Raw genomic sequence first — 115,343 nt, 5'->3', positions numbered from 1 at the left:
AACCATCGCAAAAAATCTTTACCCCGCAGGTCATCCGTATAGTTGGGATCCGATTGGCTCAATGGCCGATTTAGAACGGGCAACTTTGGATGATGTACGTCAATTTTTTTCAAAATGGTACGCACCGAACAATGCAATTTTAACCATTGCTGGTGATTTTAACGAATCTCAAGTACTGAATTGGATCACTAAGTATTTTGGTTCAATCCCCAAAAATGGTGACTTTGAGCGTCAAGGTGTTCCACGAGCACAGCTCAAGGAATGGCGATATGTCACATTGGAAGACAAAATTCACTTACCCCTTATAAGCATTACCTGGCCAACAGTGCCGCCAAGAGGAGAGGATGAAGTTGCATTAGATATGCTTGCGAAAGTGCTTGGTGGTGGTAAATCATCGTTGTTATATAAAGCGTTGGTTAAAAGTGGAGATGTGCTGCAAGTATCTGCTTCTCACCCTTGTCGGGATCACGCTTGTGAATTTGAAATACAAGCCATCCTCAATCCATCGAGCGGACTTTCGCTTGCCCAGTTAAAGGACAAGATTTTCGAGGTCATGTCGCAAATTGAAGATAGAGGCATCAAAAAACAGGATGTAGAAAGGCTTCGGAATAACCTCAAAGCGGCCACGATTATGAGTATGGCGACGATTGCAGGTAAGGCTGCTGCTTTGAGTCACTATGAAACTTATTATGGAACACCTGGTGAAATAGAAGCCGATTTAGCTCGTTATGCTAATGTCACGGAAGCACATGTTGTTGCGATGTACCGCCAGTATATTCAAAATAGCCCAGCATTATTGTTGAGTGTGGTTCCAGAAGGACAAAAAGAAATTCAGGCAGCAGCACCCAATTATCAACCAGATTCTCCGAGAGTAACTCATGCATTGCCGATTCAACCATTACGCATAACGCCAGAAACATTTGATCGCAGCGCTATTCCTCAAAAAGGAAAACCTCAGCCTGTACCAGCACCTGAATATTGGGAGGCTGAGTTATCGAATGGACTTCGTGTTCTTGGCATGCAATCGGATGAAGTTCCAGTGACAGATATGCTGCTGACATTGGAAGGCGGGCGTTTGCTTGATCCAAAAGGAAAAGAGGGCTTGGCTAGTTTAACGGCTCGGCTGATGAATGAATCAACACGTCACTACTCGACAGAAGCGATATCTGATGCGATTGAACGGCATGGTGCATCCATTTCATTTCATGTTGCTGGGCGCACATTTGGTGCGGATTTAATGGTACTCAGCGAACGATTTGAACCCGCGCTTGTTTTATTTATGGAAAAGATGCGTAATCCAGCTTTTGAAGATGTAGAATTCCAAAAGGTGAAGTCTCAGTTTATTGAACAGCTTCAGGCAGCGAAGCTGGACCCGTCAGCTATCGCTTCTGATGCAATCAGAAAACTACTTTACAAAGGAACTCGTCACGCAATTCGTGATATTGGGACAACAGAATCGTTGAGCAAGATCCAGCTAAAAGATGTCAAACAATTTTATAAGCAATATGTGACGCCTGCGCATGCCCAACTCATCGTTGTATCTAATTTGGAAAAGGAAAAAGTTTTAAGGCAATTAAAACCGCTTGAAAAATGGCAGGGACCAAGTTATTCCGTGAAGGAAGAACCTCAGGAGCATCATAGTGATGGGAAAACAATTTATTTTATTCATAAAGAGAACGCATCCCAGTCTCTGATCCGCTTTGTTGCACCTGGACCAAATTTTGACTTTTTAGGTGACTATTTCAAATTAAGTGTTGTTAATTATCCTTTGGGCGGAGGTTTTTCATCGATTCTAAATAATCGATTGCGTAAGGATAAAGGGATCACGTATGGTGCAAACAGCTATTTTGTTGGCGGTAAAACACAAGGACAGTTTGTGGTTGCCACAGATGTTCAAGCAGATAAAACGAAAGAAGCGCTGGTCGACCTTATGGCGATATTAAATCAGTATGTTGAATCTGGGCCGACACCAGAACAAATAGAGATGTTAAAAAGCGCCTATTTAGAAAAAGATGCTTTACGTTTTGAAGCTCCGGGGCAAAAAGCAATGTTTTTACAAGATATTTTCGAATACCAACCCCCGAAAGACTTTGATGTTCAACAGCGTGATTGGATAGAGAGCTTGACTGTATCCCAGGCCGCCTCGATAGCAAATAAAATCCCACTGGAAAAAGCTTTTATCATTGTGGTGGGTGATAAGAATAAAGTTTTGGACGATTTAAAGAAAAGCTTTTTTGTACAAGTTATGTCTGAATAGACTGCAAATTAATGAAAAATTATTTTTCATTAAAATGGATTGTTTTTGGGCTTAATATGTCTGTGGGGATTGAAAATGGTATTAGTTCCCCACACATAACTTTGATATTTAAACCGCTTTAGTACGAGGATTGATTTTGAACCAGCAATTAAAAGAACGACTGGACTTTTTGAGTCAAAGTCAACATGTTCAAGCCATTACTGGCATTCGTCGTGGCATCGAACGTGAATCGCTGCGGATGGACCCAAATACAGGGAAGGTCTCCCAAAAAAAGCACCCTGAAAGCTTAGGTTCGGCGTTAACGCACGGACAAATTACAACGGACTTCTCTGAAGCGTTATTGGAATTTATTACTCCTGCTGGAGAGTCAATCGATGAAACGCTGGCGCAACTCCGAGATATTCACAAATATGTGAACCATCATATTCGTGATGAGTTTTTATGGCCAATCAGTATGCCGTGCTTCGTACAGCATGAAGATGAAATACCGCTGGCGTATTATGGTCATTCAAATATCGGCCAAATGAAACGTGTGTATCGTGAAGGGTTGAAAAACCGCTATGGCAGCATGATGCAGGCAATTTCTGGCGTTCACTTTAACTTATCCTTCTCTCAAAGTATGTGGCAAGCTTTGGCTGAGTTGGAAGGGAAATCAAATGCAGATCAAGATTACATTTCACAAAAGTATTTTGACTTGATCCGTAATTTTAAGCGACACGCATGGCTGATTGTTTATTTGTTTGGTGCTTCACCAGCGATTTGTAAATCATTCTTACAAGGGCAGGAAACAGCGCTGGATTTTCAGGCACGGGATGAAGGTTCTCTTTATTTAGAATACGGCACTTCAATTCGGATGGGAGATTTGGGCTATACCAACCATGCTCAGGGCGAACTGAATATCTGTTACAATAAGCTCGTTCAGTACACCAGTGGTTTGCGTGAAGCGATTAATACTCCTTCAGCGGACTATGCACAAATTGGGATTGCAGAAAATGGCGTATATCGCCAGTTAAATGATAACGTCTTACAAATCGAAAACGAATTTTACTCGCCTATTCGTCCTAAGCGAACCCCAAAAACCAATGAATCGCCGACGCAAGCCCTCGAAAGAAGAGGCGTGGAGTACATTGAAGTACGTGCACTGGATGTAAACCCATTTGAAGATATTGGGATCAGCAAGCAGCAAGTGTTGTTTTTAGATGTATTTCTTGCTTGGTGTTTATGGTGTGACTCACCAGAAATGTCTCGTGAGGAATATACGGAAGTGGATAAAAACTTAGCAGGTATTGTCTCTCATGGTCGTCACCCCGAATTGATATTGCAACGTCAAAATAAGGAAATTTTGGGCAAAGACTGGATGAATGAAATTGTATCCGAGATGGCTGCTATTGCTGAAGTTTTTGATATTGCCTATGATACAAAAGATTATGCGATGATGATCCATGAAGTTGCTCAGATGGTTGAACATCCAGAACAGACATTATCTGGACAATTGCTGACGCAAATGAACAGCCAAGATATCTCGAATGGTAATCTAGGTCTGGCCCTTGCGAAGCAATATCAGTCACAACTGGATCAATATGATTACCAAGTTTACTCTGAGGAATTTTTCATCCAAAGCGCTCAGGCGTCTAAGCAAGAACAACAAAACATGGAAGATAATGAACAACAAAGTTTCTCTGATTTCCTTGAAGATTACTTTGTGACCGTAAATACGCGCTAACAAGGCCATTAAAAAATATGAAGAAGAAGTGCCTTTTCGTTTTGATAGGCTCTCAACTGATATTGGGGTGCACGACACCCCCACCGGAAAACCCCGAAAACCTCTGTGATATCTTTTTTGAGCGTCGTGACTGGTATGATGCTGCATCTGATATGCGAGATAAATGGGGAGTCCCAATTCATGTGCCAATGAGTATGATGTATCAAGAGTCATCATTTCGAGCGGATGCACTTCCTCCTCGCGATTACTTACTTGGGTTTATCCCTTGGGGTCGTGTAAGTAGTGCATATGGCTATTCACAGGCTAAAACACCAACCTGGCAAGATTATATTCGGGAGACTGGTAACTCCGGTGCTGATCGCGATGAGTTTGATGATGCCATTGATTTTATGGGGTGGTTTATCAGCAAGACTTATAAGATCAATAAAGTCTCAAAATGGGATGCTTACCGCCAATATTTAAACTACCACGAAGGTTGGGGTGGTTATCGACGTAAGACATTTCGAAGCAAAGGCTTTTTATTGAAAGCTTCTTCAAAAGTCAAAAACAGAGCCGCAGTGTATAGCAAGCAGTTGAAAGGTTGTGAAGAAGATCTCAATCGCAGCTGGCTTTGGCGCCTCTTTTTTGGTTAGAAAAAAGACGGAAAATAAGGCACTTGGCGAAACCTCATCAAAAAATATGATTTTCCTCCGAAAAAGTGTTGATTTAAAGAGTGTTGTTTTAAATACTTCATATATCGCCAGCAAAAGTTAAGTGAATTTTTTCGAAATACAATAGTCTATTTCAATTCACTGAATAAGCATTGCTCGGATCTGAATATGCGACTTTTAAAAAGTTTGAACGTGAAAAGGTATGAACGTTATTTATGGAACGAGATCCACACGACTTTATGGTGATTTGCCCTCATTGTGATTTAGTCATGCAAATGCATGAGCACTGCTTTGCTGGGCAGAAAGCAAGCTGCCCACGTTGTCATTCGAAATTAGAAACGGGGTGGGTTCACAGTGAAACCATGCTCCTGCTCCTTACTCTCACCGGACTGTTTTTTTATATTCCTGCAAATTTCTATCCGATGATGGCTGTAGAAATGAAAGCTGGAATGATCACGAATGCTTCTGTGTTTGATGGTATTTTCCACTTATTTACTAAAGGGCAATGGTTTACGGCTCTTTTAGTCTTCTTTTGTAGCATGTTGACGCCAGCGCTTATCATTTTTGTTTTACTGTATTTATCGATCACTTTGAAATATATGCAGCCTCGACGTCATCATCAGGAACTATTCCGAGTCGTGTGTCATTTGGATTCTTGGGTGATGCTAGATGTCTATTTGATCAGCTTTTGCGTGGCAATGTTTAAGATGAAGGATCTCGGTGTTCTTCATCCAAACTGGGGACTACTCGCTTTGATATGTCTGGCCGTGACGATGATTTATCTCATGTGTCAGTTAGATAAACGTCAAATTTGGGAAAAGCTACGCCATTGAACTCTGCAAAAGATTTAGGGTATGTCCTTTGCAAGGACTGTAATCGAGTGAACCGTGTTGGCTCATTCCAGTGTTTATCTTGTAATGGAAAACTGCACTTGCGTACGCCAAATAGTTTGCAGGCTGCTTGGGCTTGGCTGGCGACTGCTGCAGTGCTTATTTTTCCTGCGAACTTATACCCGATCACCTTATTCACCGTTTTTGGTAATGAGAAGCCAGATACGATTTTATCTGGTACTTTAACATTAGTGAAAATGGGCATGTTTCCCATTGCTGTGATTGTGTTCACAGCATCAATCGCGGTGCCAATTATTAAAATTGTTGGCCTCACTTATATTTATTTTTCTGTGCAAAGACATGTCAAACTTTCCGATAAAGCAAGAACCCGTATGTTTCACTTCATTGAGTGGATAGGGCGTTGGTCTATGATGGATTTATTCGTGATTTCCATCATGTCAGTCTTAATGGATTTAGGCCATATCAGCAGCTTTGAAGCTGGGCCTGCAACCGCAGCCTTTGGATTAGTTGTTTTTTGCACCATGGTTTCTTCCAAAGTATTTGACACTCGATTGCTTTGGGATGCTGAGCAAGCATCAGAAGAACATTTATACCATTCCGGTCAACGTAATAAGAGCAAGCTATAGTTGTTATGGAACACCCAAAACCAGTGATACAAAAAGAATCGAAGTTATCTGGCGTCTGGTTATTACCTGTCATCGCCCTTGTATTGGCAACCTGGTTGCTTTACAAAGGATATCGGGACTCAGGTATTCCGATCAAAGTTTTCTTCCCTGATGCGCATGGCATCATCGCAAACAAAACAAAGGTGAAATTTCGTGGCATGGAAGTCGGTCGTGTGTCAAAACTCAGCTTGTTGAATGATGGCTCTGGCGTTTATGTTCATGTCGAAATGGCAAAAGAAACAGCGCCTTATTTAACGGATGCATTAAAGTTCTGGTTGGTAAAGCCTAGAGCTGGTGTTGGTGGTATTTCAGGTTTGGAGACTTTAGTTTCGGGCGCTTATATCCAAGTTGATGCGCCGTTTCAACCGACAGGAAAGGAAGCTCGCTTGTTTGACGGCCTGCTCTCACCGCCAGCAACAGAAATTCCTGAAGTTTTTGTGACGCACCGATTGGTTTCTGATGCTGCAAAGAGTATCAGTCCAGGCGTGGGTGTATATTATCGTAAACTATTAGTCGGTGAAGTGCATGATGTTCGCTTGGATGAGGACTTACAAGGTGTGGAGATCATCTTCGCGCTTGAACCACAGTATAAAGACCTGGTGAAGGAAGACTCTAGGTTTTGGAATGTGTCTGGTGTACGGGCGAATATGGGCATGGATGGGATCCTTGTTGAAACTGATAGTGTTACTTCGATGGTGCTTGGAGGAATAGCGTTTAACAGCCCAAAATCATCAGCAGTCGCGAACGAGAATTCTGTATTTCCTTTGTATGAAAGCCTTGAAATGGCAAGAACAGCCATTGAGGTGGATTTGACAATTCCTGCAACAGAGCAGGTCCGAGTTGGAACGAAAATCTTTTTCCACGAATATGAAGCCGGGAAGATCACTCAGCTAAATTGGTCAAAGAACTTTAAGACTCTAGTTGGTAAAGCGAGATTGAACCAACAAGTTGAACCCCTATTGCGTAAAGGAACAAAGTTTTGGATACAAAAAGCAGCCGTAGATTTATCTTCGATTGACCTTTCCAAGCTCATTCAGGGGACGACGATCCAGATAAAGCCGGGACAGGGAGAATATACCAATCGTTTTCAGGTTGCGACAATGCCTCCAGAAATTCAATTCGAAGGCCCAGATCTGGATTTATTCCTTATTACAAAAGAAAGGCAGGGACTGAATGTTGGTACACCAATTGTGTATAGAGGACAAACGATTGGTAAAGTTGAATCGATTCGATTTGAAACCAAAGCACGCCAATTTAAAATTCATGTTGTTGTCGAAGAGTCATACCAAGAACTCATCAGCGATGCGTCTATTTTCTACAACATGAGTTCAGTGAAGTTGAAAGTGGATTTTGACGGTATTGCTGCAAGCATTCCGCAACCAAAGCAAATTCTCACAGGTGCGATTGGCCTTTATTCAAATTCTAATGGCGAACAAAAAACAGGAAAACCAGTGAAAGATGGACACACCTATTCGTTATTTGAAGACTACGATGCTGCAACCAGTGTTTACCCGGAGACAAGTTTTCAGATCCATTTAAACTCAGCGTCTTTTGCATCTCCGACTGTGGGTGCGCCCCTGTTGTATCATCAATTCCAAGTGGGTAAAGTAAAAAAAGTTAGCTTGAAAAAAGATGCATCAGGTACCGAAATACAAGTGATTGTATTCCCAGAATATCAGCAGCTCCTGAAAACAAGCTCTACATTTTGGCTCGCAAGTGGTGTAGACGTAGAGGCAAGTTTGAAAGGTTTAAAGATCTCAACAGGCTCAATCAAATCAGTACTTGTCGGTGGGATTGCCTTCGAAACACCGAGCCATGGCAAGTTCCTGAAGAAGCCAAAAACTTCATTTACATTGTTTGAATCCAAAGATAAAGCAATGGCTAAAGTGCCACAATTTCAACTTACTTTGAAGCGGAATAGCTCTTTGTCTAATGGAGCATCTGTCCAATATCGAGGGCAAAAAATCGGTGAAGTTATTGATTCGACGTGGACACCTGATTTTCAGTCACGTATTTTAAGCGTTTGGGTGGAGCCTTCTTATTTGAAAAAAGTGGCGCGCTCTAACACTCAGTTTATTTTGATGCGACCAGAAATCAGCCTAAGAGGAGTCCAAAATCCAGGAGCGCTGATTACAGGAGACTTTTTATCTGTAGAAGTAGGAAAAGGGGCTGAAAAGTTCTTCTTTGATGTCATTGATGATCCCAGAGATATCCGTCCGGAAGCCAATGCATTTTGGATCACATTGGTTGCAGATGATCTCGGCTCTTTAAAGGTTGGCTCGCCATTGTTATATCGCAAGATAAGAATTGGAGAGGTAAAAAGTTACTATCTAGCTCCTACAGCGAACCATGTTGAAATCATCGTCAATGTTGAGCTCCGCTATCGTTCATTGGTAAAAGACACGAGTAAATTCTGGAATGCCAGTGGACTTCGTGTTGAAGCGAGTTTATTTAATGGCTTGAAAATCGATTCTGAGTCTGTGGAAACAATCGTTGGCGGAGGCATTGCGATTGCGACCCCAGAGGAAGGGAACGTTGTTCAGGCTGGCCATGAGTACTCACTGTACAAAATTAAAAGTGATAGCTGGGACAACTGGCGGCCACACTTAAAAGAAAAACATGCCTTATCAACAGAGTAAAGCCGCTAACGCGGCTTTACTCTTCAATTCATCACGTATGACTTTATTGTCAAACAGGGAATTAATTGACATAAACTCGGGTAACTTTGATTGGTGCTGTCACTTTATAATGTGGCAGCTCATCTTCACCGACTAATTGTCCCATATAAGTCATCCGAATTTCGTAAACACCAGTGTCCAACGCAATACCTTGATCATCTCTCACTGGGATAGTGAGTTGATAATCCATGGTATCCCCAGCGGGTAATGTTCTTGGAGGAAGTATTGTGAAAAAGCTTTTGCCATCACTCCAGCGATTGAGAACATTACCATTGATATCGAGAATTTCCATTTCAACAGGGTACCCTGTGCCATATTTAAACTGAACATCTCCAGATTGATGGTTCGTGACTGATAATGTTGCTGTGATTTCTCGAATATCAGGGTATTTGATATGCTGTGCAGGGAATTGAGCGTTGACATCAATATTGCCGTATTGTTGATGGGGATAATTTTTATTATCGATGTTTGCACGTACAAGTTGGTAATAGTCTGTTCTTAGCTGATAACGGCCAGCTGTGACTGTCCATTGGACCAGACCAATTTCTCTGTCAAACCAAGCACTGTTTAAGCCAGAGCCACGACACGCTTCTTGAAGGTTGAAGTAAACCCGAGTGAGGCCACCATAAGGTGCTTTACCAATCGTCAAATCTGCTTTTTTAGAAAGGATTTCCGTACTCGCAACACAAGGCAATATGTTTTGTTCAAACTTTTGGCCAACATCGGCATTAAAATCGACGAGTAAGTTCTCTTCTTTTGTTTCTGGGTTACGCAGATAAACGCGCCCTGTACCTTCTTCTGAATGAACCCATAGGTCTTGACCCAGGAAGTTCTTCATGAGTTGCCATTTATCGTCGATATCTGAGATATAGACTTGTGATTGGTGTTCTACAGGGCGACCATCAACAACGTTAAGTTTAAATATGGCTTTATCATCTTGTTGATAAGGAAAAAAATCTGCAGCATAGCTAGTAATTGATAGAGCAGAGAGTAGGGTGCTGAGTATCATAGTTTTCATTTTAATTTTCCTTATGTTTTTTCGGATGAATTTTACTCATCTTTTTTTGTTCATCCGACCGAATACTTGAGATCAGATTGGATACTGCTGCAAATCCATACTGCTTGATATTTGACAGGGGAATTATTTACCTGAAAGCGGTCCTTTGTCACGCAAATTTCGCGCAAAATATATTCATTCTATGGATAAAAAAAATTCACAGGAAAAACAATAAGAAAATTAATTTAGATCAATTTGACTTATCTGTTTTTGATCTTTGCCGATAAATAAATTGAAAGGAATGAATGTAAACATGCATGAAATTTGCATGTAAGTGTGCAGCTCATTGGGATCATATCAATTCGATATGAATGAGCGAGGAGGTTGTAATGACGAAAATGCAATATCGAAATTTAGAACAGCGGTACCATGAAACCAGACGCCAAGTTCGTCGCTTAAAAGGTAGTATTTTCTATTTGAGATTGATTATGGTTACTGGCTGGAGCCTTTTTGCAATCGCACAGGCGCAATACTTTCTGAATTAAGCTTGGATGACAGAAGAATATTATGGGCTGGTGATTATTTAAAGCAATACTTTGCTCACCAGCCCGGAAGTAAGAATTTTTTGATTTAAGTCTTTTCCGCAAAACATTCACAAAAAACAGGAACATGATAAACTTTAAAAACATATTTTTATAACAATGAATGTGAATCGTGAAATACCCAATAATTCTGCTTTTATTTGTGTTTAGTTTCTCAGCACATAGTGCGAGTTTTGACTGTCAAAGTCCCACATTGACTGCGACGGAAAAGCGCATTTGTTCAAATCCGACACTATCCCTTCTTGATCAGCGACTCGCTGCGGTTTATCGCTCAGCGAGAACTGTATCAAATGATTTAAAAACACTCAAACGAGGACATGTTTCTTGGATTAAACAAAGAAACCAATGTCAAAATAATGAATGCCTCAAACGAATTTATAAAAAAAGAATGGATTCACTCCGTTGGCAGCCGCATATTTGCCAAGGGTATTTTGATAGTTTTACGCAGTGGAACGGAATAAAAAAACATCCCATCGAACCAAAATACAAAGGTTCGATGAAAGAAATGCTCGCCATGCTCGGTGGTGAGTCACAGTTTTCCAAGGAGATCGTCGCACTTCAATCTTTACCGGGTGAAGCGATGATGTACTCAGGTCAGATCAACGATGACCCAATTGCGGACTATATCCTCATCCTCAATGACGAAAATCAGTGCAGAACCGTCTATACAATCACAAAACTCCCGACAGAAGAACACTATAAGTTGGTTGGTGGAATCGAAACGAATCCAGATGGCAAGATCGGAAAAGTTTGTCCGGGGTCAGACGAATTTGAGTTTCATATGTTGGAATACCAAATTGAAGCACAACCAAAGTTTGTCATGATGCTGCATATGAAGAACGAGGGGATGGGGAGCTATTCGTTATTTCCGATTAGCACCCGGGGTGTGACAGGAGAAATCTGTAAATTCGAGCTGTCATTCAAAAAAATTATGCAGTAACGCGGCCAGATCCCAAGTTGTAAGTTTAATCGGCTCAGCAAGCTTTGTTCAGATTTGATATAATCCGGCCAACTGTGGTTTGCTGAGCTGAATAAGAGATGATCCCGAAAATCTCGATAAAAGAAACCTTGGATAGCAAGGTAAGTGAATTTCTAGATGTTTTACGGCAAAAAGGATTTTGCGGCGAATTGGATGGACGTTATAGTAGTCGCCTGACGATGGCAACGGATAACAGTATTTATCAAAGCCTGCCCCAAGCTGTTATTTTTCCGAAGAGTCAATATGATATCGTTTTGTTGACTCAAATTGCCAACCTGCCTGAGTTCTCTTCAATAACGTTTAGTCCACGCGGTGGTGGTACAGGGACGAATGGCCAGTCATTAACACAAGGTGTTGTTGTCGACCTTTCCCGCCATATGAATCAAATTTTAGAAATCAATCCTGAAGAGGGGTGGGTCCGTGTTCAAACAGGTGTGGTGAAAGATCAACTCAACGAATATTTAAAGCAGTATGGCTTTTTCTTTGCGCCTGATTTATCGACAAGCAACCGAGCGACGATTGGCGGAATGGTCAATACAGATGCATCAGGTCAAGGCTCTTTAGTTTACGGCAAAACCAGTGATCATGTCCTTGAACTCGAAACAGTCCTGATTGATGGAACAGTACTCAAGACACATGATATCTCAGTTCAAGAAGCGGAGGCGCATGCTCACGAGGACTCGTTCATTGGTCAGATCTATACACAAGTCCTTCAAAGCTGCCGTGAGAATAGAGATAAAATTCTTCAAGTGTTTCCCCGTTTAAATCGTTTTCTGACGGGTTATGATTTAGAGCATGTATTTAATAGTGATCTTTCACGGGTGAATTTATCACGACTGATCACTGGATCCGAGGGAACTTTAGGCTTTGTGACAGAAGCCAAATTAAATATCACGCCAATACCAACCTTTAAAACGTTGGTCAATGTCAAATATAACAGCTTTGAATCAGCGCTTCGCAATGCGCCTCTTCTTGTTAAAGCAGAAGCAACTTCCGTTGAAACAGTGGATAGCCGTGTTTTAAATCTCGCCAAGGAAGATGTCATTTGGCATTCGGTGTCTGATCTGATCCAGGACGTTCCAAACCAAGAAATGGACGGTCTGAACATTGTTGAATATAACAGTGAGTCACAAGAGGAGATCGATTCGAAGCTGTCTCACCTTACTCAATGCCTTGATGATTTCATTCAAACGAATCAAGCTGGCGTCATTGGCTATCAGGTGACATCCGATCTGGCGAGTATCCAACGCATCTATGCAATGCGAAAAAAGGCAGTAGGTCTACTTGGTAATGCAAAGGGTACACAAAAGCCAATTGCTTTTGCTGAAGATACGGCGGTTCCGCCAGAGAATCTCGCTGATTTTATCATGGCGTTTCGCGATTTACTCGATGCAAAAAATCTCGACTACGGCATGTTTGGTCATGTCGATGCTGGCGTCCTGCATGTTCGTCCTGCGCTTGATATGTGTGATCCGCAACAAGAGGTGCTTTTAAGGGAGATTTCGGATGAGGTTGTCGCACTGACAGCCAAATACGGCGGTTTAATGTGGGGCGAGCATGGAAAAGGGTACCGTAGCGAATATGGCGAAGCATTTTTTGGTGAAGAATTATTTCTCGAACTCAGAAAAATCAAAGGCGTATTTGATCCAGATAACCGAGTCAATCCAGGGAAGATCTGCACGCCTTTTCACTCCGATGCTGCTTTAGTGAGTGTGGATGATAAGAAGCGTGGGTTTTATGATCGCCAAATTCCAGTTTCTGTTCGGGAAGACTTTCCTGGCAGCATGAATTGTAATGGCAATGGTTTATGTTTTAACTTTGATGTGAAGTCGCCTATGTGTCCTTCCAGTAAAGTGACTAGAGACCGTCGACATTCACCGAAAGGTAGAGCAGGTTTAATGCGCGAATGGCTCAGATTGTTAAGTGAAAAGGGAGAAAACCCAGAGACCATTTATCAACAAACACAGTATGAGCCGATTTGGAAGAACTTGATTACGCGTATCAAGAATGCGAAAAGTGAAGAAAATCAAGATGATTTTAGCCATGAAGTGTTTGAGGCAATGAATGGTTGTCTGGCATGTAAAGCTTGCTCAACTGCGTGTCCAATTAAGGTGGACGTTCCTGACTTTCGTGCTCGTTTCCTCAATCTATACCATACACGTTATGCACGCCCGTTAAAGGATTATCTAGTGGCTTCCATCGAGTCCTCAGCACCTTGGATGGCGAAAGCGGCAAACCTGGTCAACAAAGTGACAGAAGTGCCATTCGTTAAAAAAATCATTGAACAGAAGATTGGCTACATCGATGCGCCAAAATTGAGTGTACCGACGCTGCAAGCGCAACTGGAGCCAGCGCACCACTTTTCATTCGAAACCATTGCGAAACTGTCTCAAGAAGAACGATCAAAGGCAGTGTTGATCGTCCAAGATCCATTTACGTCTTTTTACGAAGCTGAGTTGGTGGTGAATACAGTTCGATTTCTTGAACATCAAGGATTTAAACCTTTTGTACTTCCCTTCAAACCCAATGGTAAAGCGCAGCACGTGAAGGGTTTTTTGAAAACTTTCTATCAAACGGCCAAGTCAGCCGCTGAGTTTTTGAATGATATTTCGAAGTTGGATATTCCAATGCTTGGTTTGGATGCTTCGCTGGTCCTTTGTTACCGGGATGAATATTTGAAAATATTAGGTCAGGAACGAGGTGATTTTCATGTCTTTTTATTGCATGAGTGGCTAGCGCAACAAACCTTAATGCCAATTCAGTCGGATCATCAGCAATATTACTTACTTGGCCATTGTACAGAGAAATCTGCGTTGCCACAGTCAGCTCACGCTTGGAAGAAAATCTACCAGACATTAGGTATAAGTTTAAATGAAGTTTCTGTCGGTTGTTGTGGGATGGCTGGGACGTATGGTCATGAGAAAGAGCAACAAGAAAACTCGAAGTCACTCTATGAGATGAGCTGGGCAGGACCTATTGAAAAACATGGGGTTGAGCATATCGTGGCAACAGGATTTTCCTGTCGATGTCAGGTGAAGCGTATGGAAGGAATGAAGCCGAAACATCCGATAGAGGTTGCTTTACAGCATATTCAAAATCAATAAATGATCACTTGATGTGACAGTAAAAAAGGGGAATATTTATTCCCCTTTTTTCAACGTGTGCATTAAACGTTAAGCTTAAAATTTAGCGTTTATCTACTTTAACGTAATCGCGTTCAGTCTTGCCAGTGTATAGCTGGCGTGGACGACCGATCTTGTGGCCTGGATCGCTGAGCATTTCATCCCAGTGAGAGATCCAACCAACCGTACGTGACATTGCAAAAATTACGGTGAACATACTCGTAGGAATGCCGATTGCTTTGAGAATGATGCCTGAGTAGAAGTCAACATTCGGATAAAGCTTTTTCTCTACGAAGTACGGGTCTTCAAGAGCAATTTTTTCTAGCTCCATTGCAACATCTAACAACGGATCTTGAATATTCAGCTCGTTCAATACTTCGTGGCATGTTTGACGCATGACCGTTGCACGTGGATCGAAATTCTTGTAAACACGGTGACCGAAGCCCATAAGACGGAACGGATCGTCTTTATCTTTCGCACGGCCGATAAACTCAGGAATTTTGTCAACGCTACCGATTTCTTCCAACATCTTCAAACATGCTTCATTGGCACCACCGTGTGCGGGACCCCATAGCGAAGCAATACCTGCTGCGATACACGCATATGGGTTTGCTCCGGATGAACCAGCTAGACGAACAGTCGATGTTGATGCATTTTGCTCATGGTCAGCATGAAGCATAAATATTCTGTCCATTGCTTTGGAAATTGTCGGGCTGACTTTATATTCCTCAGCTGGAACAGAAAACATCATATGCAGGAAGTTTTCAGAATAAGTAAGATCATTGCGCGGGTAAACAAATGGTTGACCAATCGTGTACTTGTATGCCATTGCTGAAAGTGTTGGTAGTTTTGCAATAAGGCGATATGCACTGCGCTTACGTTGTTCAGGGTCGTTAATATCTAGGTCATCGTGATAGAAAGATGACATTGCACCCACAACACCGCAAAGCATCGCCATTGGGTGTGCATCAACACGGAAACCTTGGAAGAAATGTGCAATTTTTTCATGCACCATGGTATGGCGAGTGATCGTGTCTTCAAATTCTTTGAGCTGCGCTTTGTTCGGTAATTCACCGTCTAAAAGCAAATAGCATAGCTCAAGATAGTTGGATTCGACAGCAAGCTGACCGATTGGGTAGCCACGATGCAAAAGCACACCTTTTCCACCATCAATGAATGTGATCTGAGACTCGCAGGATGCGGTTGCTAAAAATCCTGGATCAAAGGTGAAGTGACCTTGTTTGCCTAATGTGCGCACATCGATAACATCTTGGCCAGCTGACCCGGACATAATCGGCAACTCAAATGACTCTTGTCCATCGATCTGGACCGTCGCCTTTTTATCTGCCATTTTCTGTCTCCTTTATCTCTTTCGATTTATTGTAATCTAGTGATCGATTCTATGCTCTGTTCTGAGCAAATATTCTATTCTACTCCTAATTTATCAAGAAAAGTCAATTTTATTGCATAAATGCTCAGATAATAGACGTAATTTCACAAACTCACCGAAAGTTTGATTAAAAAGTAATCTCAAATTATTAATAAATAACAATAATTGTCATGACAACGTTGAGTAATATATACTGTGCGCGTTTTAAAATCCTATGTAAACTTTGCTGGTGCCATTCTTATGTCTGAATCTATTCAACCGAGAACTGGTATTTTCTGCAAGGTGACATCTATCCTATAGGTTGTGTAAGTATGAGCTCTTTGGGCTAAGATGGGCAATTACCGTGAAAAAACAAAGACCAGTTAACCTCGATTTAACTACCGTGAGTTTCCCTGCGTCGGCTGTGGTTTCGATCCTGCATCGTGTCACTGGCGTAGCACTCTTTGTCGCGTTGACTTTTGTATTTTGGGCTTGGGCAGAATCTCTCAGCTCCCCAGAAGGATTTGCAATGGTCAAGGATATCATGCAGTCATTCCTCGCAAAATTTATTGCTTGGGGAACACTTGTTGTTCTTGTTTATCACCTATTAGGTGGTATCCGCCACATGTTTATGGACATGGGGCATTTTGAAGAATTACATTCCGGCAATTCCAGTGCGTTATTCATCATGGCATTGACGGTTGTTCTCGCAATAGTGCTAGGGTGGTGGCTATGGTAGTCAATGACGCTTCTTTAAAACGCAATGGTGTGCAGGATTTCGTATCTTTGCGCGCAACTGCGATTATCCTTGCAAGCTACGCGATTTTTATCGTTGGCTTTTTAGTTTTAACTCCACAGGTGACGTTTGAGATTTGGAAAGGCCTTTTCTCAGGCATGGGCGTAAAAATATTTACGCTTCTCGCAATCCTCAGCATGATGATCCATGTTCGTATCGGCTTATGGCAAGTTTTAACAGACTACATCAAGTCTGCGATGCTTCGTGCTGTACTGCAATTTATCCTCAACGTCGTTGTTTTTGCTTATGTAGCGACAGGCTTATTTGTTCTGTGGGGTGTTTAAGTGAATATCCAAGTACATGAATTTGATGCGGTAGTCATCGGTGCAGGCGGCGCGGGAATGCGTGCGGCACTTCAAATATCAGAATCAGGGAAGTCATGCGCGCTATTATCCAAAGTTTTCCCAACTCGCTCACACACGGTATCAGCGCAGGGTGGGATCACTGTAGCTCTCGGTAATTCCCACGAAGATAATTGGGAATGGCATATGTTCGATACAGTCAAAGGCTCCGATTATATTGGTGACCAAGACGCGATTGAATACATGTGTAAAACAGGCCCTGAAACAATTATCGAACTCGAAAATATGGGCTTACCTTTTTCTCGTTTCGATAATGGTAAAGTCTATCAGCGTCCATTCGGTGGTCAGTCGAAGGCGTTTGGTGGCGAGCAGGCAGCTCGTACCGCAGCAGCAGCTGACCGTACAGGTCACGCATTACTTCATTGCTTATACCAACAAAATGTGAAAAACAAAACGAAGGTATTCAGTGAGTGGTATGCACTTGATTTAGTGAAGAACCAAGACGGTGCTGTTGTTGGTTGTACTGCGATTGATATTGAAACTGGGCAGGTTGTTTACTTCAAATCGAAAGCCGTTGTCCTTGCAACAGGTGGTGCTGGTCGTATTTATGCATCAACAACGAATGCCCATATCAACACAGGTGACGGTGTCGGTATGGCGCTGCGCGCTGGTATTCAATTGCAAGATATGGAAATGTGGCAGTTCCACCCAACGGGGATTGCAGGCGCTGGTGTTCTTGTCACCGAAGGCTGTCGTGGTGAAGGGGGTTACCTCTTGAACAAAGACGGTGAGCGCTTTATGGAACGCTATGCACCAAACGCGAAAGACCTTGCGGGTCGTGATGTTGTTGCTCGTTCAATGATGACAGAAATCCGTGAAGGCCGCGGCTGTGAAGGTCCATGGGGTCCTCATATCAAGTTGAAACTTGATCACCTTGGTGAAGAAACACTCAATGCGCGTCTTCCTGGTGTCTGTGAACTTTCTAAAACATTCGCACACGTGGACCCAGCAAAAGAGCCAATTCCTGTTATCCCAACGTGTCACTACATGATGGGTGGTATCCCGACGAATATTGACGGACAAGCGATTTCAATCGATGCACAAGGTAACGAGACGCTTGTTCCTGGTCTATTCGCTTGCGGTGAGATTGCTTGTGTATCTGTCCACGGTGCAAACCGTTTGGGTGGTAATTCACTTCTTGATTTGGTTGTATTCGGTCGTGCGACTGGTCTACACCTTGGTGAAGCGCTCAACAACACACCAATGCGTCAGGCTTCTGACTCTGATCTAGAAGCGGCAATGTCACGCTTCAATCGCTGGGAAAAATCTGAGCCAGGACAAGGTGAAGACCCATTCCAAATCAGAAAAGATCTTCAACAGTGTATGCAGCTCAACTTCTCGGTTTTCCGTGAAGGTGATGCAATGGCGACTGGTTTGAAAGAACTGAAAGAAATCCGTGAGCGTTTGAAGTATGCACGCCTTGATGACAAGAGCAGCGACTTCAATACACAACGTATCGAGTGTCTTGAGTTGGATAACTTGATGGAAACGGCATACTCAACCGCAGTTGCCGCAAACTTCCGTACGGAAAGCCGCGGTGCACATAGCCGCTTCGATTATCCAGATCGTGATGATGAAAACTGGTTATGCCACAGTCTATATACGCCAGAGACGGAAGCAATGACGAAGCGTGAGGTGAATATGTCGCCACATCATCGTGAAGCTTTCCCACCAAAAGTGCGTACCTACTAAGAGGTGTAAGATAATGATTTTGAATTTTTCAGTTTATCGCTACAACCCTGATGTAGATGATGCACCAAAGATGCAGGATTACGAGCTTGAGGTTCCTGAAGGTCGTGACATGATGCTTTTGGATGCATTGATTCTGTTGAAAGAACAGGACCCATCCATCGCATTTAGACGCTCATGCCGTGAAGGCGTTTGTGGCTCTGATGGGATGAATATGAACGGTAAAAATGGCCTTGCTTGCATCACGCCATTATCCGCACTTTCTGGTAAAGGCAAGGTAGTGGTCCGTCCTCTACCAGGATTGCCTGTTGTTCGTGATTTAATTGTCGACATGACGCAATTCTTCACGCAATATGAGAAGGTTAAACCGTTCTTAATCAATACTGACAGTCAACCTCCAGCGAGAGAGTATCTACAAAGCCCAGATGAGCGTGCCAAGCTTGATGGTCTTTATGAATGTATTCTCTGTGCTTGTTGTTCTACATCCTGTCCGTCTTTCTGGTGGAATCCGGATAAGTTTATTGGTCCAGCCGGGCTACTTCATGCTTACCGTTTCCTTGCAGATAGCCGTGATACAGCTACGGAAGAGCGATTAAGCGAACTTGACGATGCATTTAGCGTATTCCGTTGTCACGGGATCATGAACTGCGTCAATGTATGTCCAAAAGGTTTGAATCCAACCAAGGCAATTGGTCATATCAAGTCTATGCTATTAAAACGTGCGGTTTAATACCGCGCGTCATATAAGAATTTTATATCGCCACTTTTTCAAAGTGGCACTAACCTTTTGAAAGAAATCAAAAGAAGTTATTGGAAAATTAAGCGCGATAAAAGGGCAAGAGTAGAAATGCACGAAGGCATAATGAAGGCTTGGCTTGAGTCTTCGCAGTTGAGCGGAGGCAACATGGCCTACATCGAGGAAATGTATGAATCATTCCTTGATAACCCCGCCAATGTATCCGAAGAGTGGAGAGAGTTATTTGGCAGCCTGCCAAAAGTGAATGGATGTGAGGTTGAGTCTAAACATTCAGAAATTAGAGAAGAATTCGCCACCCTCGCAAAAAATAAACACCGAATGGTTTCTGTACCACCTGCAGCTTCTTCTGGTGATGCAAAACAAGTCAAGGTCCTTCAGCTCATTAATGCCTACCGCTTCCGCGGTCACCAGCATGCGAACATTGACCCGCTAGGGTTATGGGAGCAGGAGCGAGTCCGTGACTTAGAACTTCCTTTCCATGATCTTCAAGAAGTAGATAAAAACAAGTCATTTAATGTTGGTTCTTATGCAGTCGGCAAAGATGAAATGACGCTCGGCGAGCTGCATAAATCGCTTGAAAAAACCTACTGTGGATCGATTGGTGCAGAATATATGCATATCACTTCCACAGAGGAAAAACGCTGGCTTCAACAGCGTCTGGAGTCCATCCAGTCAACCCCAAATTTTGATAAAGAGCTCAAAACAAGAATTTTAAAAGAAGTCTCAGCCGCAGATGGAATGGAAAAGTACTTAGGTGCAAAATTCCCAGGTGCCAAGCGATTCTCTCTTGAAGGTGGTGATAGTCTTATCCCATTGGTTAAAGCGCTCATTCATCGTTCTGGCGAGCAAGGTGCAAAAGAAGTTGTCATTGGTATGGCTCACCGTGGCCGCTTAAATGTCTTGGTCAATGTCCTTGGTAAAAACCCATCGGAACTATTTGAAGAGTTTGAAGGTAAACACGACGAAGCGCTTGGTTCTGGTGATGTGAAATACCACATGGGCTTTTCTGGAGACTTTGCGACGAAAGGCGGTAATGTTCACTTAGCACTTGCATTTAACCCATCTCACCTCGAAATTGTTAACCCAGTTGTCATGGGTTCTATCCGTGCCCGTTTAGACCGTCGTGGTTGTACTACAGGCTCATTGGCGCTCCCAATTACCATTCATGGCGACTCTGCAATTGCAGGGCAGGGTGTTGTACAAGAAACATTTAATTTGTCACAAACCCGCGCGTACAAAGTTGGTGGAACCATCCGTATTGTTGTAAACAACCAGGTGGGTTTCACAACATCAAAGCAGGAAGATACCCGTTCAACACAATACTGTACTGATATTGCGAAGATGGTGCAGGCACCGATTTTCCACGTCAATGCCGATGACCCAGAGGCTGTAGTTCTTGCATCTCAAATTGCGTTAGATTTCAGAAATCAGTTTAAACGTGACGTTGTGATTGATTTGGTTTGTTACCGTCGTCATGGCCACAACGAATCTGATGAACCGAATGCAACGCAACCGCTAATGTATCAGATGATCAAGAAGCATCCAGTCCCAAGAAAGATCTATGGTGATAAGCTTGTTCAAGAAGGTACTTTTAGTGCTGAAGAAGTTCAAGCGATTGCTGATGATTACCGAAATCGTCTTGATAAAGGCGACTGTGTTGTTGACGAATGGCGTCCAATGCAAGAGCACTCCGTTGACTGGTCACCGTATATTGGCCATGACTGGGATACACCGTACGATGCGAGTTTGACTGTAGAACAGTTACAAAAGCTGGGTGAACAAATCACAGGCTACCCGGACTCATTTAAACTGCAATCACGCGTAAAGAAAATTTATGATGATCGTCGTAAGATGATTGCAGGCGAAAAACCCCTCGACTGGGGATTCGCTGAGACACTTGCTTATGCATCGATTGTGGATGACGGCAGTCCAATCCGTATTACCGGACAGGATAGTGGCCGTGGCACATTCTTCCATCGTCATGCGGTTCTTCATAACCAAGAGGATGCGTCAACTTTTGTCCCTCTTGAAAATGTCTCTGAATCTCAAGGTAAATTTGAGGTTTACGATTCCGTCCTTTCGGAAGAAGCTGTGCTTGCATTTGAATTTGGTTACGCGACAGCAGAACCTGGTGCACTAGTGATTTGGGAAGCACAGTTTGGTGACTTTGCGAATGGCGCACAGGTTGTCTTTGATCAGTTCATCAGTTCTGGTGAGCAGAAGTGGGGACGCCTATGTGGTTTGACCATGTTACTGCCACATGGATACGAAGGTCAGGGTCCTGAACACTCGTCTGCACGACTGGAACGTTTCTTACAACTTTGTGCTGATCATAATATTCAAGTTTGTATTCCAACAACGCCTGCACAGGTATACAATATGCTGCGTCGTCAAATGGTTCGCCCAATGCGACGTCCGCTTGTTGTGATGTCACCTAAGTCTTTATTGCGACATCCGTTGGCAACATCATCACTGGAAGAATTGAGTGAAGGTGTTTTCCATAACGTGATTGACGAAATTGATGACTTGAAGACGAAAGACGTTAAGCGTGTTGTCTTCTGTAGTGGTAAGGTGTATTTCGATCTACTCGCGAAGCGCCGCGAAGATAAGATTAAAGATGTTGCCATTGTCAGACTAGAGCAGCTTTATCCATTCCCACACGAGGAAATGGACGCGCTGATTGAAAAATACAGCCATGTAAAAGATTTTGTCTGGTGTCAGGAAGAGCCTCAAAACCAGGGCGCTTGGTACTGTAGCCAGCATCATTTCTGGAATTCAATTTCCAAAGGAGCAACATTAACGTATGCAGGTCGACCAGCGTCTGCAGCTCCGGCAGTTGGTTATAAGAAAATTCATGATATAGAACAAGAGGCGTTGGTCAAAGACGCTTTAACTCTCAAGTAATTAGGGTGAAAGGAAAGAATAAAAATGACTACCAATATTAAGGTACCAGTTCTTCCAGAATCCGTTGCTGATGCAACGGTTGCAACATGGCATGTGAAGGTTGGTGACACAGTTAGCCGTGATCAAAACTTGGTAGATATTGAAACTGACAAAGTTGTCCTAGAAGTTGTCGCACCAGAAGACGGTGTGATTGCTTCAATCAGCGAAGAAGAGGGTGCTACGGTACTTGGGGAGCAAGTGATTGCTGTCCTTTCTGCTTCTGCTGGGGACGCAGCACCTGCGCCAGCTGCACAAACAAACAGTGCACCAGCGGCTGCTGCTGATGCAAAAGTCATCGATATTAAGGTCCCAGTACTGCCAGAGTCTGTTGCAGATGCAACCGTTTCAACTTGGCATGTTCAACCAGGTCAATCGGTTTCTCGTGATGAGAATTTGGTTGATATCGAAACAGATAAAGTTGTCCTAGAAGTTGTCGCACCAGAGTCTGGCGTGATCACTGAAGTGGTTCACCCTGAGGGCGATACGGTTCTGGGAGAGCAGGTGATTGCAAAATTGAGCGTTGGTGGCGCAGCTCCTGCTGCAACCAATAGCGCATCTACTGAAGAGCCAGCACAATCAAATGATGCACTTAGCCCTTCTGTTCGTCGCATGATTGCAGAAAAAGGCTTGGATGCATCTCAAATTAAAGGCACAGGCAAAGGTGGCCGTGTCACAAAAGAAGACGTAGAAAACTTTATGAAGCAAGCGCCTGCTGCTAAGCCTGCGCCTACCGCGCAAAAAAGTGAACCCGTTGTGGCGTTGGCTGGTGACCGCACTGAAAAACGTGTTCCGATGACTCGCCTTCGTAAACGTGTTGCAGAGCGTCTACTTGAAGCGAAGCAATCTACAGCCATGTTGACGACCTTCAATGAAGTGAACATGAAGCCAATCATGGATTTACGTAAGCAATACAAAGACATCTTTGAAGAGCGTCACGGCACGCGTCTTGGCTTTATGTCTTTCTACGTCAAAGCGGTTGTTGAAGCGCTGAAGCGTTTCCCTGCTGTCAATGCATCGATTGATGGTGACGACATTGTTTATCACAATTACTTTGATGTGAGCATCGCGGTTTCTACACCGCGTGGTCTTGTTACACCAGTGCTACGTGACTGTGATAAGTTAAGCGTTGCTGAAATCGAAAATGGTATCAAGGCTCTTGCGATCAAAGGCCGTGACGGCAAACTGACCGTTGAAGAAATGACAGGCGGTAACTTCACCATCACCAACGGTGGTGTATTCGGCTCACTACTTTCTACGCCAATCATCAACCCACCGCAAACTGCAATCTTGGGGATGCACAAGATCCAAGATCGCCCAATGGCGGTCAATGGTAAGGTTGAAATCCTACCGATGATGTATTTGGCACTTTCTTACGACCATCGTCTTATCGATGGGAAAGAATCTGTTGGCTTCCTAGTAACGATTAAAGAATTACTAGAAGATCCAACAAGACTGCTGTTGGATGTATAATTTTTTTAGCGCGTCTTTAGGGGCGCGCTACCATTCAATACTATAATTACGTCGCAATTGAGTTATTTTTACTCAAACTTCTTAACTAATAGAACGGACAAGAACCATGAACTTGCATGAGTATCAGGCAAAACAGATTTTTGCCGAGTATGGTCTACCTGTATCAGAAGGGTACGCAGTAGATACACCTCAAGCCGCTGTTGAAGCAGCAGACCGAATTGGTGGAAACGAATGGGTTGTAAAATGCCAGGTGCACGCAGGCGGACGAGGCAAAGCCGGTGGTGTTAAAGTTGTAAAATCGAAAGATGAAATCAGAGATTTTGCACAAAACTGGCTTGGCAAGAACCTGATTACGTATCAAACAGACGAAAATGGTCAGCCTGTCAGCAAAATTCTTGTTGAATCATGTACTGATATCGCAAAAGAGCTTTATCTTGGCGCTGTTGTCGACCGTACAACACGTAAAATCGTTTTCATGGCTTCCACAGAAGGTGGTGTTGAAATCGAGAAAGTGGCAGAAGAAACACCTGAGTTGATCCACAAAATCGAAATTGATCCTTTGATGGGCCCTCAGCCTTCACAAGCAAAAAATGCAGCATTCAAGCTTGGTCTTGAAGGCCAGCAAATCAAGCAATTCACTCAGATCTTCATGGGCCTGGCGAAAATGTTCGAAGAGTGTGACCTTGCACTGATCGAAGTGAACCCGCTTGTCATCAAAGCAGACGGCAACCTACATTGTCTCGATGCAAAACTAAACATCGACAGCAATGCAATGTACCGTCAACCAAAGCTTCAAGAAATGCACGATCCTTCACAGGAAGATTCTCGTGAAGCTCACGCTGCACAGTGGGACCTTAACTATGTTGCGCTTGATGGTAACATCGGTTGTATGGTGAACGGTGCAGGTCTTGCAATGGGTACAATGGACATCGTGAAACTCCACGGTGGGGCACCTGCAAACTTCCTTGATGTTGGTGGTGGTGCAACAAAAGAGCGTGTGACAGAAGCGTTCAAAATTATCCTTTCTGACAGCAAAGTCAACGCAGTTCTAGTTAACATCTTCGGTGGAATCGTCCGTTGTGACATGATCGCAGAAGGTATCATCGGAGCAGTCGAAGAAATCGGTGTTGCGGTTCCTGTTGTTGTTCGCCTTGAAGGGAACAATGCTGAGCTTGGCGCTCAGAAACTAGAAGAAAGTGACTTTAACATTATTGCTGCCACATCATTGACAGATGCAGCGAAGAAAGTTGTTGCTGCAGCAGGAGGTCAGGCATGAGCGTTTTAATTAATAAAGATACAAAAGTGATCTGCCAAGGCTTCACGGGTAGCCAAGGTACTTTCCATTCTCAACAAGCGATTGAGTATGGCACACAAATGGTTGGTGGTGTTAGCCCAGGTAAAGGTGGTACTGAGCACCTTGGTCTTCCTGTTTTCAACACAGTTGAAGAAGCAGTGAAGGCAACCGGCGCAACAGCATCTGTGATCTACGTTCCTGCTCCTTTCTGTAAAGATGCGATTTTCGAAGCTGCCGACGCAGGTATCGAGTTGATCGTTTGTATCACAGAGGGCATCCCAACGATTGATATGCTTTACGTGAAAGAGTACATCGAGCAGAAAGGCGTTCGTATGATCGGCCCGAACTGCCCAGGAGTGATCACGCCAGGCGAATGTAAGATTGGTATCATGCCAGGTCACATCCATAAGCCAGGTAAAGTTGGTATCGTTTCTCGCTCTGGAACGTTGACTTACGAAGCTGTGAAGCAAACAACGGATGAAGGTTTTGGCCAATCAACTTGTGTTGGTATTGGTGGTGACCCAATCCCAGGTTCTAACTTCATCGATATCCTGAAGTTATTCCAAGAAGATCCAGCGACTGAAGCGATTGTGATGATCGGTGAAATCGGTGGTACAGCTGAGGAAGAAGCAGCAGAATTCATCAAAGACAATGTGACGAAACCAGTTGTTTCTTACATTGCAGGTGTGACTGCACCTCCAGGAAAGCGTATGGGCCATGCTGGTGCGATCATTTCTGGCGGTAAAGGAACTGCGGATGAGAAGTTTGCAGCACTTGAGTCAGCAGGTGTTAAAACGGTTCGCTCTCTAGCAGATATCGGTGCAGCACTTCGCGAAAAGACTGGCTGGTAAGCTGATTTTATTGGTCCGAAGCCTTTGTGTTTCGGGCCAATTCTTCTGATGAACCTTTCTTTGGTTTATTTCTTATCCAACCCTTTTCATTTCCTCCATAGTACGCAAGATTTTTAAGTGTTATTCCCATTGGATCACGCTATAATCGCTGAAATATGTCGATTGGATGTCCGACTTTATCTGGTCTGATATCCAGAAATTTTCATCGTTTGAAAGTAGGAAAAACACATGGCGGATGTTGAGGCTCGTCCTTCGAATTTTATACGTCAAATTATTGATAAAGATCTGGAAAACGGAAAACACACATCAGTTCATACACGATTTCCTCCCGAACCAAATGGCTTTCTGCACATTGGCCATGCAAAGTCGATTTGTTTAAACTTTGGTATTGCTGGTGATTACATGGGCACTTGTAATCTACGTTTCGATGATACAAATCCAGAAAAAGAAGACATCGATTACGTCCACTCTATCCAAGAAGATATCCAATGGCTGGGTTATGAGTGGGACGGAGAAGTTCGTTACTCCTCTTTATACTTCGACCAGCTTCATGGTTATGCCATTGAGCTGATTAAAGCGGGCAAAGCATACGTTTGTTTCTTAAACGCAGAAGAAATGCGTGAGTATCGCGGTACGCTCAAAGAGCCAGGTAAGAACAGCCCTTATCGTGATACGCCTGTCGAAGAAAACTTAGCGCTTTTCGAAAAAATGAAAAACGGTGAGTTTAAAGAAGGTGAATGTTCTCTGCGTGCGAAAGTTGATATGACTTCACCGTTTATGGTGATGCGTGATCCTGTGATTTACCGGATCAAGTTTGCCCATCATCATCAAACAGGTGAGCAATGGTGCATTTACCCAATGTACGACTTCACACACTGCATTTCGGATGCGATTGAAGACATCACGCATTCTCTTTGTACGTTGGAATTTCAAGACAACCGTCGTATCTATGATTGGGTTTTAGATAACATATCGATTCAAAGCAGACCGCATCAGTATGAGTTCTCAAGACTCAATCTTGAATACACTCTGATGTCCAAGCGTAAATTAAACGCTTTGGTTGAAGGGAATCATGTCGAAGGGTGGAATGACCCAAGAATGCCAACAATCGCAGGTCTTCGTCGTCGTGGCTATACGCCAGCTTCTGTGAAAGAATTTTGTAAGCGCATCGGTGTCACAAAGCAAGACAATATGGTTGAAATGGGCATGTTAGAAGCCTGTATTCGTGATGACTTAAACGAAAATGCACCGCGTGCGATGGCTGTCCTCGATCCGGTGAAGATCATCATTGAAAACTACGAAGAGGGCAAGGTCGAAACACTCACTGCGCCAAATCATCCTTCAAATGAATCTATGGGCACCCGTGAGGTACCATTTACGCGTGAGATCCTCATCGAGCGTGAAGACTTCAAAGAAGAAGCGAATAAGAAATTTAAGCGTCTTGTATTAGGCAAAGAGGTTCGCTTAAGGAATGCTTATGTGATCAAAGCTGAGCGTGTTGAGAAAGATGAAGCTGGTGAGATCACAACCATTTACTGTACATACGACGATGAGACACTTGGTAAGGACCCTGCGGATGGTCGCAAAGTCAAAGGTGTTATCCACTGGGTATCTGCATCCGAAGGCGTCAAAGCTGAAGTTCGTTTGTATGACCGCTTGTTTACTGTGCCAAATCCAGCAGCAGAAGAAGACTTTACTCAAGTGCTAAATCCAGAGTCATTAGTGATCATGAGCAATGCGGTGATTGAGCCAAGCCTTGCGAATGCTCAAGATCACGCGGCCTATCAGTTTGAACGCACAGGTTACTTCTGCCGTGATACGTCAGCACAAGGTGATCTTGTCTTTAACCGCACTGTAGGGTTAAGAGATACTTGGGCGAAAATCGAAGCGAAATAAGCAGATGTTTCACTGATGCAATGTTTATGAAAGAATTAGGGTCGGCATATCAGCCGGCCCTTTTTTAAATCTGGCTACCATGATGGATCATGTCCAACATGAGAGAAACGATTATTTTGTCTTGAAGGAATCAAGAGTAGGACAACGTTCTTTCTTAGAGGATATTCTACCTCGATTCATATCGATTAATGGATAAACAGCATCGTAAACACCTGATCCTTGGTACTCCTTAATTGCAGTTTCTCTATCTTCGGCATTAATTTGCCCAACAAGTTGACCATCTAAGAAAAACCCATAATTCATCGTTGTACCTCCTCTTTATTGTCTTCTCTTTTGAGGTTCTTATATTGTCTGCATCCCGTCAATCAACAAAAAAGCTGTATTTTTACACTATTCAAAACTAAATGATTATTTTGAGTTTGTCAGTATGATCCTGAACAAATTTTTGTAAATTTTTTATTCAGTCATCAGAGCGTATTTATCTATTAAAAAAAGTCAGCCACAAGAAAAAAGAAGGAACTATTCAAGAATCGATGAGTGTGGGATAGAGAGTGTCTTTGAAGAGGCACTCTCTCATTAAATATGAGGTCTTACTGCGATGACTCTAACGGAAAGCTTGCTATCACCTGTTCAAACGAAATGATTCGGTTTCTTACCAAAAATAATCGAATATCCGAACTACCTTTCTTTGCAAGAATTAAAGGTGCAGATGTATCACGATGCCCGGGTAAAAAAGTATTTGCTTGCAAATAGAGGTTATGGTTTTTAAGTTTTATGGTACCTTTGTCACCAACAGGTCTAATAAACCTTGTCGTGCATTCATCTGAGAGGTGCAGCTTAACTGCTCTTTTATTCGTGTCAGATTCATGTGTCATACATAAATTGGTTTTCACATGCTTGATAATAAAAGACCCGTCTATCGCCTGACCATAATCTCGAGTGAAATTTGACTCTTCAAAAGCTTTCTTATTCACTGGATTGCAAGCATCGTAATCAAAAACTAGTGTTGCATTGGTTTCTAACTTAGAAGGGATCACACAGGCACTAGAAAAATGATGCCTGATAACGTCAGAATAAGCTTGAGATGCAGTGAAAGCGAGACATAAGACTGATAAGAGTTTCTTTGTTGTTGTCATTGAGTTACTCATACTTGATTTTAATACTTAGGTTTTCTAGTTTGTATAAACTAAAACGTTAAAGTTATCATATTCAAGTACTAAAGTTAATCTATTGAAATTAAATAAGAATAAAGTACTGTTTTGTTTGCAATGTGAAATATGCTTAATTGAACGATACGTTTCTTATACTTTGACAGATTTCTGTACCGCTAAAACATCCTCATTTTTTTGGCTCGATGCAATTGAGTGAGCCCCATACCAATACTTTAAAGCCAGCATCAGTATGGTCGGTAGAAAAATCAGTGTGATTAATGCTGAAACTAATAAACCGCTCAATACAACGACACCTAACCCACGGTAAAGTTCGGTCCCTTCTCCCGGCATTACAACAAGCGGCAGTAAACCAAACAGTGTGGTTGCTGTAGACATAAGAATTGGCCGTAGTCTTGTGTTTACAGCATGGATGATGGCTTCTTTGAGCGGCTTGTTGTGAGTTTTAATATTCATCCGGGTTTGGTCCACGATCAGGATTGGATTATTGATGACTGTACCCAGCAAAATTAAAAAGCCGAGCATCGTGATCATATCAAAAGGTTGATGAAACCCAACGTGCCCGGTGAATTGAAGCCATTCACCGACTTGATTAAATCCAACAAGGCCAATTAAGCCACCAGCAATCCCGAGTGGGACGGTTGCCATGACAAACAGGGGATAACCCCAGTGATTAAATGTTGCGACCATCACTAAAAAGATAATGACCAAAGCAATCGTAAACTTACCTACCAGCTCTTGTTTTGTTGTACTCAGCTGATCTGCAGCGCCTGTGATATCAATTTTCAGAGATGCTGGGATCTTGACTTGTTTTTGTAAGGCAGGGATGAGCTCTGACTGTATTTTCGAAACAGCAGTCTCAAGAGCAACCTTAGGTGGGGGTATCACGCGAACAGAAACAGTTTTCCTTCCATCAACCCGAGTAAGTTGCCCACTGGCCATTGATTGTTGAATCGTGGCAATGGCTTTCAGTGGGACAACTTGATTCACATCATTGATGAAGGGTAAATCTTCAAGGGTATGAAATCGTCGCGCCAATTCTAAATCACCATGTAAGTAGATATCCATTTTTTTGTCGCCAAGAAAAAACTCATCAACGTATGCACCATCAGTTAGGGCGGATAGCGCATAGCCAAACTCATTGACTGGGATCTGTAATTCTGCCAACCGTTCCCACTTAGGATGAATGAGTAACATAGGCTGATCGAGACTAAGCGAGCTAGGAGTAGAGCTGATTTGTCCATCAGGGTACTTTTGTTCTGCGAGTTGGTAAGTTGATTCTGCGACTTCATACAGCTTTTCTAGATCTGGCCCGGAAAAATCAATATTGACGGCTCTGGCACCACCATCATTGCTCGTGATAATTGACCCACGAAAAGAGAAGGCTCGCATGCCAGGATAATGACGAAATAATTTTGTTAATCCGTTCATCATGGCGGTTAAATCCTGTGGTCGATAGGGCTCTGACAGAACCCAAAGGTAACCAGAAGAGATCCGCATGAGCACATATTTTAGCGGTGGAATATCGGTTTTCCCTTCATCAAAAGAAGTTGGGTCTGGATTGCGGTGCGACTCTAATATGGGGAGAATTTCGTCACCAATCGCTCTCATCTGGCTGAGGTTATACCCTGGCGGGGCAACCATGCGTGTAAAGGCCTTAGGTTCTTCGCCATCCGGCAAGTACTCTGCAGGTGGGGCAAGGATGAATGCAAGGCCTATCGTCATTATCAAGGAAAATAAAACACAGATGATCTGCCTTTTTGTTGATTGGAAAAGCCAACCAAGCGGCTTTGTGACCCATGGTGGTTTGGCGATTCGCTCTGGGCGGACGATATCAACTGATGCTGCTAATGTTGGTACAATAAACAGGGCGACAATCATCGAAGCAAAAATGGAAGCACAGATTGTAATGGCAATATCGGAGTAAAGCTGTCCAGCTTCCTGCTGTATAAAAATCACGGGTAAAAAAGCGAGGATTGTGGTTGTTGTGGAGGCAAAGACAGCCCGCCAAACATCTTGTACCCCTGTCACCGCAGCCGTCAGACGGTCTAATCCTTTCTTTCGCCATTGCTCAATACTTTCCAATACGACAATGCTGTTATCGACAGTCATTCCAATTGCAAAAGCAATCCCAGCGAGAGAGATAACATTAACGGTTCTATCAAATAGATAAAGCCCGATAAATGAAGCAATTGTACAAATTGGAATGCCGATAATACCGGTGAGAGTAGCGTTTTTTGATCGGATAAAGAAATACATGACGCCAATGGCTAACATCGCACCGAGCACCAAGTTAAACCAAACATTTTGAATACTGGTCTGGACATAGCGGACATCATCACCAACAAGCTGTATATTTAGCCCCCTTTCATTCAATAAATGTTGATTGAGGGACTGGGTTAAAGGGACGAGTGTATTTTTGATGTCAATGACATTTGAGCCTGCCTCTCGGTATATAGCCAAGGTGATATTTCTTTCTCCATTGAGATACGACAAGCCTTGCATTTCACTATGAGAGAGCTGGACAGTCGCGACATCTTTTAATGTAGTGATAATACCGTTGTCTTGTTTGATGATGAGGGATTCCAGCTCGGATATAGAGTTAAAACGTCCAACCATACGGATTAAGAAACGTTGTTTACCATTCTCGATATCTCCGATAGAAGAATCTCGATTTCTTTGCCGGATCACTCGACGAACATCAGAGACTTTGAGTCCGCGTTGAACCAATTGATGTGGGTCTATCAGAATTTTAATTTGTTTTTCTTCGCCACCGCTGATACGAATTCTTGAAATGCCTTTGACTCTTTCCATCTGTGGACGGACATAGTCATCCACGAAGTCACGCATCAAGTTCATATCCAGCGATAGAGGATTTCCGGGTAAAGGCACAACACTAAAATACATAAAGGCAACATTGGAAGATGCATGGCTTATCAGTTTTGGTTCATCGACATTCTCGGGGTAACTAGAAACCTGACTGAGCGCATTGCTGACCTGGATCAAAGCTTGAGTCATGTCAGTGCCAAATGGGAATTCCAGTTCAATTGAAGCGCTGCCTGTACTTGCCTCACTTACCATTCTTAAAAGGTTTGGGATAGTCTTTAAATATCGTTCTTGTTCTGCAAGAATATCTTTCTCAATATCTTGTGGCGTGGCGCCTGGCCAGCGCGTATCAACCCCAATGGTCTTTTCCTCAAGATCAGGCACCATTTGCACGGGAGTTTGAAACGCTGCTGTAACGCCAAGTACGATAAACATCAATGTGATCACGGCGAGTATGGTTCGGTGCTGGATCACCTTGCTGAAATAACCCATGGTTACATGATCCCTTTTAATGGCGTCAACTCAACTTTGTCTTGATCTTTCAGGCGCTCATTCCCACGGATAACAATGGGATCTTGAACCGACAAACCAGAGCGTACTTCAATGCCTTGCTCAGTTTGTTTACCAATTCTAATGACTCGGCGGCTTGCGATTTGGTTTACAGTTCCTATATTTTGAATGACAAAAACACTGTAGCCACCATCTGGATGAGACACTAATGCATCAGAGGGAATAAAGAGAGAAGGGGATTGCTGAGTTTGGAATCTAAAAAGTGCAGTGGCAGCAATCCCTGGAATCAATTGATTATCAACTTGCTCAATGGTTAGTCGTGTTAAAAAAGTCCGTGAACGTTCATTTGCATCTGGCACAATTGCTTGTATCGTTGCTGGGAATTCCTTTTCAGGGGCAAGGTCAGTTGTGACAACAATGGTTTTATCTTGATTTAAGTGTTTGTATTCTTGTTGTGGTAAGTAAACATCAAGACGAAGTTGATGCGACGAAACTAGTTCAAGCGTTGTTTCACCTGTGTCTATCCACTCTCCAACCTCAACATGTTTTTGAGTGATCACGCCATCAAATGGAGCGACAAGCGTATGTTTACTGACATTAAATTGTTGTTTATCAAAAGCGGCTTGCGCCGAAACCAAAATTTGTTCGGCACGTTTGACACGTAACCTTCGTAAATCTCTTTCTGTCCGGGGGAAGTGTTTTTTCTTCGCAAGCTCGTCGGCTTCTAGGCTTAAGCGCTTTGCTTCTTTGAGTTCAAACTCTGCCGCATTGACTAAAGCGGCTAAACGCTTTGCTTCGTGTTGTTCAAATAACATATCTAAAGTTAATAACTTATCACCTTGACGGACATGATCACCAGTGTCTACGAATAAATGGCTGATTAAACCATCGACGGATGTAGATAGCTTCGAGCGTTGGGATGCTTTTATGGTTCCAGTAACTGATATTTGGTGAATAGAAGGGGCTTCTTTGGGGTAAACGACGGAGACAGGCTGTAAGGTATCCGGGTTTGCCCAGCTGACTGGAGAAAGAACCAAGCCAGCCAGCAAGCTGGAGCAGATGCGCTGAATCATGGGTATTTTCTTGATACTATAGTCAAATACAATCCTATGGGAGTTCGATCGTTTCATCTTTGAGTTAACTCGATTGTTCTCTTTGTTTTTGGATCATGTTCAATCTCACCATCACCAGTAATAAACCGGATAGTGCAGCAAAGCTTAAAAAAACACTCAAAAAAAGCTGATTATTGATGTTTAAATACCCAACTATCATAGAGACAACACCAGCAGCAATAAATCGTATAAAAGTATTAAGTGCAGTGGTACTACCGGCCTTATTTGCAAAAGGCTCCAGCATTAAAGAGGTACAATTTGGGATGATAATGGCAATACCAAAAGTTGCTATCATCATAGGAATGAGCAGCCCCAATAGATTCAGTCCAATAAACTGCATTAATGCAAACATGATAATACCTCCTGTGAGCATCAAACATAGCCCAAGCAGGATGCATTGATCTGGAGTCGTTTTTTGATTGAGAAATGCAGAGTACTTTGCTCCAAGCAAGAAACTAAAGGCATTGAGAGCAAACATGACCCCAAAGAGCTTGGCTGAAAGCCCCAATTGATCTATCAATAAAATTGGAGATGTTGTGATAAAGCAAAACAAGCCAGCAAAAGCTAAGGTTGCAATCCCCGTGTAATAAGTAAATACAGGATGGATGGATATCATTTTATAACTTTGAAGCGCTTGGACCTGCGTATTCTGGTGTTCTTTACTTAGTGTTTCTTGAAGGAGTGTTACCGTGAGAATCAGTAAAAAAACAGAGAGTAAGCCAAGCAGCATAAAGATGGATCGCCAGCCAAAATAATCTTTTAAAATCCCTCCAATCACAGGAGCAATAATTGGTGCAATCCCAACATACATCGCAATTGTCGAAAGAACAATGGGTCGTTCTTCTGCCTCAAAGCAATCCCTTGCTATAGAAAATGCGCTTAAAACCCCAGCACAAGAACCAATACCTTGACAGGCTCGAGCAATTAAAAGTTGTGTGATATTACTTGAGAAAACGGCGATAAATGATCCCACTAAAAAGAAACTTAATCCGATGAGCAGGATATTTTTCCGCCCATATCTATCTGAGAGAGGACCAAAAATTAGCTGGATGAATGCAAATGTAACCACAAAAACAGTGAGTGTCATTTGTAGCATGCTTTCAGAGAGCAAAAGCTCATGTTGTATCTCAAGCATGGATGGCAGGTAAATATCGAGCGAAAAGGAAGGGATCGCCGCGATTAAAATTAAAAAGTACATTGGAACGGATTTGTTCATCTGTATGCTCCATGAGAATGCCGCCCTTATCGCTCAAATCATCGCGGCACAAATTACTTTAAATGGGAAAGTTGTTGGTTATGACACGTTATACAATGTCGGCTCAATTTCCCGAATATAGTTAAAATCTTTATCCATGTGGGCTTTGTTTTGGTGAACGAGGTATATCAAACCGGGCTGGCTAAATAAGTCGGTTGTTTTGGGAAAGTAGTCACCCGGTTTTACATGGAATGAGATCTGAATCACAGAATCCAGGCTTTCAACGCGCTCAACCTGATGAAAATCATTGAGAGTACCAGACTGAGTCGAAATTAAAGGGCAGATTGCTGCATGAGACCGTACCTGATATTGATACTCTAGTAATTCCCTTTGATGCGCGAGTTGTAAGATGATTTGTCGAAGGAGTGGTACCTGGCCTTTTCCGGTTGACTTTTCTGCGAGCTCTGAGATGCCTGCACCACAAATTCTCGGGTTTAATTCGACCAATTTTGGGCCTTGCTGCGTGAGCATAATTTCACAATGCGTAGCGCCAAACATAACCCCCAAACAATCCAGTACCTCATCTGTATAGTCAATGAGTTGGGAGAACTCAGTGGATTGTGGAGCAACAATTTCACATCGCTCATATACGATGCTGCCTTCCATTTCCAGCTTATTATATCGCCACACATCACTGACAATGTGACGTCCATTCATCGAAACTGTGTTAACAATATATTCGATGCCTTCCATGTACTCTTGGAGAAGTAAGCGATTGATCGTATGCCCAAGTTGATCTTCTCTCCCATTCAACTCATGAAAACAGCGACTGATTTCTTCTTGATTGTGGCAGATTCGGACGCCTTCACTGCCTAAGCTTTCCAGCGGTTTTATGACAACTTTGTCAAAAGGCTGTTTGCTGTACCAGTGAAGTAAATGCTCAAGGGTTTCTGATGCAATATATCGCGCATGTCCCAGCTCATTCTTTTCCAGAATTTCATTCATTAAATGCTTATTGAGCCGATGTTTAATTAGATGGCGTTTGTTATGCTGTAAGCCGAGCTCATCGGCGAGGTGGTCGGCGACTTCGACACCTGACTGTACCCCTGGTACCACAGCAATTGGGTGAAAATTGGCAAGCGTATCAACAAGTGCATCAAAATTCGGAAAATTTCGAATATCAAATTGTTGAATATAGTGCTCAGGTTGAAATTTAGAGCTTCCAATAACAAGCTCTTTACCGGTTGATACATGAATACAGCCGATACCGGACTGACAGAAGTCTTTGGCAAATGAAGCACCGCTTAAATACCCATCGACGATAACCACATGACATAAATGACGCATTGTTTATCCTTAACAGATTGATTATAAATGGAACTTCCCTTCCACTTTATTGTGAAAGTCCTTGGTTGAATGATAAAACGTGAGCTACGAACGAATTTGTAAAGGAACGACTCGGACATTCAAAGATTCACGAACTTGTTCAAGTGGTTCTTCCAATCTTTCTTCCCAACGTTGCCCTAAAAATACTTTGGCTTTTCGGCCTTCAAGATAACCGCCAACCAACGGATCTAAAAAGTCGTACATTTCCTGTGTAAACTCTAACGAACGGAGAAAAGCCATGCTGCATAGAAATTTTGAGACAGGTGTTGCAACTTGTGCGATTTGAAATCCTTGAATCGCAAGCTCGCCAGGCATCGTCGGTGGTACACCCAAAGCGACATGAAAAAAATCGTGAGTTGAACGCGCCCGATGCATAAAGTAGGTCTTATCATCCTTGATCTCTATTTCCGGAAGTCCAGTTAATGATAACCCATACTCTCGCATAAAATGCCCAAATGTATGACCTAGACTACCAGAACGCATTTGGCACATTTCATCAATACTTGGGGTTTCTGGAAGATATTTTTCATCGACCAGAGCTTTGACTTCCGGGTGTTGATATAAATCCTGAAAATACTGCTCTAAATACTTCGTTTTATTGACAATATTTGAAATTGCGATCGAACACTCGACGCCGGGATCTTCAATATATTGCTTGAGGTGAGGTGCTGCTTCAATTAGTGTTGCGTAAAGTTGGTGCATGATCTTAATTCCCTTTATCAATTCCACTTGGAAAATCTAAGACAGAGTTTCCATCAAGTCAAGAAATGTGTTCGTTTTTTATGCTCGAATTTGATTGAGTGTTCCTAAGAGAGAGCGGAGGCTGAAGATTTTTTTCGATCATATGAGCTGACTTAAAGCCAGCTCTAGGAACATGAAATCACTATAAAATAACCAAAGTTTTGCCATTCCAAAAGCCGCCCCACGGTTTGCTTTGTGGCTTTGTTGTATAATTGACGGTTCCATCCCAATCTTCACTAACTTCATTGAAATCGAGGACCCAAATCCCATTTTTTCGTTGATATAGCATGTATGACTCATTGGAATAAACAGGCATTCCATTGTAGCTATCGACGATATGATATTCACCGGAGGAGGCAAAAGGATAATTGGCACCAGAGACATAAACTGTACTTGGCAAGATGCTTGCTGTGCCACTCCAGGTGCCATCCCAGGGGAATGTTTGTGGAGCGGTCGTGTAATTCACCGTACCATCCCAGACTTCACTGATTTCATTAAAATCCAAGACCCAATGGCCATTCTCACGTTGATAAAGAGAATAAACGCCATTTGAATAAACGGGGCCATTACCATAGTTTTCCTTCAGGCTATATTCTCCAGAGGAGTCATTTGGGTAATTTGCTCCAGATACTTCAAGATGTTTTGGCCACATTGGCGAGGTTGTTTTTAATTCTTGAGAGTCATCCCCAAATGAAGTGACATCAGCAAATGCAACTTGAGAAGAAAGCAATAAAAAAAGCAGATTGAGTTGAGTCTTCATGAAATACCTTATTTCGTTGTAGTCATCACTAAAAATAATTAATTATTTGATATATCAGCAAAAATGCATGACGAAACAAGCCTAGAAGGCAGATCTTTATACTGTCAAGTTGGGAGCTAAACATCCATTCTTTGGAGTAATTTTTTATGGAGTTAATTCTTAAAGACCGTAAAAAAGAACGAGAAAAAATAACGCAAGAGAGTAACGTATTCAAAAGCCTTTCCATGACGAATTGCTTATGATCATTCAAAAATGATCAATGCATTTTTCATTCTGAAATCCTAATTTTTGAACTGTTAATGAAGCGTATGCTAACAATAGGCATGGTTTGGGAGGCGTTATTTGGAAAATAAGATGCTTTATAAGAAAAAAGGAGATTGATAGAGGTGTTCAAATGAACCGTGTTGCTCCGGCATCAAAAAAAGTGCCAGAAAAACAACTCTGGCACACCAAACGAAGTGAAGAAAGAACTTAGAATGTTCCTCGTACTCCTAATGAAATAGCACGGCCTGGAAGTGGAGCCTCATTCTTGATAAATGATGCATGTGAGCGAGCAAACTTATCCGTTAAGTTTGTGCCTTTCACATACAAGGTAAAGTCGGCATAATCTAAATTAACATAATAACGGTAGCTGATGTCATGCATCGTATATCCCGCTGTTCTTGTTTCATGGTCGGCAAGCTTATCCTGCTCTGAGTAATACGTTGTCTCAAAAGTAACATCCCAGTTATCCGCCAGATATCCAACTTCTCCGCCAATTCTCATGGGTGGAATTCTTGGTAAATTACCGCCATCAACAAGTTTCGCGCGGGTGTAATCGCTATTAAAGCCAAGCTCCCAGTTTTGAGTCAATGCATAATCGACCGATAATTCATAACCATAGAACTCAGCATCTGCTTGACGATAATGGAAGATCGGCATCCCGGCATGAAAGTGATCGCCATGCTCTTCACCAAGTGAACTCTTTCCTGTATTTTCTTGGTAAACAAAGTTATCGACTTGATTCATGAAAACATTGAATTCACCACTCCAGTTTTCCTGTTTGAGGCGGTAAATCAGATCAATATTTTTTGCTTTTTCTTTTTCGATACGATCGGGACTAAACTCGGCTTCTCCGCAATCAAAACCGTGTTTTTGCTCACATTCATGAATTGCATATAAGGCACCCACATCATAAGTCGATGTTGAAATATGGATCCCATTTGACAATAGTTCTGCTGCGGATGGTGAGCGTTCAGCATATGCAAATGATACTGCGATCGATTGCGCTTCAGTGAATTGATAGTTTAGGCCAGCAGATGCACTCGTATTCGTAAAGCTTTTAGAGTAGCTGTCTGCTGATGCCGAATCATGATCATCTTCATGGTCGTCATCATCGTCGTGGCCATGACCGTGTTGCATCTCTAATAACTCAGGCGCATCAACCTTATTTTTTTCGACACGAACACCGAGTTCGAGTGTTAGCTCATCCGTTAGTTTCTTTTCTTCTAAAGCAAAGACAGCCCATGATGTACTTTCACTTGCTGGGGTAAATGCTTCATCACCGACAGCAGAAAAGTCTGTTTTCTGGTAGTGCATTCCGAATATTCCATGCCAACCGTAGACTGTTTCATGCTCTGCAGTGAGTCGGAACTCATAGCTGTCATTTTCAAATCTTGTACCTGGTTGGCCATTTTCAAACTCAGTATGTTGGTAATCTGTATAGGAACCAAGGAAGTTGATGGATTCTAGTCCATTCACTGGATTATAAAGCTCAGCTGCGAGCTGATATCGGCGCTGACTCATATCTGCAAAAACACGTTCTGCTTCTTCATGATCATGTTCATCTTCGTGTCCATGGTCATCATGGCCATGACCTTCTTCTTCATGAACATGACCAGGGATCCCATAAACAGAAGAAAGATGACCAACACTAAAACCAATCAATCCAGATTCATTACTCCAAGATATCCCTGCATTAACGCCTTGTGTATCAATATCGGAGTTTGCGAGCTTATTATTTGCATGGGCTTCGTGATCACCTTCGTCTTCATCATGATGCGGCTCATCAGGGATTTCATAATCATTGGTGATCCGGTTAAAAGCATCGACATGGACTGAGAAGCCGTTGACGGTTTTCGTATCTAGGTTTACAGCTAGCATCGTTTCGTCAGAGACACTATTGTAACGGCTGTCGAACTTCACATCTGTTTCTTGTTTTTGCTCTCGTGGGATACGATTATCAATGACATTGACAACACCACCGATCGCGCCACTCCCATAAAGAAGGGTTGCTGGCCCCCGTAGGACTTCGATCTGTTCTGCACTGATTGATTCTGTTGTTGTTGCATGATCAGGTCCAACACGGGATGCATCTGATGTATCTAATCCATTCTGGGTAATTTTGACTCGAGGGCCATCCATACCTCGGATAACTGGACTCGAAGAAACAGGCCCAAAATAGCTGCTATGAATGCCCGGTTCAGATTTGAGTGTTTCACCAAGTGTTGGTTCTGCTTTTGTTTTGAGCGATTCACCGCTCAATACAGTGACAGGGGAGGTCATTTCCATGGATGACTTATGTAATCCGGAAGAATAAACAACAAGATGCTCGATATTTGATTGTGACAAGGTCACTTTGATTGGTGACTTCGCTTGGTCGGTTAATTGCAGTGTCTTATCTTCGAACTCACTGGCACTGATATGTAGTTCATCTAGCTTTTTGATGCCTTTAATCGAAAAGTAACCATCTTTATCTGTCGTTACAAAGTGGTTATGACCATGAAAGTGTACCTTGGCTTTATAAACAGGTTGTCCAGATTCATCGACGATTCTACCTTTTAGTATTTGTTGTTCTTCGGCTTGAATCGGCGTATTGAATAGTAACGCTGAGACAGCAGCAGCGATCACCTTCTTTTTCATTTTTTGAGACTCCCATAGCATAAGGCAAAAGTTTTTTAAATCAACCAGATAATCATTGTTCTGATTTAGTGTTTTTTCCAACCCAAATCATAAATTTGTGGCTTTTAGCCAATATTAGTATGAATATCTTTGCATTTGAATTGTTATAACATAACAGGTTGGGGAATTTATGTTATATCATCACAATAGTCAAGTGAAATGTTATAGTGTAACAAATGGTGGTATTCTTTCATTGAAAATATGCAATTCTTGAATTCATTCAATACGTTCAGACGCAGAAGAGCTTGCGTTATCTATCAGATTTGTTTTAATGCCTTATTGTTGTGAAAAGGGATGATATAGAATGAAAATCGTTGTGTTAACTGGTGCGGGGATCTCTGCTGAATCTGGTATTCAAACATTTCGGGCTTCTGATGGGCTTTGGGAAAATCATCGGATAGAAGATGTGGCCACGCCAGAAGGCTTTATGAAAAATCCTAACTTAGTTTATCAGTTTTATAATGAGCGACGTCGTCAATTATTATCACCGGGAATTTCACCAAACCCTGCTCATATCGCTTTAGCCGAGTTGGAGAAGCAGGGGAAACATGAAGTCCTTGTCGTCACACAAAATATTGATGACCTCCACGAAAGAGCTGGCACACAAAATATCATTCACATGCATGGCGAATTGCTTTTATCTCGGTGTGAAGTGAGTGGCATCACACATGAGGCACGCCAAGATGTAACAGAAGAGGATGAGTGTCCTTGCTGTACGCCTGGCGCAAGATTAAGACCACATGTGGTCTGGTTTGGTGAAATGCCCCTTGAGATGGAACGAATTTACGAAGCACTCTCAGATTGTGATCTCTTTTTATCCATTGGCACATCAGGGAATGTTTACCCAGCTGCAGGTTTTGTTGCGGAAGCAAAAGCATATGGTGCCCGTGCTGTGGAGATTAACCTTGAAGCTTCAATGACTGCAACACAATTTGATGAGCATATCTATGGACCCGCTGGAACCGTTTTATCAGAATTTTTGATGACTTTACCCTAAGGAGATTTTTGTTGACGTACCTCCCTGAGTTTTTCCTGATTGCTGCTGCACACTTTATTGCCGTTGCAGGACCTGGACCCGATTTTACAATTATCCTAAAAAATGCACTGAGTTATGGCAGAAAGGTTGCTGTAGCTACAAGTATTGGTATCGGTGTGGGTATTCTTATCCATATCATCTATAGCTTGACTGGCGTTGGCTTGTTATTGCAGTCATCACCGATTGTTTTTCGAATATTTTTATTTTTAGCTGCGAGCTACCTGATATATATTGGTATTCAAGGCTTACGCGCGAAACCTTCAAGTCAAACAGAATCAATACAAACTGATTCATCGAATACCATCAGTACGAAAAAAGCATTTACACAAGGTTTTTTAACCAACGCCCTTAACCCAAAAGCAACCCTGTTTTTCCTATCACTCTTTTCTGTTGCTGTCTCAGCAACAACACCATTTGCAATAAAGGCAGGGTATGGAATTTATATGGCTATTGCAACAGGATGTTGGTTTAGTTTCCTTTCTTATATGCTTACGATTGAAAAGTTCCGTAATAAACTCATGAAAAATGGTTATTGGATTGACCGTATTACGGGTGTTGTACTGATTTTACTAGCAGTAAGACTGCTTTGGTCTGAGATCGCCACTATGCTCACTTAAGCAGATTCCCCCTGTGGGGTTACGATTATGTCGCGACCCCATAGCATGTTCAGTACTTATTCATGTTTAGTACTTATCAACAGAGATAAAGTGCTTTTTCAGAATTTTCTGATAACTTCCGTCTGCTTTGATTTGCTTTAGGCCAGCATTAAACTCTTCTGTTAGCTTCTCAAAACCTGGCTTTTTCTTTGAGAATGCAACATACATATCAAAGACCTTGTAAGGTGGGGATAAGATTTTCACTTTCGAACGATCAAATCGTGGAGAAAGTCTTTCCAAGTGATAGAAAAACAGACTTCTAGGAGCCAAAATTAAATCAATTCTTTCTTTCAGGATCAGTAATATTCCTTGGTCTTGTTGGTTATATGGATAAGTTTTGAGTTGAGCCTGATCAAAATCATCATGTGCAGTGGAACCTCGAATCACGCCTATCACGGCACTTTTTAGATTACTTAAATCACCACCGTAATTGATATTGAGCGGTTTCACTGTGATCAACTCTTCCTTCACTTTCCAGACAACATCCGGGTAGGAAAGGAATTTGGTTCGCTCTTTGGTTTTATACACATCCATTACGCCATGCACTTCACCATCCTTTGCTTCTTTTAATGCTCTTGTCCAAGGACGATAATGATACGTGACTTGGTAACCCGCTTTTTGAAATGCTTGGGTAACGATATGGGTAAAAAAACCACCGTCGTTGAGCGTTTCACCTGTATAGGGTTCCCAATTAATCGTCGTTAGATCAACATGTTTCTTTTCTTCTGCACACAAAGATATACATGTAATGCCTAATAGAAAAGTAATCAGTCTCGAAGCTGTCATGATTTACTCATATCAACAAAATTTGAGTGTATGGGCTTAAGTATATATGAATCTGGGTGAGCAGGTGCTCACCCGTTCAAGTGTAGGGTCAGAATTTAATATTTATGACGCTTCAGGGATGTTTCTGCGAGAATTTTGGCAGAGATCTCTTCAACCGAGAGATGAGTACTGTTTAAAAATGGGATTTTTTCTTTTTTGAGCAGCATTTCAACTTCACGAACCTCAATACGACACTGTCTTAATGAAGAATATCGGCTGTTTGCGCGCCGATGATCACGAATTTGATGCAGTCGTTCTGGGGATATCGTCAGACCAAAAAGCTTTTTCTTATGGGGCTGAAGCGGTTTGGGTAACTTCGTATCAACGAGATCTTCTTCCGTGATAGGGTAATTCGCTGCTTTGATCCCATATTGTAACGCCAAGTATAAACTTGTCGGCGTTTTGCCAGATCGTGAGACACCGACCAAAATAATATCTGCTTCATCATAATCTTTGAGATTTGCCCCATCATCGTTTGCTAATGAATAATTGATGGCATCAATACGAAAGTCGTATGTTTTTTCATGAATTGAATGGGTGCGGTGTGTTTTTGGTTTCGCGGCAACGCCTAATTCATCGGATAAAGGGGCTGCATAATGGTTTAAGAAATCGAAACAAGCGCCATCGCACTGTTCAATAATATGTCGGATTTCATTATCCACGAATGTATGAAAGACTAAAGGTCGCTCACCTGTTGTTTTATAACGAGCATTTATCTGATTTTTGACGTTGTGTGCTTTTTCTGGATTCTCGATGAATGGGATAGTGATATGATCAAAATCCTGTTCAAACAAGGACAAAAGTGCATGTCCGAAGACTTCTGAGGTGATAGCTGTGCCATCTGATATATAAAAAGCAGTTCTCACTATTTTGCCTTAATAACGTAATAAAATTACATGAAAAATAAGATTTTCATTCGACTTAGCCAAGTGTAAAATGAGCCACGCCCGAAAGTAAAAATGTAAGCTTACACAGTTTATGACAAAATTTGGAGACCGAACCGTGCAAGAACACGTTCTCTGGTATCAAAACCTAAATATGAATGATGTGAACCGAGTGGGTGGTAAAAACGCATCACTGGGTGAAATGATTTCCAACCTGGCAAATGCTGGCGTCCAAGTGCCAGGCGGATTTGCAACCACTTCTTATGCTTTTAATGAGTTTCTTGAGCAAAGTGGGCTGAACGATAAAATTTACGAGGTTCTTGATCACCTGGATGTTGAGGATGTCAATGCGCTTGCAAAAGCAGGCAGCCAGATCCGCCAATGGATCATTGATACACCATTCCAATCGAATTTAGAAAATGCCATTCAAGACGCATTTGCTCAGATCGAAAAAGAATCTGGCGCACAAGCATCGTTTGCGGTTCGTTCTTCTGCAACAGCTGAAGATATGCCTGATGCATCATTTGCTGGTCAACAAGAGACATTCTTGAATGTAAAGGGCATTGATGCGGTGAAGGTCGCGATTAAGCACGTTTTTGCTTCTCTGTTTAATGATCGGGCGATTTCTTACCGCGTTCATCAGGGCTATGACCACCGTGGAGTCGCATTATCTGCGGGTATCCAGCGCATGGTTCGTAGTGATAAGTCTTCTTCTGGCGTGATGTTTACAATAGACACAGAATCTGGTTTTGAAGATGTCGTCTTTATTACGTCTTCCTATGGCTTAGGTGAAATGGTTGTCCAAGGTGCTGTTAACCCGGATGAGTTTTATGTCCATAAACCAACACTCGAAGCAGGCAATCCAGCTGTACTTCGTCGTAATATTGGTAGCAAAGCTGTTCAGATGGTGTATTCCGATGATTTATCACATGGGAAACAAGTTGAAGTCATCGATGTTGATGAAAAGCAAGCCATGCAGTTCTCCATTAACGATGAAGAAGTACAAGAGCTTGCAAAGCAGGCCATGATCATCGAGCGTCACTACAAGCGCCCAATGGATATCGAATGGGCAAAAGATGGCAACGATGGAAAACTCTACATTGTACAGGCTCGTCCAGAAACTGTTCGTAGCAACGAGGCTGCGAATATCATGGAACGTTTCCAGTTAAAAGAAACGTCAAATGTTTTATGTGATGGCCGGGCTATCGGTCATAAAATCGGTGCTGGTGTTGCAAAAGTGCTTAAGTCCATCGAAGAAATGGATAAGATCCGGCCAGGTGATGTACTGGTCACTGATATGACGGACCCTGATTGGGAGCCGATCATGAAGCGTGCGGCTGCAATTGTGACCAATCGGGGTGGTCGAACATGCCATGCTGCAATCATTGCCCGTGAATTAGGGATACCAGCGGTTGTCGGTTGTGCATCTGCAACTCAGGATATCCAAAATGGTGACACTGTTACAGTATCTTGTGCAGAAGGGGATACAGGTCGAATCTACGAAGGAAAGTTAAATTTTGAAGTCTTAACCTCCAAAGTTGATGAAATGCCGGACTTACCGATAAAAATCATGATGAATGTCGGTAATCCAGAGCGTGCTTTTGATTTTGCACGACTGCCTCATTCAGGAATTGGCCTTGCACGGGTTGAGTTTGTTATCAATCGTATGATCGGCGTTCACCCTAAAGCATTGTTGAATTACGATGCGCAACCAGATAACGTAAAACTGGAAATTCAAGAGCTGATGGCAGGTTACTCCGATCCAGTTGAGTTTTATATCGCGAAGCTAACAGAAGGGATTGCAACCTTAGGCGCTGCGTTCTCTCCTGAGCGTGTTATCGTCCGGATGTCTGATTTTAAATCGAATGAATACGCGAATCTCATCGGTGGCCAGGATTACGAGCCGGAAGAAGAAAACCCGATGATTGGTTTCCGTGGTGCATCACGTTACATCGCAGATTCTTTCAAAGAATGTTTTGCCCTGGAATGCGAAGCGATTAAACGTGTTCGGAATCAAATGGGGCTGACCAATGTTGACATCATGATCCCGTTCGTACGGACATTGGGAGAAGCTGAGCAAGTCATTGAACTGCTGGCTGAGCATGGTCTTAAGCGCGGTGAAAATGGCCTCAAAGTCATTATGATGTGTGAGCTTCCATCAAATGCTTTGCTTGCGGATGAGTTCCTTGAGTATTTTGATGGCTTCTCAATCGGTTCCAATGATTTAACTCAGTTAACTTTAGGGTTGGATCGAGATTCTGGTCTCATTGCACATTTATTTGATGAGCGCGACCCTGCTGTTAAAAAGCTGCTTTCTACGGCCATTCAAGCTGCAAAAGCAAAAGGAAAATACGTCGGGATTTGTGGACAAGGCCCGTCCGATCACGAAGACTTTGCTGCATGGTTGGTTGAACAAGGGATTGACAGTGTTTCACTCAACCCAGATACAGTGCTAGAAACTTGGCTGTATCTGGGTAAAAAATACCCACAGAAATAACACCTTCGATTCTTCATGATTGTCACCTTTGGTGGCAATCATTTTGATCTGTCCTTCAACAGATCTTCTTGCGACCAAGCGAGGGTGGGAGTATATCCCACTCTGGTTTGTATGTATTCCAGCTTTACTTTTTATGTTCGTCTCTGTAGTCTGTAAAGATGTGTCAATGTTGAGATTTCTATGCGAAGCACAATCTGCAAGTTCATCGTGATGACAACCATGCTTTTTGCTTTACTTGGGCAAACGCTTGTGTATGCATCAATGTCTTGTGAAATGAGCTTGCATCAGTCAATGTCACAACATAGATCAATTTCTCACACATCAGCGTCTCATGCATCAATGGTGATGCATAGCGAAATGGATTATTCACAGATACAGCACAACATGGATACGGTGCCATCTGACCATGAGGATTGCTGTGATACAGAATGTACCTGTCCAGCAAATGCTTGTATTTCATTCGTGTTTGTTTTATCAGACTTTGTAAGCACCCCTTACGCTATCTCAAACCACAAAATTTCTATTGCTCTGCTCTCACAACAACAGCAAGCAATACAATCACTCTATCGTCCCCCTATATTCGCTTAATACAATCTCAGTGCGTCTAAATTTTGTCGCAATTTAACTGATTGCTCGTTCGTTGTCAGAACGACAGTCGATTGTATTTAAGTTTTCCAGAGATTCTGGGGGAAAAATGGTTTATCTAATGATGGGATCGCTGTTGATTGCTGTGGCAGTGACTGCTTCATTCAATGTTCATACAGCAGAAAGACAAGCATATCCACTGTCTCTTAAACAAGCCGTGGCATTGGCGCAATCGAACGATCCATGGCTTTATGGAAGTCAACTCCAACAAAACGCAATTGAAGCAAAAAGTATTTCGTCTGGGACGTTGCCAGATCCAAAGCTCTCTATTGGGGTGATGAATCTTCCGACCAACTCCTTTTCATTCGATCAGGAAAATATGACCCAACTCAATGTTGGTGTCATTCAAATGTTGCCCCGTGGCGATTCTTTAGAAATCCAATCCGATCAATTGAAGTTGGAGGCATCAAAATATCCTTATCTTCGGGCTGACCGAAAAGCCAAGCTTGAGATGACAGTTGCTCAATTATGGCTGGATGTTTATCAGGCGCAGCAGACGATCCGATTCATAGAAAAAGATCAGGCGCTTTTTGAGCAAATGGTTGATGTTGCCAAAGCAAATTACAGCACAACGGTTGGGAAAACACGTCAACAGGATGTGATAAGAGCACAGTTGGAGCTTGTTCAGCTGGATGATCGTTTAGCTGCTCAACATCAAAAATTGGAAATTGCGATTGCAGGTCTAAATCAGTGGTTACATCCATTTCATGAGAACAATATTGAATCCATAGACTTTGATATGCAACCAGCAAAGTATGAAGTCAACGCGGAAGAACCGACATTAAAATTAGTACAACCTCTGATTACAAGCCAATCCTACTTATCGAGAAATCAAATCGCACGAACGATCGATCAACATCCTGCACTGCAAGTTGAAACGGTGGAGCAAGCGGTTGCAGAAAAAGATGTTCTCTTGGCAAAAGAAAAATACAAACCACAATGGGGTGTGAATGCCAGTTATGGCTATCGAGATGATTCACCAAATGGTATGTCACGCTCTGACTTTTTTTCAGTTGGTGTGACGGTCGATTTACCTTTATTTACTGACTCTCGTCAAGATCAAGATGTTGCGGCATCCATTGCTCGTTCAGAATCCCTCAAGACAGAGAAACTGTTGTTGATGAAACAAATGATCACGCAAATTGAGCTGGAAACCAGACAGCTACACAGGTTGCGGGAACGTCAGGTGATATATCAATCAAAGCTTCTCAATCAATCACACGATCAAGCGGAAGCATCATTGACAGCATACACCAATGATGATGGTGATTTCGCCGAGGTAGTCCGGGCAAGGATCGCTGAGTTAAACACCCGGATTGCTGCGTTAAATATTGATATTGATGTTTTAAAAACAATCGCCCGCTTGAATTACTTTTTTACTCACAAAGCAGAGGTTTCTCATGACAACAAATAAAAGCTGGATCATGAGCATGATTCTTGGGGGAGCAATTGGTGCAGGAGTGACCGTATTCCTTCAACCACCTTTACTTTTGAGTGAAAGTAGCAGTACTTCTGATGAAAAGAATCCCCTGTATTGGGTTGCGCCAATGGACTCAAATTATCGTCGTGATAAACCAGGTAAGTCACCCATGGGTATGGATTTGATCCCAGTCTATGAAGAGTCCAGTCCCTCGGAAGCACTTGGGCCGGGGGCTGTCTATATTAAGCCACATGTGGTCCATAATCTTGGGGTCCGGACAGCACTCGTCAAAATGCAACATGTTGAGACTGCAATTTCAACTGTGGGTTATGTTCAATATGATGAAGATAAATTGGTGCATATTCATCCCCGGGTTGAGGGCTGGATAGAAAAGCTATATGTTAAAGCTGCTGGCGATCCTGTGAATGAAGGTGCGCCTTTGTATACGTTGTATTCACCACAATTGGTCAATGCTCAGGAAGAATTTTTAATTGCACTCAGGCGTAGTAATCGAACATTGATCCAAGCGGCTAAAGAACGGCTCCAATCGCTTCAACTTACGCCAAAATTTATCAAGTCCCTTGAAAAAACAAGGAAAGTCCAACCGTTCATTACATTTTATGCGCCGCAGTCTGGTGTTTTGGATGGTTTAAAGATCCGAGAAGGGTTTTACGTGCAACCTGGAAATACACTGATGAGTATCGGCCAGCTGAGCCAAGTCTGGGTCCAGGCAGAAGTGTACGAGCGTGATGCCGCGCATGTACAAAAGGGACTCCCAGTCTCCATGACCCTGGATTACTTACCTGGAAAAATGTGGTTAGGCGTTGTCGATTATGTTTATCCGGTATTGGACGCAAAAACAAGAACACTGCGGGTTCGTTTACGATTTGATAATCAGGACCAACAACTTAAACCAAATATGTTTGCCCAAGTGGTGATCCACGCAAGTTCTGAGAATGAGACGCTGTTGGTCCCAAAAGAGTCAGTTATTCGAACAGGAAAACAAGATCGAGTTGTTTTAGCACTGGGTCATGGGCAATTTAAATCCATTGCAGTGAAGATTGGCCGTGTCAGTGAGCAGGATATTGAGATTTTGGAAGGCATTCGTGAAGGTGATGAAATTGTCACCTCAGCGCAGTTTTTAATTGATTCAGAATCAAGTAAAAGCTCTGATTTTAAGCGGATGTCTAAGGATGAAATACCACAAGCAGTTTCATCAGCAACTGTCGAAGGAACAATCAACAGTATCGACCTAGAAGCAGGGATTTTGAACATCAGCAGAGGCCCAATTGCAAAATGGAGCAGACCCGCAGCAACTATGGATTTTCATGCGGATCAATCAATTGATCTGAGTGCTCTAAAAGATGAAATGAAGGTGAAGTTCACGTTTGAGATCCGTGATGACTTTGTGATTGTTGATATTCAACCAATGGAAATGACACATGAAGGGCATGAGCATCAACAGGGAGCAGTATTATGATCAGCGCAGTGATCCATTGGTCAATTCACAATCGCTTCTTTGTGCTGCTGACGACGTTGATCTTGGTTGGCGCTGGGTTGTATTCCTTAAAACATACTCCTGTCGATGCCATTCCAGACTTGTCTGATGTCCAGGTGATCATCAAAACCAACTACCCAGGTCAAGCCCCACAAGTCGTACAGGATCAGGTCACGTATCCGCTGACGACAGCAATGTTATCTGTGCCGGGTGCAGTGACGGTTCGGGGTTTTTCATTCTTTGGTGACTCTTTTGTTTATGTCATTTTTGACGAAAAAACAGATCTCTATTGGGCGCGAAGTCGTGTGCTGGAATATCTGAGCCAAGTTGCACCATCGTTACCACCGAGAGCAAAACCACAACTTGGCCCAGATGCGACAGGCGTTGGCTGGATTTATATATATGCATTAGCTGATAAGACGGGTAAGGCAGATATGAGTCAGTTACGGAGTTTACAGGACTGGTTTTTAAAGTATGAATTACAAACGGTGCCGGGTGTGTCAGAAGTTGCAGCTGTCGGCGGGATGGTCAAGCAATATCAGGTACAAGTGGAGCCGGATAAACTTCGAGCTTATGGTATTCCACTGAGTTTGATCCAAACTGCACTCCAACGAGGCAACCAAGAAACCGGCGCATCTGTCATCGAAATGGCGGAAGCTGAGTATATGGTCACAGCCTCTGGTTATATCAAAGGGGTAAAGGATATCGAGGCAATTCCACTTGGTATGAATACACAAGGGACACCATTGACCATTGGTGATGTCGCAAAAGTGGGAGTTGGACCACAAATGCGCCGTGGTATTGCGGAACTTGATGGGGAAGGGGAAGTCGTAGGTGGAGTTGTTGTGATGCGCTTTGGAAAAAATGCGCAAAAGACGATAGAAGGGGTGAAAGCGAAACTCAAACAACTTGAAAAAAGCCTTCCGGATGGTGTTGAAATCATCACCGTATATGACCGTTCCGCCCTCATTGAAAATGCTGTGAATAATCTTTGGTCGAAACTTGGCGAAGAATTTTTGGTTGTTGCACTGGTGTGTATTGCGTTTTTATTCCATGTCCGTTCATCACTTGTGGCGATCGTGAGCTTACCTGTTGGGATCTTGGTTGCCTTTATTATCATGTATTTACAGGGGATTAATGCAAACATCATGTCACTTGGTGGGATTGCCATTGCTATTGGTGCCATGATTGATGGTGCGATTGTCATGATTGAAAATATGCACAAACATATGGAAAAAACACCGCTCACAAAGGAAAACCGTTGGCAAGTCGTAGCAGAGTCCGCCAGTGAGGTTGGGCCGGCACTTTTTTTCAGTTTGTTGATCATCACGGTTTCTTTTCTTCCTGTGTTCACATTAGAAGCACAAGAAGGTCGAATGTTTTCGCCGTTGGCATTTACAAAGACTTATGCGATGGCCGCTTCTGCGGCATTGGCCATTACTTTGGTTCCTGTTTTGATGGGCTATTTTATTCGTGGAAAAGTGGTTTCAGAACATAAAAATCCGATTAATCGAGTACTAATTGCTATTTATCTCCCTATCTTAAAAGGTGTTTTGAATTGGCCGAAAACAACAATTGTTGCTGCATTGATTGTGACTGTGATTGGCTTTTGGCCCGTTGACAAAATAGGAAGTGAGTTTATTCCACCCTTGGATGAAGGTGATTTAATGTATATGCCAACGACTTATCCTGGGATATCGATTGGGAAGGCGCGGGCGTTATTACAGCAAACGGATAAATTGATCAAAACTGTTCCAGAAGTTAAATCCGTATTCGGAAAAATAGGACGAGCAGAAACTGCAACAGACCCCGCACCATTAACAATGATAGAAACCTTTATTCAGCTTAAACCTCGTGAAGAATGGCGTGACGGTGTCACTATCGAGAATTTGAAGAAAGAGTTAGACAGTCTCGTTCAATTTCCAGGGCTGACAAATGCATGGGTCATGCCGATTAAAACTCGGATTGATATGTTGGCGACGGGGATCAAAACCCCAGTGGGTATTAAGATAGCAGGTCCTGATTTAGACGTGATCCAAAATTTGGGCCAGCAGCTGGAAACCATTATGATGGAAGTTCCGGGTACTGCTTCTGTGTATTCAGAACGTGTTGCCGGAGGCCGTTATTTAAAAGTAGATATTCAACGAGAGAAAGCAGCGCGATATGGATTGAATATTGCGGATGTGCAACAAGTCGTTGCATCGGCTATTGGGGGAATGAACGTCACTCAATCTGTCGAAGGGTTAGAACGATACCCTGTGAATGTGCGTTACCCAGAGGATTATCGAAACTCACCAGAAACTTTATCGCACTTACCGATTATCACCCCGACAGGGATGCGGATTGCGCTTGCAGATGTCGCATTTGTCAAGATAGAAGATGGTCCGCCGGGTATTAAAAGTGAGAACGCACGGATCAATGGCTGGGTTTTTGTAGATATCGAAGACGTGGATGTGGGGAGCTATGTTGAACAAGCACAACAGGTCGTCTCCAATAAACTCAACTTACCGCCGGGTTATTCAATCACTTGGTCAGGTCAGTATGAATATATGTTGCGAGCAAAAGAAAAGCTGTCGTATGTTGTTCCATTTACACTTGCGATTATTATTGTACTTCTATACCTCAACTTTAGAAATTTTGTCGAAGTTGCGGTGATCATGGGCACGCTCCCATTTGCCATGATCGGGAGTATTTGGCTTATGTATTTGCAAGGGTTTAACTTTTCGGTCGCTGTGGGGGTCGGCTTTATTGCGCTTGCTGGCGTTGCAGTTGAAATTGGCGTATTGATGTTGGTTTATTTGAATCAGTCATACCAGTCAATGATGTTGGAGCAGGGTAAAAGTGCAACAAGCGCTGACTTAAAACAAGCTGTCATCAATGGCGCTGGACTGCGTGTTCGGCCAATCATGATGACTGCGTCTGCCATTATTGTTGGTTTGTTACCTATTCTGTTTGGAACCGGAACTGGATCCGAAGTCATGAGCAGGATCGCAGCACCAATGGTTGGAGGAATGTTAAGCGCTGTTTTTTTAACACTAATTGTTTTGCCAGTCATTTATTATTTGATCAAAAGAGCGGATTAATCAGAAGTTTGGATGTAAATCAAACAGTGTGACGGTGGGTTCTCACCACTGTTATACTTGTTTTTTTACTTTGCAGAATATGTGACTGCGTCACGATTTAAGTGTGGTTTCCTGAGGCATACATCTTTACATCTCTTTTTCCCTTAGCCAACTTTTTGCATCGCTATTCTGGACCAAATCACATCTTTCTTATTTGGCATCTGACTTGGCTGATGTTCTACATGCAAAACGATATGAAAGTTATACTTTTCTGCATATTGGATGAGTTCTGAGCTGCTTGTTGGAAAAACATGTTTACCAGCGCCTGCCGGACCATTTCTTAACGAAATTGCGCAAATACCATTATTGGCAAGTAGGGAGGAGAACTTTTTAATACTGAGTTCTCGTTCTTCATGATCTAGGTGATGCCAAACGCCATCAAGCAAGACTTTCAATTGGTGCTTCCCCCTTCGTAACCATCTTTTGTGGTGAATGTTTTTCTGTTGTGATTAAGGCCTACAGCCTGTTTATCTACTATAAAATTCAATAGGTGATTAAGTGACATTGTCACATAAATTATGTTCATATTTTTATTTATTATATCAATTTCCCAGAATGAAACTTCTAGGAAATTGACTTTACAGAAGAGGAAGTCATAATAGGGGGCTTTAATCATTTGAAACAGTTCAATAATTTCTGAAAACAACCCAAGGTATGAGTGTTATCAGTCCAATGAGTTATTTTCTTCAAAAGCAAACATTTCGGCATATCACCAAAGAACAATTAGAAGAAATTCGACCAACAGATGTCTATCAAGCTTTTAAAAAAGCAAAACAAGCGGGAATGGACTTTGCCGAACATCCACAGTTTGGAGAGATCATTCATCATCTACTCGATGAGTTTGAGAAACGCAAAGAGGCTTATGAAAGAAGTACGATTGATCGCCTCAATAGTGCATGGCGAAATTTTGTCAGTTGGTGCATTCAAAACAACATACAATCTTTGCCAGCCAGTGCGAAAACTCTTGAGGATTTTTTGAAGGCGAGAGAAACACAGTTACATCGAGATACATTATCTGTTTATTTATGGGCCATATCCAAAATGCACCGGATCACCGGTTGCATTGATCCAACCAAGGATGAACTCGTGATGGGTACCTATAAAAGAATCCGTAAGACGAAGGTCAGACAAGGAGAAGAAATCAGACAAGCAACGCCATTTTTAGAGTCGAACTTAGATCACGCGATTGAGGTTTATCGTCAAGATGACTCGCTCAAGAGTAAACGTGACTTGGCGATGTTAGCAGTGTCTTATGAAGGAATCTTGCGTGCGGATGAGCTTGTTCGGATCAAACATAAACATATTGAATTTATGCCAGATGGTAGCGCTGTACTTCATATTTTATTTTCTAAACAGAACAAGTCAGGTAAACCGGATACAAACGCATTAAGCCCATGTGTCACTCAATTATTGAAGGAATACATCGAAGCTGGCGGTCTTGATGAGCGTGATGAGGAAGACTATTTATTCATTGGGATCTCTAAACATGATTCGCCATTTAAGCCGAAGCGATGCAGTTTGGGTGAACCGGTTTACAAACCAATGACGACAAGAACAACGCGGAATATCTTTAAAAAGGCATGGGAAAATTTAGGCTTAGCTGATTTTAGTCATGAGCGACCGTTTACAGGTCATTCGCCAAGAGTGGGTGCTGCTCAAGATTTGCTTCGACAAGGGTTTTCTACGGCACAGATCCAACAATCAGGACGCTGGAAAACGGCTAACATGGTCACGCAATACGGACGTGCAATTTTGGCAGAACAAGGTGCGATGGCACAAAGTCGCAAATATAAGAAATTGAATTGATTAGTTTTACGGTTAAAACCGCTCTATACAAAATGTCCAATATTAAACAATATTGGACATAACAAGGATTCTATTCCACTATCCATATCCATTCATGTCATTCAGGCAAAAATAAAGCCAAGGCTTTCGCTTGATTTTATTTTTCCGATAGATTAAGAATCACTCCCACTCATCCACAGTGATACAGGCTCCTTTAGCAATGAGTGAATGTGAAGGTATTCCTCGCAATGCACCGCCTGCAAGCTCCATGGTGAGATGCAAAGACTCTGAACTTTGAATGAGACGCCATTGTTTTTCCGATAAATGTCGTTTCTGTGATACTGGTGTCACTGGCACAATTCCTAAGCTTCTTGGCTGTTTGTCACTTTTAGAAATAGCCCATAATTCATAGGCATGGGATGGCGATAGCTCAGGTAAATTGATGACATCAAGAACAAGCTCTCGGTGTTTACCATAAGCAGAAGCCACTAAATTATGTGTATTTCCGTCTGATAGAACTGCAATGTAGCTCAGTTCACCGGTTCCCTTATCCGATTGTGACCCTGGATACAAAATAACAGCTAAAACCATAACGATCGCAATCGTTGCAAAGCGATGAAACGCAAGCTCAAGCCTTGGCCACTTCAACCATTGCTTACGCTTGGTTTTTGATTGTTCCTTGTTGACTTGATCAACAATATGCTGCCAGGTTTCTTGTTTTGGTGCGATCTCTTCCACATTCTCATCTAAGCTGGCCATTGTGCTCTCCCAGTACCTGACTCGTTGACTGAGTACTGAATCGGTTTCTAATTGAATTAATGTTTCCATCCGCGCACGAACTCTGGGGGGTAACGTGCCAATGACATAATTTGAAGCCAAGTGTTCAACGATGTTTGGTTGTGAATATCGATTTAATTGTCCAGGCATGTTTGAAGCCTCGTAATTGCGCGTCGGATAATGGACTTAATCGAATTAATCGGACAGTCAAAATACTCCGCCATTTCTGAACGTGAATGCCCATAATAATAAGCCATCAAGATGGCTTGGCGTTCGCGGCCATGCAATGCGCTAAAGCATGTATTGAGTTTGTCATCAATACGACAGATCAACGGGACGGATTCTTGCTCACTCGCAGGTTGAAAAACCGCACCTTCATCATCCTTTTCAGCTTCTGTCCATCGTCCTTCTAGACGACTGCTTTCGTATCTTTTTCTATCATAAGCACGATATCGAACAATCGCACTCATCCAAGTCATGGGTTGCGATGTCGCTGGGTTAAAGTCTGCGCTGTTTTTCCAAATCTGAATAAACGCTTCTTGTGTGATTTCATTGGCGATATCAAGATCTCTCACGACTCGATAAGCAATACCATTGAAACGACTTGCACAGGCGTCATATAACTCTTTAAAAGCTGCCTGATCACCGAGTGCGACTTTTGCGATCAACCATTCCAAATGTTCTGATGTAACTTTCAACCCTCACTCCATCTAATGAGGACTTCCTTGTCCAAGTGCCCAAGTATTAAGAAGGTAAAATATTAGTCATTTTTTATTATGATTCACTTGATTCATTCTCATCCAGAATGACATGCCATACACCACCTACACCATCACCATTGGTGTCTTTTGTATTTTCATCTTCGAAGTAAAAATACAAAGGCTGACCTTTCCAAGCCCATTGGAAATGACCATCAGCTCTTTGAATTTTAGTAAAAGGAGCAATGCGCACATCAGCTTCGTTTGCAATAAAAGGCGGCCATTTTTCTGCACAGATACCTTCGCACTTGGACTCATTCAGTGCATCATTGTCGAAGGTATACAATGTGAATTGATCCTTATCGACTGTTTGTACCGTAAAGTTACTACTGCCTTCTTTTTCAGGTAATAACGCCATGACTTCTCCGGTAGCAGAAAGAATGGGTCCTAAATTACTTTCACGAAAAATTGCAGGAGTGATATCCGCTAGATGCCAAACGCCCCCTACGCCATCACCATTTGCATCTCCAGCAGTATTATCATTAGCAAAGAAATACAAAGGCTTGGATTGATAAGCCCATTGCTTTTTCCCATTTGCTAAAGATAAGACAGAAAAAGGATATTTGGGCTTGCTGCCTGGGTCAGCCAGAAGTGGAGGCCAAATATTGATACAGTCATCATTGATGGTATAGCATGCAGCTTGACCAACCGGATCTTTGTCGAAGGTATACAGCGCAAACCCGTCTTTGTTCAGTCGTCCTTCTTGTAAAACTTGATCCGCTAATGTTGCAGAATGAATGATCCCCTGCCCCACAATTTTCCCATCATCGGTTACTTTGACAGGAGTCTTACGCGCTAAATGCCATACATCTTTTACACCATCACCGGAAATATCGCCCTGTTTCTTATCTTTGATAAAGGTGTAAAGTGGATAGCCTAAATAAGCCCACTGCTTCGTACCATCTTTTCTTTCGATCGTACTAAAAGGTGCTGTGACCTGTGCACTACTGTCGATAAGCAATGGCGGCCATATCCCAGCACATGATGCAGCATCAAGAGTAGAACCAGGCTCATCACCTTCAGCCCCATGACAATTTGATACATCTTGCATATCTTTATCAAACACATAAAGTGACCGTCCACTCTCAGTGGTCAGGACACTGCCTGCTTCATCGAGGTTAATCACACTCGGCGCATTCACCTGTACAGGAAATATGATACTTTCCGGCTTTTCTGGATTATTGTTATCATCAGAACCACACCCAAATAGTAATGTGGTCGCAAGGATGCTTGTCGCGAATTGTAAAAGTTGGCGTTTATACATGGCTTTCTCCGTTTATTTCTTGCCGACTAAAATGCTTATACGCGCCACTTCCGGTTTGGTTGCAAATAAAATAAAAAATTTTTCGTGCAACTTTTTTTGGGATCTACCGTACCTCTACACCATCAATGAAAAACACAATGGAAACTTACTATGAAATATGTTTTACCATTCGCCTTTGCTGTACTCTCATGTTCATCTATGGCAAAGGAAGCCAGCCCAATTGATGCTGTTGATACACTAGAAAAACGATTTGGTGTCTATAAGGGGAAGCGGAGAAATCATACCAAAGGCGTTTGTTTTGCTGGGACTTTCAAAGCGACCACCATTGCCAAACAATATACTCGCAGTCAGATTTTTAATACGGATACAGTAACGGTCATTGGTCGATTTTCTCACGCTGGCGGTCATTTATTTGCAGACGATAGAAAGTCAAAAACCTTTGGAATGGCGCTTCAATTGAAAAATGGCACTACAATTCACCAAATGGCGATGCTTAACCTGCCCTTTTTTGACGTGAGTACGCCACAAGCCTTTATTGATAAACATAAAGTTACGGCACCTGATAAAACGACTGGCAAAATTGACCAAGCGAAATTCACTGCATTTAAACAACAAAACCCTAGTTTTGCTCGACTAAAAAAGGCAATTAAAAATCAACGACTTCGAAGTGATTATAGTGAATACACCTTTAACAGTATTCATGCCTTTCATATGTTCAATGCAAAAGGGCAAGAACAGCCAGCACGTTGGACCTTTGTACCAAACCAAGTCAATCAAGCTATCACAGCACCAAACAGTCAAGATGCAATGGCCAAGCACTTTGCGGATAAGTTAAAAAAAGCCCCAATTCGTTATACGATGAAAGTCACATTTCCCGCACAAGATGATAGCCTCACAGATCCGAGCCAAACCTGGAAAACAACCGGAAAAAGCATCGATTTTGGCCACTTAACCATTACATCATTAAACAGCAAATGCGAACCGATTAACTTCGACCCACTGCTTGTTAGTGATGGCTTCCAAGTTTCTGACGACCCCGTACTAAAATTCCGCTCCCCTGCATACGCAATCTCTTTTGGTAAGCGAATTGTGGAAGCCAGTCGCACTGGTAAGTAAACATCAATAAAACCGCAATGGACAAGGAGGTTTTGCGGTTAATCACGACTTGCGATCAGTAATTCTTCAATACAAAAATCTTGAATCATGCCACTTAACTCGGTGCCTGAATAACCCGCAACGCTGCCTTCAGTGAAGAACATTGGTGAAGCATCATGAACTTCTTGGATCTCAAGTACTGTGTAAGGTCGTTGATAGAGCCATTCTCGATTATCAACTGCTGCCAAGTCATGACTTGGTGGTAAATCGTCAGTAAAAGCAAAGAAGTGCAATGTAAATCCATATTCATTCACTGGTTGAATCGATAAAGGGGTCATCCCCATGGTGATGCAGTATTTTCGAATAGGCTCAATCTGGTGTGTTCGTAGTGTAAGTAAGTTGAGACATGCTCCGCCGCCGAGTAATTTCCGGTCATGCTCAGTCTCCGGGCGATGACCTTTAAACCAATGTTCAATCAGCTCAATCGTATATCCTTCGGGGTCTCGAAAATGAGCGAGATAACCGATGTCTTGAAATTGTCGTGGACTGCCAACTTTTAAACCCATCTCTGAGAGCTGTTCATAAGCAAGTTCAATGTTGGGCACAGCAAGAGCGATTTTCCAATAAGTATCATTGATTGAGGGTTGATAAGGCAGATCTGCTTGCTCGAATTTTAATGTCGCTTGGTCATGATGATAACCAACTCTGCCATCAGCCAGTATTTTCATCCCCAGAACATTTGTATAAAACTGCTGCTGGGCCTGAGGTTTACAACAACGGAACCTGATTGTATCAATCTTTGGCATAGGAATAGAACAGTCATTGATATTCCGACTGATTATAACGAATGCATATTAAACTGGACAGCCATTCATTTTATCTCTTCCGGCTCTCCTTTTGTTTATCTGTCATATGGAAAATTGATATAATGATGGTTTTGGACCACTATTTCACCCATGATCCTTTTAATTACATATGTTCTCGTTGCTCTAGGGTTTTCATTTCTATGCTCAATTGCAGAAGCTGTTCTGCTGAGTATTACCAACGCACATGTTGCCCTGTTGGAGCGGGAGGAGAAGAAATCAGGTTTTTTACTGCGCCAGTTGAAAGATGAAGTAAATAAGCCATTGGCCGCAATTTTAACCTTGAATACGATTGCACATACGATGGGTGCAGCAGGCGCTGGCGCTCAAGCGGCTGTGGTGTTTGGTAGTGCATCGATCGGTATTTTTTCTGCAATTCTGACCTTTTTAATTTTGGTTTTTTCTGAAATCATTCCAAAAACAGTGGGCGCACATTACTGGCGTGAACTCGCACCTGCAACAGCTTATGGGCTTCATTATCTGATTTATCTTCTCTATCCATTTGTGAAGCTTTCCGAGTTTTTAACGCGTGGTTTAACCTCAGAGCCAACACTGAGCGGCTTTAGCCGAGAAGAATTTGCTGTAATGGCAGAGCTAAGTGCCCAAGAAGGACAACTTGGAAAGCACGAGTCTCAAATATTAAAAAACCTGATGTTATTTCGAGATACGCCGATTAAAAGTGCAATGACGCCAAGGACTGTCCTGTTCTCACTCTCCGAGACTCTCCGCGTTGAAGAGTTTTTTCATAAATATGATGACATGCGCTTTTCTCGCATTCCCATTTACGAAGATGACCCGGTCAACGTCACTGGCTTTGTTCTACGAAGTGATCTTTTACTCGCGCAAGCGCGTGGCAATACTGACAATATTTTAAAGAATTATGCTCGGTCTATTCCATCACTTTTGGCAACTATGAAGCTGTCCCAAGCTTTCAATGAATTTTTAAGAATGCGTGCCCATATCATTCTGGTGGTTAATGAACATGGCAGTGCACAAGGTGTATTAACCTTCGAAGATCTCATTGAAACGCTTCTTGGACTCGAGATTGTCGATGAAAGCGACAAAGATATCGATATGCAAAAACTGGCTCGACGTTTATGGAAAAAACGGGCTAAAGAAATGGGATTAGACTTATCACAGTATGAAAATTCCGAGTAGAGGGGGTAACCCCCTGCTCTTTTGTGTTCAATAATTCTTGTGTTGATTCCGCAATAAGCGTCTATATTTCCAATATATTTTAATATTAAATCGTGACAATGTCACATAACCATTTTGATTATTTGAATAGAGGGAAATATGACACAATCCACCCAAAAGTTTCTTGGCGGCTGGTCTCAATATTGGGATGTAGCACCTCCGGTAGCATTCACTTATGCAATTTATGGCATGATCACATCTTTAGAAACATTGACTAACCCAGGGAATAAAAGTCCTTCAACAAAACCTATCGATTCTTCCGCGCAAAAAATGTGGGCATACGGTGGCGGTGGTTGTACACCCCAAGGATACCCAACAGAGGAAGGGATCCAGTCGATTGTTGATGCAACGGTTAAAAATGGCTGGGTTGGTGTTGATTTCGATGACGAATGTGCAATGAATATTCCGAATATCATTCGGACCATGCAGGCATTAAAGCAGCAAGGGAAGCAATCCAGTTATACGTTTTTAGCAGGTGCTGATTATGTCAATCTTGGCACAGGAGAGCAAACCATTCGCGATATCACCACAGCAAATTGTTGCAGTCGGTTTTGTTTGATGTGTTACAGCAGCCATATGTGGTCTGAACAAGATATCAACGCTTATGTCGAAAAGGCTGTTGTGAAAACAATTGATCTTGTTGGGGATCGTAAAAAGGTAGTTCTTGCACTGACACCAGCTGGTTTAAATGATACGAATCTCCAGCAATTTTTAGATATTGTTATCAAACACGATATCGGTGGTCTATTTGTTTGGGAGTTTAAAGATCTGCCGAATCAATACCTGGATACAATTATCACAACACTTGGAATATAGGTGATAGCAATTTATAAATACCCCTTTTGGGGAATGTTCAACGTTCCCCAATTCTTTAATCATCACCTATTAACTCAATACGTCTAAAACGATTTGGCTCATTCCAGCCATGAACATGATCAGCTTATACAACCCAATCAATAACATCAAAAAGAGCGGGAAAGTATAGATAACCCATACAATATCTTTTAGCCGAACCCCAAATATCTTCTTGTCAGTCTTTGTTCCTGGAACATCTAAAAACAAGAGAATAACATAGAAAATAAGATATAGGATAAACCACGGATTGATCAGATATACCAAGTAAAGTCCGGCTGCGCCAGCAACCAAGTAGATCAGAAGCTGTTTTACGTTCTGATGGAGAGAATTCATCATAAAATACATCTGTCGTACATGTGAAAACATCCTTGTTTTCACATAATTTCATATCGTTAGATATGATTAATGCTTCCAATGATAACGGTGGGCTTTTTCTTCCATCATCTTTTGTGTTGCAGGATGCATTTGTGTTTGTTGGCCTGATTCGAAGAAGAACTCCTGACGCTCATTGTCGTAGTTACCCACTTCGTTCATCGAAGCTGCATCGTAAAGACGACCATTGATCATGGTATAAGCGACTTTTTCTGATTGGCGGATATCTTTTAGCGGATTGCCATCGACAATCATCAGATCCGCTAGTTTCCCTTTTTCAATCGAGCCAATGTCTTTATCCATTGCAAGGTAACGCGCACCGTCACTTGTTCCACTACGGAGTGCTTCCCAAGGTGTAAATCCACCTTGAACCATCATCCATAGCTCCCAGTGTGCAGCTAAACCTTCACGTTGACCGTGTGCACCGATTTGGACTGTGACGCCTTTATCACGGAGTTTTTTCGCACTTTTTGCGACCAAGATATGGTTATAGTGGTGCTCGGGCGCTTTTGCTGGGCGCATTGAGCGAGGCTCAACAATATACTTCGGTACATAACTCATCAAGCGTTTATTTTCCCAGACATTTGTATGGTGATACCAGTAATTCTCACCACCTAGGCCACCATAGGCAACAACGAATGTCGGTGTATAACCTGCATCTGTTTGTGACCAAAGCTGTTGAACATCTCCGTATAGGTTGGGAACTGGCAACGCATGCTCTACACCCGTGTGACCGTCTACAACCTGATTAATGTTATGCTGGAACTTCGCGCCACCTTCTGGAACAACCATGATCCCCAACTCACGACCCGCGGCAATCACCTGCTGACGTACCTTACGGCTTGTATGGTTATAACTTTTGACAGAAATTGCGCCTGCATCCTTCAAACGCTGCACATGGAATTTCGCATCATCGTAGCTATTGATACGCGACTTATATCCATTTGCATGACCCGCATACAAAATACGGCCTGTGGAGTAAATACGTGGACCTACTGTTTCACCTGCACGAACCATTTCAGACATTGAAAAGACTTCACTTGTGTCATTCGATGGATCATGAATGGTTGTCACACCAAATGACAGATTGGAATACTGGTTCCAGTTTTGTTGTGGTTGAATACCATAACTTGCGTAACTCCCGTGCGCGTGTGCATCAACGAGTCCAGGAAGAACCGTTTTACCAGATACGTCGACCTGTTTGGCTTTCGATGGGATCTTCACTTCCCCTTTTTTGCCAACTGCAATGATGCGATTGTTTTCAACGATAACTACACCGTCTTCAATCACTTCTTGCGTGTTGTCTGCATCGCGCATCGTGACAACGCGTCCACCGACTAATGCAACCATTCCCTCTGGTTTATCTGATTTTTGTTTAAACGTGATCTCAATTCCTTCCAGCTCAGGCTCAGGAAGCGCTTTAGCTTCGCCGTTTAAGAACTCAAACGTATCCTTTAGCGTTCGACGATAAAGTTTTGAACCGAAGCCCCACGTCAACTCTTGACTATCCCCTCTCCAGGCAAGGAAGTCACCTGAGCGGCCAGACACCTGCTTCGCTGGAAGGCCAAGGCTTTTACTGTCTTGATCCATTTTGATGACTTTACCACGGGTCACAAATGGCGTAAGGAATACTTTATGGTGTTGAACATAAGCAAGCCATTGATTATCTGGTGAAATATTGAATGCAGTTACATACTCACCTTCATAGTGATCACGCTCATCTTTTCCTGATAAGTTCACACTATGCAAAGACATTTTTGTTTCGTCGACTTCTTTTGCAAAGAATATGCGTTGACTATCTGAAGAAAATTGCGGGTTGATACCATCTTTTACGACTCGTTTCACATTGTCACCATCGATGTCAGCAACATAAATACCTGGCTGCATCGACCACTCAGGCGATAGTAGATATCCACCAGTGACTTTTTCATATACGACATACTTACCATCATTGGAAAAAGCTGGCGCAATATAATGACCGGGTTCTGATGTGATTGTCTTTGAGCGACGATTTTTGAGTGAAACGACCTTTACCGAGCCGAGCTTTTTATCACTCCATGACGTGTATACAACAGATTTGCCATCTTTAGACAAAGATGGGTAGTATTCAAATTCATCATCAGAACGAGTCAAGCGTTTGACTTTGCCAGAGTCTAAATCACGAATATATAAGCGCCCTAACGCTTGAAACACGACTGACTCTCCGTCTGGTGTCACCTGCATCCAACGCGCCATTTTTACTTTAAACGTATCCGGTGCAACGTCGACAGCAAATTTTAATGCTGGTGTGACTTGCTTAGTCGTTTTGACATGAACCGGAATTTCTTTAGCTTCTTTATCATCAATCTCAATGCGATGAATTTTACCTTTCGCCCAAAAAACTAATTCATCTGAATCTGGTGTCCAAGCGTAAGCCGGCGCATTCCCCTGGCTTCCGCCTGCTTCTTGCAAATCACGATCAATACCAAGATAAATTTGTGTTTCTTTTCCAGACTTTAAATCTTTGATAAATAATGCACTTTGCATTTCTACACGGCGGATATACGCGAGATACTTCCCATCTGGTGATTCGATTGGGCGGATTGCACCACCAGCACCAGAAACAACAATATCTTCTTCACCTGTTTCTAAGTTTTTAGTGCGTATTTCAAAAATGTTGCCAACAGAGTTTTTATCATATTGCCAACGCACACCTGGTGTGGCATCGACTGAATAATAAACTTTTTTACCATCTTTGGCGAAAGACGGCTCTGCAACGTTTTTCTGAGATTTCTCTCCGTGAAGGCGCTCGCGGATCTCAACACCGTCTCCACCTGAGCGATGGAACATCCAGATAGAACCCGCAGGGATGCTTCGGCTGGTGATTTGCCCTTTCTTCGCGACAATAAACTGGCCATCTGGACTCCAAGCTGGGTTATGTAGCAAGTTATTTTTTGCTTTGGAAACCTGATGAAGGTTTTGTCCATCCGAGTCCATGGTCCAAATATTATCTGCACCACCGCGGTCAGAAACAAATGCGATTGATTTTCCATCCGGGCTAAATTTAGGCTGGAAATTCCATGCAATATCAGATGTTAAAGCTTTTGCTTCACCACCATCGATATCAACGATATAGATGTCTCCAAGCATATCGAAAACAATTGTATCGCCATCTGGAGAGACATCCAGGTTTGTCCAGGTCAGTTCTTTGGTATCGATATTGACCGTTTTCTTCTCACCCGGTGGATTTAAGACATCCCACGCCTTTTCTTTTTCATTTTTTTCGGCTGTGACCTTGCTGTCTTTCACTTCCTCGGCAATAACTTCCGGAACCAACATGCCCGTGCTCAGCATCGCAGAAGCAAGTGTAATCGAGAGTTTGTTCTTCAAGAACATAGTATTATCCCCTCTATATTGTTTTGCAGGTGGGTTTGCCACCGCTAGTTTCAAAAATAATTGACTAGAAACCCTACAGGGGGTAAAGGCTGAATGCAATATCGTTCAACTCATAGAATACGGATTTCATAGCGAATGGATTATGTATACGTGTTCCTCGATGGGATCTAAATTAGCTATCCCTTCGCACATAGATCAAACAGGCTGATCGCAGTAATGAGGTAAAATTCTGTATCTCTCCATGGTAATTCATCGCTTCATCATAAAGCTGACTAATGAATTGATTCACACTCATACCTTCTTCCTGGGATATTTTTTCCAAAATATCCCAAAACTGGCGTTCCAAAGACAAGCTGGTGACCAGCCCTTGGATCCGTAAAGAGCGCTTGATAGGTTCATATGATTCAGGTGGTTGTTCGTAAAAAACTCGGCACATACGTTACTCAATCACATCTACAGTTCAAATAGCGAATTAGCATTATAACTGGATCAGCTCTATCGGGTAACCATCGGGATCGCGAATAAAAGCGATTAAAATTTTTCCACCAGCAACCGGGCCAGGAGCTCGGCTGATCTCAACAGCTTTTTGGGCAAGTGCTTCGCAAGATGCATAAATATCATCAACACCAATTGCAATATGTCCATATGCATTACCCATTTCGTAATTATCTTCATCCCAGTTCCAGGTCAGTTCTAATTCAGCTGCATGCTCATCATCGGAAAACTTCAGATAAGCCAACGTATATCGATATGCTACGTTATCTATTTTTCTATCCAATTTCATATTGAGCATGTTTGTGTAAAAGTGAATAGAGCGTTCCAAGTCTGTGACTCGAAGCATGGTGTGTAAAAGTTTCATAATTTTTTCACTCATTGCGTTCAACGAAATAACTTGGCTAAGCCTATCGAAAAAGAAAACATGATCGGTAGGTAATATTTACTACTTTTAAAAGCAACTAAATAAATTACTACTAGAATCACTCTTTTGTCTCATTTACATGTACCCATCCCGTCAACATACTACAAGCTCGTTGTCACAAAGATTATAAAAAAGAGGCTTTTTATGCTTTTGTACCCTTGTACTCTTCTTTTCCTTTTCATTACTTTTTTTCTGAGCTTCTCGACGAGTGCACAAATGAACATGGTGCACTTTGGAGATAGTATTTCTGACTCTGGTGTAAAACATGCGATGACAGGGATGCTGAACGAACAATCACAAGACCACATTGGTATCCGTGCACTAGAACCAAATTTTCAAGGACGCTTTAGTAATGGACTGACTTGGGTTGATTACTTGCAAGTTTCATTCAATCATCAACTGGGACAACCAGCGATGCTCTCTCGACAGTGGGAAGTCACCTTAAACATTGGCGATCAAAACCGAAAGTTTTCTACCCAACTTCAATCTCTTACAGGTCATAATTGGTCAATCGGTGGTGCAATGACAGGTGACGGTTATTTCCATGATTTTGATACACAAAATGGTGCTACCTATATTGAAGGAGGAGAACTGATGCCGAATCTAGGTCAGCAAATCGATGATTATTTGGCTCTTTATTCTAGTTTCCAAGGTGTTGATTGGATCACGATCCAAGGTGGCATCAATAATTTATGGTATTCCACCTATGGTTCGCTTTCACAAACGTCTCAAGAAGCGGCTGAACAATACCTGGAAAATATTCGTAAGATGTTAGCGCATGACGCAAAGCATATTCTTGTGATGAACTTACCTGATATTTCGATTAGCCCTGCATTTTCACCAGTAAAAGAAAAAGCTGGTGCGTATGTTGCGTCATTTAATCAAACGCTAAATATGGGGCTGATCCAGATCCAACTTGATTACCCAGATGCTCAGGTTGCCGTTTTGGATGCCTATCAAATCATTCAGGCGATTGATGAAGCGGTTCAAGTCAATGGTATTTATGAAAACCGAAGGCTTCGGTTACATATCATGGATTCCAGAAATGCGGCATGGAATAATAGAACAGGCGAAATTGCCCAGAGCCCAAATGATTACCTGTTCTGGGATAGTATCCATCCAACCACAGCAGTGCACCGTTTGCTGGCTGAACAGGCGCGAAAACAAATGACACCATGGCGACAAAAAGGAATGGATTAAGCCCTTCTTACATTCGACCAACATTTATCGCGGCTCTGTCCGCGATAAAACAAAGTTGAAGTCCACAAAAGCTCCATTTTTCAGGTAAGCTGGAACTCAGTCGCTTCGACATGACAAAGTGGCTAACCTCATCCTATTTTATGGATCAAAAACAAAAATTCAGCAATAAGATATAATGAATTGAGCTTGTTCCTCTGCCTCCTCGCTTTAGAATAGAAACCTGTTTTTTAATTAAGTGCAGAAGATATTCTATGTTAAAGCAATGGTTTACTGGCCCTTTTTGGCGCCGAGTGCTGGTTGCATTTGTGTTGGGGGCGGGTCTAGGACTGGCTTTAAACACCTATGGACAGCCAGAATCTCCCTCAATGTTGTACACTGCCCTGACAAATTTTGCCAAAGGTGCTGGTGATTTATTTATTCATGCCATCAAAATGTTGGTTGTCCCTTTAGTTTTGTTTTCAATTATCTCCAGCATCACTTCCGTCGGTCAGCAAGGGATTGGCCGAATGGGTGTGAAAACGATCTCGATGTTCCTGACAACAGCACTGATTGCTAGTGGCATTGGTCTTTTGATTGGCTCTTTAATGAACTTCGAAACGAATATTGCATTGGTGGCAGGTGAACAGAAGATCAAGCATATCCCCCCTGTTCATGAAGTGTTGACGAATATAATTCCGACCAACCCATTCCGTGCATTGATGGAAGGTAATATTCTACAGATTGTCTTTATGGCTGTGCTGATTGGCCTGAGTATTAATGCGCTCAAAGAAAAAGCTGCGCCAGCGAAGAGGTTTTTCGAAGTGGGTACTGAAATCATGTACCAAATTACCCGCTACGTTCTTCAATTAACACCGATTGGTGTCTTTGGTCTGATGGCTTGGATGCTGAGCCAGCTTGGTATTGAAGCGCTCTACCCGCTTGTGCAGTTTATCGTTGCGATTTATATTGCCTGCTTCATCCACATTTTCTTAATTTATGGTGGCTTCGTTAAAGTCTTTACGAATACAAAACTGATTGACTTCTACCGCCATATTTTCCCTGCGCAATTGGTCGCTTATACGACGGCGAGCAGCTATGGAACTTTACCTGCAACGACGAAAGCAGTCGAAAGCTTGGGGGTGAAGAAAAAATACAGTAGCTTTATCTTACCACTCGGTGCAACCATCAATATGGATGGCTGTGGTGGAATATACCCAGCAATTGCAGCTATTTTTATTGCGCATATTTTCCAAGTACCTCTTGAGTTCACTGACTATATTTTAATTGCTTTGACAGCGACCTTAGCGTCTGTTGGAACTGCGGGTGTCCCAGGTACTGCGATGGTCATGTTGACCGTGACCTTAAATGTTGTTGGATTACCACTTGAAGGGATTGCTTATATTGCAGCAATTGACCGGATCATAGATATGATGCGCACAGCAACCAATATTACAGGCGACGCGATGGTCTCATTAGTTATCCATGAAACAGAAGAAAGAGTTGCACTTCGAGAACCAAGCTCTGTATCGACAAAAGAAGGACAGCCTTCCTCGAACTAACCAGATTTACGAGGCTTCGTTTGAAGCCTCGCTTTCATCCAATTGATGGAGAGTCGTCATCGACAGCCTACAGGGCAACCATCGCCTTTCAAATCTCATTTGAACGTTATCAAGCAAGGAAGTGAAATAGGGAAAACTTAGAGATAAATCTATACTGTTTTGAAAGTTAATTTGAGTTTGGTAGTTAATTTGAGAGTGCAATCGATTCAATTCGTGAGGAAAGCTACCAATTGATTGGTAGCTTAATCAAGGAAGTTAGAAATCAATCAAAATACATTTTATGTTGGCCAATTTTAGCCTTGGTTTTGAGGTAATGCTCATTCCCATCTTTGATATGGACGCCTGTGGAGACGACCTTTTCGATTTTGATACCACAGTCTTGGAGGGCTTTTTGTTTTCGTGGGTTGTTTGTGATGAGGCGAATCGAAGCAATACCCAATGCGCGGAGCATTTCTGCGGCCTCATCAAATTCTCTTAAGTCATCACCAAAGCCTAAGTGATTATTTGCTTCGTAGGTATTCATGCCTTGAGACTGTAGGACATAAGCATCAAGTTTGTTATAGAGACCAATGCCCCGCCCTTCTTGTCGAAGATAAAGAAGGATACCACCTTGGTGGCGCATTCGCTCGATAGTTTCATCGAGTTGTTCTCCACAATCACAGCGGGACGAATGGAAAACATCGCCAGTTAAACATTCTGAATGGAGTCGAACTAATGGACTATTTGATTGCTGATCCGCCTTATTAAAAATGATTGCGACATGCTCACTCTCTGATCGCAAATCATGAAATGAAACAATATCGACTGGAATATCACTCTGTGGGCCGATTTTGATTGATGCTCTTGCTCTTACTGTTGCCATGGATAACCCAACTTTCACAACTTTCGTTTACTACGTCAACTGCTCGATGAACAGTGGATCCGGAACTGCTGTTCTTCTAAAGATTCTAACACTCAAACGTATGCATCTGAAATAATATTACGTTCGGTGATATTATTTTTGAGATATTATCACAAAAAGAATTCATTCAGAATTTAATCATTAAGTACCATGTTAATTTTTGTAAACAGTGATTTCAGTTGATATCAGAAGCGGGACAAATGCATTAATCTAACCATGCTTTATGACACTTTTGTTATATCCATCGCATTTAACTCTTCCTGAAGGATGTAAAACACATGAAACTAGAAGACTTTTTGATCACCGAGTTTGAATGCGCGCATTGTGGAAAACCTCACCGTCGGAGCATTTACTGGATACAACATCAGGAACTGTTCCTTTGCACATGTGGACACCAAACTTCATTAAATCAATTGAAAATGGAAGTTCAAAAGCTGACGGAAGCAATGGAAAGCTACACACCATAAAAACGATAAATAATAAAAAATGGGAAAAATGAGATCGCATCGCGGTCTCTTTTCTTTTTTCATTTTTCCTTAGCGCAACCCTTCACATCGTAAGGTAATTTTCAAACTTTTGTGTAAGAATGACTTGCTGTTCGTCAGGATATTCCAGGATCTCCATAATCACATTTTCCCGGCTGGTTTGTCCTTTTTTCACTTGGTGTGCCCAAAGTGCAGTCTGGTAATCCCATTGGCTTTCTTGGCGTTTTTCTGCTGGCCAGCTTGCGATATTATGCGACATATATCTCCTGTAGAATGAAACCGATTGAAGAGGAGCGCTATTCTATCGGAAGATTTACTCTGGGTCACTATCTGGTTGTAAGGCTTCACTGAGAAGGTGAACATCGTTAGATAAATCATGGATCGCACGTTCAAGGCTTGTTTTTTCCCTTGTCGTAAACTCACTCTCCTCCAATTGTTTCTCCAATCCATCCAGTTGATGCCGAAGCGCTTCGAGCGAAATTGATTTTTCTTCCATCATTTCTTCCTCTGACTGTATCAGTGATTTATTCCTGAACTAAAATATAGACCATCCATGATCATTTTTTGAATGGTTTTCATTCCCTAACCCATAATGCTTCCCATGGAAAAATTAACTTTAACACAATCAGATATACAGAATTCAGCCAACGGAGATGCGTCACATTTATCATTTAAGGATATTGAAGTCACTATTGTTGAGCTGCTTCTTAAGCTGAATGATCGGCTGGATAAAAAAGCGGAAGAAGAACAGTACTTTTCCGACCATAAGTGCTTTCAAACCGCCCTATATGAATATAAAACGTCTGAATTCATGAAGGCAGCGAAATGGTTCCGGCGTGCTGCGATGAAAGGGCATACAAAATCTCAATTTTATCTTGGGATCATGTTTACCCAAGGGAAAGGTGTGCCGAAAAGTCTATATCACGGTTATAGTTGGCTCTCTTTAGCTGCGAGTCAAAGCTGTCCAGAAGCAACAGCCGCAATGGAGCGTGTAGAGCGCTATATGACATCATCAGAAATTAGTCAGGCGAATAAACTCGCAGCGACCCGATATGAAGAAATCCATGACTTGAATTTTTGCTATCTGAAGAGCAAGTAAGAAGCATGATGCTTCTTACTTTAGTGTAGGCTTAATGTTTACCGACAAGCTTTACATCACTATATGTGCTATAGCCTCTGAGCATAATGTGATATTTCCCAGCTTTTACATTTGAGATTTGGCACGTTTCATTATTACCCCACTTATATGGGCGGCATTCGTAGTCGTTTCGTGTTGGCTTTTGACCAAATCGAACATAGAGGTCAACATCCCCTGAACCACCTGATGTTTCAACTGTGAGCTGACTCACGCCTGATGGCACTTCGATATAATAATAGGTTTCGCTCCCACGGTTCCCATCAACGATCACCGGTTCACCATTTTTTATCTTTCCATCTGGATCCGGATCCGGATCTGGGTCTGGATTATCTCCACCGTCAGCAAAGCCCAGCTCCACCAAATAGGCAGTTGCAAGTTTTGCAAAATTGAGTGCATGGGCGCCTGTTGTATCCGAATTCGACAAGGTATCGTTTGTGGTATGAATTCTTGGGTTTGAATTGCTCATTGAAGCTTCAAATGGCATAACTGCTGAATAACTTTTTCGGTTCCAAGATGCATGATCTGAGCAGCCATAACCACAACGGCTGGTGCCATGTTCAATATTTGGGAAATAATGATCCATAAGCGACTTCGAATAGTTAGTCAGATTGCTATCCGTATAATCTGTCATAAAATACATTGACTTACTGCTGCCCTTATAATTGGTCATATCCAATTGCATGACCGCTTTGACATCTTTTTCATTATTACGATAGTTGGATGCAATATCATTCGAACCACGAAGCCCGATTTCCTCAGCTGCATATCCCATAAATTTTAACGTGCGAAGCGGCTGCTCTTTCAGTGTTAGAAAAGCTCTCAGCGCTTCACGAATCGTTGCAATGCCTGATGCGTCATCATCTGCACCGGGTGCACGGCTATTTTCACTGGTACCACGATTTAATGTGGAATCAAGGTGCCCCCCAATCACAATAATTTCATCTGGATACTTGCTACCTGTGAGTGTTAAAACGACGGAGTCTTGTCGCCACGAGTGATCATACAATTCAGCATTTGCCCAAGATAAACCACTTGCAAGAGATGCCCAGTCATCTTTGATCCATTTCGCTGCTTTTTCACCATGGGATGTGGAATAGTAACGATTCGTGTAACTGGACAGGGTTTGAATGGTATCAACGATATTCTGCGCGGATAAAGTGGCAACTGCTTTATTCACGCGTTCATCTTGAGTAATAGGAGGCGGATCAAAGTTTGCCATTTGTTCAGGCATTGATGTTGCCTGCATTGCTGATGCCAGGGACGTGTGTACCATAAAACCACCACATCGATTCTTTTCAGTGTGCATTCGACGAGAAAGCGCGTTGAGCTGACTTTCATCAATTTCTGCAATATAAATTGGCTGATTAAATAATGAAGATGTGGGCAGGATTTTTCCTTGGAGCTCGGTAACGAGATGTTCAGCATCTCTGTCTGTTGTGATCCACAGCGGCTCGGCGTAAAGTTGTTTTGCCGAAAGACTTGCGCTCAAAACGATCGCGAGTTTGCTCAATTTCATTGTATCTTTCCTTTCAACTTGGTGTTTACATATTATTTATTTCTTATTACTTCATGTTTAATTTTTGTATAAATATTCGGTACGTCAAAGATACAATTTTGTCATGATAAATCGCCTCCTGCTCAAGTTGCGAGCAGGAGGCACCATTGACAATAGCCTTAGCTTTCCACAACACTAAACTGCCCCATCATCCCTAGGTCTTCATGTTCAAGAATATGACAGTGGTACATATATGGAGCGTGATGCTCTAAACTATACGCTCCGGCTTCTCCAGCTTCGATTGATTCCTGGTTTCGGTGTGTTGTTTTATCAAACTTCATCATAATTTTGGCTGAAACAACCTTATCGTGATCAACATGCTGAAGGGTTGGGTTCATGACATCCTTCCACCCTTTGAGTTCTTCGGTCGGCTCCTCACCATTCAAGGATAAAATGATGAATGAACATGCATGCACATGAAATGGATGCGCACCAAATGCAGAAGTGACCTGCCAAGTTTCCCACTCACCTTTCGGGATTGTTATGTTGATCACATTCATATCGAACATTTTCTTATTGATATAGTATTCAGTTTCCTCGTCATTTCTGTCCATATGCAGCGTTCGACTGACCGCTGGTGCACTTGCTGCATAAGCCTCCCAATCGATTTGCGGTACAGTAACACGCAGATTTTCGGGTAAAGCAGCAGGGACCGGAACCGATTGATTCACGGCAAAACGAAGAACAGGTTGAGTGGGATCCTGGCCAGGGACTGGTGGAATGGTCATCGCTTCCATATCGAAAATTCCCCCTTCGTAATTTTCAAAATTCAACATGACTTCAATCCGCTCGCCTGGGTATAAGAAGCTTCTTTTCATCAGCACAGGGCGATTCAAAAAACCGCCGTCAGAAGCAATTTGGTAGAACTCAAGGCCATCTTTAAAGGAAAGGTTATACACCCGGGTGTTGGAGGCGTTTAAAAGACGAAATCGGTTCCAACCTGGGGAGACAGAAATGAAAGGGTTTGTCATCCCGTTGACTGTAATGTATTCACCAACCATGACATTTGTCCCTCGGGTATCATAAATTTGCTGACCATTCTTGTCGAAGTTTTTATCCTGGATCATGATTGGAAAATCATTCACACCATAAATATCTGGTAAGCCCATAAAGCGAGAGAGATATTCACTATTGTGGTCTTCTACAATCAACATACCAAAGTGACCGTTATAGACTTGGACTGCCGTCTTTTTACAAGTATGTGCATGATACCAGTAAGTACTGGCCTCATTCTCGACATTCATTGAAAATTCCCAAGTCCCATGCGGGGAAATTTCCTGATGTGGTCCCCCATCAATTGGACCAGGAATATGCATACCATGCCAATGATTGGTCGTGGCTTCATTCATCATATTTTTAATTTCAAAATCCACCCTATCCCCGCGTTTTAATTTGATTGTTGGGGCCATATAGGTTGTTGGGTACAGCATGCTGGACATCGCAACAGCTGTGGAAGACTGTTCATCGAAGAACATATGCGTCGACTGATGCACATAAAAAGTCGGTAATCGATATGTCGTTGAATACGGGTATTCGATCAGTGGTGGGATCATAATATGTTGATAACCATCAAGAGATTTCGTTTGCTTTGAAGTCAGCATTTGTGAGGCACTTTTTGAATAAAAACCAGTTGCGCCAATTGCCGCACCAGATACACCAATTGTCCCGTATTTTAAAAATTTTCTGCGATCCATAAAACTTAAACCTTTCAGAGTAAAACGTTTTTACACCCTAATCGAAATAAGTGGGATGAAATATAAGACTTTATACTGAACTCCAATAGAAAAAATTTCTATTCTATTGATAATTAATAAGTTTATTTTAAATATAAAATCTGTAAGCTTTTGCAATGATTTGTCTCTAAAATACAAACATCGCTATACTCAAACAAAAGAAGTATCCATGGCGATTGCCATTTCAATCATGAGGCTGCTGCATTGGCACAAACAAAGCTTATTTTGACAGATAAAGATATGAACCAACTGGTTCTTGAATTTTTTAAGGACAATATTTGCCTTGTTCCAGATCGTCACTACCCAACAAATGAAATCGAGCGGCTTCATTCCATTGAGGAATTTCAAAGTGCGGAAAATGCAAAGCACTATTATTTACTTCATGAAAACTGGACTCATGAGCCGCTCGTGATTGATCAAGTTGATAGTCCAGAAGAAGGAACGTATTTTTATATATCACCAAAAAAAGGTGGGCCAACAGTCGATTTTTATTTTACAGGAGAACTGATGAAGGATGGACGTCGATATGCTGGACTTGGCTATATTAACTATGCTGCAAATTACTGGTCTACGACAAAACAATGTATGCAACCAGCGCCTGAGGCATCCAAGCAGTTCTACACCAATTTTGTGAACGATTTGAGAAAACGATCCCGTGTCAAACGGGATCATAAATCAACTTTCTGGATGAGCCTCAATGCGGAAAAGCTCATCCATCAAGGTGTACTGCATCTCCAGTTAGATTTTCTTGCTCAGCATCACTTATGAGTCAAGCTGCTTTACATCTTTTTCCAAAGCTTTTATCTGTTTGGAAACCTGCTTTAATGCAGATAGTTTTTCTTGTATCTCAACTGTACCGTATAGTACGAGCGTACAATATCGTTCGAGATGTTTTAATCGGTCTGAAAACTCCGGAAAAACATACTGTAACCTGTCGATATAAGCTGCCAGTGTTACTCCCTGCTCCCTTGGAGTATCGAGTAGCTTTTGCAAATGTATAATGTATCGAAGGATTTTTTCTTCCACAGATAAATGCTTATTTTTTTGAAACCTGCGATAGGCGTACCAAAGGACCCCAAAGATAATCAGCGGGCCAATGAAGTATTTAATGAACGATAACCAATTCTTTAGATCACTCAAAGCATCTAAAAAGCTATCTCTTTTCTTATCATCATAGGTAAGTACCCAGGCTGTCCAATAGAAATCAACCGATGACATCCAGTTACTGACAGTTGTAAAAAATTTATTTTGCGTAAATTTATATATTTCAGGTGAATAACCAAGGTATTCATTCAGCTCCCCTGAGGCTTCGAGCGCAGTTTCAAGACTACTCTCAACACGTGATGGGGCAATCGCGCCAGTTGGATCAATATGGAGCCAGCCATACTTCTCAGACCATATTTCGACCCAGGCATGGGCTTGTGTTTGGCTAACATCCAAGTATTTCCCGGTTGGATTCCACTTTCCTCCTTGATAGCCTGTCACAATACGGGCTGGGATCCCAATACTTCTCATCATTACGGCAATGGCAGAAGCATAGTGTGCACAAAACCCTTTTTTATAAGTAAATAAAACGCCACGCACACTATCCTGCATCAAAGGTGGCTGAATGGTATATACATACCCCTCTTTGGTAATATAACTGAGCACCTTATTGATAATTTCCTTTTCATCTTTTTCCTGACCAATAATATCCAGTGTAAATTGCTTCACATCAGAATAATCCTTAGGTAATTTTAGGTTCCGTTCATAGAATTCATCTTGAATGAATTTGTTACGAACATTCGGATCTTGATAGGATATGACTTCATAGGACTTTCTTTCAGCCAAGGTCTTTTTATACATTAACGTTCGATGACGGGTGACAAATAGCCCTTCTCCCTTTTGCAATAAAGGTGCGTCCAATGCATAAGCCCATGACTGTTGCGTTGGTTCTGCAATAACTCGATAGGATAATCCATCCTTTGGAGCTTCCGAAAAGTGCTCAACACCTTTTCCAACAGAACCACGTGGGATCATGGACCATCGACGGCCATCAAAATCTTCCAATATGAGCGTTCGCCAATAGAGTTGACTTTGATCAGGCACAGCGCCATTAAATTCGACTCTAAACACACGTTTATCATCTTTGACAATATTGGAAATATCGCCTGGGGACATATTATCGCTGACACCCACCTTTGCGACCCCTGGGTTAAACATGGACCATAGCGGGGGCAATCGAGGCATCATGACGAAAAGCAGCATGGTCGCGGGCATACTGTAAAAAATAACCCGAAAGGCTATTTTCATCCTTGGTTTCGCAGATGATTTGATTGTATAGAGGGAAAGGTGCAAATAAACCGTCAAGATAAAGGCTAACAAGATCAATAAAGCCATTCCGATAGACTGATGGAAAACATACCCTCCCGAGACCAAGAAAAGGTGAATGAGAAAGATAGATTTTAAGTCTGTTTCATCTAACGGTGTCAACAGTTTCAATACAGCGCCAATAATCAGTAGGTTGAAAAATGAATCAATGGGCTTTGAGATATTCGAAGCGATGACAATCAACGCACAAACAATTGTGAGCACAGTCAAAAAGTTTTTACCTGGCTTTGGACACTTATTCAATGTGGCAGCGACAGCCCAGCCCTGAAGTAGAATTGTAAGTCCGATCGTTGCATAGGAAACAGGCTCCATGTAAAAATAAATCACCATCCACTGGCAAATGATGAACCCCCACAATGTATGTGCGTTTTGGTGAATTTTAAGCATTTTGGTATGTCGCTAAAGCTCTCAAACAACGACGCGCTGTATCTGCGTCCCTGACATATCTCTCTTTCATTGTCCCAAGTACAAAATGAAAAGGGCGATTTTCCTTTTGAAGTGTATCCACCCAATAACTGAACTGGCTCAGCTTATGCTCTAAATCAATCGCAGGCATTCTATCAAGTGATAACACCTCTTCACTCAATTCATTTTCTGACTCAAGCTCTTTACTTAACAGCTGTCCATCGCGTTTTGCAACCTGTTTCCAGGCAACTCGGGACATCGGTTCTCCCTGTTTGTATTCTCTAAGTCCAGCTAACTCCTGTTCCTGAGTATCTGAACTAGATATACCATCATCCTCAAGTCCATACTTTTTTCCTGGGGCATGCACCAACCTGCATGGTTGTGGCGCGGGGTAAAAATAGGCATGAATATCCAGATCAATATAAGTCCATGTCCGTGTTAAACCTAATGGGAAAAAGGACTCGATCAATAAACGACCTGGTGAGTGATGGCCTCGCTCTTGTTTTTCAAAGCTGAGGCTAACCTGAGAAGGCGTTTCTAAACCTTCTAATTGGGCTTCTGTATCTTCTTCTTTTAAGAATGAACAACTGAGCGCATGCCTAGCACGCTGTGTGGATAATTCAACCTGAACCGCTGCACGCCCTCCAGCGTATGAATCCGCAACACTGACACGCCGAATTTTTAGTTGATACATGTTGTAAAATCCAAACCAGAAACAGGAAAGAAACAAGCTTCCCATTAAATAGGCAACCAATAAGATCAAATTATTTTGATAGTTGGTCCCAAGAATAAAAATAGCCAACGTTGCCAGTGCATAGATCCAGCCAAATCGACTTGGTAGGATAAATATTTCGCTTTGCTTTAATTGAATGTTTTCTCTGGGTGGCATCCGTTTATCAAGCCATTGATCCCGAAATTGCTCAAGCTTTTCAACCAGGCCAAACATTATGATGTTCCTAACACATCAATGGATTTCAAAATTTTTGTACTATGCGCACTCGACTTCACATCATAATGAATATCTCTGATCCTATGCTCCGCAACAGAGGTAAATATTTTTTGAACATCATCAGGGGTGACAAAGTCTCTCTCTGAGATCATCGCCCACGTCTTGGCAGCAGCAAGAATTGCCTTAGAAGCTCTTGGGGATAAGGGATTGAGATGTTGCTCTTGTGTTCTTGAGTGTTGGACAAGACGTAAAATATAGTCAAGTAGGGCATCTGAAACCGTAATATCGTGTACCTTTTGTTGCAAGTTCAGCATTTCTTGGACCGTCATTAAGTTTTCAATGCCATCATGTCTTGATGTTAAATGAGCACTATCTTTCAGCATTTCCTTTTCTGCATCCATAGAAGGAAAGCCCAGCGAAATCTGCATGAGAAAGCGGTCCATCTGAGACTCAGGCAGTGGGTTTGTGCCTGATTGGCTCAGTGGGTTTTGTGTCGCAATCACAAAAAATGGCTCGGGGAGTTGATGTGTGACACCATCAATGGTCACCTGTTTTTCTTCCATCGCTTCTAAAAGTGCAGATTGTGTCTTTGGACTAGCACGGTTAATTTCATCTGCTAGTAAAACATTCGTAAAAATTGGCCCTGGGTGAAATTCAAACTGCCTGGAATCTCTGTTGTAGATATTCGTTCCAAGTATGTCAGAAGGTAATAAGTCGTTTGTAAACTGAATACGCTTATAATTCAGCCCCAACGCATCTGCCAATGCATGTGATAGCGTTGTTTTACCCATTCCTGGGAGATCTTCAATGAGTAGGTGACCCTTTGCGAGAAGACATGTCAATGACAGCCTTACCTGATCCTCTTTTCCTAATACAACTTGGGAGACTTTTTGAATAACCTGTGAAATTAAAACATGTGACATGGTGCAAACTTCTTAATTTTCGTGAAAATGACGCCGAAACACTTATCTCTATCACCAACCACTTCAAGAGGGTTCGCTTAAAAGTCTAGAGGTTCTGTCGTGTTTAGGCATTGTCTTAATTCTAGTACTAATTAACCAGAGTCTGTTGATCTTTCATCAATGTTGCTGCTGGTGGCTGAAAAAACCTCACTCTTTGTTACTAGTTGTTCATTTGGAATGACCAAACTTCTCTCCTTGTGCCGTGATTGATGCGTTTTCTGCGGTAACAGCGTGGATTGCCGAAAGATAAACAGACCCTTTTAACTTGGGAAAAATTCGCTCTATATCCATAAATAAGAATTAGTCAGGCAAGATAATACGAACAGGCAGAACAATCAACGAATATCAAACTGAAATTGCACAGTTTTTTAACAAATAAGGGGTTGTGCTTATAAAAAACCCCAAACAAGAATTTGCTTGGGGTTTACATAGTCATCTTGAATCAATAAAAACGATTCAACCAGAATCTACACTCAGCACTATCTTGGTGGCAGCATACCCGGTGGCATCATTCCTTTCATACCGCGCATCATTTTTGCCATACCACCCTTGCCTGAGATTTTTTTCATCATCTTTTGCATCTGAGTAAATTGCTTTAAGAGTTTATTGACATCCTGAATCTGTGTTCCAGAACCAGCCGCGATACGTCGTTTTCGAGATCCTTTAATGATTTCAGGCCGTTCTCTTTCTATTGGCGTCATTGAATTGATAATCGCTTCCATTTGAACGAAAACTTTATCATCCACCTGATTCTTGACTTGATCTGACATCTGCCCCATACCCGGCAGTTTGTCCATCATAGACATCATCCCGCCCATATTTCTCATTTGGACGAGTTGCTCTCTAAAGTCATCCAAAGTAAACCCTTTTCCTTTCATCACTTTACGGGCGACTTTTTCGGCTTTATCACGATCAACTTTGCGTTCGACTTCTTCGATTAACGAGAGTACGTCGCCCATACCCAGAATACGGGATGCGATACGATCCGGGTGGAATGGCTCCAATGCATCCGTTTTTTCACCCACACCGATAAACTTGATTGGTTTGCCAGTAATATGACGAATCGACAAAGCAGCACCACCACGTGCATCCCCATCTGCCTTCGTCAAGATCACTCCGGTTAATGGCAGTGCTTCATTAAATGCTTTCGCGGTATTCGCTGCATCCTGACCTGTCATTGCGTCAACAACAAACAAGGTTTCAACAGGTTTGATACTTGCATGAAGCTCTTTGATTTCTGACATCATGTCTTCATCAACATGTAATCGACCGGCCGTATCGACAAGGATCACGTCATGGAACTGTGTTTTACCGTGTGCGATCGCATTATGCGCAATATCTAAGGGTTTTTCGCTTGGGTCGCTAGGGAAAAAGTCAACTTGAATATCTTCGGCAAGGGTTTCCAGCTGTTTGATTGCTGCTGGACGGTATACATCAGCACTGACAACAAGAACTTTTTTCTTATGACGCTCTTTTAAAAATTTCGCAAGTTTACCGACACTTGTTGTTTTACCAGCACCTTGCAAACCAGCCATTAATACAATGGCAGGAGGTTGCGTTGCGAGGTTTAACTCCTCGTTGGCATCCCCCATTGCAGCTTCAAGTTCTTCACGGACAATTTTGATAAAGACTTGTCCAGGGCTCAAACTTTTTGTGACCTCTGTACCGATAGCCCTTTCTTTTACTTTCGCTACAAAGTCTCGAACGACCGGTAAAGCAACGTCGGCTTCAAGGAATGCCATCCGTACTTCACGGAGCGTTTCTTTAATATTGTCTTCTGTCAGCCGTCCACGACCACTAATGTTTTTTAACGTTTTCGATAGACGATCAGTTAAATTCTCAAACATGGTTTGTCCCAAAACATCTAAATTCTGGTGTGATTATATCTCTAAAATGATTCACTCACTACAGTTTCGAGTGTTTATCTTCAGCAAATTCACCAGATTTTTCTGAAATATAAACAACAATCCAGTGCATATCGGACTAGGCAATACAGGATGTATCACGTAAAATGAGCTGGAACTTTCAATCAATTCGTACAGAAAGCGTACTATAAGAAGCAATAACGGAAGAAACATCATATGATGAATGAGCTTTTTGTCGGCTTATCTATTGTCGCATATGCGACCGCTGCCTATACGGCTTCAAGTCAATTACTTTCCAGCAATGGTCCGCCAATTCGTTCAATCCTGGGGTTTGCAGCACTCGCTCTATTTTGCCATGCTTTTGCATTAGTGCAATATACCTTTCCCCAAGGTGGTACAAACTTCAGTCTACTCAATGCCAGTGCTGTGATTTGCTTTATGATCACCTTATTCGTGTCTCTGGCTACATTGCGAATCAACACGATTATGTTACTACCCGCTGTCTATGGGTTTTCAGCGCTGTTGCAATCTGTGTATCTATTTTCACCAAAGCATAGCGTTTTATTGCAACTCTCAACACATCCAGGCGTGATCATGCATATTGTATTGTCTTTTGCCGCATATTGCGTGCTCGTGATCACAACGCTTTATGCGATTCAAGCGCAAATCATCAATAGAAGATTACGAAATAAAGATCTGACAATCGTCACCAGCCATTTACCGCCTCTGATGGTCGTAGAGAAACAGCAATTTACTTTACTCGTATGTGGTAACGTATTGCTCACTTTGTCATTTGTATCTGGTTTTTTATTCTTTGAAAATATTTTTAGTCGTGAAATGGCACATAAAACAGTTTTATCACTCATTGCATGGGCTGTTTTCATGACCATTGGCTGGGGCCATCGCTTCCGTGGCTGGCGTGGAGAAAAAACAGTTATTGCGACCATTATTGGCGCAATATTACTCACACTTGCCTACTTTGGTTCAAGATTTGTCCGAGAAGTTATTCTGGGTCGGTTTTAATTGACAATTTTCTTGACTCTATCCCAAAAACAGAATATCAAGTAATTTGGTTTAGTCATAAAGGATCACATCGTTGGACGACATATCAGCGCTGAGTAGTTATTCACCCGGCACACTTTTCATTGTACTCATCATTCTCTTATTTCTATCTGCCTTCTTCTCAGGGTCTGAGACAGGCATGATGGCAATCAATCGATACAAGCTTAAGCATTTGGCGAAAAGCGGCCATTCTGGCGCAAATCGCGTATATAAACTTCTAAAAAGACCGGATCGTCTCATCGGCGTGATCCTGATTGGAAATAACCTCGTCAATAATATCGCTGCGGTTGTCGCTGCCTCCATCGGGATGAAACTCTATGGTGAGCTAGGTTATGCCGCTGCACCAATTGTACTTACTTTCTTAGTCCTTATCTTCTCAGAAGTCACACCAAAATCGTTAGCTGCCATGCATCCAGAAAAAGTGAGCTTTCCAGCTTCAATAATTCTTTCTGGACTATTAAAATTATTCTATCCACTGGTGATTGCATTGAACTGGATCACAAATGGCATCTTGCAATTGTTTGGCTTTAGTCAAAAGCAACGCGAACAACATAGTCTGTCGAGCGAAGAATTAAGAACAGTCGTCCATGAGGCAGGCTCTCTCATTCCCGAGCGCCACCAAAGCATGCTTGTCAACCTTCTTGATTTAGAGAAAATGCAGGTTGAAGATATCATGATCCCAAGAAGTGAAATCATCGCCATTGATATCAATGATGATTGGAAAGTCATCGTTAAGCAATTGACTCATGCACAACACACCCGCTTATTACTTTATCGTGACAGCATTGATGACGCTGTTGGTTTTATTCATGCACGTGATGCACTTCGCTTGCTCTCCAAGGAACAATTTACAAAAGCAACGCTATTGAGAGCTGTACGTGAGATTTATTTTATCCCAGAGACAACTTCTCTCTATACACAATTGTTCAAGTTTCAGCAGTCGAAAGAACGTATTGGCTTGGTTGTTGATGAATATGGCGATATTCAAGGACTCGTTACGCTTGAAGATATTCTTGAAGAAATTGTGGGTGACTTTACAACCACAATGACACCAAATACCAGCGAAGAAGTCCATGCACAGCAAGATGGTTCGTATTTAGTTGATGGTAGCGCCAGTATACGTGATCTCAATAAAGAGATGGAATGGGAATTCCCAACCAATGGACCAAAAACACTGAATGGTCTCATTTTAGAGTACCTTGAAGAGATCCCTCAGGCGAACATCAGTCTTCGATTGGCCGGGTATCCAATTGAGATCATTGAAGTGAAAGACAATATGGTCAAAACAGCGCGAGTCATGCCAGAGCTTAAAAAAGAAGGCCTGTGATTTTTTTGAGCAATCTTTCATGCGTGGAGTAAATCATTGCTGCACGCATCATCTTTCCTATCCATCAATTCTTTCCAATCCGAAGTCCCTACTCTTTACACTTTAGTCATTTTGTTTGATTTTCATTTCTGTGATTCATTCCTATCCTGTACAGCATTTTTCTACTTTTCAATCTACGCTTTAGGGAATGTAATTCTCATAAAATTAAGGGGATAAAATGTCACGAGTTTCAATGTTATTGAGCATGGCTTGTCTCTGCTGCTTGATTTCCTGTAATGGTGGAAGCACATTCGACTCAAATTCAAACACATCTTCAAATAATAATACAAATACAGGCAACACAGGTGGTGATTCGGGTAATGGTTCTGGAAGCGGGTCAGGAAGTGGCTCAGGCGATGGATCGGGAGGTGGTTCAGTTGCAACACCCGATGACTCGGAAATCGTCGTTTTTCATACAGTTGAAGATGGTTCCAGCTTACAAATAACAGTCGCAACAGACGCTGGTGCAAATGAAGTCAAGAGAACGGTCAGTTATGGAAACAGTGTTCAGTTTTTACGAGCGGATTTTTCTCATCATGATATCACAGTTGAGCCAATGGTAGCAGGAGCTGTGGATCCGAGTGGTATACAGAAAAAAATTGTTCTCACCACAGAACAAGGAAAGCGCCACTTTGTCGTACTCCGAAATCGACTGAGCAATATTGAAGAAGTAAAAGCGAACGTCAATATTTCAGATACTAGAATTCAAATTATCCATGCTTCACGGGCTCAATCTAATTTGGATATCTACTTGACTGAGCCAGGCTCCAACTCATTAACTAGCCCAGTGAATTCAGGTGACTTCAGCTATGGTGACAATGATTTCTTTTCACGGAATAATAATAATTATCGACTTCAATTACTCCGTGAAAATGATACAGATCGAAACGACCGCCTTTTTGACTCAGGCTCAATTACAGCTGAAAAAAATACACTGGTGATCTTCGATCCTGCGGTTAATTCAGGACCAGCTTTAAGTGTTGCTTCAATCTCTGATAATGGTGCCGCAACAATACTAATCAGCCCGGATGGTGTCGCTAAATTGCGTTATGTAAGTGGTATTAAAACAAGTAATTTCGATAATTTCAGAACAACTCGATTTACTAGCAATAATACGCCATTGGGATCAACTGTCGCTTTCCAAAACAGTTCTTCAGGGTATACTGAAATAGGATCATTAAACGTCGACCCTATTCCTACAATAAATGTGACAAATAGTGGAAATACAGAGAAATGGGCATCAAATGATATCACTCCAACTATTTCACCTTATATATCTTTATTTTCATTCGGTTTTGAGTCAGGGCAGCCCAGAGCTTTGATAGCTGTTAATGATGATCAACAACCTGCTGGAAATGCTGCAAAAGTCCGATTTTTCCAGTTGCTTGCAAATAAGAGTGGTACAAATCAGGACTTGATATTTTCAACATCATCGACTTTAGGGGATGTATCTGAGACACGCTTTACAATTTCCAATGTCTCATACCCTACATCCAATGCAACATTTGGTAGTATCGAATTGAAAGAAGGAAATTATTTTTTAACAGTGACAGATACTGGTGATGAAGGGAACGTAACAAAGTCTACGGGTACTACTAGCCATCTATTTTCCAAAGGAAAGCTGTACGACGTGATTCTATTTGAAGATAGCACTGATGCAACCAATGGAATAATAAAAGTTATCGAAAGGTAATTCTAGCTATCCCTCAAAGCCACAAAGTTTACATTGAGGGATAGCGCTAGCGCGTTGTTTTCTGTAAAATAACTCGCAATATTTTTAGCCTCCAAATTCAGCTTAAATTGATATCACGAATGCCTATTTATTTTACTTCCCGTCATATCCCCGGACTAAAAGGTCTCAACTTCAATCAGCGATATACTGTGTTGCAAGAAGCCCTAAGGCAAGTCTCTCCAGGAAAGATCCTAGCTCTGCAAATGACAAAATTATGTGTATTCATTGGATGCTGCCTGATGGTTGCACTTATCCCCTCTTGGTTTGGCTTATTGCTTTTATTTCCATGTTTACTTGTATATGTCATGGTGATTAACCCAGTTCAACATTATTTAGCTTTACCGTACGTTAAAAAAGTGTTAAGTTCCAAAGCTCAAGAAAAATAACGATTGTTATTTTGAGATTTGATTCTAATTTAGGTGTATTTGTGAAGTTGTATCAAAAAGTTTTGCTCCTTTTACCTTGTGTTTCATTATTCCTTGGTTGCTCACAATTAACTCAACCTGTAACGGCTCATCAACAAGAAGGGTTTTCTGTCGAGCAATATCAACATGTAAAGCTAAAGCCAATTTCGCTACCAACTCAGTTGCAAAAGAAAAAAAATAACATTGCAGCAGTTGAACAATTGGACCAGCTTCTTTTTCAAAATATTTCCGAAGTATTTCGTGATAAGACCCTTGTTTCATCAGTAACTCCAAACGATAAAACACTGATTATTGTTCCTGAAATGATTGACCTTCAATACGTCAATGTTGCGCAAAGAATGCTCTCTGGAAAGGATGCAGGGAGAACAAAAATAAAATTGAAAGTTAATTTTGTTGATGCAAAAAACCAAAAGCTACTCGCTTCAACCCATTTTTACGCTGATAGTGATAAAAATGGAGGGATTGACCAGCCAAATGTTGATCAGCTTGCCCTTCAACAACTGGCAAAGCAGGTCCAGCACTATACGCAAAGCCTAGAGTATTAGTCACCTATTGCTAACAGTCTTTTTCATGATTTTGGCCTCTGGAGTTCTAAACATTGTGAAAATTGATCCAATTCTATTCTTTTGTATTAATATGAAAGTATGTGAATTTTTCGGTCTATTTAGAAAAGCGATGAGCTTGTTCTCATATCTTTTCTTGATTTGGGGTCAATGGCACTGGGCAGACAAGTTGATTTAAGATTTTTAGCCGAACCTATGCACGTCAATTTTGGCGGTAAAGTGCATGGTGGCATCGTCATGAAATGGATTGATCAAGCCGCTTATGCATGTGCAGCGGGTTGGAGTCGAAGTTATTGTGTCACAGTATCTGTCGGTGCAATTAAATTCGGACATCCGATCCTTGTAGGCCAAGTCGTCGAGTTATCTGCAAAAGTTATCCATACAGGTAAAACCAGTATGCAGATCCTTGTGACCGTTAAAGCAGGTGACCCAAAATCAGGGGCGCTTGGTTATACAAACCACTGCATTATTACTTTTGTTGCTACCGATGGCCAAGGGAATCTCATCGAAGTGCCAAAGTGGGAACCCAAAACAAAGAAGGACAAAATTCTTGAACAATACGCCCTAGAGATGAAAGCATTTAGTTTAGAAATTGAGAAAAAATACGATATTTTTGAGTAACGTGAATCTCACGATTCCTAGGATAACTTCCTAATTAAGACACTTCCTTTCCGATGAGCCAGCATTATTGAGCCAGTATTATGCCCCTCCGACTATGCCACTTACTACTTCTTATCCCGTTGACTATAATCAGCATTTCCTATGATCTGTCAATTATTCCTGATGAAATACAAAGCCCGTCCTTGTATCTGAACATCCTGTTGTTTTATGTTGGCATGCTGGGTGTTTATGCTTATGTTTTTCGAAAAAAGTTATATAACCCGATGATATGGAGGGGAGTCTTTATTCTGAGCTTCTTTTTGCATCTTTCTGATACTTTCGGGCACTTAATGCAAGGCGAATGGGTTTTTACTGACTCAATCATGACAATCCAAGTCATAGCCCTCCTATGCTTATATGCTTACTATTACTTTCTACTCTGGCTGTATTCTTTTGAGTCTAATGATATTTGGCGTACTTAAATAAACATTTAAATTGTATTGCCTCTTAACGTTCTCAAGCATGTATCTGGTTTGATATATCGGTCGATGATTGTTTCAACGGCCTTTTCTTGAATAAGCTTTTTCATTGTTTGATTGAGTTTATCTGAGAATTTTTTCGCATGACTGATTTTCATATGGTAGGGTTTTGACATCATCAGATGGGCAGTTATTTCATTCAAATACAATACTTGGCCTGCGAGGACATCACAACGATAGCCCAGCTTTTGAATCCAGTAATGACTCAATAAATCAGGTCCAAAGTAACCATTGATTCTTCCTCTAAGTAACATGGAAATCCCTTGCTTTACAGTATTTACAGGTACCAATACAATGCCATGCTGCTCCACTGCTCTTATAAATTCAGTACCATAACTACGTTCTGCACCACGGATCACTCCAACGAGCTTACCTTCAATGTTTTTCCATGACAAAGGCGCCTTTTTTAAGCTGATAATGGCATTTTTAAATCGAATAACGGGGGTAAGCTGAACAATTGTCGAGGGCAGCTTTGGACTCGGTAAAAGTATGGTGACTGTATAACCATGCTGGTTTTTTTTATTCGTTTTAATATTCTTGCAAATGGTGCGATTGTTGTTTCGTTCATTTGATTCAAGTTAACTCGTGTGGCTAATTCATTCAAAATATCGATATATATTCCCCTGTTATTACGCTTTTCAACAAACGCAATTGGTTCAGATAATAATGCAATATACGACACATTTTCTTCGGCCAAACTTCTTGGTACGACCAACGTCATTGCAGCAACAAAAAGGAGTATGGTTCTTAAGCGTGCTTTCAAAGTTTCACATCCTCTATTTTTACACCCATAAGAGTGTAAAAAATACGATTGACACCGTCGCTAAAAGATAAAGATTGAAGCGAAAGTGATTAGCTCCCGCTTGATAGTTTAAGTAAATTGCATAACAGCTGAACGCCACACAAGCCAGCAATACAACCTTTAACCAAGTGAGAAGGGAAATTAACCAGAAAGTGCGAACTGGAATGTCGAAATAACGTAAGATCCCCCACTCTAGCTCTGGCCTTGCATAATGAAAAATAACTAGACTTAAAATAAACAACCCCCACGCAGTCAATGTTAAGGCGCGGATCACCTTAGATAGACTGGACTTGAGATCCGTTTCTTTATCATCAAACTCCAGTTTTGGTTGTTTATCTTCTTCAGACAAGTGTAACTCTTCTGTTTGCAGTGTATTTTTTGACTTACTTCCTTTACTAATTAAGCAATTCCCACCAGGAACACAAGTTTTACTTGTTTCTTAGCGCTTTCAAGGTAATATTGGGGGCTTAATTAGAACAATTTCGACATATAAAAAGTGGAGTTTGATTGCATGTCGCATTCATCTATAGATGCTGCTCTTAAAGGCAAACATAAAGTCGGTGAATCTATCACCATCAAAGGTTGGATCCGCACACGTCGCGATTCAAAAGCGGGTTTTTCATTTTTAGCTGTCCATGATGGCTCTTGCTTTAATCCAATCCAGGTGGTTGCCGACAATAATCTATCGAATTATGCGTCTGAAATTACATCACTAACAGCGGGTTGTGCCGTGATTTGTGAAGGTGAGCTTGTTGAGTCACAAGGTCAAGGGCAATCCTTTGAAATTAAAGCAACAAGAGTCGATGTTGTTGGTTGGGTTGAAAATCCAGATACTTATCCAATGGCAGCGAAACGCCATAGTATTGAATACCTTCGTGAACACGCACATTTGCGTCCAAGAACAAACGTAATTGGTGCCGTCACTCGTGTCAGAAATAGCCTATCCCAAGCTATACATCGCTTCTTCCATGAGCGCGGTTACTACTGGATCAGTGCACCAATTATTACAGCAAGTGATACAGAAGGTGCAGGTGAAATGTTCCGTGTAAGCACTCTGGACTTGCAAAACCTGCCAAGAACAGAAAAAGGGGAAGTAGATTTTAGCGAAGACTTTTTCTGTAAAGAGTCGTTCTTGACTGTATCTGGGCAGCTCAATGCTGAGACCTATGCATGTGCCCTATCAAACGTTTATACATTTGGGCCAACATTCCGCGCAGAAAACTCCAATACAAGTCGTCACTTAGCCGAATTCTGGATGGTGGAGCCTGAAGTCGCCTTTGCTGACTTAAGTGATATAGCACAGCTTGCTGAGGATATGTTGAAGTATGTCTGTAAAGCTGTACTTGAAGAACGTCGTGACGACCTTGATTTCTTTGCACAACGTATTGATAAGAGTGTGATCTCACGATTAGAAGGCTTGGTTGAATCAGAATTTGTTCGAATGGACTATTCAGATGCGATCGAGATCTTACAAAACTGCGATAAAAAGTTTGAGTTCCCTGTTGAATGGGGTGTTGATCTTCAATCTGAGCATGAACGTTATCTTGCTGAAGAGCATGTTGGTGCTCCGATTATTATGCAAAACTACCCGAAAGACATTAAAGCATTTTACATGCGTATCAATGATGATAAACGCACAGTGGCAGCGATGGATGTCCTTGCACCTGGAATCGGTGAGATTATCGGTGGAAGTCAGCGTGAAGAACGACTTGAAGTATTCGATGAACGTCTATCGGAAATGGGATTAAACCCGGAAGACTATGGCTGGTATCGTGATTTAAGACGTTATGGTACAGTTCCACACTCTGGATTTGGCCTAGGCTTTGAGCGCCTCGTTGCTTATGTGACGGGTATGCAAAATGTTCGTGATGTGATCCCATTCCCAAGAACACCAGGCAATGTAAACTTCTAATATCTGACCCTGAAGATAGAAAAAAGGGGCTGAAAGCCCCTTTTTAGATTACCCGCTTAGCCTCCTCATCCCTTTCTTTTTGCCTTATTTCTTCAATCCTTACTTTTTTAGCCCATGCTTCGTCCATTACTTCAACTCTTACTTCTTCAGCTCTTGCTTTGGCCATGGCTTCTGCCCTTACTTCAGCCTTAGCTTCCATGCGCTCTTGTTCTTGCTGCATATGACGGACTCGCCGACAGGAGATTTCCCCTTTTTGACAATGTGGATTACAAAACCCACCACATGCATCAGCAATCATATTACATAAGCTTAAACTAACCAGTTGTTCTGACTTCTTTGCATTTGTATCTTGTTGAGTATGAATACGCTCATCCATGTTAAAACGCTGGATCATTGACTTTTGATTGCGATCCGATTGGTGAAAAGCATCTCCCCATTGCCCATTTTCTTTAAATAGTAATTCTCGCAGAATTTGTTGTTTGTCATCATAAGTTGATAGGTCCACCTTGGACTTCCCTTCAATTTGTTCAAGTAGCTGACGACTCTCCATAATCATTTCTAATACAGAATCGAGTTCATAAATCTTAGTACCAGAAAGCGAATGACCAAATTTATCGATACTCGTTTTTATTTGGTGACATAACGTTTCTAGTTTCATTGAAAAGTCATGGTTGTCTGATTTAGTTCTGTAAGCGAATAACTTCTCCAGTTCTGCTTTTAATGCATAGTGAATTGTTTGAACGACAACTTGATCGATCGGTTTATTCTTCTGTTGTGAAGGTTGTTGATATGAAAATTGTGGAACAGGCAATACCGGCCGTTCTAAAAATTGAACTGCTCGTTGAACACCATTAATGGAAGATACCTGTACTTCTGTTGTTACTTCATCAACACAGACTTCTTCTGGTATTTCAATATTTTCTTGAGTACGATTCACATCAGTGCTTAGCATAATTTCTATATCAATAAATCTTCATTTGTTTTTGACTGCATTTTGTTGTTCAATAATTACTGTTCTTACGACTTAAACAACAAACTTAAAGTGTTTATCACATGATTATCAAATAGAAAAATTCATGGATGAGTAAACACGTCAAAGTATGTAACGAACTATTCAAAATAGTTTTAAATAAAATGATTTATCTTAGGGACGCGAAAGAGAATGGAATTCGGATTGATAAACTTTAAAACTGATACCAATCAAAGGCGGTTTGATAACATAAAGAGTGAAGGTTTTGGCGTATAGATTTATCCAGTACTGTATAACTCTCCCAAAGTGATTGATATTCCATAGCCATTTGGCATAAAGGAAAGTTACTCGCGAGCATTGTTCTATCGTAACCAAATTCACTGACTATGTATGTGACAATGTCACTTATATGATTATTTTGATTTAGTGTGAGATTTATTTCCCAGCCGGAACACTTGATCGCACAATTTGGGTAATTAGCAAGCGACTTTATCCCCTTTTTCCATGCGTTTTGATCAACAACTTTCCCTTGTGCCCCTGCAAGCCCACTGTGTGTCAATATCACTTTCAGATCCGGTATTTGATCGAGCATTCGACATAGGCTTTGCCAAGATGCAGAGTCAGCACAATTGATTTGTGCTTCAAACAATAAACCACTGTTAGCAAGGAGGCTCAGATGTTGTTTACAAAATGAGTGAGATAAAATTTGCTGTGCTTCTTCTTCCAGAATATGACGGACACCAACAAAGTGAGGATATATAATTTGCCTCTCCAAGCACTGAGAGAAATCTTTTGATAATAAATCAGAGAAGCCAATCGTCTTGAATGGCATGTCAACATAACCATCAAGCCAAGTGATCTCTCGCCAAGGTGCCTTGTTATCAAACCCTGCTTCTATATGAACAAAGCCAGTCAGTTCAAGCGGTTCTTTTAATGACAAATCGGGCAACATGTGTGTCCGATCTATCAGTTTCTTATTCTTCCAATATGGCGGATTTTGGTGATCTAACCAAAAATAATCACCAACTGAGCGATTTATCAAGTGGACATGTGGGTCAATGATCTTCATCGCTCATCCTTATCGTGTGGTGTAACCACCATCAACAGCGTGCAAACTGCCAGTAATAAAACTTGCTTTATCACTCACTAAAAATCGAACTAAGTGCGCAACCTCTTCAGGCTGACCAATTCTTCCAATGGGTTGAAGTGCCCCTTCGTCAGCATGAACTTCTGCTTTATCTGCACCAGAAACCTCGCAGTAACGATCAATCGCTTGATGGTATAACGGTGTTTCGATTGTTCCGGGACAAACAGCATTACAGCGGATCCCAAACTGGGCGTAGTCCAAAGCGGTTGTTTTCGCAAGAGAAGCAACGGCTGCTTTACTCATGTTATAGGCAAAAGATTTCGACTTGGCTACAAATGCCTGATCAGAAGCCATGACCACAATAGTGCCAAATTGCTGCTCTCGCATAGTCGGTAAGATTTGTTGTACCGTATGATAAGCCCCTTTCACATTGATGGACATAATCCGATCAAAGTCAGCCTCAGATGTTTCTTCAATATTACCAGAGAAGTAAATGCCGGCATTGACAACTAAAGCATCAATGTGATCGACTTTTGACAGAACTTCCGAGACTGCAGATTGTACGTGCTCACCATTCGATACATCACAGGAAATATGTTCACCGAGTTCTCCGGGGCGAAGGTCAAAATTAAAAACACGATAGCCATCTTCCTGCATCCCAGTAACAACACTAGCACCAATTCCAAATGAACCACCGGTCACGATACATACTTTTTGAGTCATATAATTTGGATCTCAATTTCACATAGCCAATACCTTATGCGGTTTTCGCTCAGATGTATAGTCGTACCCAACTGTTTGATAAGAAAAATAAAGATAGAAAAGGATAAAGGAGAGAAAAAGTGATAATTCCTGTTCATGGTTTATCATGAACAGGAATAAAGAGTGATTAAAGAATATCGAGCAACTCAATATCGAAAATCAACGTTGCATTCGGACCAATTCTTCCGCCTGCACCCTGCTCGCCATAAGCAAGATGAGAAGGAATGTATAGACGCCACTTTGAACCAGTCTTCATAAGCTGTAAAGCTTCAGTCCAGCCTTTGATAACCCCCTGAACAGGGAATTCAGCTGGCTGACCACGATCATAAGAACTGTCGAAAGTATCACCATTAATCAGCGTCCCATGGTAATGAGTCCGGACAGTCGACTCTAACGTAGGGATCTCGCCCTCACCTTCTTCAAGTACTTCGTATTGAAGGCCTGAGTCTGTCACTTGAATTTCTTCACGCTTGGCATTCTCAGCGAGGAAAACCTCACCTTCAGCAGCCAGTTTTTGTGCTTGCTCAGCAGCTGCCTGCTGCATTCTCTGATTGATTTCAGTAAATGCAACCTGTATCTCTTCAATCGAGACACGACTTTCCTGCGCTGTCAATGCATCTTGAAACCCATCCATTACAGCATGAACATCAAGCCCTTCAAAAGGGTTTGCTGCAAGTTGTTCACCCATTTGGCGACCTACGCCATAGCTCGCTTGTAATTCTACTGAATCGTAGTTTTTATTTGTCATTGTCTCAACCTCGAAAAAAAACGGCCCAAGTCTATCATATTCATTTCAACAAATCGCGTTAATTACAATGCTTCATGGAAGGATGATGAATACAAAAAACTAACATTACTGCCTCTTATTTCACCCATAATTGGCACTCTGTACCAGAAACGGTAGATGCTTATACTGCATACCAAATATCATAATCATCAAGTAAAGTGTTTGAAATTCAGTATTTCTCCAAGATTTAACCAAAACCCTTATTTTATCTATTTTAGGGAAAGCTTCCTAGATAATTAATTGATTTTAATGGCAATAAATAAAATATTAACAACAAAAAAACATAATTTCATCATCACTTGCGGTTGATAATTGACTACTTTTTTTTCATTTCTGTTCATTTTTTATCTTACTGTTTTATAAGATTTTTTATGAAACTTCAGTATTTTTATTCATAAAATGAAAAATTTTATTGGCAATAAAGTTTGATTATTTTTCTTTAACTATAGTATTGTCGTGATTGGTCGTAACATTTTTCACATTGGATGTGCTTCAAACCACTAAGGATGTAGAAGGTGGGAAACACCAATAATTATTTAACCATCTGAAATTGTACGGCCCGCCAAACGAAATATAAGTTATAGAACGGAGTTGAAGATGTTCAGGCTAAATCCAATTTCCAGTAGTATGAAAATGCTCGCTGTTTCAGCGCTCGCATTCAATACCATTCCAAATACTGCCTATGCTAACGAAGCCAGCGCTGAAGATGAAAGTGTAGAGCGTATCCAGGTAACAGGTACACGTATCCTACGTGAAGGTGTTGTTGCACCGGCTCCAATCACAGTTATTGGTGAAGACGCGATTAAAGCATCTGGTGCGACAAATCTGGGTGACCTATTAAACTCACTTCCTGCTTTGGGAAATACTTTCTCCATGTCCAGCTCGACAAACTATATCGGCACAACGGGCTCTAACTTCCTTGATTTACGTCGACTTGGAAGTAACAGAACACTTGTTCTTATCGATGGAAAGCGTCATGTAGCATCAGATATTGGTACTGCACGTGTAGATGTCAACACAATCCCTACAGAATGGATCAAATCTGTTGAAGTTATTACTGGTGGCGCATCTGCAGTCTACGGTGCTGATGCAGTCTCTGGTGTTGTTAACTTTATCTTGAAAGATAATATTGATGGTGTTCATTTTTCTGCTCAGAAAAGCGATGCGGCTGACTCCGGGTTCTCTGATTACAAATACGCATTTTCTGCTGGAGGCGAATTTGCTAATGGCAAAGGTAATGCCGCTGTTTCATTAGAAGTTGCTGGACAAAATGCAATTACTCAAGCGGATCGTGGCCATTCTAGTTATTCCGATATCAGAAATCCAAACGAAAAAAATGAAGTTAAAGGTGAGAACAAAATTCCTGACAAGCTACGCGTAAAAGACGCTGGGCTTCATATTTATAGCGATGGTGGCCGATTTGCACTAGACGATGGCGGCTATATGTTCTTACCAGATGGTACATTTAGGAAGCAAAAGCTAGGCAATCTATATGATGATTTCCGCTGTGCTGGTGATTGTGATTGGTTTGATTTTAGTAAAGGCTCAACATACCAACCTGAGTTTAAACGGATAACTTTTAATTCAAAAGTAAACTACGACATCAACGATCAAGCATCTCTTTATTTCCATGGAAAGTATTCTCAAACAAAAGCAACTGACCATGCTGACTGGACATTTAGTCGTGATGAAACCATACAAAAAGACAACGCTTTTGCGAGTGCAGAGCTTGTTGAATTCATGGCAAAGAATAACCTAGAAAGTATTTCAATTCGCCGTATTCATACTGATATGGGCCGTCGTTCAGAAGAAAATATCAGACAAACATCGCGTTTTGTGAGTGGTCTGGAAAGGATCTTTCCTTGAGGATTGGGATTATGACGTTTCTGTTGTTTGGGGACAAACGACAACAAATCGTAAGAACTTTAACAACCTTATTAAAGAAAGATTTAAAAATGCCGTCGATGCTGTCGTTGATCCAAATACTGGTAAAGCAGTTTGTCGTGCGACACTTGATGCCAATGAAGATCAAAGCAACCCAAATATCAAAGGCTGTGTACCTGTTAACCTTCTTGGAAACGGTAATGTTAGCCAAGCAGCGCAAGATTGGTTTATGACCACATCTTTGTTCCAAGGTAAAACAACACAAACCGTTTACTCTGGATCTGTGTCAAATGGCGCTCTCTTTGAGCTTCCTGCTGGAGATGTTGGATTTGCAGTTGGCGCGGAATACCGTAAAGAAACTGCTGAAGGTGGATATGACGAGCAAGTCGTAAGTGGAGAAACATTCTTAACTGCGATCGCACCACTTGAAGGGCAATTTGATGTTACTGAAGTGTTCACAGAGTTCTCAATACCACTACTTGCTGATTTACCAGGTATTGATCTAATGACTCTCGACCTTGCGGCACGTTATTCAGATTACAGTACAACGGGAAGCGCAACAACTTGGAAAGCTGGTATTGATTGGTCTATATACGAAGATCTTCGTACACGTATGACATATGCAAAAGCTGTACGTGCACCAAATATTGATGAACTATTTTCACCGCTTGGTGGTAACTTTGCTTTTTATGACGACCCATGTGATGTTAAGAATGATCAAGATAATGCAACTTACATTACAGCGATTAAAGCGAACTGTGCTGCATCAAGTGTACCAGCAAACTACACAGATCCACGTTCAGGAAATAAGCCTGTACAATCTGGTGGTAACCCTGAGCTAGATCCTGAGACATCAACAAGTCTTACATTTGGTTTCGTTTATACACCAGGGTTCTTAGACGGATTCTCTGCAACAGTGGACTATTGGAAGTTTGAAATTGAAGATGTCATTGCAACGCTTTCTGTACAAAAAACACTTGATTACTGTTACCGTTCCACATCGGGAATTGGAAACAAGTATTGCGCAGCAATTACGCGCGATGCTAATGGCCAAGTATCAAATGTGAAGTCGATTAACCAAAACCTTGCTAAAAAGGATGCAGAAGGAATTGACTTCGATTTTGCGTACAGCTTTGAAGCATTTTCAGGTGAGTTTAATACACGTTTGATTGCAACTTATCTAATGACATTGGAGGACTACCCTTTCCAGGAAGATCTATCGAATAGTGATTCAGCAGTATCAGAGATTGGAGATCCAAGATGGCAAGGGTCATTCTCAACAAACTATGCGTATGAAGACTTCAATATTAATTGGAAAATGCGTTATGTTGGTGGCATGTATACAGAGGAAAGAGATACGCTAGCTGCTAACCCAGATGCAATTTCTCCAACACAAGTGGGTTCAGTCACATACCACGATGTTCAAGCTCGTTATCATGTCACAGATGATTTCGAAACATATATCGGTATTGACAATCTACTTGATAAAGATGCTCCAAATGGCTATTCAGGCGCAGGTGTTGGTAGTGCAATTTATGACAATATTGGTCGTAAGTTCTACGCTGGACTTGCCTACAGTTTCTAATAATCAACTCCGTTAGAAACCAAAAAGCCTCGATTGATTCGGGGCTTTTTTCTTTCTCTTTTCTGACCTTTCTATTGTGCTTATAATGCATTGAAAAAAACAAACGAGTACAATCCATGAAAAACCTCTTACTCCTGAGTAGCTCTAGAGCGAAAGACTCTGGCTATCTGGAAACTGCACTTGCTGATATTTCTGAAACATTGGAAGGTCTCGATTCAGCCGTTTTTATCCCCTACGCAGGTGTCTCTATTTCGTATGATGAATATACGGTGATGGTTCAATCTGCTTTGTCTTCACTGAATAAGAAAATTCGTGGCTTGCACGAATTCGACGATCCAACTCAAGCTATTGAGCAAGCACAAGCAATCCTTGTCGGTGGTGGGAATACGTTTCACTTACTGCACGAAATATATCGATTTGGCTTAATCGACCCAATTCAAGAAAAAGTGAATGGGGGTACCCCATATATTGGCTGGTCTGCTGGCTCAAATATTTCAGGAAAAAGTATACGAACAACAAATGATATGCCAATCATTGAGCCGAAAAGTTTTGATGCGCTCAATCTTGCTCCGTTTCAACTTAACCCCCACTATACGGACTACAATCCACCCGAATTTCATGGTGAAACTCGTGATATGCGATTAGAAGAATTTATGCAGGTTGAACCTGAGACTCCAATTTTAGCAATCCGTGAGGGAACAGCCCTACGTATACGTCATCAACATATGACGTTGATTGGACCTGAGCCTGGTTTTGCATTCAAGGGTGGTCAAAAAGTGGCGATTCAGCCACAGCAAGATTTAAGTCAGTACCTTCATCTTTAATCATTTCTTTTCTAATTCATCTTTCATCATGCTGGCCAGACAAGCGTCTGGCTTGGTTATTCACTTAAAAATAAAACTTATTTAGTATTATTCTGAATCATCACTTTGAGTATCTATTTGAATTAATTCAATAATATTAAAGTTCACCTCAACTTATATTCATACATAGTACCGATACAATACCTCTCCTTTTTACTGTAGATTCTCACTCCAAATAACGTTTTTTGTAAAAAGTGCGTTTCATTAAACACGCCTTTTACCTATAGGTGTGCATTTTTGCATATCCATTCCATCCACGATTGGAGATAACTATGTCAATCACCCGCTATCATAATTTTGTCCATGGCAAAGTCATGCGTAATGAAAGTGGCGAAACCTTTCCCGTCATCAACCCGGCAACCGGGGAGATCATTTATGAAGTTGAAGTTGCAGATGAACATGTCAAACAAGCTGCGATAGAAAGTGCTCAATCAGGATTTGAAACATGGTCAGCAATGAGCGGTTTTGAACGAAGCCGGATCTTACAAAGAGCAGTCGCACTTTTACGGTCCAGAAATGATTTGTTAGCTGAAATCGAAGTAAAGGATACAGGAAAGCCTTGGCAGGAAGCTTCCGTCGTTGACATTGTTACTGGTGCCGATGCAATCGAATTTTTCGCAGGGCTTGCACCAAGTATTGAGGGAAATCAACAAGATCTCGGTGGGGACTTCTACTATACACGAAGAGAACCCCTCGGCGTATGTGCAGGTATTGGCGCATGGAATTACCCACTTCAGATCGCATGTTGGAAATCAGCCCCTGCCCTAGCCTGCGGCAACAGTATGATCTTCAAGCCATCCGAAGAAACCTCACTCGGAGCAATAAAATTAGCTGAAATATTCATTGAAGCTGGTGTTCCTGCTGGCGTCTTTAACGTGGTCCACGGTGCTGGAGATGTTGGTGAATGGCTTACAACGCATCCTCATATCGCTAAAGTTTCTTTTACTGGCGAAGTGGGAACTGGAAAGAAAGTTATGGCAAATGCCGCTTCATCTTTGAAAGAAGTCACGATGGAGCTTGGTGGAAAATCACCCTTAATTATTTTCGACGACGCTGACATTGAACAAGCCGTATCTGCAAGCATGCTCGGTAACTTTTATACTCAAGGGGAAATCTGTACCAACTGTACCCGCGTATTCGTTCATGAAGACGTTTATCCCAATTTTATAGAACAACTCTTAGAGCGAACCCAAAAGAACATCATTGCTGGTGATCCGATGGATCCAGAAACAAACTTTGGTGCTCTCATTTCAAAAAAGCATCAAGAACTTGTTCTCTCCTACATTGAACGAGGCAAAACTGAAGGCGCAAAGTTATTGACTGGTGGGCATGTCATTCAACCAAATACAGCGCCGAACGGCTACTTTGTCGCTCCAACAATTTTCACTGATTGCCATGATGATATGACCATCGTCCAAGAAGAAATATTTGGTCCTGTCATGTCTATCCTCACATTCACTGAAGAATCTGAAGTGATCAAAAGAGCAAATCAAACAACTTATGGTCTGGGTGCAGGCATCTTTACCAAGGATATACAGCGGGCACACCGAGTGATCCACCAAATCCAAGCGGGCATTTGTTGGATCAATAGCTATGGTGCTTCTCCGGCTGAAATGCCAGTTGGCGGGTATAAATTATCAGGCATTGGTCGGGAGAATGGTATTACTACGCTCAATCAATATACCCAACTCAAATCCATTTATGTTGGCCTTACACCAATCGAATCACCATTTTAAGAGGTGCCTATGAGTCATCAGTACGACTATATCATTGTTGGTGCAGGTTCAGCTGGATGTGTACTGGCAAATCGCTTAACTGAAAGTGGGAAGCATCGAGTATTACTCTTGGAAACAGGGGGTAGTGATAGAAGTATTTTTATCCAAATGCCAACTGCACTTTCGATACCAATGAATACCAAGAAATATGCTTGGCAATTTGAAACTGAGCCGGAGCCATTCCTTGATGGTAGAAAAATGCACTGCCCTAGAGGAAAAGTACTTGGCGGTTCTTCTTCAATTAATGGGATGGTGTATGTCCGTGGTCATGCATTTGACTTCGATGAGTGGGAACAAGAAGGTGCAATTGGTTGGAGCTATGCCAATTGCCTCCCCTACTTCAAAAAGTCAGAACAATGGGCTTTCGGTGAAGATCATTATCGTGGTGGCGAAGGTCCTCTCGCGACCAATAACGGGAATGAAATGCAAAACCCGCTATATCGTGCATTTATTGATGCCGGTGTAGAAGCTGGGTACCTGTATACCGAAGACTATAACGGCCAACGTCAAGAAGGGTTTGGTCCAATGCATATGACTGTTAAGAATGGCCTTCGCTGGTCAACTGCGAATGCATACTTAAAACCAGCCATGACAAGAAATAATTTGGATGTGGTCACCCATGCATTGGTTCACCATGTCATTTTGCAGGGAAAGAAGGCGGTTGGTGTCATGTATGAGCGTCATGGTGAGTTACATGAAGTCCATGTCAATGCGGAAGTCATTCTGAGTGCTGGTCCTATCGGATCACCGCATATTCTGCAACTCTCTGGTATTGGTGAAAAAGAGACGCTAGAAAGAGCGGGAATAGAACTTAAGCATTCACTTCCTGGTGTGGGTCAAAATCTTCAGGATCATTTGGAGTTTTACTTTCAATTCCGTTGTAAAAAACCAATCACGCTCAATGGAAAATTGGGACTCTGGGATAAATTTCTGATTGGGGCGCGTTGGTTTTTCTTTAAGGATGGTTTAGGTGCAACGAATCACTTTGAATCTTGTGGTTTTATCCGTTCAAAGCCAGGTATTGCTTGGCCGGATATGCAATACCACTTCCTGCCAGCAGCGATGCGTTATGACGGTCGTAGTGCGTTTGATGGGCATGGTCTCCAAGTTCATATTGGTCACAATAAACCAAAAAGTCGAGGCTGGGTAAAAGTCACTGCTTCAGATCCAACCATCCCACCGAAAATTCAGTTTAATTACCTAGAACACGAAGATGATCGGGAAGGCTTTCGAGCCTGTGTTCGCCTCACTCGGGAAATCATGAAGCAACCTGCTATGGATGCCTATTGTGGTTCTGAAATTCAGCCTGGCGAACACATTCAAAGTGATGAAGAGATTGACCAGTTTGTCCGTAGATCCGTCGAAAGCGCCTACCATCCGTCATGTTCATGCAAGATGGGCACGGATCCGATGGCGGTTGTTGATCCTCAAACGAAAGTACACGGCATTGAAGGGTTACGTGTTGTTGATTCATCGATTTTTCCCACAATCCCCAACGGAAACTTAAATGCACCAACCATTATGGTTGCGGAAAGAGCCGCAGATTTGATCCTTGGAAAATGTTTACCTGAATCTTCCGTCATACCAGAAATTGCAGAAAACTGGCAGTTAGAGCAGCGAGATAATCACCCTGTTCGAGAAATTGCCTAAATAACCAATGCAGCATTGGTAAAGTTGTACATGCTGTGCTCATAACAATAAAAAATTAGGAGCGATTATGTACCGTACATGTATTTTATGCCAGGGAGAAACCAGATGACATATTGGTTAATTGCTGGATTATGTTTTATTTTCGCCACCACATTGTTCATGCTATTTCGTTGGGGAAATCTCCCTTGCACTGGCCCCTCTCCCACGAAGAGCCTCACCTTTATCGCAATACTATTCACATCCGGATTAGATGTCGGACTGATTATGTTTCCGCTCACTGAGTTTGGTATGTATGCGAACACAACAGAAAATCCAGAGTATAGTTTTGCAAACCCCCTTGCGATAGAGTTTGGTTTCTGGGCATTTTTGATCTGGACCTTCTATTTCATGACCTGTTTTTACTTTTGTATTATTGAACCGAAAGTAAAGTTCTTTGAAATTCCCATTGTTAAATTTGTCAATAACATCATCATTATTGGAACCTGTGCTTTCACGGGGTATCTTCTGCTAAAGAATCTCCCCTGGTACTTACCAGCCCTTAGCAATGATGGAGAAATTAGTGGTTATTATTACCTGATCGTCTTCGCTGTTGTTGTCGGGAGCGTGTTAACCAGTATGAGTATACGAGCGATTCGTATCTTAAGCGTCTCAACAACTTGGTTTTTTCTGGCGTTGATTGGCTTGCTCGTATACGGTGCGGTGTCCTCCGGCACTGTGGATTTGTATACCTACCCTCAAACAATCGCCCTCGTTGGCGAATACTTTACAAACATCCACCAATTCGCATTCCCAATGTCAGATTATCACCAGTTTTATCTATTTTGGTGGCTGGCATGGTGTATCATGATCGGTCAGTTTACTTCCCGCTTTGCAGGTGGGCTGCGTACATATCAATTGTTGTTGGCTATGCTGGTGTTGCCTTCGGTGATGATCATTGCTTGGTTTTCTATTTTGTATATTTATCATGTCAATCAGATCGATATATCTGGGATGTATACGATTGCAATGGTCGTTGTTGGCATTGTATTTGTTCTGAATTCCCTAGATTCATTGACTCGCCTCTACACGGACAACCTGAACTTTACTGTCAAACGTTATGGGAAAGCCAAATACATTCTTGGCAATATTTTGTTGCTGAGTAGTTTGGTGCTGTTTTTCCAGCTCGATTTTCTTCAGATCGAATGGATTGGCTCGATTGTGATTGGAATTTTCTTTAGTTGTACGACATATGTTCTAATTAAAAAGCGTGAAGTCATTTCTGAAATTGATAAAACGTTAATCACAGAAAGTGATCCAAAAACTGTGGAAGCTGCATAAAAAAGGGGGAGTCACTCCCCCTTACCATAACAAGCGCCTTTAAATCGCATGTGTTTCATGGATATGCTGACCATGTGCATGATGCCAATGACCATCATGCGAAAACTCTAAACGATTATCCTTCACTCTCGTCTTATGACCACAATTCTCACCATGAGCATGCTTATGTGCTGCATGATGTCCTATCTCAGACTCATGGACGTGCGTTGAGTGCTGATGGTGATCATGCTTCTCATGCGCATAGTCAAAATGGTCGATATGCCACTCTCGAACATGTCCACAATTATCTTGATGTTGGTGTTGATGTTTATCTAACTGATGATGACGATGTTGCGCGGATTGGTTATTCCCTGCAATTGCCGCAGTGGCAACCATTGATAAAACGACAGCTAATGCGAGTTTCATTATTGTTGTCCCCTTTTATTTGGGTGAATATCGTTTAGTAGATTAGCAAAACTGTATCAAATCAAATCAACTCTTATTCTGATTTTTCTGGTAGATCTCATGAGGCGTATTTCACCATTTGGAATGGTGTAATTTGATTGAGAGAAAAAGTATCTGTTATTCCTTATTCAGGAATATAATTATCTCCTAACATCACTTTTAGCTGGCCGCTTTTTCTTAGTTGGGCGAGCTTTTTATTGAATTGGCGAATAAAAGAATCTTTGACCCCGCGACACACTAATTTATCTGGGTGGACGGCAATGGGTTTATCAACATTGTGTGGTAGAGACTTCATATTTAATTCTTTAAACTTTTTATAAATATCAGGCGCAAAAGCAACAAAAGCGTCAATATGTTTATGCTTCAATAAAGGCATATGCTCAGCCAAATCATAAACAGGGAGCTTCTTGAGTTTGGATTGCTCAAATGTCTTTCCATAAGGCATTCCAAAACGAAACCCGACTATTTTTCCACTCAAAGAGCTCAGTTTGCTAATGGGCTCTTGCCCAAATGCAACAAAGATGTAGAGTTTTGCAAAATTCATCGGTTCTGTAACGAATACGTTTTCATCAAAGTCATAAAACTCTTCATTTTTATTCGCAGGTGAAAAACAACAGTTTTGGCAGGAAGCAAAAAGCTTAATTGCGCGAGCTGGAGGGAAAATATTGAGTGTTGCAGCATCACTCTTGATCAAAATATGGTTTAGGATTTGATCGTACACCCCTAACCCATCCGCTTGATGTAAACCTTGAATGTCGACGCCAATAATTTTTACTTTTGCTTCACTGTGCTGAGCGACAAAGATGAAGCAAAAGAACAAGACGCTTAATAATATGGTTTTCAATGATGCTCACAAGAAAAATGCGCTTGTCCCTCATTATAGCGCTTCAACTGCATTTCAATGATTAACTTAAAATTATCAAACTTTGAAAATTTCCTTTTTATGGCATGCGCTGCTTGAGGTTTGAATGGTGTATTATGGCAGATAGGTTGAATGGGTAAATAGTCACGATGGTATATGAAAAAAGCGAATAAAAAGCGAGCACAACGACTGTCATGCTCGTTTTCGTCTTATTTCAGTCTGAAGTCAATTTCAATAGTGATCATGACCCAGCTTTCAATTTGAAACCGCTTTATACTGAAGTGCCCAATCAAGTATAAGCCTCAACGGGTGGACAAGAACAAATCAGGTTTCTATCGCCGAATACGTCGTCAATTCGGGTGACTGTTGGCCAGAATTTGTTTTCACGAACATATGGTAGTGGGAATGCGGCTTCCTCACGGCTATATGCACGATCCCAGTCTTCCTGTAGAACATCGTCTTGTGTATGTGGTGCCATCACAAGTGGGTTATTCTCCAGCGTCCAATCTCCGCGTTCAACCTTGTTGATTTCTTCTTTAATCGCAACCATTGCATCAATAAAGCGATCGAGCTCTTCGAGTGATTCACTCTCTGTTGGCTCAATCATCAGCGTGCCGGCAACCGGGAAAGACATCGTTGGTGCGTGGAAGCCGTAATCCATCAGACGTTTTGCTATGTCCATTTCACTGATGCCTGTTTCTTCTTTAATGGGGCGAATATCCACGATGCACTCATGCGCAACACGATTATTCTGGCCACGATAAAGAATTGGATAGTGAGCAGCGAGTTTCTGTGTCAGGTAGTTTGCGCTGAGGATTGCAATTTCTGACGCTTGCTTCAGCCCTTCTGAGCCCATCATCGCAATGTACATCCAAGAAATTGGTAAGATCCCAGCTGATCCAAATTCTGCGGCAGCAACAGCACCATTTTCTGCTCCACCAGTCACAGCATGGCCTGGCAGGAATGGCTCAAGGTGGCTTTTCACACCAATCGGTCCCATACCTGGGCCACCACCGCCGTGAGGAATACAGAACGTTTTATGGAGGTTCAAATGTGATACATCCGAGCCAATATAACCTGGTGAGGTGATCCCAACTTGCGCATTCATATTTGCGCCATCCATATACACTTGGCCACCGTGCTGGTGGATAATGTCGCAGATTTCACGGATGGTTTCTTCGTAAACACCGTGCGTAGATGGGTACGTGATCATGATGCATGAAAGGTTTTCTGAGACTTCTTCCGCTTTTGCTTTTAAGTCATCCATATCGACGTTGCCTTGTTTATCACAAGCAACAACGATAACCTTCATATTCGCCATTTGGGCAGAAGCCGGGTTAGTCCCATGTGCTGAGCTTGGGATCAGACAGATGTTTCTGTGCCCATCCCCACGACTTTCATGGTACTTTTTAATGGCTATCAATCCTGCATATTCACCTTGCGCACCTGAATTTGGCTGCATAGAAACTGCATCATAACCAGTAATATTGACCAACCAATCAGATAATAATTGGATCATTTCCTGGTAGCCCGCCGTCTGATCTTTTGGCGCGAACGGATGCAGATTGGAAAACTCAGGCCAAGTCACCGGGATCATTTCCGCAGTCGCATTGAGCTTCATCGTACAAGAGCCCAAAGAAATCATACTGTGGTTTAGAGCCAAGTCTTTGTTTTCCAGTCGCTTGATATAACGCAGCATATCCGTTTCTGATTGATACTGGTTGAATACTGGATGATCAAGATACGTGCTGGTTCGAATCAATGCCTCTGGGACTGACTGAATATCACCATTTACCACTTTTTGATCTAAAGCTTGAATATCTAATCCATGCTGCTCACCACAGAAAACATCGAACAACACCTGAAGATCTTGAACTGTTGTGGTCTCATTCATGCTGACAGAGAGTGTATTCAGGTCTGTCCGCAAGTTAATTTTTGCAGTATTCGCTCGAGATAGAATCTCTTGGCGGGCTTCAGGAGACACCTCACATGTAAGCGTATCAAACCAATGATCATGAGCCAAGGTAAAACTATTTTGCTGCAGGCCAAGTGCGAAAATATCTGCAAAGCGATGAATACGCTCAGCAATATCTTTTAAGCCTTCAGGGCCATGATAAACCGCGTAAAACGAAGCCATATTCGCTAAAAGTACTTGTGCTGTACAGATATTTGAATTCGCTTTTTCGCGGCGGATATGCTGCTCACGCGTTTGCATTGCCATTCGAAGCGCTGGCTGGTCCGTACGGTCCTTTGACACACCGATAACACGACCAGGAAGAGAGCGCTTAAATTTGTCTCTTGTCGTAAAGAAGGCCGCGTGCGGTCCACCATATCCCATTGGTACGCCAAAACGCTGGGCTGAACCAAGGACAACATCCGCCCCCATTTCACCTGGAGACTTCAACATCAACAAGCTCATAAAGTCTGTCGCAACAGAAACAACCGCTTTTTGTTCTTGTAATTTCGCAATATAATCACTGTGATCTGTAATATGACCCGTTGTCGAAGGGTATTGGATCAATGCACCAAAAATATCGTGTTCTGGTGCTTTATCCGCTTGATCAACGATGACCTCAAAGCCGAACATTTCCGCACGCGTTTTGACGACATCAATGGTTTGCGGATGCACATCATCAGAGACAAAGAAGATGTTAGATTTTTTGTTTTTGGAAACACGCTTCGCAAGTGCCATTGCTTCAGCCGCTGCTGTCGCTTCATCAAGAAGAGATGCACTGGCAAGCTCCATTCCCGTTAAATCAATGGATAACTGCTGGAAATTAAGCAGTGCTTCTAAGCGACCTTGGGCAATTTCAGGCTGATATGGCGTGTATGCTGTATACCAACCTGGATTTTCAAGCACATTTCTTAAAATAACATTTGGGACCAATGTTGGGTAATAACCCATTCCGATATACGATGTGTAAATCTCATTCTTTTGGGCGATTTTATTGAGTACCGCAAGGGCCTCTTCTTCTGTTTGACTTCGGCCAATAGAAAGTGGCTCAGGCAAACGAATATTCTCGGGAACGGTTTGGGAGATAAGTGACTCGACAGAGTCTGTTCCCAGATATTGTAACATGTGCGCCTGTTGCGCTTGGTCTGGACCAATATGGCGGCGAACAAACTGTTCTTCACCTGTAAGAGCATGAAGGGTTTTCTTTGACATGTGAGTCATTCCACAGGATCCCTAATAACAAATACAAACGGTATAAAACCGTCAAGTTAAACGTTTGTACGAAACGTCGTTCGGGTTGAATAAATAAAACCCCGACATGGGCCGGGGTTTTAAATTTTGCGTATTAATCTTCGTCAATGACGTTCTGATAGCCTTCTGCATCTAAAAGGCCTTCCAGCTCAGATTCATCCGAAGGTTTGATTTTAAATAACCAACCATCCCCGAAAGGATCACTGTTCACAAGCTCTGGAGAGCCTTCCAATTCTTCGTTGACTGCAACGATTTGTCCAGAAATTGGTGCATAAATGTCAGACGCTGCTTTCACTGATTCTGCGACGGCACAATCATCACCTGCGCTGACTTCTTCACCCACATCTGGTAGGTCAACAAAAACCATATCACCTAATAACTCTTGCGCATGCTCAGAAATTCCGATCGTCATCAAACCATCAGTTTCTTTTCTGACCCATTCATGCGTTGTTGCGAATTTTAACTCTGTAGGGATATTGCTCATTTCTTATAATTCCTAAATTTAATCCGGTCGAAATAATTGGTTCTTCGACTTAGTCAAATATCTTTTTACCTGCACGTACAAAAGCTGGTTTTGTCACTTTAACCGTGACATGCTTCTTACGCATTTCTACCTCAGCTGTTTCACCAATACTTCTTGGTACACGTGCCATCGCAATGCTATGCCCAAGTGTTGGTGAGAAGGTTCCTGAGGTGATCACACCTTCCTGATCGCCGACGATGACCTTCAGTCCTGCGCGAAGTACACCTTTTTCTTCGAGTACAAGCCCTACAAGTTTATCTGTCGACTTGTTTGCTCTTTGCTGTTCTAACACAGTACGACCCACAAAATCACGTTCTTCTGGATCCCAGGTAATCGTCCAAGCCATATTTGCAGCGAGTGGAGAAACGGTGTCATCCATATCCTGGCCGTATAAGTTCATGCCAGCTTCCAGACGTAGTGTATCTCTGGCTCCAAGACCGCACGGTTTAATATCTGCATCTAGCATCAGCTGCCAAAAATCTGCTGCCTGTGCTTTGGGTACCATGATTTCGTAGCCATCTTCGCCTGTATAACCAGTCGTCGCAATAAACAAGTCATCGGCTTGAACACCAAAGAATGGCTTCATGCCATCGACTGCTGCCTTTTGTGCTTCGGATAGCTTAGTCGCAACACGTTCTTTTGCTTGAGGCCCTTGAATTGCCACCATAGCATAGTCTGCGTTTTCAAGAATGTTAACTTCGAAATTTTTCGCTACTTTTTGCATCCATTCCAAGTCTTTATCACGTGTTGCAGAATTGACAACCAAACGGTAGTTGGTCTGATCAAAGAAATAGACAATCAGGTCATCAATCACTCCACCCTGTTCATTGAGCATTGGTGTATAAAGTGCTTTACCTGGTTTTTGGAGTTTATTGACATCGTTCGCAAGTAATTTGCGAAGAAAGGAGTTTGCATCAGTGCCAGTCACTTCGACAATAGTCATATGGGAGACATCGAACATGCCAGCATCTTGACGAACGACATGGTGTTCTTCCATTTGAGAACCGTAATGCAAAGGCATTTCCCAGCCGTGAAAGTCTACAAGTTTTGCGCCGCATTCAACATGCTTTGCGTGTAGGGGCGTCTTTTTTATCATAATTTGTCCCTTTGTATCTCTCAACGAAAGCATACATGTTGCTTTACGCAGAGAAGGAAAGAAGGTGGGCGCATTATAACGAAAGCATTTGCACTGGGATAGAGGTTTATACGCTTTTTTCAATGCTCATTAGACCAGTTAAAAGCGTATTAAACCAATGACATTCATGTCATATTATTTATATATTACAATGAGTTAAATGGATTGGCTTGTTGGCCCACTGCATGTCGTGCAAATATATTTTTTAGGGCCGGAAATTGATTCACAGAAAACAGTCCAATTCCTCTTAATACTTTTTTCGGAAAAACATCATCTGCAAATAAACGCTTAAACCCTTCCATGATCAGGATTAATTCCTGTGCTTGCGCTTTTTGTTGCCGTTCATACTGGCGAAGATGGCGCCATTGAAGATTTTCAATGCCTGATTTTTCAATAATCCTACATAGAGCCGCGACATCCAAAAGACCTGCATTCATACCTAAACCTGCCAATGGGTGAATCGTATGTGCTGCATCACCGAGCAACACAACACGATTCGACAACCATTGTCTCGCATAACGCATTTTAAGAGGAAACTGACTCCGTTCTCCCTCAAGTTTCAGTTCACCTAGCGAGGAACCTGAAGCAACATAAAGTGCTCTATTAAACCCTTCTTCTGATAACTCCATCAATTGCTTTGCTTTATCCGGTAGTGTTGACCAGACAATCGAGCAAAGATGTGGGTCATCTAATGGGAGAAAAGCAAGCGGACCATCTCCCCAAAATACCTGTCGAGCACAGTTACCGTGTGGCTCTTCCATGCGAATTGTAGCCACAATAGCGTGATGATCATAATCCCAGTATGTCATGGGTAAGTGAAGGTGTCTGCGTGTAAATGAATTCGCACCATCTGCAGCAAAAACCCATTGAGAGACGATTGGCTGGCCACTTTCTAGTGTCAGAAGAACCTCTCTGTCACTTTGTTGAATATCTTTACACTGTGTATCGTACTTTATGCTGACTTGCGGGTATGCTTTTAGTGCCTGAAATAAAGCAAACTGCAATGCTCTATTCTCGATAATATGACCAAGTTCACCCAACATTAGCGAAGGCGCATCAAAGTTAATCGACGCAAAGCTATCCCCTTCCCACACATGCATCTTTTGGTATGGCGTCTTCTTTTTTTCCTCAATATTTTCCCATATCCCTAAACGACGAAGAAGCTGCTCGCTTGTTTTATTGATTGCACTGACACGCAAATCTGGCACTTCAACTGGCTTTACTGGCTCTGGGGCACCATCCACTAAAGCAATTTTAACTCCCTGCTTGGCAAGCCCAATCGCTAAAGCTAAACCAATGCATCCACCACCAAGAATGGTGACTTCTTGAGAAAACATGATTAAACAACTCCGTTCGATGAAGGAAAATAAAGCCCTAACGCTTGATGAACCAATGACTTTTTCAACTCAGGAAAACACTGCATCGACATCAGGCCAAGTGTTCTTCCAAGTGCAACCAACTGATTCTCCTTTGAAAATAATTTCACCAAAGAATCTGTCATTGTCACAACACGTTGCATATCTTTTTGCCGTGTCTGATCATATTTTTTTAAGACTGAAAATGCACCAATATCTGATTCTGACTCAGCAATACACTGAGTTAAACACATCACATCTCGCAATCCTAGATTAAAGCCCTGTCCAGCAATGGGATGTATTGTATGCGCTGCATTACCGATTAAAGCTGTACGATGATGAAACATTCTAGACACTTGTTTTACAGAAAGTGGATAAGCAACTCGTTTACCGACATCTTGGAAAGGCCCAATACTGCTCCCAAACATTTTTTGTAACTCAATCAGAAAATCTGACTGGGCGCAGTCTGCTAGAAACTTTGCTTTATCTGGTTTCACGCACCAAACGAGCGAGTAGCGGCTCTTTGGTAGTGGTAACAATGCAACTGGTCCATCAGGTGTAAATCGCTCATATGCAATATTGCCATGCGACGCCACCTGAATATTCGCAACAATCGCATGTTTCCCATAGTTCTGTTGCTTCAAGTCAAACTTTAGTTTGTCGCGACTACTTGATTGTGCACCTTCAGCGATAATAAACAGCTTTGTTGAAATATGTTGGCCAGTTGATAATTGACACAACACGGCTTCACTTGATTGGGTAATGTCATTGATCTTGCAGGGCCTTAACCAAGACACATTCGGAAGTTCGTCTAAACGAGGCTGCAATACCTTCTCAAGATAAACGACTTCGATCACATAGCCGAACGCATTGAGATCAAATTGATTTGCGGTAAGGTGAGTTTTGCCTATATGGCCACGGTCAGAGACCTTGATTTCTTGAATCGGCTCTGCGTACTCCTTCAATGAGCCCCATAAACGAAGCTTTTCGAGCAGCAAGATACTACCGTAGGATAATGCGATGGAGCGTTCATCAAAGCTCGGGGAAGCATGTGGCTTCAACTCACTGGCTTCGATGATGGCTACTTTCAACGTTGGGAACTGAACGGCGATCGCATATGCCTGCATAACACCAAGCATGCCACCGCCAGAAACAAGGACATCCACCCTATGCCGCTCTACGGAATTTACGACACTTGTATTCATGACTGCATTAATGATTCGATGTCTTTTATTGATTTTGGAACAGCATCGGTGAGGACTTCGTGACCATTTTCTGTCACAAGTAAGTTGTCTTCGATACGAATGCCAATTCCTTTCCACTTTTCTGGTACATTTAGGTGAGGCGCAATATATAATCCCGGCTCCACGGTGAGAACCATACCCGGCTCAAATGGTCGCTCCTTTCCATCAATCTTATACACACCAACATCGTGTACATCTAAACCAATCCAATGGCCTAGTCCATGGATAAAATATTCTTTTTGCGCGTTTTCTTTGAGAAGCACTTCTGGATCACCTTGCAATAATCCAACATCCAAAAGTCCTTGAATGAGAACCTTATTTGCAGCCTCAAGCGCCTGGCTCATCCAACACCCCGGCTTGATCCATGCGATAGCAGCGAGTTGTGCATCCAAAACAATTTGGTAAAGTGCTTTCTGTTCAGGGGTAAATTTTCCGTTAATCGGGAACGTACGTGTAATATCAGCGGCATAACCATGATATTCGGACCCAGCATCAATCAGCAACAAGTCTCCATCATTCAATGCATCCTGATTTTCTGTGTAGTGCAAAATACATGCATTTTCACCACCACCAACAATACTACTGTAGGCCGGGTTTCGAGCGCCGTTCATCATAAAGTGATGTTGGATCACTGATTCTACCTGATATTCATAAGCCCCCGGATGACAAAACTCCATCGCAAGGCAGTGAGCTTTTGATGATATTTCGGCTGAGCGACGCATCAATGCCAACTCATGTTCTGATTTGATCAGGCGCATTTCATGAATCAATGGGCGTAAGTCCTGAATTTGCTTCGGTGGCATAAAGCCCTTCTTTGGTGAAGCTCGCAACCCGTTCATCGCTGATAGAACCGCCGAATCAAACCAATCGAAGTTCCCTTGTGCAAAATAGACAATATCCTTTTTATCGATTGAGGATTGCAGGATCTTGTCCATATTAGCAATACTGGCAGCACTATCAACAGACAGTACATCTATTGCTTGTGTGAACCCTAAACGGCGACCTTCCCAGATTTCTGCCAACTGATCTTTTTCGCGGCATAAAATCGTTGTTTTTTCCGTATCTTTGTCCAAGATAAGCAATGCATCTGGCTCATTAAAGCCTGTCAGATAATAGAAATCGGAATCTTGTCGGAACGGAAAATCCGTATCATGGCTTCGTCTTAACGCTTTCGCCGCTGGAACCAAAGCAACGCTCCCGGGAGTCATTTGCTCAAGCAGCCGCTCCCGGCGTTCAACATATTCTGGAATTTTTATCATGTTCTAGTGCAGTACTCTGGGATTGGTTTGAGGAGATATAACACGTTGACCCAGTTCTGAAAAGCATAAAAGCGTAGAAATACGAATATATTCGACCACTTCATGGTATGCGTCTTCCGACTCTGTCGAGGGTTCTAGTTCTGTATCTAGGCGTGTAAGCTCAGCAAAATCTTCAACGACTTCTCGCACATCATCAGAAACTGTGGACAGGTCTGTCATATTTAGCCCAAATCCAACAAGAAAGCTTTGAACCCACAAAATTAAATGCTCAATTCGTTCAGAAATTGTCTCATCATCTCTGGGTAAAATGGGCTCAAAAGTAAGCTCTTTATCCTGTAGAGACTGTAAAGATGTGTGAAAAACACTAAAAAGGAGTGAATTTCCTTCTTTTGAAAATGCCTGACCATCGTTGATCATGTCGGACATCGCACCCAGCCATTCCTCCGAGTTGATTTTTACACCACCACAAAGCATTCCAGTCAATAAGCCGTGCACTTCTGAAGGTTCTGCTTCAATTTTATTCCGTTCCAATTGCTTTAGGAGTCCATCAAAGGAAAAAGTATCTGTCATATGAACTTTTTATAAAGTAAACTTGTCTTTAAGTATCGTAACATTAGCCTATATTAAGAGCTAGCCATAGAAACAACAAAGGTCTATGTTTCATGTATAGGGCAATAAATCAACAAACGCTAGCACCTTTTTGATATTCCTATTGTATTTGGAATAAATCGGGATTATAGTGCGCCTCCTGATACTGGACATCGGGCAAGATGAAACACGGAGGTCAAAGAAGAGGCTTATCATGACGACAAAAGCTGTAACAATATCAATCTTGGGTAAAACATACAAAGTCAATTGCCCAAAAGAAAAACAGCTTGAATTAAGGGATGCAGTTGCGGAACTTGAGAGACGAATTTCAGAAACACAGCAGCGTTCAATGCTCCATGGCATCGAAGGTGTGTTAATCATGACAGCATTAAATATGAGTCATGAGTTACTTGAGCAGCAAGCCCTGCTAGAATTATTAGACGAGCAGACACAGCCTATCGCAAAAAAGGCTTAGTTTGCCACACAAGACAATATGTTCCCTGGGGTGTTTGTGAGTTAGTTAACGTCCCTGAGCCGATAAATTTTATATTAGGGAGTCATAACCACTGCTATTGAGCAAGCCCGGCTCGTATCGGGAAGCCTACGGCAATGATATGATTTCCGCCTTGAACCGCATGGTTCAAGGGCTGCACTGACAACGGCACCTTGGGGAGCGCCCAAAAACACTGGGTTTCGTCAACTTTATCAATATCTTACCCCACCTCCCAAAACACCAAAATCACGATTTTTCCGCCTTTTAATATGATCTAAAAATGTTAGAAAATCGCGATTTTTGGGGTAAATCTGCGAGAAAATCGAGAGAAAATGACCTTCAATTGTTAATTTATTTAACAAAAAATAGGCGTGAGAACACAAATTCACAGATTATCCAGGATAATAATTTCATTTATTTTTTATAGGCTTTGCGATTTTATTTGAAATGAAGTGATGATAATTCTCAAAGTTACCCCTGATTTTGTAAATATATTTATACAAAAATAAGGGTGTGCGCCATTTTTTCGTGTTTTTATTATCTAGCTGTTTTTACTAGATAAAATCATTTTCCGTGAAAAGTTATGAGAAAAAATGTCCCCCGAACGTCCCCCGCTCATGGATGGGGTATGGAAACAAGGGTATTTCAAAAGTACAAGTTTTCTCTAAAACCCCAATCAGCCCTGAATCAAAAGACACCATACTTTTTCTAATACCCAATACAGGGAAATAAAAAATTCACAAAAAATCTCACGTGCAGAACACGTGCAGTTTCACCCTAAAAAGGGGGTCTACGTGCAGATTTTTTGGACGCATTCACGGTCCAAACGGTGATTTTGGGACATTTTGGGAAATGAAATAAGGGTATGATAAATCAGCGAAAGCCTTTAAAATCGGGCGCTCCCCAAGGTGCCGTTGTCAGTGCAGCCCTTGAACCATGCGGACTAAGGCGGGGTGTAATTTGTTGATTATTTTGGGGTTTTGGGAGAGGAAAGCAGCCCTGAAGGGGGCTGCTGATAAA

Annotated in this window: 94 protein-coding genes and 1 other RNA gene (1 of these 95 running past the window's edge); 49 read left to right on the top strand and 46 right to left on the bottom strand. The window is 42.0% G+C overall.

Features of this window, described 5'->3' with window-relative positions:
* The 6 genes from C505_RS0106265 to C505_RS0106240 all read left to right on the top strand — a co-directional run.
* Nucleotides 1-2,257: the 3' portion of a M16 family metallopeptidase gene (locus tag C505_RS0106265; protein WP_018691741.1), read on the top strand. The gene continues 566 nt to the left of window position 1, outside the view; the window shows 2,257 of its 2,823 coding nt (coding positions 567-2,823); its start codon lies off the left edge, out of view; its stop codon occupies nt 2,255-2,257.
* A gap of 136 nt (nt 2,258-2,393) precedes the next feature.
* Nucleotides 2,394-3,980: a glutamate--cysteine ligase gene (gene gshA, locus C505_RS0106260; protein WP_018691740.1), complete on the top strand. Its 1,587-nt coding sequence runs from the start codon at nt 2,394-2,396 to the stop codon at nt 3,978-3,980.
* A 17-nt stretch (nt 3,981-3,997) separates the two neighbouring features.
* Nucleotides 3,998-4,612 carry a transglycosylase SLT domain-containing protein gene (locus C505_RS0106255; protein WP_018691739.1) on the top strand — a complete coding sequence of 205 codons (615 nt, stop codon included), beginning with the start codon at nt 3,998-4,000 and terminating at the stop codon, nt 4,610-4,612.
* Nucleotides 4,613-4,845: 233 nt separating this feature from the next.
* Complete coding sequence (locus C505_RS0106250; RefSeq protein ID WP_018691738.1) at nt 4,846-5,463, top strand: paraquat-inducible protein A; 618 nt, start codon at nt 4,846-4,848, stop codon at nt 5,461-5,463.
* Nucleotides 5,460-6,107 carry a paraquat-inducible protein A gene (locus C505_RS0106245; RefSeq protein ID WP_018691737.1) on the top strand — a complete coding sequence of 216 codons (648 nt, stop codon included), beginning with the start codon at nt 5,460-5,462 and terminating at the stop codon, nt 6,105-6,107. The genes C505_RS0106250 and C505_RS0106245 overlap by 4 nt, the downstream gene beginning before the upstream one ends.
* Nucleotides 6,108-6,112: 5 nt before the next feature.
* Nucleotides 6,113-8,785: a PqiB family protein gene (locus tag C505_RS0106240; protein ID WP_018691736.1), complete on the top strand. Its 2,673-nt coding sequence runs from the start codon at nt 6,113-6,115 to the stop codon at nt 8,783-8,785.
* Nucleotides 8,786-8,846: 61 nt separating this feature from the next.
* On the opposite strand, the gene C505_RS0106235 is transcribed toward C505_RS0106240, so the two are convergent.
* Nucleotides 8,847-9,842 (bottom strand): BsuPI-related putative proteinase inhibitor, encoded by a 996-nt coding sequence (locus tag C505_RS0106235; protein WP_018691735.1) that lies wholly within the window; start codon nt 9,840-9,842, stop codon nt 8,847-8,849.
* A 368-nt stretch (nt 9,843-10,210) separates the two neighbouring features.
* Here C505_RS0106235 and C505_RS24235 point away from each other — a divergent pair, with 368 nt between their 5' ends.
* The 3 genes from C505_RS24235 (at nt 10,211) to ydiJ (ending at nt 14,506) form a co-directional block, all read left to right on the top strand.
* The gene (locus C505_RS24235) at nt 10,211-10,366 is read left to right on the top strand and encodes a hypothetical protein (RefSeq protein WP_018691734.1); all 156 of its coding nucleotides are present in this window, start codon (nt 10,211-10,213) and stop codon (nt 10,364-10,366) included.
* A 169-nt stretch (nt 10,367-10,535) separates the two neighbouring features.
* Nucleotides 10,536-11,363, top strand: coding sequence for a lysozyme inhibitor LprI family protein (locus C505_RS0106225; protein ID WP_018691733.1), 828 nt, complete (start codon nt 10,536-10,538; stop codon nt 11,361-11,363).
* Between the two features lie 98 nt (nt 11,364-11,461).
* Nucleotides 11,462-14,506, top strand: coding sequence for a D-2-hydroxyglutarate dehydrogenase YdiJ (gene ydiJ / locus C505_RS0106220; RefSeq protein ID WP_018691732.1), 3,045 nt, complete (start codon nt 11,462-11,464; stop codon nt 14,504-14,506).
* An 82-nt stretch (nt 14,507-14,588) separates the two neighbouring features.
* On the opposite strand, the gene C505_RS0106215 is transcribed toward ydiJ, so the two are convergent.
* Nucleotides 14,589-15,875, bottom strand: coding sequence for a citrate synthase (locus C505_RS0106215; protein ID WP_018691731.1), 1,287 nt, complete (start codon nt 15,873-15,875; stop codon nt 14,589-14,591).
* 382 nt (nt 15,876-16,257) lie between these two features.
* Here C505_RS0106215 and sdhC point away from each other — a divergent pair, with 382 nt between their 5' ends.
* The 9 genes from sdhC (at nt 16,258) to glnS (ending at nt 27,951) form a co-directional block, all read left to right on the top strand.
* Entirely contained in the window at nt 16,258-16,632 is a 375-nt protein-coding gene (gene sdhC, locus C505_RS0106210; protein WP_018691730.1) for a succinate dehydrogenase, cytochrome b556 subunit, read from the top strand.
* Complete coding sequence (gene sdhD / locus C505_RS0106205) at nt 16,626-16,973, top strand: succinate dehydrogenase, hydrophobic membrane anchor protein (RefSeq protein WP_018691729.1); 348 nt, start codon at nt 16,626-16,628, stop codon at nt 16,971-16,973. The genes sdhC and sdhD overlap by 7 nt, the downstream gene beginning before the upstream one ends.
* Complete coding sequence (gene sdhA, locus C505_RS0106200; protein WP_018691728.1) at nt 16,974-18,743, top strand: succinate dehydrogenase flavoprotein subunit; 1,770 nt, start codon at nt 16,974-16,976, stop codon at nt 18,741-18,743.
* Nucleotides 18,744-18,756: 13 nt separating this feature from the next.
* Nucleotides 18,757-19,470, top strand: coding sequence for a succinate dehydrogenase iron-sulfur subunit (locus tag C505_RS0106195; RefSeq protein WP_018691727.1), 714 nt, complete (start codon nt 18,757-18,759; stop codon nt 19,468-19,470).
* 117 nt (nt 19,471-19,587) lie between these two features.
* On the top strand, nt 19,588-22,401 hold the full coding sequence (locus C505_RS0106190; RefSeq protein WP_026317785.1) for a 2-oxoglutarate dehydrogenase E1 component: 2,814 nt from the start codon (nt 19,588-19,590) through the stop codon (nt 22,399-22,401).
* A gap of 24 nt (nt 22,402-22,425) precedes the next feature.
* Nucleotides 22,426-23,910, top strand: a complete 1,485-nt coding sequence (gene odhB / locus C505_RS0106185) for a 2-oxoglutarate dehydrogenase complex dihydrolipoyllysine-residue succinyltransferase (protein ID WP_018691725.1) — start codon at nt 22,426-22,428, stop codon at nt 23,908-23,910.
* A 106-nt stretch (nt 23,911-24,016) separates the two neighbouring features.
* A complete protein-coding gene (gene sucC / locus C505_RS0106180) occupies nt 24,017-25,186 on the top strand; it encodes an ADP-forming succinate--CoA ligase subunit beta (RefSeq protein ID WP_018691724.1) in 1,170 nt (389 codons plus the stop codon).
* Nucleotides 25,183-26,055, top strand: a complete 873-nt coding sequence (gene sucD, locus C505_RS0106175) for a succinate--CoA ligase subunit alpha (RefSeq protein ID WP_018691723.1) — start codon at nt 25,183-25,185, stop codon at nt 26,053-26,055. Before sucC ends, sucD begins: the two co-directional genes overlap by 4 nt.
* Before the next feature lie 228 nt (nt 26,056-26,283).
* Nucleotides 26,284-27,951: a glutamine--tRNA ligase gene (gene glnS, locus C505_RS0106170; protein ID WP_018691722.1), complete on the top strand. Its 1,668-nt coding sequence runs from the start codon at nt 26,284-26,286 to the stop codon at nt 27,949-27,951.
* 111 nt (nt 27,952-28,062) lie between these two features.
* On the opposite strand, the gene C505_RS0106165 is transcribed toward glnS, so the two are convergent.
* From C505_RS0106165 to C505_RS0106120, 9 genes are all read right to left on the bottom strand, one after another.
* Nucleotides 28,063-28,254 carry a hypothetical protein gene (locus C505_RS0106165; protein WP_018691721.1) on the bottom strand — a complete coding sequence of 64 codons (192 nt, stop codon included), beginning with the start codon at nt 28,252-28,254 and terminating at the stop codon, nt 28,063-28,065.
* A gap of 287 nt (nt 28,255-28,541) precedes the next feature.
* On the bottom strand, nt 28,542-29,087 hold the full coding sequence (locus C505_RS0106160) for a hypothetical protein (RefSeq protein ID WP_018691720.1): 546 nt from the start codon (nt 29,085-29,087) through the stop codon (nt 28,542-28,544).
* A gap of 165 nt (nt 29,088-29,252) precedes the next feature.
* Complete coding sequence (locus C505_RS0106155) at nt 29,253-32,438, bottom strand: efflux RND transporter permease subunit (RefSeq protein WP_018691719.1); 3,186 nt, start codon at nt 32,436-32,438, stop codon at nt 29,253-29,255.
* Between the two features lie 2 nt (nt 32,439-32,440).
* The gene (locus C505_RS21615; protein ID WP_018691718.1) at nt 32,441-33,529 is read right to left on the bottom strand and encodes an efflux RND transporter periplasmic adaptor subunit; all 1,089 of its coding nucleotides are present in this window, start codon (nt 33,527-33,529) and stop codon (nt 32,441-32,443) included.
* Nucleotides 33,530-33,593: 64 nt separating this feature from the next.
* On the bottom strand, nt 33,594-34,784 hold the full coding sequence (locus C505_RS0106145) for a multidrug effflux MFS transporter (protein WP_018691717.1): 1,191 nt from the start codon (nt 34,782-34,784) through the stop codon (nt 33,594-33,596).
* A gap of 78 nt (nt 34,785-34,862) precedes the next feature.
* Complete coding sequence (locus tag C505_RS0106140; RefSeq protein WP_018691716.1) at nt 34,863-36,110, bottom strand: ATP-grasp domain-containing protein; 1,248 nt, start codon at nt 36,108-36,110, stop codon at nt 34,863-34,865.
* Nucleotides 36,111-36,194: 84 nt separating this feature from the next.
* A complete protein-coding gene (locus tag C505_RS0106135; protein WP_018691715.1) occupies nt 36,195-36,851 on the bottom strand; it encodes a Coq4 family protein in 657 nt (218 codons plus the stop codon).
* Between the two features lie 181 nt (nt 36,852-37,032).
* Nucleotides 37,033-37,650 (bottom strand): hypothetical protein, encoded by a 618-nt coding sequence (locus C505_RS0106130; RefSeq protein ID WP_018691714.1) that lies wholly within the window; start codon nt 37,648-37,650, stop codon nt 37,033-37,035.
* 471 nt (nt 37,651-38,121) lie between these two features.
* Nucleotides 38,122-40,551, bottom strand: coding sequence for a TonB-dependent receptor (locus C505_RS0106120; protein ID WP_018691713.1), 2,430 nt, complete (start codon nt 40,549-40,551; stop codon nt 38,122-38,124).
* Nucleotides 40,552-40,894: 343 nt separating this feature from the next.
* Between C505_RS0106120 and cobB the strand changes: the two genes are divergently transcribed.
* Both cobB and C505_RS0106110 read left to right on the top strand, forming a co-directional pair.
* Complete coding sequence (cobB, locus tag C505_RS0106115) at nt 40,895-41,587, top strand: Sir2 family NAD+-dependent deacetylase (protein ID WP_018691712.1); 693 nt, start codon at nt 40,895-40,897, stop codon at nt 41,585-41,587.
* A gap of 11 nt (nt 41,588-41,598) precedes the next feature.
* Entirely contained in the window at nt 41,599-42,243 is a 645-nt protein-coding gene (locus tag C505_RS0106110; protein ID WP_018691711.1) for a LysE family translocator, read from the top strand.
* 66 nt (nt 42,244-42,309) lie between these two features.
* Here the strand turns inward: C505_RS0106110 and C505_RS0106105 are convergent, their stop codons facing one another.
* Nucleotides 42,310-43,068 (bottom strand): substrate-binding periplasmic protein, encoded by a 759-nt coding sequence (locus C505_RS0106105; protein WP_018691710.1) that lies wholly within the window; start codon nt 43,066-43,068, stop codon nt 42,310-42,312.
* Between the two features lie 95 nt (nt 43,069-43,163).
* On the bottom strand, nt 43,164-43,973 hold the full coding sequence (gene ppsR, locus C505_RS0106100; RefSeq protein WP_018691709.1) for a posphoenolpyruvate synthetase regulatory kinase/phosphorylase PpsR: 810 nt from the start codon (nt 43,971-43,973) through the stop codon (nt 43,164-43,166).
* A gap of 136 nt (nt 43,974-44,109) precedes the next feature.
* On the opposite strand from ppsR, the gene ppsA reads away from it, so the two are divergent.
* The 5 genes from ppsA to C505_RS0106075 all read left to right on the top strand — a co-directional run bounded on the left by ppsA (nt 44,110) and on the right by C505_RS0106075 (nt 53,134).
* Nucleotides 44,110-46,488 carry a phosphoenolpyruvate synthase gene (ppsA, locus tag C505_RS0106095; protein WP_026317784.1) on the top strand — a complete coding sequence of 793 codons (2,379 nt, stop codon included), beginning with the start codon at nt 44,110-44,112 and terminating at the stop codon, nt 46,486-46,488.
* A 180-nt stretch (nt 46,489-46,668) separates the two neighbouring features.
* A complete protein-coding gene (locus C505_RS24230; protein ID WP_157368843.1) occupies nt 46,669-47,076 on the top strand; it encodes a CopL family metal-binding regulatory protein in 408 nt (135 codons plus the stop codon).
* Between the two features lie 106 nt (nt 47,077-47,182).
* The gene (locus C505_RS0106085) at nt 47,183-48,547 is read left to right on the top strand and encodes a TolC family protein (protein WP_018691706.1); all 1,365 of its coding nucleotides are present in this window, start codon (nt 47,183-47,185) and stop codon (nt 48,545-48,547) included.
* Complete coding sequence (locus C505_RS0106080) at nt 48,534-50,033, top strand: efflux RND transporter periplasmic adaptor subunit (protein WP_018691705.1); 1,500 nt, start codon at nt 48,534-48,536, stop codon at nt 50,031-50,033. Before C505_RS0106085 ends, C505_RS0106080 begins: the two co-directional genes overlap by 14 nt.
* Entirely contained in the window at nt 50,030-53,134 is a 3,105-nt protein-coding gene (locus C505_RS0106075) for an efflux RND transporter permease subunit (protein ID WP_018691704.1), read from the top strand. The genes C505_RS0106080 and C505_RS0106075 overlap by 4 nt, the downstream gene beginning before the upstream one ends.
* A gap of 143 nt (nt 53,135-53,277) precedes the next feature.
* On the opposite strand, the gene C505_RS21610 is transcribed toward C505_RS0106075, so the two are convergent.
* Complete coding sequence (locus C505_RS21610) at nt 53,278-53,568, bottom strand: hypothetical protein (RefSeq protein WP_018691703.1); 291 nt, start codon at nt 53,566-53,568, stop codon at nt 53,278-53,280.
* Nucleotides 53,569-53,845: 277 nt separating this feature from the next.
* Between C505_RS21610 and C505_RS0106060 the strand changes: the two genes are divergently transcribed.
* Nucleotides 53,846-54,979: a tyrosine-type recombinase/integrase gene (locus tag C505_RS0106060; protein ID WP_211215058.1), complete on the top strand. Its 1,134-nt coding sequence runs from the start codon at nt 53,846-53,848 to the stop codon at nt 54,977-54,979.
* Nucleotides 54,980-55,138: 159 nt separating this feature from the next.
* On the opposite strand, the gene C505_RS0106055 is transcribed toward C505_RS0106060, so the two are convergent.
* The 3 genes from C505_RS0106055 to C505_RS23520 all read right to left on the bottom strand — a co-directional run bounded on the left by C505_RS0106055 (nt 55,139) and on the right by C505_RS23520 (nt 57,757).
* On the bottom strand, nt 55,139-55,885 hold the full coding sequence (locus tag C505_RS0106055; protein WP_018691699.1) for an anti-sigma factor: 747 nt from the start codon (nt 55,883-55,885) through the stop codon (nt 55,139-55,141).
* Nucleotides 55,870-56,433: a sigma-70 family RNA polymerase sigma factor gene (locus C505_RS0106050; RefSeq protein WP_018691698.1), complete on the bottom strand. Its 564-nt coding sequence runs from the start codon at nt 56,431-56,433 to the stop codon at nt 55,870-55,872. The genes C505_RS0106055 and C505_RS0106050 overlap by 16 nt, the downstream gene beginning before the upstream one ends.
* Nucleotides 56,434-56,509: 76 nt before the next feature.
* Nucleotides 56,510-57,757 carry a hypothetical protein gene (locus C505_RS23520; protein WP_018691697.1) on the bottom strand — a complete coding sequence of 416 codons (1,248 nt, stop codon included), beginning with the start codon at nt 57,755-57,757 and terminating at the stop codon, nt 56,510-56,512.
* 150 nt (nt 57,758-57,907) lie between these two features.
* Here C505_RS23520 and C505_RS21600 point away from each other — a divergent pair, with 150 nt between their 5' ends.
* Nucleotides 57,908-58,873: a catalase gene (locus tag C505_RS21600; RefSeq protein ID WP_018691696.1), complete on the top strand. Its 966-nt coding sequence runs from the start codon at nt 57,908-57,910 to the stop codon at nt 58,871-58,873.
* Between the two features lie 38 nt (nt 58,874-58,911).
* On the opposite strand, the gene C505_RS21595 is transcribed toward C505_RS21600, so the two are convergent.
* Nucleotides 58,912-59,658 carry a VOC family protein gene (locus C505_RS21595; RefSeq protein WP_018691695.1) on the bottom strand — a complete coding sequence of 249 codons (747 nt, stop codon included), beginning with the start codon at nt 59,656-59,658 and terminating at the stop codon, nt 58,912-58,914.
* Nucleotides 59,659-59,808: 150 nt separating this feature from the next.
* On the opposite strand from C505_RS21595, the gene C505_RS0106030 reads away from it, so the two are divergent.
* Both C505_RS0106030 and C505_RS0106025 read left to right on the top strand, forming a co-directional pair.
* Nucleotides 59,809-60,873, top strand: a complete 1,065-nt coding sequence (locus C505_RS0106030; protein WP_018691694.1) for a CNNM domain-containing protein — start codon at nt 59,809-59,811, stop codon at nt 60,871-60,873.
* Between the two features lie 138 nt (nt 60,874-61,011).
* A complete protein-coding gene (locus C505_RS0106025; protein WP_018691693.1) occupies nt 61,012-61,728 on the top strand; it encodes a hypothetical protein in 717 nt (238 codons plus the stop codon).
* A 69-nt stretch (nt 61,729-61,797) separates the two neighbouring features.
* On the opposite strand, the gene C505_RS0106020 is transcribed toward C505_RS0106025, so the two are convergent.
* The 4 genes from C505_RS0106020 to gloA all read right to left on the bottom strand — a co-directional run bounded on the left by C505_RS0106020 (nt 61,798) and on the right by gloA (nt 66,373).
* Nucleotides 61,798-62,103, bottom strand: coding sequence for a hypothetical protein (locus tag C505_RS0106020; RefSeq protein ID WP_157368841.1), 306 nt, complete (start codon nt 62,101-62,103; stop codon nt 61,798-61,800).
* A 66-nt stretch (nt 62,104-62,169) separates the two neighbouring features.
* Nucleotides 62,170-65,514 (bottom strand): amidohydrolase family protein, encoded by a 3,345-nt coding sequence (locus tag C505_RS0106015; protein WP_026317782.1) that lies wholly within the window; start codon nt 65,512-65,514, stop codon nt 62,170-62,172.
* A gap of 172 nt (nt 65,515-65,686) precedes the next feature.
* Nucleotides 65,687-65,950: a ribbon-helix-helix domain-containing protein gene (locus tag C505_RS0106010; protein WP_018691690.1), complete on the bottom strand. Its 264-nt coding sequence runs from the start codon at nt 65,948-65,950 to the stop codon at nt 65,687-65,689.
* Nucleotides 65,951-65,992: 42 nt separating this feature from the next.
* A complete protein-coding gene (gloA, locus tag C505_RS0106005) occupies nt 65,993-66,373 on the bottom strand; it encodes a lactoylglutathione lyase (RefSeq protein ID WP_018691689.1) in 381 nt (126 codons plus the stop codon).
* 276 nt (nt 66,374-66,649) lie between these two features.
* On the opposite strand from gloA, the gene C505_RS0106000 reads away from it, so the two are divergent.
* Nucleotides 66,650-67,633 carry an SGNH/GDSL hydrolase family protein gene (locus tag C505_RS0106000; protein ID WP_169337007.1) on the top strand — a complete coding sequence of 328 codons (984 nt, stop codon included), beginning with the start codon at nt 66,650-66,652 and terminating at the stop codon, nt 67,631-67,633.
* Between the two features lie 251 nt (nt 67,634-67,884).
* Complete coding sequence (locus tag C505_RS0105995; RefSeq protein WP_018691687.1) at nt 67,885-69,171, top strand: dicarboxylate/amino acid:cation symporter; 1,287 nt, start codon at nt 67,885-67,887, stop codon at nt 69,169-69,171.
* A 262-nt stretch (nt 69,172-69,433) separates the two neighbouring features.
* Here C505_RS0105995 and C505_RS0105990 read toward each other — a convergent pair whose 3' ends face one another.
* On the bottom strand, nt 69,434-70,033 hold the full coding sequence (locus C505_RS0105990) for a GTP cyclohydrolase II (RefSeq protein WP_018691686.1): 600 nt from the start codon (nt 70,031-70,033) through the stop codon (nt 69,434-69,436).
* Between the two features lie 317 nt (nt 70,034-70,350).
* Between C505_RS0105990 and C505_RS0105985 the strand changes: the two genes are divergently transcribed.
* On the top strand, nt 70,351-70,539 hold the full coding sequence (locus C505_RS0105985) for a hypothetical protein (protein WP_018691685.1): 189 nt from the start codon (nt 70,351-70,353) through the stop codon (nt 70,537-70,539).
* A gap of 82 nt (nt 70,540-70,621) precedes the next feature.
* On the opposite strand, the gene C505_RS0105980 is transcribed toward C505_RS0105985, so the two are convergent.
* Together C505_RS0105980 and C505_RS0105975 are read right to left on the bottom strand one after the other, a co-directional pair.
* Nucleotides 70,622-70,816 carry a DUF3283 family protein gene (locus C505_RS0105980; RefSeq protein WP_018691684.1) on the bottom strand — a complete coding sequence of 65 codons (195 nt, stop codon included), beginning with the start codon at nt 70,814-70,816 and terminating at the stop codon, nt 70,622-70,624.
* A gap of 54 nt (nt 70,817-70,870) precedes the next feature.
* Nucleotides 70,871-71,053, bottom strand: a complete 183-nt coding sequence (locus tag C505_RS0105975) for a hypothetical protein (protein WP_018691683.1) — start codon at nt 71,051-71,053, stop codon at nt 70,871-70,873.
* A gap of 105 nt (nt 71,054-71,158) precedes the next feature.
* Here C505_RS0105975 and C505_RS23515 point away from each other — a divergent pair, with 105 nt between their 5' ends.
* On the top strand, nt 71,159-71,656 hold the full coding sequence (locus tag C505_RS23515; protein ID WP_018691682.1) for a tetratricopeptide repeat protein: 498 nt from the start codon (nt 71,159-71,161) through the stop codon (nt 71,654-71,656).
* A 31-nt stretch (nt 71,657-71,687) separates the two neighbouring features.
* Here the strand turns inward: C505_RS23515 and C505_RS0105965 are convergent, their stop codons facing one another.
* Both C505_RS0105965 and C505_RS0105960 read right to left on the bottom strand, forming a co-directional pair.
* Nucleotides 71,688-73,211 carry a M20/M25/M40 family metallo-hydrolase gene (locus tag C505_RS0105965; protein ID WP_018691681.1) on the bottom strand — a complete coding sequence of 508 codons (1,524 nt, stop codon included), beginning with the start codon at nt 73,209-73,211 and terminating at the stop codon, nt 71,688-71,690.
* 158 nt (nt 73,212-73,369) lie between these two features.
* The gene (locus tag C505_RS0105960; protein WP_018691680.1) at nt 73,370-74,944 is read right to left on the bottom strand and encodes a multicopper oxidase family protein; all 1,575 of its coding nucleotides are present in this window, start codon (nt 74,942-74,944) and stop codon (nt 73,370-73,372) included.
* A 243-nt stretch (nt 74,945-75,187) separates the two neighbouring features.
* Between C505_RS0105960 and C505_RS0105955 the strand changes: the two genes are divergently transcribed.
* Nucleotides 75,188-75,751 carry a hypothetical protein gene (locus C505_RS0105955; RefSeq protein WP_018691679.1) on the top strand — a complete coding sequence of 188 codons (564 nt, stop codon included), beginning with the start codon at nt 75,188-75,190 and terminating at the stop codon, nt 75,749-75,751.
* Here the strand turns inward: C505_RS0105955 and C505_RS0105950 are convergent.
* From C505_RS0105950 to ffh, 4 genes are all read right to left on the bottom strand, one after another.
* Nucleotides 75,746-77,740: a transglutaminase family protein gene (locus C505_RS0105950; protein WP_018691678.1), complete on the bottom strand. Its 1,995-nt coding sequence runs from the start codon at nt 77,738-77,740 to the stop codon at nt 75,746-75,748. The genes C505_RS0105955 and C505_RS0105950 overlap by 6 nt on opposite strands.
* The gene (locus tag C505_RS0105945) at nt 77,733-78,704 is read right to left on the bottom strand and encodes a DUF58 domain-containing protein (protein ID WP_018691677.1); all 972 of its coding nucleotides are present in this window, start codon (nt 78,702-78,704) and stop codon (nt 77,733-77,735) included. The genes C505_RS0105950 and C505_RS0105945 overlap by 8 nt, the downstream gene beginning before the upstream one ends.
* On the bottom strand, nt 78,704-79,630 hold the full coding sequence (locus C505_RS0105940) for an AAA family ATPase (protein ID WP_018691676.1): 927 nt from the start codon (nt 79,628-79,630) through the stop codon (nt 78,704-78,706). Before C505_RS0105940 ends, C505_RS0105945 begins: the two co-directional genes overlap by 1 nt.
* Before the next feature lie 518 nt (nt 79,631-80,148).
* A complete protein-coding gene (gene ffh, locus C505_RS0105935) occupies nt 80,149-81,516 on the bottom strand; it encodes a signal recognition particle protein (protein ID WP_018691675.1) in 1,368 nt (455 codons plus the stop codon).
* A gap of 234 nt (nt 81,517-81,750) precedes the next feature.
* Here ffh and C505_RS0105930 point away from each other — a divergent pair, with 234 nt between their 5' ends.
* The 6 genes from C505_RS0105930 to C505_RS0105905 all read left to right on the top strand — a co-directional run bounded on the left by C505_RS0105930 (nt 81,751) and on the right by C505_RS0105905 (nt 87,303).
* Nucleotides 81,751-82,557 carry a cytochrome C assembly family protein gene (locus C505_RS0105930; RefSeq protein WP_018691674.1) on the top strand — a complete coding sequence of 269 codons (807 nt, stop codon included), beginning with the start codon at nt 81,751-81,753 and terminating at the stop codon, nt 82,555-82,557.
* A gap of 91 nt (nt 82,558-82,648) precedes the next feature.
* Nucleotides 82,649-83,923: an HlyC/CorC family transporter gene (locus C505_RS0105925; protein WP_083938294.1), complete on the top strand. Its 1,275-nt coding sequence runs from the start codon at nt 82,649-82,651 to the stop codon at nt 83,921-83,923.
* A 217-nt stretch (nt 83,924-84,140) separates the two neighbouring features.
* Nucleotides 84,141-85,655 carry a DUF4397 domain-containing protein gene (locus C505_RS24640; RefSeq protein WP_018691672.1) on the top strand — a complete coding sequence of 505 codons (1,515 nt, stop codon included), beginning with the start codon at nt 84,141-84,143 and terminating at the stop codon, nt 85,653-85,655.
* 119 nt (nt 85,656-85,774) lie between these two features.
* Complete coding sequence (locus tag C505_RS24945; protein WP_407636612.1) at nt 85,775-86,080, top strand: DUF6170 family protein; 306 nt, start codon at nt 85,775-85,777, stop codon at nt 86,078-86,080.
* 41 nt (nt 86,081-86,121) lie between these two features.
* Complete coding sequence (locus C505_RS0105910; RefSeq protein ID WP_018691670.1) at nt 86,122-86,664, top strand: DUF4410 domain-containing protein; 543 nt, start codon at nt 86,122-86,124, stop codon at nt 86,662-86,664.
* 168 nt (nt 86,665-86,832) lie between these two features.
* Nucleotides 86,833-87,303, top strand: a complete 471-nt coding sequence (locus tag C505_RS0105905) for an acyl-CoA thioesterase (protein WP_018691669.1) — start codon at nt 86,833-86,835, stop codon at nt 87,301-87,303.
* Between the two features lie 469 nt (nt 87,304-87,772).
* Here the strand turns inward: C505_RS0105905 and C505_RS0105895 are convergent, their stop codons facing one another.
* Both C505_RS0105895 and C505_RS23510 read right to left on the bottom strand, forming a co-directional pair.
* A complete protein-coding gene (locus tag C505_RS0105895; RefSeq protein WP_018691667.1) occupies nt 87,773-88,216 on the bottom strand; it encodes a substrate-binding periplasmic protein in 444 nt (147 codons plus the stop codon).
* Nucleotides 88,217-88,603: 387 nt separating this feature from the next.
* Entirely contained in the window at nt 88,604-88,972 is a 369-nt protein-coding gene (locus C505_RS23510; RefSeq protein WP_018691665.1) for a hypothetical protein, read from the bottom strand.
* Between the two features lie 162 nt (nt 88,973-89,134).
* On the opposite strand from C505_RS23510, the gene asnS reads away from it, so the two are divergent.
* The gene (gene asnS, locus C505_RS0105880) at nt 89,135-90,535 is read left to right on the top strand and encodes an asparagine--tRNA ligase (RefSeq protein ID WP_018691664.1); all 1,401 of its coding nucleotides are present in this window, start codon (nt 89,135-89,137) and stop codon (nt 90,533-90,535) included.
* 43 nt (nt 90,536-90,578) lie between these two features.
* On the opposite strand, the gene C505_RS0105875 is transcribed toward asnS, so the two are convergent.
* The 4 genes from C505_RS0105875 to C505_RS0105855 all read right to left on the bottom strand — a co-directional run bounded on the left by C505_RS0105875 (nt 90,579) and on the right by C505_RS0105855 (nt 94,102).
* Complete coding sequence (locus C505_RS0105875; protein ID WP_018691663.1) at nt 90,579-91,487, bottom strand: hypothetical protein; 909 nt, start codon at nt 91,485-91,487, stop codon at nt 90,579-90,581.
* 232 nt (nt 91,488-91,719) lie between these two features.
* Nucleotides 91,720-92,574, bottom strand: a complete 855-nt coding sequence (locus C505_RS0105865) for an amidohydrolase family protein (RefSeq protein WP_018691661.1) — start codon at nt 92,572-92,574, stop codon at nt 91,720-91,722.
* A gap of 9 nt (nt 92,575-92,583) precedes the next feature.
* Nucleotides 92,584-93,315: an SDR family NAD(P)-dependent oxidoreductase gene (locus C505_RS0105860; protein ID WP_018691660.1), complete on the bottom strand. Its 732-nt coding sequence runs from the start codon at nt 93,313-93,315 to the stop codon at nt 92,584-92,586.
* Between the two features lie 166 nt (nt 93,316-93,481).
* Nucleotides 93,482-94,102 carry an FKBP-type peptidyl-prolyl cis-trans isomerase gene (locus C505_RS0105855; RefSeq protein ID WP_018691659.1) on the bottom strand — a complete coding sequence of 207 codons (621 nt, stop codon included), beginning with the start codon at nt 94,100-94,102 and terminating at the stop codon, nt 93,482-93,484.
* Between the two features lie 636 nt (nt 94,103-94,738).
* On the opposite strand from C505_RS0105855, the gene C505_RS23505 reads away from it, so the two are divergent.
* The 6 genes from C505_RS23505 (at nt 94,739) to C505_RS0105825 (ending at nt 103,215) form a co-directional block, all read left to right on the top strand.
* Nucleotides 94,739-96,007: a TonB-dependent receptor plug domain-containing protein gene (locus tag C505_RS23505; RefSeq protein WP_083938278.1), complete on the top strand. Its 1,269-nt coding sequence runs from the start codon at nt 94,739-94,741 to the stop codon at nt 96,005-96,007.
* Entirely contained in the window at nt 95,982-97,610 is a 1,629-nt protein-coding gene (locus C505_RS23500) for a TonB-dependent receptor (RefSeq protein ID WP_051090586.1), read from the top strand. The genes C505_RS23505 and C505_RS23500 overlap by 26 nt, the downstream gene beginning before the upstream one ends.
* 116 nt (nt 97,611-97,726) lie before the next feature.
* On the top strand, nt 97,727-98,434 hold the full coding sequence (gene pepE / locus C505_RS0105840) for a dipeptidase PepE (protein WP_018691657.1): 708 nt from the start codon (nt 97,727-97,729) through the stop codon (nt 98,432-98,434).
* 311 nt (nt 98,435-98,745) lie between these two features.
* Nucleotides 98,746-100,209: a betaine-aldehyde dehydrogenase gene (betB, locus tag C505_RS0105835; protein WP_018691656.1), complete on the top strand. Its 1,464-nt coding sequence runs from the start codon at nt 98,746-98,748 to the stop codon at nt 100,207-100,209.
* 9 nt (nt 100,210-100,218) lie between these two features.
* Nucleotides 100,219-101,898: a choline dehydrogenase gene (gene betA, locus C505_RS0105830; RefSeq protein WP_018691655.1), complete on the top strand. Its 1,680-nt coding sequence runs from the start codon at nt 100,219-100,221 to the stop codon at nt 101,896-101,898.
* A 105-nt stretch (nt 101,899-102,003) separates the two neighbouring features.
* Nucleotides 102,004-103,215 carry a BCCT family transporter gene (locus C505_RS0105825; RefSeq protein WP_018691654.1) on the top strand — a complete coding sequence of 404 codons (1,212 nt, stop codon included), beginning with the start codon at nt 102,004-102,006 and terminating at the stop codon, nt 103,213-103,215.
* A gap of 39 nt (nt 103,216-103,254) precedes the next feature.
* On the opposite strand, the gene C505_RS0105820 is transcribed toward C505_RS0105825, so the two are convergent.
* The 9 genes from C505_RS0105820 to C505_RS0105775 form a co-directional block, all read right to left on the bottom strand.
* The gene (locus C505_RS0105820; protein WP_018691653.1) at nt 103,255-103,620 is read right to left on the bottom strand and encodes a hypothetical protein; all 366 of its coding nucleotides are present in this window, start codon (nt 103,618-103,620) and stop codon (nt 103,255-103,257) included.
* A 163-nt stretch (nt 103,621-103,783) separates the two neighbouring features.
* Complete coding sequence (locus tag C505_RS0105815) at nt 103,784-104,503, bottom strand: type 2 periplasmic-binding domain-containing protein (RefSeq protein ID WP_018691652.1); 720 nt, start codon at nt 104,501-104,503, stop codon at nt 103,784-103,786.
* 307 nt (nt 104,504-104,810) lie between these two features.
* On the bottom strand, nt 104,811-107,687 hold the full coding sequence (gcvP, locus tag C505_RS0105805; protein ID WP_018691650.1) for an aminomethyl-transferring glycine dehydrogenase: 2,877 nt from the start codon (nt 107,685-107,687) through the stop codon (nt 104,811-104,813).
* A gap of 133 nt (nt 107,688-107,820) precedes the next feature.
* Nucleotides 107,821-108,210: a glycine cleavage system protein GcvH gene (gene gcvH, locus C505_RS0105800; RefSeq protein WP_018691649.1), complete on the bottom strand. Its 390-nt coding sequence runs from the start codon at nt 108,208-108,210 to the stop codon at nt 107,821-107,823.
* Between the two features lie 49 nt (nt 108,211-108,259).
* Nucleotides 108,260-109,345 (bottom strand): glycine cleavage system aminomethyltransferase GcvT, encoded by a 1,086-nt coding sequence (gene gcvT, locus C505_RS0105795; protein WP_018691648.1) that lies wholly within the window; start codon nt 109,343-109,345, stop codon nt 108,260-108,262.
* 185 nt (nt 109,346-109,530) lie between these two features.
* A complete protein-coding gene (locus C505_RS0105790) occupies nt 109,531-110,721 on the bottom strand; it encodes an FAD-dependent monooxygenase (RefSeq protein WP_018691647.1) in 1,191 nt (396 codons plus the stop codon).
* Between the two features lie 2 nt (nt 110,722-110,723).
* On the bottom strand, nt 110,724-111,944 hold the full coding sequence (gene ubiH / locus C505_RS0105785) for a 2-octaprenyl-6-methoxyphenyl hydroxylase (RefSeq protein WP_018691646.1): 1,221 nt from the start codon (nt 111,942-111,944) through the stop codon (nt 110,724-110,726).
* On the bottom strand, nt 111,941-113,242 hold the full coding sequence (gene pepP, locus C505_RS0105780; RefSeq protein ID WP_018691645.1) for a Xaa-Pro aminopeptidase: 1,302 nt from the start codon (nt 113,240-113,242) through the stop codon (nt 111,941-111,943). The genes ubiH and pepP overlap by 4 nt, the downstream gene beginning before the upstream one ends.
* Before the next feature lie 3 nt (nt 113,243-113,245).
* Nucleotides 113,246-113,812 (bottom strand): UPF0149 family protein, encoded by a 567-nt coding sequence (locus tag C505_RS0105775; protein WP_018691644.1) that lies wholly within the window; start codon nt 113,810-113,812, stop codon nt 113,246-113,248.
* 232 nt (nt 113,813-114,044) lie between these two features.
* Between C505_RS0105775 and C505_RS21570 the strand changes: the two genes are divergently transcribed.
* Nucleotides 114,045-114,305: a cell division protein ZapA gene (locus C505_RS21570; protein ID WP_018691643.1), complete on the top strand. Its 261-nt coding sequence runs from the start codon at nt 114,045-114,047 to the stop codon at nt 114,303-114,305.
* 19 nt (nt 114,306-114,324) lie between these two features.
* Nucleotides 114,325-114,507, top strand: a non-coding RNA gene (ssrS, locus tag C505_RS24020) — 6S RNA.
* Nucleotides 114,508-115,343 lie beyond the last annotated feature (836 nt).

This window comes from Algicola sagamiensis DSM 14643, from assembly GCF_000374485.1.
Lineage (GTDB): Bacteria > Pseudomonadota > Gammaproteobacteria > Enterobacterales > Alteromonadaceae > Algicola > Algicola sagamiensis.
This window is presented reverse-complemented; position numbering and strand designations above follow the sequence as displayed.

Excerpts from the sequence above, each read along its gene's own strand:
- C505_RS0106255 (WP_018691739.1), top strand. The coding sequence starts at position 3,998 with ATGAAGAAGAAGTGCCTTTTCGTTTTGATAGGCTCTCAACTGATATTG.
- C505_RS0106250 (WP_018691738.1), top strand. The coding sequence starts at position 4,846 with ATGGAACGAGATCCACACGACTTTATGGTGATTTGCCCTCATTGTGAT.
- C505_RS0106240 (WP_018691736.1), top strand. The coding sequence starts at position 6,113 with ATGGAACACCCAAAACCAGTGATACAAAAAGAATCGAAGTTATCTGGC.
- C505_RS0106235 (WP_018691735.1), bottom strand. The coding sequence starts at position 9,842 with ATGAAAACTATGATACTCAGCACCCTACTCTCTGCTCTATCAATTACT.
- C505_RS24235 (WP_018691734.1), top strand. The coding sequence starts at position 10,211 with ATGACGAAAATGCAATATCGAAATTTAGAACAGCGGTACCATGAAACC.
- ydiJ (WP_018691732.1), top strand. The coding sequence starts at position 11,462 with ATGATCCCGAAAATCTCGATAAAAGAAACCTTGGATAGCAAGGTAAGT.
- C505_RS0106215 (WP_018691731.1), bottom strand. The coding sequence starts at position 15,875 with ATGGCAGATAAAAAGGCGACGGTCCAGATCGATGGACAAGAGTCATTT.
- sdhD (WP_018691729.1), top strand. The coding sequence starts at position 16,626 with ATGGTAGTCAATGACGCTTCTTTAAAACGCAATGGTGTGCAGGATTTC.
- C505_RS0106195 (WP_018691727.1), top strand. The coding sequence starts at position 18,757 with ATGATTTTGAATTTTTCAGTTTATCGCTACAACCCTGATGTAGATGAT.
- C505_RS0106190 (WP_026317785.1), top strand. The coding sequence starts at position 19,588 with ATGCACGAAGGCATAATGAAGGCTTGGCTTGAGTCTTCGCAGTTGAGC.
- odhB (WP_018691725.1), top strand. The coding sequence starts at position 22,426 with ATGACTACCAATATTAAGGTACCAGTTCTTCCAGAATCCGTTGCTGAT.
- sucC (WP_018691724.1), top strand. The coding sequence starts at position 24,017 with ATGAACTTGCATGAGTATCAGGCAAAACAGATTTTTGCCGAGTATGGT.
- sucD (WP_018691723.1), top strand. The coding sequence starts at position 25,183 with ATGAGCGTTTTAATTAATAAAGATACAAAAGTGATCTGCCAAGGCTTC.
- glnS (WP_018691722.1), top strand. The coding sequence starts at position 26,284 with ATGGCGGATGTTGAGGCTCGTCCTTCGAATTTTATACGTCAAATTATT.
- C505_RS0106165 (WP_018691721.1), bottom strand. The coding sequence starts at position 28,254 with ATGAATTATGGGTTTTTCTTAGATGGTCAACTTGTTGGGCAAATTAAT.
- C505_RS0106160 (WP_018691720.1), bottom strand. The coding sequence starts at position 29,087 with ATGACAACAACAAAGAAACTCTTATCAGTCTTATGTCTCGCTTTCACT.
- C505_RS0106155 (WP_018691719.1), bottom strand. The coding sequence starts at position 32,438 with ATGGGTTATTTCAGCAAGGTGATCCAGCACCGAACCATACTCGCCGTG.
- C505_RS21615 (WP_018691718.1), bottom strand. The coding sequence starts at position 33,529 with ATGATTCAGCGCATCTGCTCCAGCTTGCTGGCTGGCTTGGTTCTTTCT.
- C505_RS0106145 (WP_018691717.1), bottom strand. The coding sequence starts at position 34,784 with ATGAACAAATCCGTTCCAATGTACTTTTTAATTTTAATCGCGGCGATC.
- C505_RS0106140 (WP_018691716.1), bottom strand. The coding sequence starts at position 36,110 with ATGCGTCATTTATGTCATGTGGTTATCGTCGATGGGTATTTAAGCGGT.
- C505_RS0106135 (WP_018691715.1), bottom strand. The coding sequence starts at position 36,851 with ATGCACCAACTTTACGCAACACTAATTGAAGCAGCACCTCACCTCAAG.
- C505_RS0106130 (WP_018691714.1), bottom strand. The coding sequence starts at position 37,650 with ATGAAGACTCAACTCAATCTGCTTTTTTTATTGCTTTCTTCTCAAGTT.
- C505_RS0106120 (WP_018691713.1), bottom strand. The coding sequence starts at position 40,551 with ATGAAAAAGAAGGTGATCGCTGCTGCTGTCTCAGCGTTACTATTCAAT.
- cobB (WP_018691712.1), top strand. The coding sequence starts at position 40,895 with ATGAAAATCGTTGTGTTAACTGGTGCGGGGATCTCTGCTGAATCTGGT.
- C505_RS0106105 (WP_018691710.1), bottom strand. The coding sequence starts at position 43,068 with ATGACAGCTTCGAGACTGATTACTTTTCTATTAGGCATTACATGTATA.
- C505_RS24230 (WP_157368843.1), top strand. The coding sequence starts at position 46,669 with ATGCGAAGCACAATCTGCAAGTTCATCGTGATGACAACCATGCTTTTT.
- C505_RS0106085 (WP_018691706.1), top strand. The coding sequence starts at position 47,183 with ATGGTTTATCTAATGATGGGATCGCTGTTGATTGCTGTGGCAGTGACT.
- C505_RS0106080 (WP_018691705.1), top strand. The coding sequence starts at position 48,534 with ATGACAACAAATAAAAGCTGGATCATGAGCATGATTCTTGGGGGAGCA.
- C505_RS0106075 (WP_018691704.1), top strand. The coding sequence starts at position 50,030 with ATGATCAGCGCAGTGATCCATTGGTCAATTCACAATCGCTTCTTTGTG.
- C505_RS0106060 (WP_211215058.1), top strand. The coding sequence starts at position 53,846 with ATGAGTTATTTTCTTCAAAAGCAAACATTTCGGCATATCACCAAAGAA.
- C505_RS0106055 (WP_018691699.1), bottom strand. The coding sequence starts at position 55,885 with ATGCCTGGACAATTAAATCGATATTCACAACCAAACATCGTTGAACAC.
- C505_RS23520 (WP_018691697.1), bottom strand. The coding sequence starts at position 57,757 with ATGTATAAACGCCAACTTTTACAATTCGCGACAAGCATCCTTGCGACC.
- C505_RS21600 (WP_018691696.1), top strand. The coding sequence starts at position 57,908 with ATGAAATATGTTTTACCATTCGCCTTTGCTGTACTCTCATGTTCATCT.
- C505_RS21595 (WP_018691695.1), bottom strand. The coding sequence starts at position 59,658 with ATGCCAAAGATTGATACAATCAGGTTCCGTTGTTGTAAACCTCAGGCC.
- C505_RS0106030 (WP_018691694.1), top strand. The coding sequence starts at position 59,809 with ATGATCCTTTTAATTACATATGTTCTCGTTGCTCTAGGGTTTTCATTT.
- C505_RS0106025 (WP_018691693.1), top strand. The coding sequence starts at position 61,012 with ATGACACAATCCACCCAAAAGTTTCTTGGCGGCTGGTCTCAATATTGG.
- C505_RS0106020 (WP_157368841.1), bottom strand. The coding sequence starts at position 62,103 with ATGATGAATTCTCTCCATCAGAACGTAAAACAGCTTCTGATCTACTTG.
- C505_RS0106015 (WP_026317782.1), bottom strand. The coding sequence starts at position 65,514 with ATGTTCTTGAAGAACAAACTCTCGATTACACTTGCTTCTGCGATGCTG.
- C505_RS0106010 (WP_018691690.1), bottom strand. The coding sequence starts at position 65,950 with ATGTGCCGAGTTTTTTACGAACAACCACCTGAATCATATGAACCTATC.
- gloA (WP_018691689.1), bottom strand. The coding sequence starts at position 66,373 with ATGAAACTTTTACACACCATGCTTCGAGTCACAGACTTGGAACGCTCT.
- C505_RS0106000 (WP_169337007.1), top strand. The coding sequence starts at position 66,650 with ATGAACATGGTGCACTTTGGAGATAGTATTTCTGACTCTGGTGTAAAA.
- C505_RS0105995 (WP_018691687.1), top strand. The coding sequence starts at position 67,885 with ATGTTAAAGCAATGGTTTACTGGCCCTTTTTGGCGCCGAGTGCTGGTT.
- C505_RS0105990 (WP_018691686.1), bottom strand. The coding sequence starts at position 70,033 with ATGGCAACAGTAAGAGCAAGAGCATCAATCAAAATCGGCCCACAGAGT.
- C505_RS0105985 (WP_018691685.1), top strand. The coding sequence starts at position 70,351 with ATGAAACTAGAAGACTTTTTGATCACCGAGTTTGAATGCGCGCATTGT.
- C505_RS0105980 (WP_018691684.1), bottom strand. The coding sequence starts at position 70,816 with ATGTCGCATAATATCGCAAGCTGGCCAGCAGAAAAACGCCAAGAAAGC.
- C505_RS0105975 (WP_018691683.1), bottom strand. The coding sequence starts at position 71,053 with ATGGAAGAAAAATCAATTTCGCTCGAAGCGCTTCGGCATCAACTGGAT.
- C505_RS23515 (WP_018691682.1), top strand. The coding sequence starts at position 71,159 with ATGGAAAAATTAACTTTAACACAATCAGATATACAGAATTCAGCCAAC.
- C505_RS0105965 (WP_018691681.1), bottom strand. The coding sequence starts at position 73,211 with ATGAAATTGAGCAAACTCGCGATCGTTTTGAGCGCAAGTCTTTCGGCA.
- C505_RS0105960 (WP_018691680.1), bottom strand. The coding sequence starts at position 74,944 with ATGGATCGCAGAAAATTTTTAAAATACGGGACAATTGGTGTATCTGGT.
- C505_RS0105950 (WP_018691678.1), bottom strand. The coding sequence starts at position 77,740 with ATGCTTAAAATTCACCAAAACGCACATACATTGTGGGGGTTCATCATT.
- C505_RS0105945 (WP_018691677.1), bottom strand. The coding sequence starts at position 78,704 with ATGTTTGGCCTGGTTGAAAAGCTTGAGCAATTTCGGGATCAATGGCTT.
- C505_RS0105940 (WP_018691676.1), bottom strand. The coding sequence starts at position 79,630 with ATGTCACATGTTTTAATTTCACAGGTTATTCAAAAAGTCTCCCAAGTT.
- ffh (WP_018691675.1), bottom strand. The coding sequence starts at position 81,516 with ATGTTTGAGAATTTAACTGATCGTCTATCGAAAACGTTAAAAAACATT.
- C505_RS0105930 (WP_018691674.1), top strand. The coding sequence starts at position 81,751 with ATGATGAATGAGCTTTTTGTCGGCTTATCTATTGTCGCATATGCGACC.
- C505_RS24640 (WP_018691672.1), top strand. The coding sequence starts at position 84,141 with ATGTCACGAGTTTCAATGTTATTGAGCATGGCTTGTCTCTGCTGCTTG.
- C505_RS24945 (WP_407636612.1), top strand. The coding sequence starts at position 85,775 with ATGCCTATTTATTTTACTTCCCGTCATATCCCCGGACTAAAAGGTCTC.
- C505_RS0105905 (WP_018691669.1), top strand. The coding sequence starts at position 86,833 with ATGGCACTGGGCAGACAAGTTGATTTAAGATTTTTAGCCGAACCTATG.
- asnS (WP_018691664.1), top strand. The coding sequence starts at position 89,135 with ATGTCGCATTCATCTATAGATGCTGCTCTTAAAGGCAAACATAAAGTC.
- C505_RS0105875 (WP_018691663.1), bottom strand. The coding sequence starts at position 91,487 with ATGCTAAGCACTGATGTGAATCGTACTCAAGAAAATATTGAAATACCA.
- C505_RS0105865 (WP_018691661.1), bottom strand. The coding sequence starts at position 92,574 with ATGAAGATCATTGACCCACATGTCCACTTGATAAATCGCTCAGTTGGT.
- C505_RS0105860 (WP_018691660.1), bottom strand. The coding sequence starts at position 93,315 with ATGACTCAAAAAGTATGTATCGTGACCGGTGGTTCATTTGGAATTGGT.
- C505_RS0105855 (WP_018691659.1), bottom strand. The coding sequence starts at position 94,102 with ATGACAAATAAAAACTACGATTCAGTAGAATTACAAGCGAGCTATGGC.
- C505_RS23505 (WP_083938278.1), top strand. The coding sequence starts at position 94,739 with ATGTTCAGGCTAAATCCAATTTCCAGTAGTATGAAAATGCTCGCTGTT.
- pepE (WP_018691657.1), top strand. The coding sequence starts at position 97,727 with ATGAAAAACCTCTTACTCCTGAGTAGCTCTAGAGCGAAAGACTCTGGC.
- betB (WP_018691656.1), top strand. The coding sequence starts at position 98,746 with ATGTCAATCACCCGCTATCATAATTTTGTCCATGGCAAAGTCATGCGT.
- betA (WP_018691655.1), top strand. The coding sequence starts at position 100,219 with ATGAGTCATCAGTACGACTATATCATTGTTGGTGCAGGTTCAGCTGGA.
- C505_RS0105825 (WP_018691654.1), top strand. The coding sequence starts at position 102,004 with ATGACATATTGGTTAATTGCTGGATTATGTTTTATTTTCGCCACCACA.
- C505_RS0105820 (WP_018691653.1), bottom strand. The coding sequence starts at position 103,620 with ATGAAACTCGCATTAGCTGTCGTTTTATCAATGGTTGCCACTGCGGCA.
- gcvP (WP_018691650.1), bottom strand. The coding sequence starts at position 107,687 with ATGTCAAAGAAAACCCTTCATGCTCTTACAGGTGAAGAACAGTTTGTT.
- gcvH (WP_018691649.1), bottom strand. The coding sequence starts at position 108,210 with ATGAGCAATATCCCTACAGAGTTAAAATTCGCAACAACGCATGAATGG.
- gcvT (WP_018691648.1), bottom strand. The coding sequence starts at position 109,345 with ATGATAAAAAAGACGCCCCTACACGCAAAGCATGTTGAATGCGGCGCA.
- C505_RS0105790 (WP_018691647.1), bottom strand. The coding sequence starts at position 110,721 with ATGTTTTCTCAAGAAGTCACCATTCTTGGTGGTGGATGCATTGGTTTA.
- ubiH (WP_018691646.1), bottom strand. The coding sequence starts at position 111,944 with ATGAATACAAGTGTCGTAAATTCCGTAGAGCGGCATAGGGTGGATGTC.
- pepP (WP_018691645.1), bottom strand. The coding sequence starts at position 113,242 with ATGATAAAAATTCCAGAATATGTTGAACGCCGGGAGCGGCTGCTTGAG.
- C505_RS0105775 (WP_018691644.1), bottom strand. The coding sequence starts at position 113,812 with ATGACAGATACTTTTTCCTTTGATGGACTCCTAAAGCAATTGGAACGG.
- C505_RS21570 (WP_018691643.1), top strand. The coding sequence starts at position 114,045 with ATGACGACAAAAGCTGTAACAATATCAATCTTGGGTAAAACATACAAA.